The organism is Lentzea flaviverrucosa (assembly GCF_003350445.1).
In the GTDB taxonomy this organism is placed as follows: Bacteria; Actinomycetota; Actinomycetes; order Mycobacteriales; family Pseudonocardiaceae; genus Lentzea; species Lentzea californiensis.
Window position 1 is genome coordinate 1 of sequence record NZ_QQAU01000009.1, and the last position, 115,343, is coordinate 115,343.

At 70.1% G+C, this 115,343-nt stretch carries 101 protein-coding genes and 1 pseudogene (1 of these 102 running past the window's edge); 64 read left to right on the forward strand and 38 right to left on the reverse strand.

The genetic code is table 11. The features are described 5' to 3' along the window. Positions 1 to 185: pseudogene (locus tag DFR72_RS26135) on the reverse strand (lysozyme); the annotation flags it as partial. A 349-nt stretch (positions 186 to 534) separates the two neighbouring features. Here DFR72_RS26135 and DFR72_RS26140 point away from each other — a divergent pair. After that, positions 535 to 1,941 (forward strand): M1 family metallopeptidase, encoded by a 1,407-nt coding sequence (locus DFR72_RS26140; RefSeq protein ID WP_170176401.1) that lies wholly within the window; start codon positions 535 to 537, stop codon positions 1,939 to 1,941. A 45-nt stretch (positions 1,942 to 1,986) separates the two neighbouring features. On the opposite strand, the gene DFR72_RS26145 is transcribed toward DFR72_RS26140, so the two are convergent. Genes DFR72_RS26145 through DFR72_RS26155 form a run of 3 tightly spaced genes read right to left on the reverse strand, consistent with a single transcriptional unit; the run spans position 1,987 to position 4,946 of the window. Then, entirely contained in the window at positions 1,987 to 2,922 is a 936-nt protein-coding gene (locus DFR72_RS26145) for a LysR family transcriptional regulator (RefSeq protein ID WP_090063057.1), read from the reverse strand. 15 nt (positions 2,923 to 2,937) lie between these two features. Continuing rightward, entirely contained in the window at positions 2,938 to 4,239 is a 1,302-nt protein-coding gene (locus DFR72_RS26150; RefSeq protein ID WP_090063059.1) for a purine-cytosine permease family protein, read from the reverse strand. A 2-nt stretch (positions 4,240 to 4,241) separates the two neighbouring features. Then, on the reverse strand, positions 4,242 to 4,946 hold the full coding sequence (locus DFR72_RS26155) for a tRNA-dependent cyclodipeptide synthase (RefSeq protein ID WP_342768676.1): 705 nt from the start codon (positions 4,944 to 4,946) through the stop codon (positions 4,242 to 4,244). A 162-nt stretch (positions 4,947 to 5,108) separates the two neighbouring features. On the opposite strand from DFR72_RS26155, the gene DFR72_RS26160 reads away from it, so the two are divergent. The 4 genes from DFR72_RS26160 to DFR72_RS26175 all read left to right on the forward strand — a co-directional run bounded on the left by DFR72_RS26160 (position 5,109) and on the right by DFR72_RS26175 (position 8,206). Further along, entirely contained in the window at positions 5,109 to 6,041 is a 933-nt protein-coding gene (locus DFR72_RS26160) for a LysR family transcriptional regulator (protein WP_090063062.1), read from the forward strand. Between the two features lie 91 nt (positions 6,042 to 6,132). Then, a complete protein-coding gene (locus DFR72_RS26165; RefSeq protein WP_090063064.1) occupies positions 6,133 to 6,480 on the forward strand; it encodes a rhodanese-like domain-containing protein in 348 nt (115 codons plus the stop codon). A gap of 45 nt (positions 6,481 to 6,525) precedes the next feature. Further along, positions 6,526 to 6,987, forward strand: coding sequence for a thioredoxin family protein (locus tag DFR72_RS26170; RefSeq protein ID WP_090063065.1), 462 nt, complete (start codon positions 6,526 to 6,528; stop codon positions 6,985 to 6,987). Between the two features lie 70 nt (positions 6,988 to 7,057). Next, positions 7,058 to 8,206: an MFS transporter gene (locus tag DFR72_RS26175; protein WP_245983524.1), complete on the forward strand. Its 1,149-nt coding sequence runs from the start codon at positions 7,058 to 7,060 to the stop codon at positions 8,204 to 8,206. An 85-nt stretch (positions 8,207 to 8,291) separates the two neighbouring features. Here DFR72_RS26175 and DFR72_RS45700 read toward each other — a convergent pair whose 3' ends face one another. Further along, positions 8,292 to 8,456 carry a hypothetical protein gene (locus tag DFR72_RS45700; RefSeq protein ID WP_170176402.1) on the reverse strand — a complete coding sequence of 55 codons (165 nt, stop codon included), beginning with the start codon at positions 8,454 to 8,456 and terminating at the stop codon, positions 8,292 to 8,294. A gap of 1 nt (position 8,457) precedes the next feature. Further along, positions 8,458 to 10,017, reverse strand: a complete 1,560-nt coding sequence (locus DFR72_RS26180; RefSeq protein WP_090063067.1) for a serine hydrolase domain-containing protein — start codon at positions 10,015 to 10,017, stop codon at positions 8,458 to 8,460. 165 nt (positions 10,018 to 10,182) lie between these two features. On the opposite strand from DFR72_RS26180, the gene DFR72_RS26185 reads away from it, so the two are divergent. Both DFR72_RS26185 and DFR72_RS26190 read left to right on the forward strand, forming a co-directional pair. After that, complete coding sequence (locus DFR72_RS26185) at positions 10,183 to 10,680, forward strand: hypothetical protein (protein ID WP_090063068.1); 498 nt, start codon at positions 10,183 to 10,185, stop codon at positions 10,678 to 10,680. A gap of 38 nt (positions 10,681 to 10,718) precedes the next feature. Beyond that, positions 10,719 to 10,982 (forward strand): GlsB/YeaQ/YmgE family stress response membrane protein, encoded by a 264-nt coding sequence (locus tag DFR72_RS26190; RefSeq protein ID WP_090063070.1) that lies wholly within the window; start codon positions 10,719 to 10,721, stop codon positions 10,980 to 10,982. A gap of 110 nt (positions 10,983 to 11,092) precedes the next feature. On the opposite strand, the gene DFR72_RS26195 is transcribed toward DFR72_RS26190, so the two are convergent. Beyond that, the gene (locus tag DFR72_RS26195) at positions 11,093 to 12,412 is read right to left on the reverse strand and encodes an alpha-lytic protease prodomain-containing protein (RefSeq protein ID WP_090063071.1); all 1,320 of its coding nucleotides are present in this window, start codon (positions 12,410 to 12,412) and stop codon (positions 11,093 to 11,095) included. Positions 12,413 to 12,722: 310 nt separating this feature from the next. Between DFR72_RS26195 and DFR72_RS26200 the strand changes: the two genes are divergently transcribed. The 3 genes from DFR72_RS26200 (at position 12,723) to DFR72_RS26210 (ending at position 16,442) form a co-directional block, all read left to right on the forward strand. Further along, on the forward strand, positions 12,723 to 15,065 hold the full coding sequence (locus tag DFR72_RS26200) for a molybdopterin-dependent oxidoreductase (protein WP_090063597.1): 2,343 nt from the start codon (positions 12,723 to 12,725) through the stop codon (positions 15,063 to 15,065). A gap of 66 nt (positions 15,066 to 15,131) precedes the next feature. Then, entirely contained in the window at positions 15,132 to 15,683 is a 552-nt protein-coding gene (locus tag DFR72_RS26205; protein ID WP_090063073.1) for an EF-hand domain-containing protein, read from the forward strand. A 252-nt stretch (positions 15,684 to 15,935) separates the two neighbouring features. Then, positions 15,936 to 16,442: a VanZ family protein gene (locus tag DFR72_RS26210; protein ID WP_211335537.1), complete on the forward strand. Its 507-nt coding sequence runs from the start codon at positions 15,936 to 15,938 to the stop codon at positions 16,440 to 16,442. Positions 16,443 to 16,449: 7 nt separating this feature from the next. Here DFR72_RS26210 and DFR72_RS26215 read toward each other — a convergent pair whose 3' ends face one another. Beyond that, positions 16,450 to 16,638: a hypothetical protein gene (locus tag DFR72_RS26215; RefSeq protein WP_090063076.1), complete on the reverse strand. Its 189-nt coding sequence runs from the start codon at positions 16,636 to 16,638 to the stop codon at positions 16,450 to 16,452. Between the two features lie 119 nt (positions 16,639 to 16,757). Here DFR72_RS26215 and DFR72_RS26220 point away from each other — a divergent pair, with 119 nt between their 5' ends. Both DFR72_RS26220 and DFR72_RS26225 read left to right on the forward strand, forming a co-directional pair. Continuing rightward, on the forward strand, positions 16,758 to 17,942 hold the full coding sequence (locus DFR72_RS26220; protein ID WP_090063077.1) for a fumarylacetoacetate hydrolase family protein: 1,185 nt from the start codon (positions 16,758 to 16,760) through the stop codon (positions 17,940 to 17,942). Positions 17,943 to 18,017: 75 nt separating this feature from the next. Continuing rightward, a complete protein-coding gene (locus DFR72_RS26225; protein ID WP_090063078.1) occupies positions 18,018 to 18,869 on the forward strand; it encodes an aldo/keto reductase in 852 nt (283 codons plus the stop codon). 35 nt (positions 18,870 to 18,904) lie between these two features. Here the strand turns inward: DFR72_RS26225 and DFR72_RS26230 are convergent, their stop codons facing one another. Both DFR72_RS26230 and DFR72_RS26235 read right to left on the reverse strand, forming a co-directional pair. Further along, positions 18,905 to 19,183 carry an early set domain-containing protein gene (locus DFR72_RS26230; protein WP_090063079.1) on the reverse strand — a complete coding sequence of 93 codons (279 nt, stop codon included), beginning with the start codon at positions 19,181 to 19,183 and terminating at the stop codon, positions 18,905 to 18,907. 127 nt (positions 19,184 to 19,310) lie between these two features. After that, positions 19,311 to 21,110 (reverse strand): ABC transporter ATP-binding protein, encoded by a 1,800-nt coding sequence (locus tag DFR72_RS26235; RefSeq protein WP_245983525.1) that lies wholly within the window; start codon positions 21,108 to 21,110, stop codon positions 19,311 to 19,313. A 210-nt stretch (positions 21,111 to 21,320) separates the two neighbouring features. On the opposite strand from DFR72_RS26235, the gene DFR72_RS45050 reads away from it, so the two are divergent. Beyond that, complete coding sequence (locus DFR72_RS45050) at positions 21,321 to 21,692, forward strand: hypothetical protein (RefSeq protein ID WP_143086584.1); 372 nt, start codon at positions 21,321 to 21,323, stop codon at positions 21,690 to 21,692. 33 nt (positions 21,693 to 21,725) lie between these two features. Then, the gene (locus DFR72_RS26240) at positions 21,726 to 21,905 is read left to right on the forward strand and encodes a hypothetical protein (protein WP_090063083.1); all 180 of its coding nucleotides are present in this window, start codon (positions 21,726 to 21,728) and stop codon (positions 21,903 to 21,905) included. Between the two features lie 58 nt (positions 21,906 to 21,963). Here the strand turns inward: DFR72_RS26240 and DFR72_RS26245 are convergent, their stop codons facing one another. Next, a complete protein-coding gene (locus DFR72_RS26245) occupies positions 21,964 to 22,533 on the reverse strand; it encodes a TetR/AcrR family transcriptional regulator C-terminal domain-containing protein (protein ID WP_245983526.1) in 570 nt (189 codons plus the stop codon). Between the two features lie 53 nt (positions 22,534 to 22,586). Between DFR72_RS26245 and DFR72_RS26250 the strand changes: the two genes are divergently transcribed. Next, entirely contained in the window at positions 22,587 to 23,933 is a 1,347-nt protein-coding gene (locus tag DFR72_RS26250) for an FAD-dependent monooxygenase (protein ID WP_090063085.1), read from the forward strand. Here the strand turns inward: DFR72_RS26250 and DFR72_RS26255 are convergent. Next, positions 23,876 to 26,947 carry a glycoside hydrolase family 2 TIM barrel-domain containing protein gene (locus tag DFR72_RS26255; RefSeq protein ID WP_090063086.1) on the reverse strand — a complete coding sequence of 1,024 codons (3,072 nt, stop codon included), beginning with the start codon at positions 26,945 to 26,947 and terminating at the stop codon, positions 23,876 to 23,878. The genes DFR72_RS26250 and DFR72_RS26255 overlap by 58 nt on opposite strands. Positions 26,948 to 27,181: 234 nt before the next feature. Between DFR72_RS26255 and DFR72_RS26260 the strand changes: the two genes are divergently transcribed. Continuing rightward, positions 27,182 to 27,631 (forward strand): hypothetical protein, encoded by a 450-nt coding sequence (locus DFR72_RS26260; protein ID WP_090063088.1) that lies wholly within the window; start codon positions 27,182 to 27,184, stop codon positions 27,629 to 27,631. 121 nt (positions 27,632 to 27,752) lie between these two features. On the opposite strand, the gene DFR72_RS26265 is transcribed toward DFR72_RS26260, so the two are convergent. Next, on the reverse strand, positions 27,753 to 29,459 hold the full coding sequence (locus DFR72_RS26265; protein ID WP_170176403.1) for an AfsR/SARP family transcriptional regulator: 1,707 nt from the start codon (positions 29,457 to 29,459) through the stop codon (positions 27,753 to 27,755). Positions 29,460 to 29,602: 143 nt separating this feature from the next. Between DFR72_RS26265 and DFR72_RS26270 the strand changes: the two genes are divergently transcribed. Beyond that, complete coding sequence (locus tag DFR72_RS26270) at positions 29,603 to 30,268, forward strand: Type 1 glutamine amidotransferase-like domain-containing protein (protein ID WP_090063091.1); 666 nt, start codon at positions 29,603 to 29,605, stop codon at positions 30,266 to 30,268. Between the two features lie 104 nt (positions 30,269 to 30,372). Continuing rightward, positions 30,373 to 31,059: a ferritin-like domain-containing protein gene (locus DFR72_RS26275; protein ID WP_090063092.1), complete on the forward strand. Its 687-nt coding sequence runs from the start codon at positions 30,373 to 30,375 to the stop codon at positions 31,057 to 31,059. 20 nt (positions 31,060 to 31,079) lie between these two features. Here DFR72_RS26275 and DFR72_RS26280 read toward each other — a convergent pair whose 3' ends face one another. Next, positions 31,080 to 31,556, reverse strand: coding sequence for a winged helix-turn-helix transcriptional regulator (locus DFR72_RS26280; RefSeq protein WP_090063094.1), 477 nt, complete (start codon positions 31,554 to 31,556; stop codon positions 31,080 to 31,082). 73 nt (positions 31,557 to 31,629) lie between these two features. Here DFR72_RS26280 and DFR72_RS26285 point away from each other — a divergent pair, with 73 nt between their 5' ends. Both DFR72_RS26285 and DFR72_RS26290 read left to right on the forward strand, forming a co-directional pair. After that, a complete protein-coding gene (locus DFR72_RS26285; RefSeq protein WP_245983528.1) occupies positions 31,630 to 32,340 on the forward strand; it encodes a nitroreductase in 711 nt (236 codons plus the stop codon). 61 nt (positions 32,341 to 32,401) lie between these two features. Then, on the forward strand, positions 32,402 to 33,220 hold the full coding sequence (locus DFR72_RS26290) for an SDR family oxidoreductase (RefSeq protein ID WP_090063095.1): 819 nt from the start codon (positions 32,402 to 32,404) through the stop codon (positions 33,218 to 33,220). A 19-nt stretch (positions 33,221 to 33,239) separates the two neighbouring features. Here the strand turns inward: DFR72_RS26290 and DFR72_RS26295 are convergent, their stop codons facing one another. Both DFR72_RS26295 and DFR72_RS26300 read right to left on the reverse strand, forming a co-directional pair. Further along, entirely contained in the window at positions 33,240 to 33,983 is a 744-nt protein-coding gene (locus tag DFR72_RS26295) for a TY-Chap domain-containing protein (protein WP_143086585.1), read from the reverse strand. Between the two features lie 77 nt (positions 33,984 to 34,060). Beyond that, entirely contained in the window at positions 34,061 to 34,546 is a 486-nt protein-coding gene (locus DFR72_RS26300) for a DUF6301 family protein (protein WP_143086586.1), read from the reverse strand. 240 nt (positions 34,547 to 34,786) lie between these two features. On the opposite strand from DFR72_RS26300, the gene DFR72_RS26305 reads away from it, so the two are divergent. The 7 genes from DFR72_RS26305 to DFR72_RS26335 all read left to right on the forward strand — a co-directional run bounded on the left by DFR72_RS26305 (position 34,787) and on the right by DFR72_RS26335 (position 40,393). After that, positions 34,787 to 35,485, forward strand: coding sequence for a hypothetical protein (locus DFR72_RS26305; RefSeq protein ID WP_090063100.1), 699 nt, complete (start codon positions 34,787 to 34,789; stop codon positions 35,483 to 35,485). After that, complete coding sequence (locus tag DFR72_RS26310; protein ID WP_090063101.1) at positions 35,472 to 35,885, forward strand: phage holin family protein; 414 nt, start codon at positions 35,472 to 35,474, stop codon at positions 35,883 to 35,885. Before DFR72_RS26305 ends, DFR72_RS26310 begins: the two co-directional genes overlap by 14 nt. Then, positions 35,861 to 36,478: a DUF3618 domain-containing protein gene (locus tag DFR72_RS26315; RefSeq protein ID WP_090063103.1), complete on the forward strand. Its 618-nt coding sequence runs from the start codon at positions 35,861 to 35,863 to the stop codon at positions 36,476 to 36,478. The genes DFR72_RS26310 and DFR72_RS26315 overlap by 25 nt, the downstream gene beginning before the upstream one ends. Positions 36,479 to 36,675: 197 nt before the next feature. After that, entirely contained in the window at positions 36,676 to 37,101 is a 426-nt protein-coding gene (locus tag DFR72_RS26320; RefSeq protein WP_245983530.1) for a DUF4383 domain-containing protein, read from the forward strand. A gap of 317 nt (positions 37,102 to 37,418) precedes the next feature. Beyond that, positions 37,419 to 38,120, forward strand: coding sequence for a GAF and ANTAR domain-containing protein (locus tag DFR72_RS26325; RefSeq protein ID WP_090063104.1), 702 nt, complete (start codon positions 37,419 to 37,421; stop codon positions 38,118 to 38,120). A 73-nt stretch (positions 38,121 to 38,193) separates the two neighbouring features. Further along, positions 38,194 to 38,961: a GAF and ANTAR domain-containing protein gene (locus DFR72_RS26330; RefSeq protein WP_090063105.1), complete on the forward strand. Its 768-nt coding sequence runs from the start codon at positions 38,194 to 38,196 to the stop codon at positions 38,959 to 38,961. 181 nt (positions 38,962 to 39,142) lie between these two features. Continuing rightward, positions 39,143 to 40,393 carry a glycosyltransferase gene (locus tag DFR72_RS26335; protein ID WP_090063602.1) on the forward strand — a complete coding sequence of 417 codons (1,251 nt, stop codon included), beginning with the start codon at positions 39,143 to 39,145 and terminating at the stop codon, positions 40,391 to 40,393. 4 nt (positions 40,394 to 40,397) lie between these two features. Here DFR72_RS26335 and DFR72_RS26340 read toward each other — a convergent pair whose 3' ends face one another. The 4 genes from DFR72_RS26340 to DFR72_RS26355 are packed head-to-tail and all read right to left on the reverse strand — an operon-like array spanning position 40,398 to position 44,263. Beyond that, positions 40,398 to 41,558, reverse strand: a complete 1,161-nt coding sequence (locus tag DFR72_RS26340; RefSeq protein ID WP_090063107.1) for a geranylgeranyl reductase family protein — start codon at positions 41,556 to 41,558, stop codon at positions 40,398 to 40,400. After that, positions 41,558 to 42,592, reverse strand: coding sequence for an NAD(P)/FAD-dependent oxidoreductase (locus tag DFR72_RS26345; protein WP_218158086.1), 1,035 nt, complete (start codon positions 42,590 to 42,592; stop codon positions 41,558 to 41,560). The genes DFR72_RS26340 and DFR72_RS26345 overlap by 1 nt, the downstream gene beginning before the upstream one ends. Then, entirely contained in the window at positions 42,585 to 43,103 is a 519-nt protein-coding gene (locus DFR72_RS26350; protein ID WP_090063604.1) for an isoprenylcysteine carboxyl methyltransferase family protein, read from the reverse strand. Before DFR72_RS26350 ends, DFR72_RS26345 begins: the two co-directional genes overlap by 8 nt. After that, on the reverse strand, positions 43,100 to 44,263 hold the full coding sequence (locus DFR72_RS26355) for a type III polyketide synthase (RefSeq protein WP_245983531.1): 1,164 nt from the start codon (positions 44,261 to 44,263) through the stop codon (positions 43,100 to 43,102). Before DFR72_RS26355 ends, DFR72_RS26350 begins: the two co-directional genes overlap by 4 nt. On the opposite strand from DFR72_RS26355, the gene DFR72_RS26360 reads away from it, so the two are divergent. Then, positions 44,195 to 45,046, forward strand: a complete 852-nt coding sequence (locus DFR72_RS26360; RefSeq protein ID WP_090063110.1) for a UbiA family prenyltransferase — start codon at positions 44,195 to 44,197, stop codon at positions 45,044 to 45,046. The two genes, DFR72_RS26355 and DFR72_RS26360, sit on opposite strands and share 69 nt — an antisense overlap. Here DFR72_RS26360 and DFR72_RS26365 read toward each other — a convergent pair. Genes DFR72_RS26365 through tkt form a run of 4 tightly spaced genes read right to left on the reverse strand, consistent with a single transcriptional unit; the run spans position 45,036 to position 50,430 of the window. Further along, positions 45,036 to 45,923 carry an SDR family NAD(P)-dependent oxidoreductase gene (locus tag DFR72_RS26365; RefSeq protein WP_090063112.1) on the reverse strand — a complete coding sequence of 296 codons (888 nt, stop codon included), beginning with the start codon at positions 45,921 to 45,923 and terminating at the stop codon, positions 45,036 to 45,038. The genes DFR72_RS26360 and DFR72_RS26365 overlap by 11 nt on opposite strands. Next, positions 45,920 to 47,116 carry a zinc-dependent alcohol dehydrogenase gene (locus DFR72_RS26370; protein WP_090063605.1) on the reverse strand — a complete coding sequence of 399 codons (1,197 nt, stop codon included), beginning with the start codon at positions 47,114 to 47,116 and terminating at the stop codon, positions 45,920 to 45,922. The genes DFR72_RS26365 and DFR72_RS26370 overlap by 4 nt, the downstream gene beginning before the upstream one ends. Beyond that, a complete protein-coding gene (gene tal / locus DFR72_RS26375) occupies positions 47,104 to 48,246 on the reverse strand; it encodes a transaldolase (protein WP_090063606.1) in 1,143 nt (380 codons plus the stop codon). Before tal ends, DFR72_RS26370 begins: the two co-directional genes overlap by 13 nt. A gap of 30 nt (positions 48,247 to 48,276) precedes the next feature. Then, positions 48,277 to 50,430 (reverse strand): transketolase, encoded by a 2,154-nt coding sequence (tkt, locus tag DFR72_RS26380; RefSeq protein ID WP_245983556.1) that lies wholly within the window; start codon positions 50,428 to 50,430, stop codon positions 48,277 to 48,279. 386 nt (positions 50,431 to 50,816) lie between these two features. On the opposite strand from tkt, the gene DFR72_RS26385 reads away from it, so the two are divergent. Beyond that, positions 50,817 to 51,734 (forward strand): acyl-CoA desaturase, encoded by a 918-nt coding sequence (locus tag DFR72_RS26385; RefSeq protein WP_090063115.1) that lies wholly within the window; start codon positions 50,817 to 50,819, stop codon positions 51,732 to 51,734. A gap of 53 nt (positions 51,735 to 51,787) precedes the next feature. Here DFR72_RS26385 and DFR72_RS26390 read toward each other — a convergent pair whose 3' ends face one another. Then, on the reverse strand, positions 51,788 to 52,261 hold the full coding sequence (locus tag DFR72_RS26390; protein WP_090063116.1) for an STAS domain-containing protein: 474 nt from the start codon (positions 52,259 to 52,261) through the stop codon (positions 51,788 to 51,790). 317 nt (positions 52,262 to 52,578) lie between these two features. On the opposite strand from DFR72_RS26390, the gene DFR72_RS26395 reads away from it, so the two are divergent. Beyond that, on the forward strand, positions 52,579 to 55,761 hold the full coding sequence (locus DFR72_RS26395; RefSeq protein ID WP_170176404.1) for a S8 family serine peptidase: 3,183 nt from the start codon (positions 52,579 to 52,581) through the stop codon (positions 55,759 to 55,761). 54 nt (positions 55,762 to 55,815) lie between these two features. Here DFR72_RS26395 and xynC read toward each other — a convergent pair whose 3' ends face one another. The 3 genes from xynC to DFR72_RS26410 form a co-directional block, all read right to left on the reverse strand. After that, positions 55,816 to 57,084: a glucuronoarabinoxylan endo-1,4-beta-xylanase XynC gene (gene xynC / locus DFR72_RS26400; RefSeq protein ID WP_090063119.1), complete on the reverse strand. Its 1,269-nt coding sequence runs from the start codon at positions 57,082 to 57,084 to the stop codon at positions 55,816 to 55,818. Between the two features lie 221 nt (positions 57,085 to 57,305). Continuing rightward, positions 57,306 to 59,327, reverse strand: a complete 2,022-nt coding sequence (locus DFR72_RS26405) for an MGH1-like glycoside hydrolase domain-containing protein (protein ID WP_090063121.1) — start codon at positions 59,325 to 59,327, stop codon at positions 57,306 to 57,308. 219 nt (positions 59,328 to 59,546) lie between these two features. Beyond that, on the reverse strand, positions 59,547 to 60,470 hold the full coding sequence (locus DFR72_RS26410; protein ID WP_090063122.1) for a LysR family transcriptional regulator: 924 nt from the start codon (positions 60,468 to 60,470) through the stop codon (positions 59,547 to 59,549). A gap of 81 nt (positions 60,471 to 60,551) precedes the next feature. On the opposite strand from DFR72_RS26410, the gene DFR72_RS26415 reads away from it, so the two are divergent. Beyond that, positions 60,552 to 61,556 (forward strand): DMT family transporter, encoded by a 1,005-nt coding sequence (locus DFR72_RS26415; protein WP_090063607.1) that lies wholly within the window; start codon positions 60,552 to 60,554, stop codon positions 61,554 to 61,556. A 4-nt stretch (positions 61,557 to 61,560) separates the two neighbouring features. Here the strand turns inward: DFR72_RS26415 and DFR72_RS26420 are convergent, their stop codons facing one another. From DFR72_RS26420 to DFR72_RS26430, 3 genes are all read right to left on the reverse strand, one after another. After that, on the reverse strand, positions 61,561 to 62,250 hold the full coding sequence (locus DFR72_RS26420; protein ID WP_090063124.1) for a type 1 glutamine amidotransferase domain-containing protein: 690 nt from the start codon (positions 62,248 to 62,250) through the stop codon (positions 61,561 to 61,563). Positions 62,251 to 62,337: 87 nt separating this feature from the next. Further along, positions 62,338 to 62,925 carry a TetR/AcrR family transcriptional regulator gene (locus tag DFR72_RS26425; RefSeq protein WP_090063126.1) on the reverse strand — a complete coding sequence of 196 codons (588 nt, stop codon included), beginning with the start codon at positions 62,923 to 62,925 and terminating at the stop codon, positions 62,338 to 62,340. A 50-nt stretch (positions 62,926 to 62,975) separates the two neighbouring features. Then, entirely contained in the window at positions 62,976 to 64,043 is a 1,068-nt protein-coding gene (locus DFR72_RS26430) for a spore photoproduct lyase family protein (RefSeq protein ID WP_211335541.1), read from the reverse strand. Between the two features lie 124 nt (positions 64,044 to 64,167). Here DFR72_RS26430 and DFR72_RS26435 point away from each other — a divergent pair, with 124 nt between their 5' ends. From DFR72_RS26435 to DFR72_RS26445, 3 genes are read left to right on the forward strand one after another with little or no spacing between them, the layout of a single operon-like run. Beyond that, positions 64,168 to 64,527 (forward strand): hypothetical protein, encoded by a 360-nt coding sequence (locus DFR72_RS26435; protein WP_090063127.1) that lies wholly within the window; start codon positions 64,168 to 64,170, stop codon positions 64,525 to 64,527. A gap of 57 nt (positions 64,528 to 64,584) precedes the next feature. Continuing rightward, positions 64,585 to 65,049, forward strand: a complete 465-nt coding sequence (locus DFR72_RS26440) for an SRPBCC family protein (RefSeq protein ID WP_090063129.1) — start codon at positions 64,585 to 64,587, stop codon at positions 65,047 to 65,049. A 10-nt stretch (positions 65,050 to 65,059) separates the two neighbouring features. Beyond that, the gene (locus DFR72_RS26445) at positions 65,060 to 65,884 is read left to right on the forward strand and encodes a MerR family transcriptional regulator (protein ID WP_090063130.1); all 825 of its coding nucleotides are present in this window, start codon (positions 65,060 to 65,062) and stop codon (positions 65,882 to 65,884) included. Between the two features lie 20 nt (positions 65,885 to 65,904). On the opposite strand, the gene DFR72_RS26450 is transcribed toward DFR72_RS26445, so the two are convergent. Then, positions 65,905 to 66,258, reverse strand: coding sequence for a DoxX family protein (locus tag DFR72_RS26450; RefSeq protein ID WP_090063133.1), 354 nt, complete (start codon positions 66,256 to 66,258; stop codon positions 65,905 to 65,907). Positions 66,259 to 66,321: 63 nt separating this feature from the next. On the opposite strand from DFR72_RS26450, the gene DFR72_RS26455 reads away from it, so the two are divergent. Next, positions 66,322 to 66,756 (forward strand): MarR family winged helix-turn-helix transcriptional regulator, encoded by a 435-nt coding sequence (locus DFR72_RS26455; protein WP_211335542.1) that lies wholly within the window; start codon positions 66,322 to 66,324, stop codon positions 66,754 to 66,756. A gap of 151 nt (positions 66,757 to 66,907) precedes the next feature. Further along, positions 66,908 to 68,458 carry a hypothetical protein gene (locus tag DFR72_RS26460; protein WP_143086587.1) on the forward strand — a complete coding sequence of 517 codons (1,551 nt, stop codon included), beginning with the start codon at positions 66,908 to 66,910 and terminating at the stop codon, positions 68,456 to 68,458. 163 nt (positions 68,459 to 68,621) lie between these two features. On the opposite strand, the gene DFR72_RS26465 is transcribed toward DFR72_RS26460, so the two are convergent. After that, the gene (locus tag DFR72_RS26465) at positions 68,622 to 69,284 is read right to left on the reverse strand and encodes a hypothetical protein (protein ID WP_090063138.1); all 663 of its coding nucleotides are present in this window, start codon (positions 69,282 to 69,284) and stop codon (positions 68,622 to 68,624) included. Between the two features lie 283 nt (positions 69,285 to 69,567). Here DFR72_RS26465 and DFR72_RS26470 point away from each other — a divergent pair, with 283 nt between their 5' ends. The 6 genes from DFR72_RS26470 to DFR72_RS26490 all read left to right on the forward strand — a co-directional run bounded on the left by DFR72_RS26470 (position 69,568) and on the right by DFR72_RS26490 (position 74,694). Continuing rightward, on the forward strand, positions 69,568 to 70,143 hold the full coding sequence (locus DFR72_RS26470; protein WP_143086588.1) for a hypothetical protein: 576 nt from the start codon (positions 69,568 to 69,570) through the stop codon (positions 70,141 to 70,143). Positions 70,144 to 70,267: 124 nt separating this feature from the next. Then, positions 70,268 to 70,726 (forward strand): hypothetical protein, encoded by a 459-nt coding sequence (locus DFR72_RS26475; RefSeq protein ID WP_211335543.1) that lies wholly within the window; start codon positions 70,268 to 70,270, stop codon positions 70,724 to 70,726. Continuing rightward, positions 70,723 to 72,456, forward strand: a complete 1,734-nt coding sequence (locus DFR72_RS26480; protein ID WP_090063142.1) for a hypothetical protein — start codon at positions 70,723 to 70,725, stop codon at positions 72,454 to 72,456. The genes DFR72_RS26475 and DFR72_RS26480 overlap by 4 nt, the downstream gene beginning before the upstream one ends. A gap of 2 nt (positions 72,457 to 72,458) precedes the next feature. Next, complete coding sequence (locus DFR72_RS45705) at positions 72,459 to 72,611, forward strand: hypothetical protein (protein WP_170176405.1); 153 nt, start codon at positions 72,459 to 72,461, stop codon at positions 72,609 to 72,611. Between the two features lie 4 nt (positions 72,612 to 72,615). Beyond that, positions 72,616 to 73,134, forward strand: a complete 519-nt coding sequence (locus DFR72_RS26485) for a hypothetical protein (RefSeq protein ID WP_090063144.1) — start codon at positions 72,616 to 72,618, stop codon at positions 73,132 to 73,134. Between the two features lie 15 nt (positions 73,135 to 73,149). Beyond that, positions 73,150 to 74,694 (forward strand): AAA family ATPase, encoded by a 1,545-nt coding sequence (locus DFR72_RS26490; protein ID WP_090063145.1) that lies wholly within the window; start codon positions 73,150 to 73,152, stop codon positions 74,692 to 74,694. A gap of 22 nt (positions 74,695 to 74,716) precedes the next feature. Here the strand turns inward: DFR72_RS26490 and DFR72_RS26495 are convergent, their stop codons facing one another. Then, positions 74,717 to 79,246: a hypothetical protein gene (locus DFR72_RS26495; RefSeq protein ID WP_090063146.1), complete on the reverse strand. Its 4,530-nt coding sequence runs from the start codon at positions 79,244 to 79,246 to the stop codon at positions 74,717 to 74,719. Next, a complete protein-coding gene (locus DFR72_RS26500; RefSeq protein WP_114773767.1) occupies positions 79,243 to 81,450 on the reverse strand; it encodes a CHAT domain-containing protein in 2,208 nt (735 codons plus the stop codon). Before DFR72_RS26500 ends, DFR72_RS26495 begins: the two co-directional genes overlap by 4 nt. A gap of 312 nt (positions 81,451 to 81,762) precedes the next feature. Between DFR72_RS26500 and DFR72_RS26505 the strand changes: the two genes are divergently transcribed. Both DFR72_RS26505 and DFR72_RS26510 read left to right on the forward strand, forming a co-directional pair. Continuing rightward, positions 81,763 to 82,959 carry a hypothetical protein gene (locus DFR72_RS26505; RefSeq protein WP_143086589.1) on the forward strand — a complete coding sequence of 399 codons (1,197 nt, stop codon included), beginning with the start codon at positions 81,763 to 81,765 and terminating at the stop codon, positions 82,957 to 82,959. A gap of 16 nt (positions 82,960 to 82,975) precedes the next feature. Continuing rightward, positions 82,976 to 84,004 carry a hypothetical protein gene (locus tag DFR72_RS26510; RefSeq protein ID WP_090063151.1) on the forward strand — a complete coding sequence of 343 codons (1,029 nt, stop codon included), beginning with the start codon at positions 82,976 to 82,978 and terminating at the stop codon, positions 84,002 to 84,004. 532 nt (positions 84,005 to 84,536) lie between these two features. On the opposite strand, the gene DFR72_RS26515 is transcribed toward DFR72_RS26510, so the two are convergent. Continuing rightward, positions 84,537 to 86,573 carry a hypothetical protein gene (locus tag DFR72_RS26515; RefSeq protein ID WP_090063152.1) on the reverse strand — a complete coding sequence of 679 codons (2,037 nt, stop codon included), beginning with the start codon at positions 86,571 to 86,573 and terminating at the stop codon, positions 84,537 to 84,539. 191 nt (positions 86,574 to 86,764) lie between these two features. Here DFR72_RS26515 and DFR72_RS26520 point away from each other — a divergent pair, with 191 nt between their 5' ends. The 19 genes from DFR72_RS26520 (at position 86,765) to DFR72_RS26610 (ending at position 114,192) form a co-directional block, all read left to right on the forward strand. Further along, positions 86,765 to 87,652 (forward strand): hypothetical protein, encoded by an 888-nt coding sequence (locus tag DFR72_RS26520; protein WP_090063154.1) that lies wholly within the window; start codon positions 86,765 to 86,767, stop codon positions 87,650 to 87,652. After that, a complete protein-coding gene (locus DFR72_RS26525; protein ID WP_090063155.1) occupies positions 87,645 to 90,935 on the forward strand; it encodes a CHAT domain-containing protein in 3,291 nt (1,096 codons plus the stop codon). The genes DFR72_RS26520 and DFR72_RS26525 overlap by 8 nt, the downstream gene beginning before the upstream one ends. Before the next feature lie 74 nt (positions 90,936 to 91,009). Further along, positions 91,010 to 91,804, forward strand: coding sequence for a hypothetical protein (locus DFR72_RS26530; protein WP_090063157.1), 795 nt, complete (start codon positions 91,010 to 91,012; stop codon positions 91,802 to 91,804). Then, a complete protein-coding gene (locus tag DFR72_RS26535) occupies positions 91,801 to 92,607 on the forward strand; it encodes a hypothetical protein (RefSeq protein ID WP_090063158.1) in 807 nt (268 codons plus the stop codon). The genes DFR72_RS26530 and DFR72_RS26535 overlap by 4 nt, the downstream gene beginning before the upstream one ends. Next, a complete protein-coding gene (locus DFR72_RS26540; RefSeq protein WP_090063160.1) occupies positions 92,604 to 93,041 on the forward strand; it encodes a hypothetical protein in 438 nt (145 codons plus the stop codon). The genes DFR72_RS26535 and DFR72_RS26540 overlap by 4 nt, the downstream gene beginning before the upstream one ends. Further along, positions 93,038 to 93,904, forward strand: a complete 867-nt coding sequence (locus DFR72_RS45710; protein ID WP_170176406.1) for a hypothetical protein — start codon at positions 93,038 to 93,040, stop codon at positions 93,902 to 93,904. Before DFR72_RS26540 ends, DFR72_RS45710 begins: the two co-directional genes overlap by 4 nt. Continuing rightward, entirely contained in the window at positions 93,901 to 95,106 is a 1,206-nt protein-coding gene (locus tag DFR72_RS26550; RefSeq protein WP_170176407.1) for an OmpA family protein, read from the forward strand. The genes DFR72_RS45710 and DFR72_RS26550 overlap by 4 nt, the downstream gene beginning before the upstream one ends. Continuing rightward, entirely contained in the window at positions 95,103 to 97,364 is a 2,262-nt protein-coding gene (locus DFR72_RS26555) for a protein kinase domain-containing protein (protein ID WP_090063165.1), read from the forward strand. Before DFR72_RS26550 ends, DFR72_RS26555 begins: the two co-directional genes overlap by 4 nt. 34 nt (positions 97,365 to 97,398) lie before the next feature. Further along, positions 97,399 to 98,736 carry a hypothetical protein gene (locus DFR72_RS26560; RefSeq protein ID WP_143086590.1) on the forward strand — a complete coding sequence of 446 codons (1,338 nt, stop codon included), beginning with the start codon at positions 97,399 to 97,401 and terminating at the stop codon, positions 98,734 to 98,736. Next, the gene (locus DFR72_RS26565) at positions 98,733 to 100,685 is read left to right on the forward strand and encodes an AAA family ATPase (RefSeq protein ID WP_090063168.1); all 1,953 of its coding nucleotides are present in this window, start codon (positions 98,733 to 98,735) and stop codon (positions 100,683 to 100,685) included. The genes DFR72_RS26560 and DFR72_RS26565 overlap by 4 nt, the downstream gene beginning before the upstream one ends. Further along, entirely contained in the window at positions 100,682 to 101,245 is a 564-nt protein-coding gene (locus tag DFR72_RS26570; RefSeq protein ID WP_090063170.1) for an FHA domain-containing protein, read from the forward strand. The genes DFR72_RS26565 and DFR72_RS26570 overlap by 4 nt, the downstream gene beginning before the upstream one ends. 20 nt (positions 101,246 to 101,265) lie before the next feature. Further along, positions 101,266 to 102,492, forward strand: coding sequence for a hypothetical protein (locus tag DFR72_RS26575; protein WP_090063171.1), 1,227 nt, complete (start codon positions 101,266 to 101,268; stop codon positions 102,490 to 102,492). Then, complete coding sequence (locus DFR72_RS26580; RefSeq protein WP_090063173.1) at positions 102,489 to 103,163, forward strand: 4Fe-4S single cluster domain-containing protein; 675 nt, start codon at positions 102,489 to 102,491, stop codon at positions 103,161 to 103,163. The genes DFR72_RS26575 and DFR72_RS26580 overlap by 4 nt, the downstream gene beginning before the upstream one ends. Before the next feature lie 260 nt (positions 103,164 to 103,423). Next, the gene (locus tag DFR72_RS26585; RefSeq protein WP_143086591.1) at positions 103,424 to 104,386 is read left to right on the forward strand and encodes a hypothetical protein; all 963 of its coding nucleotides are present in this window, start codon (positions 103,424 to 103,426) and stop codon (positions 104,384 to 104,386) included. Positions 104,387 to 104,445: 59 nt separating this feature from the next. Further along, positions 104,446 to 107,139, forward strand: coding sequence for a CHAT domain-containing protein (locus DFR72_RS26590; RefSeq protein WP_114773771.1), 2,694 nt, complete (start codon positions 104,446 to 104,448; stop codon positions 107,137 to 107,139). A gap of 29 nt (positions 107,140 to 107,168) precedes the next feature. Further along, on the forward strand, positions 107,169 to 108,644 hold the full coding sequence (locus tag DFR72_RS26595; RefSeq protein WP_090063176.1) for a hypothetical protein: 1,476 nt from the start codon (positions 107,169 to 107,171) through the stop codon (positions 108,642 to 108,644). After that, entirely contained in the window at positions 108,641 to 111,490 is a 2,850-nt protein-coding gene (locus DFR72_RS26600; RefSeq protein WP_090063178.1) for an ATP-binding protein, read from the forward strand. Before DFR72_RS26595 ends, DFR72_RS26600 begins: the two co-directional genes overlap by 4 nt. A 26-nt stretch (positions 111,491 to 111,516) precedes the next feature. Further along, complete coding sequence (locus tag DFR72_RS26605) at positions 111,517 to 113,877, forward strand: caspase family protein (protein WP_090063179.1); 2,361 nt, start codon at positions 111,517 to 111,519, stop codon at positions 113,875 to 113,877. A gap of 33 nt (positions 113,878 to 113,910) precedes the next feature. Further along, positions 113,911 to 114,192, forward strand: a complete 282-nt coding sequence (locus tag DFR72_RS26610; protein ID WP_090063181.1) for a hypothetical protein — start codon at positions 113,911 to 113,913, stop codon at positions 114,190 to 114,192. A gap of 59 nt (positions 114,193 to 114,251) precedes the next feature. Here DFR72_RS26610 and DFR72_RS47770 read toward each other — a convergent pair whose 3' ends face one another. After that, positions 114,252 to 114,662: a VldE C-terminal domain-containing protein gene (locus DFR72_RS47770; RefSeq protein ID WP_143086592.1), complete on the reverse strand. Its 411-nt coding sequence runs from the start codon at positions 114,660 to 114,662 to the stop codon at positions 114,252 to 114,254. Between DFR72_RS47770 and DFR72_RS47775 the strand changes: the two genes are divergently transcribed. Next, complete coding sequence (locus tag DFR72_RS47775) at positions 114,646 to 114,999, forward strand: hypothetical protein (protein ID WP_143086593.1); 354 nt, start codon at positions 114,646 to 114,648, stop codon at positions 114,997 to 114,999. The genes DFR72_RS47770 and DFR72_RS47775 overlap by 17 nt on opposite strands. A gap of 29 nt (positions 115,000 to 115,028) precedes the next feature. Here DFR72_RS47775 and DFR72_RS26625 read toward each other — a convergent pair whose 3' ends face one another. Beyond that, positions 115,029 to 115,343: the final stretch of a helix-turn-helix transcriptional regulator gene (locus tag DFR72_RS26625; protein ID WP_090063184.1), read on the reverse strand. 618 nt of this gene lie beyond the right edge of the window; only the last 315 of its 933 coding nucleotides appear in the window; its start codon lies off the right edge, out of view — the gene reads right to left on this strand; its stop codon occupies positions 115,029 to 115,031.

A 115,343-nucleotide genomic window follows, 5' to 3' on the forward strand; every position in this document is an offset into this window, starting at 1 on the left:
GAACGCCACCAGTGTCCCCAGTCGACGTTGCCCTGGTGGCTGCTGACGTCGATGCCGTCCACCCTGCCCACGTTGCCGGCGCCGAGGTCCGGTGGCGTCGTCAGCATCTCGCCGGTGCCCTCGTGCTTGGCGATCTGCGACCCCGCGGCGTGGTCGTCCGAATCTTCCTCCGCGTGAGCGCTCACCGGAACCAGAACGCTCGCGACCACCGCGATCGCGGCAACGCCTGCGACGCGCCGACAAGCACGTGTTGGGGACGACATCGGTTACCTCCAGGTGGATCGATGGCCCTGGAAACCAGCTACCCCTGCCGGCAAAGGAAAAACCGGAGAGCGTTTTGTTAACACGAGCGAGTGAGCGAGGTCGGGGGCGAGGCACTCCCGGTGACGGAGTTCCCGCGATCTGTTCATCCGTGCAGGTGGACACCGTGCCGGATAACGCACGGGCATGAAGAACTGACATTGGTACGACCGAACCGCGCGCACACAGACTGAACGGACCCCTGCCACTGTCCTGAGAGGTCTACCAATGGCTGTGCGGAATCGACGAACGTACTCCCTGTCGCTCTGCGGTCTGTCGCTGTGCTGTTCACTCCTGACGCCGGCGGTGGCGCACGCCGGCGACACGATCGGCTCCGACGGTTACGTGCACGTCGCGCCCAACGGTGTCGTGCTCGGCGTCGACCCCTACTACCCCACCGACGGCAACGGTGGTTACGACGTCGGCGACTACACCGTCGACCTGTCCTACGACCCGGCCTCGCGTTTCCTCAACGCCAAGGCCTTGGTCACGGCCACCACCACGCAGCGCCTCAGCCGGTTCAACCTGGACCTGCGCGGTCTCACCGTCACCGCGGTGAAGGTCGACGGTGTGCCCGCGTCGTTCGTCCGGGCGAAGGTCCACGAACTGGTGATCACGCCCGCCACCGAACTGGCGGCGGACACGTCCTTCACCGTGGAGGTCGTCTACTGCGGTCGCCCCCAGCCCGAGTACGTCCCCGGCCGGGGCGCCACCGGCTGGCGCACGACGCGGTCGGGCGGTGCGGTCGCGGCCGGTGCGCCCCATTCCGCGGCCACGTGGTTCCCGGTCAACGACACCTCGGCGGACAGGGCGACCTTCCACCTCAACGCCACTGTTCCCACCGGATGGGGCGTGGTCTCGACCGGAGTGCGCAAGGCCGTCCACAAAGGAACTCACAGCTGGGCGGAGGAGGTGCCGGTCACGCCTTCCGGCACGATGATCGCCATCGACCGGTTCACCGTCCGCGAGTCCACGCTTCCCAGCGGCACCTCCGTGCTGGACGCGTTCGCGCCCGGCTCCGACACGACGCTCGCCCAGGAGCTGCCCGCGGTGATGGAGTTCCTGACCGGCAAGCTGGGTCCTCATCCCCTGCCGGCCACGGGCGGTGTGTACCTGCCGGACTGGCTGGGCCACTCGCACCCTTCGCAGGGACGACCGGTGCACGGCGCCGCTGCCGGCCAAGCGGCGTTGGTGCAGGGCCTGGCATCGCAGTGGTGGGGCAACCAGCTCGCCATCAAGATGTGGAAGGACCAGCCGATGGTCGAGTCGTTCGCCCGGTACGTGGTGTGGTTGTGGAACGAGGCGAACGGCGGGCCCGCCGCCGAGCAGCGTTACCAGGACGCCCTGCGCCGGGCGGGCGCCGACACCCGGTTCTGGGGGCGCGAGCTGGCCGATCCCGGCGTGGGACGGGAGTTCTCCGTCACCGACAAGGGCGTGTTGATGGTGCACGCGCTGCGCAAGCACATCGGTGACGAGAAGTTCTTCACGGTGCTGCGGGACTACCCGGAGATCGCGACGCAGCTGAACCAGGGCTGGTACGACTGGGAGCTCTACACGGCGGCGGTGGCGGACAAGGACCTCACAGCGTTCCACGAGGCCTGGGTCCACGGGACGACGCTGCCACCGGCCGAGCTCCGCTGACGGTGGCGGTGTGCCCCTCCTGTTGCGGTGGGGCACACCGCTTCGTCAAGCCAGGTAACGGGAGTAGACCGGCGAGGCCTCGCACTCGAGCCGGTAGGCCAGCGCGGCGTCCGCGAGGACGTCGCGGGCCACCCGCGCGAACTCGCTCTCCCGGTGCCACACGAGCAGGAACCTGCGCGACAGCGCGTCGTCCGCGAGCAGCCGGGCGGCGACCTGCAGGTGCCCTTCGCACGCGGCCTGCGACAACCCGACGGCGCCGTTGCGCACCGCGGCCACGGTCATCCCGAACGACTCCGAGACGTACTGCACCCGAGGGGTGAAACCCTTGCGGCGACAGGACCTGTGGAAGTACTCGTGGAAACGCGTCGAGTCGGGCGGGGGCAGCACCCACGGCTCGCCGGCCAGCTGTTCCAGGCCGATCACCTTGTGCCGCGCCAGCGGATGGTCCTCGCGCAGCAGCACCAGCGTCCTGTCGTGCGCCACCACCGCGAAGTCCACCGAGGCGGGCGCGACCGCCTCGAACCCGGGGTAGTCCTTGACCACGCCCACTTCCAGCCGCCGCCGCACCACCATGTCCACGACGAGGTCCCGGCATTCGCTGTCGAACAACGACGCGGACGGCCCGTGCGGCCGGTGGCTGTCGACGATCGAGGGCAGGTGGCACAGGACCGGCGAGCACACCCCGCCCACCCGCACGAGCTCGGAGGGGCTGGTGCGGACCTCGATGTCCCGCGCCAGCCCCTCCATCATCGGCAGCACCGCGCTGATCCGGTCGAGCAGCAGTTCACCGGTGGGTGTCGGCACGACCGGCGCGGTGCTGGAGCCGCGGTCGAACAGCCGTTGCCCCAACGCGTTCTCGAGGCGCTTGAGGTTGCCGCTGACGGCGGGCTGGCTGATCCCGAGCCGCACCGCCGCTTCGGACAGGCTGCCGGTCTCGCCGATCGCCCGCACGAGCTTCAGGTGGTGGACGTCGAGTTCCATGCCGTCACTTCCCCGTCAGCGGTGAGTGTCGACCCGGGATCGCGGCGCCGGCCGCATGATCCCGGCCGTCCTGCCGATCGCAGCGTACAACGCGAACGCGACCACGACGGAGTTGATCGTCGGAATGCCGAACGGCACCAGGAACCCGACCGCGGTTCCGGCCGCCCAGCACACCAGCGAGGCCGGGACCCAGTCCGGCGGAACGGCCGGCAGCTCGCCTCTCGCACGCGAGGAGTCCAGCTCAGCGCGCCACGTGCGCACCACGAAGTACTCGGCGATCATGATGCCCGCGACCGGTGGTGTGATCACCCCGATCCAGGTGAGGAACACCGTGAAGTGGTCGAGGATGCCCAGCGCGGACAGCGCGGTGCCCAGGCCGCCCAGGCACAGCGTCGCGGTCGAGCGGCTGATCCTGCGGCCCAGCAGCACGTCGACGGTGTTCACCAGGCCGAGGGACGCCGAGTAGAGGTTCCAGTCGTTGATCTTCAGGATCGCCGTGATCATGATCAGCGTGCCGACCACGCCCGAGCTGGACATGATCATGCCGACCACGTCGGCGCCGGCGGCGGCGTGCGCGAGCAGCACCCCGGTCAGGCCGATCAGGTACTCGCCGAGGGTGACGCTGATCAGCGTCTGCTTCACGACGTCGGAGGGACGCCGGTTGAACCTCGTCATGTCGGGAGTCATGACGGCGCCCATGATGAACGCGCCCGCGACCAGCGTGGTGCCCTCGGCGAGGCTCAGCGCCGGGCCGGGCGGGGTCATGCCGACCAGGTCCGAGAGGTCGTGCCTGTGCAGCTCGGCGACGATCGTCCAGCCGGTCAGCAGCAGGAACGCGGGCACGGTGAGGTAGGCCGTCCACGCCATGGTGTGGAAACCCGCCACGACGATCACGGTCACCACCAGGCCGCCGAGCACCGCCCACGCCCAGACCGGCGGGCCGCCCATCAGCCGGTGCAGGCCGTGCGCGAACACGTCGTTCTGCACGCCGAACCAGCCGGCGAGGCTGAGCGTCACGAGCAGCCCGACCAGCGCGGAACCGCGTGCCCCGAACCCGGCCCAGCGGGCCAGCACCGACGTCGACACGTTCTCCCGCACGCCCGCTATCCCCATCAGGATCGTGACGACCTCGAGCATCACCGACCCGAGCGTGATCGCGAGGACCGCGTCCCAGAACGTCATCCCGAGTCCGAGCGTGGCGCCGAGGAGGAACTGGTGGAACGCCGAGACCTGCCCGAACCGTTGCACGGCAACGGAGACCCACGACCTCCTGGCCTCGACGGGAAGCCTGCTCAGCGAGTAGTCGTCGTGTGCCACCGTCAGGCCGCCTCTTCGCGAGGCGTCAGCACGACGAAACCCTGTGCGGGGTTCGGCAGCCAGGCCAGTTCCCTGGCGTACAGGCGTTCCAGGAACGCCACCCGCTGGTGGTAGGCGAACACCGAGCTGTCGACGCCCGCGATCGCCGGGGTGTCGATGAACATGGGCAGCTCCGCGAGGAAGTACCGGACGGCGCACCGCAGCTGGTCCTCGGTGGGCGCCTGACCGTCCGGCAGACGGCGGTCGAGCACCCAGCGCGTGGCGTCCAGGCACTCCGCGGCGAAGGCGTCGTCGGTCATGAACCACGCGCCCGCGTCGCGCAGCAGCTCCCGGTACCTGTCGTTGCGGGCCAGGGTCGCGCCGTCGAGCAGGTGCTCCTCCGGCTCCAGCACGCCGACGTCGCGCAGGGCGCGGCAGATCTTGTTCACCACGTACTGGCCCTGCCGTCCGGCCTTGCGCTGCGCACGGCCGGGTTCGTAACCGAGTGCCTCCAGCGTGTACACGGCCGCGTGGTCGGGCACGAAGAAATGGAAGCGCTCGAATTCCCGCATCGCCCAGCGGGCGAGAGCGGTGATGCGTTCCACCGAGAAATAACTGTTGAACGGGCTCACACCGATGCACACGTGCCTGCCGCTTCGCAAAGGGGCGGCACAGTGCTCGGTCAGCGGAGTTGTCAGCAACACCGTCGACTCCGAAAGGTTATTCACAGGGGCAGGGAAATCCGGATTCGACCACTATCGGCAGAAGCAGAACCGGTGGGTACTGCCGGAAGGTCATGCCGTCGCCTTATGCGTCCAACGCCCGAACGTCCTGCTCCGTTCGGCGCCGAACTGCTGACAGCGTGCGTTCGGGCGTGTCTGATGAGTGACATGGAGCTCCAGGTCCGCCATCTGCGGGTGCTCGTCGCCATCGCACGAGCGGGCAGTCTCAACCGGGCGGCCGGCGAGCTGCGGCTGGCCCAGCCCGCCCTCAGCCACCAGCTGCGCCGCATCGAGCAGCTGGTGGGTGAACGGCTCTTCGACCGCGGCCCGCGCGGCGTGCGCCCGACCCGGATCGGCGAGCTGGTGCTCGCCCGCGCCGCGGCGATCATCCCGGCGTTCGACGAGCTGGACCGGGACTTCCGCCTGCAGCAGCCGTCCCCCGGCGGACTGCGGATCGGCTGGAACGACAGCAGCCTCGTGCCCGGACTGTTCGGGTGCGTCGAGCGGCTGCTGCCGGGCCACGAGCTCACCAGCCGCGCGGACCTGTCGCACAGCAGGCTGGTCACACAGGTCGCCGGCGGGTGCGTCGACCTCGCGGTGGCGATGATCTGCGGTCCGCGGACGCTGGCGGTGCCGGACGGGGTGCGCGCCGAGCGGGTGGTCGTCGAGCCCTCGTTCGTGGCGCTGCCGTCGCGCCACCCGCTGGCCGCCTCGCCCGTCGTCGAGCTGGACGATCTGGCGCAGGAGCAGTGGATCGTGTCCAGCTGCGGCGACGGCTGCCGGGTCGTGTTCCGCGAGATGTGCCTGGCGCACGGGTTCACCCCGCGCATCGCGCACGACGTCGACGCACTGAGGCACCGCCTGGTGTCCGGCGAGCACGGGGTGTGCCTGGTGCAGCCGACCACACCGGAACCTCCCGGCATGGTGATCCGGCCGCTGGCCGGTGACCCCATGAAGGTGCAGCACGTCCTGCTCTGGCGCGCGGACCACCCGCTCGGCGACCGGTTCGCTGCCGTGCACCTCGCCGCGGTGACCGTTTACGAACGGCTCGTCGCGCAGAACGACCGCTATCGCGGATGGCTCGATAACGGCGTGGCATAGCGCGCCGGCAGTGGGCGAGAACCTCTGACCCGGCCACACTCGGAATCGGCGCGAAACACCGCGCCAACCGTGCCGGAAAGGGACCGCTCCGATGTTGCCGTTGATCTCCCGAGAGGAACTCCGAAAAGGAATCGACGCGGGCACGCTGGTGGTGGTCGACACCATGCCCGCGGGCTACTACGAGAAGGAACACCTGCCCGGCGCGGTGAACATCCCCGGATTCCCCTACGAGCAGGCGGCCGAGCTCACCGACCGGCACGCACCCGACGTCCTGCCGGACAAGGCCGCCGAGATCGTCGTCTACTGCGCCAACGTGCCCTGTCGCAACAGCGAGCTCGTGGGGTCCCGGCTGCTTCGACTGGGTTACTCGAACGTGCGCAAATACCGCGAGGGCATCGAGGACTGGGTCGGTGCCGGCCTCGCCACGACCTCCGGCTGAGCGCCGACGGGTGCCTGTACTTCCCCTGCCTACCAAGGAGTTCTGATGTCCCTGCTCAAGAACTGGCTGCGCGCGGGCGTCGCCGTCGTGGCGCTCCTGGCCTCGACGGTGCTGCCCGCGGCGGCCCAGGCCGCTCCGGCGGCCGGCTCGACCATCCAGATCAGCGCGGAGAACGTCGTCAAGGTGACGTCCGCGAACTACCAGCAGGTGATGGAGGAGTCCAAGACCAAGCTGGTCGTCCTCGACTTCGGCGCCACCTGGTGCCCGCCCTGCCGTCAGCTCAAGCCGGTGATCGAGAAGCTCGCCGCGCAGTACGGCGGCCGGTTCCTGCTCGGCGAGGTCGACGTGGACGTCAGCCGTGACCTCTCCTCCCGCTACCGCATCCAGTACCTGCCCACGCTGGTGCCGGTGCGCGACACGGCGGAGCTCCCGGGCTCCCGCATGATCGGGTTCAAGGGCGAGACCGCGCTGCGGACGTGGATCGACGCCCAGCTGGCCAAGGGCTGACCCCGGTCCACCGCCCCGGCACGGATGTCCTGCTCCCGTGCCGGGGCGGTTCCCACGCGAGAGGAATCCCTTGTCCCAGAACAGGCTGCCGTGGCGGGCGCTGCTCGCCCTGACCCTGACGGTGCTGCTCGGCTGCCTTTCCGAGGTGCTGCCCGCGGGGTTGCTCCTGGGCATCTCCGAAGAGCTGCGGGTGTCACCGTCCGCCGCCGGACAGCTCGTCACCGTCTACGCGGTCACCACCGCGGTCACCGCGATCCCGTTGACAGCACTGACGTCCCGCCTTCCTCGCAAGCGCGTGCTCGTGGCGCTGGTGCTCGGGTTCGTCGTCACGAACCTCGCGATCGCGACATCCCCCGGTTACGGTGTCGTCCTGGGCGCACGCGTGATCTCCGGCGCCATCACCGGCGTGATGTGGTCGCTGGTGGCGGTGTACGCGATGCGGATCGCGCCGCCGGGGCAGGCCGGACGCGCGCTGGCGATCGCGATGGCGGGCACGCCCATCGGGTTCGCGGCGGGAGTCCCCGCCGGTACGGCTCTCGGCGAACTGGTCGGCTGGCGCTGGTCGTTCGCGGTCATGGCGGCGATCGCGGTGCCGTTGCTGTGCTGGATCCTGCTCGTGGTGCCGGCGGTCACGACCGAGCCCGCCCGACCGGCGCGGCACGCGTTGCCGATGCTGCGCCAGATCCTGGTCATGGTGTTCGTGTACTCGTTGGCGCACAACATGCTCTACACCTACATAGGTCCTGTCCTCACCCGGCTGGACCAGGAGTACCTCCTGACCACGGCGCTTCTCGTCTTCGGTGTCGCCGCCGTGGGCGGAATTCTCGCCGTCGGATCCACAGTGGACCGCAATCCCCGTGGAGTCCTGGGCTGGTGCCCGTTGCTGACCGCAGCCGGCATGGTCTTGCTGGCGGTGTCCGACGACTGGGCCACAACCCTGATGGCTTGTGCGGTATGGGGCCTGGCGTTCGGCGGCGCACCCACGGCGTTCCAGTCGGTCACGGCTCTGATCGCGGGACGAGACGCGGATCGAGCCCAGTCGCTGACCATCGCGGCCTGGAACGGCGCGGTGGCAGGGGGTGCCGCGGTGGGCGGAGTGGTGCTGGACACCGCGGCACCCGCGTTGGCCTGGACGGCCGCGGCACTGGTGGTCGTACCGTTCTGGATCGCGACCCGCCTTCCCACCGCGGTGGGACGCGGCGCGCCCACAGCCTCCTGATGGTGCACGTCGAGCGTCGTTTCCGCGGTGACCAGCACGACGGGTACCGACCAGCGATGGCCGATCGGTACCCCTGCAGCGCTGCTCAGCGGAGACGCAGCGACTGCTTCACCACGTACACGCCCGCCAGACACGCGCCGAGGAAAAGGATGACCGGCACGATCAGGGGCCGTTCGAGCAGCAAAGTCGCCACTCCGGCGGCACTTGTCAGAAACATGGCCACCATGCCGTTGCGAACCTTCGGATCCATCTCACTCCTCCCTGTCAGCTTCCGGGAACCGGAGCCGGACGTTCGCCGCCGGGGTGAGGTGGACGTCACCGAAACGGCGCTGTAGCGAGATGTCCGTCGGACTGGCTGACCGCGAACGGCCGGCGGGGACGGCTTTCACGACGAACTCCTGGATGCGCGCCGGCTCCACGGGAGTCAGGTGGATCATGCACAGCAACTCCCCGCGCTCACCCGGGATCGACCAGGTGATGTCGGCCGCGGTGGAGGCGGAGACGGCGGAGGACGGGCGGGAGTCGAGCAGAGGGCCGACCTCGGCCACGAGCCGGGCGAGTTCCGCGCGGCGTTGCGGCAGCGGCCGGTCGAAGTCGATGTTCTCGGCGAATATCCGTGCGGCGAGGGAGTCGTCCCAGTGCCGGATGAGCGAGTCGGCCTGCGCGCGGAGCGCGATCGTTTCCGGCCACAGCGTGGCGGTGGTCGCGTGGGCCTGGTTGCGGTTCAGCACCCGTCCGAGCGCCTCGACGCAGAGCCCACCCGGATTGCCCCGGTTGCCGTTGGTCAGGACGACCGCACCGTGGCCCGACTCGGGGTGCCAGGCCATGTAGAGCCAGAAGCCGGGGAGTCCGCCGCCGTGGGAGATCACCGTCCCGCGATGCAGGTCGGTCGTGACCGCGAGGCCGAGCGCGTATCCGCTGGAGTTCAACCGGACCTGTCCGAAGCCGGCCAGGGTCAGCGATGGTGGCATGAACACGCGAACGCGCTGCAGGTCCCGCCGGGACAAGCGGCTCAGCACCGGGGTGTCGTCCTCGGCTCGCTCGGGCCGGAACGCGGAGCCGAGCCAGGTGATCCACCGCGCGAGGTCGCGCACCGTGCTCACGAGTCCACCGGCGCCGAGGAACGCGTCCGAGGTCTGCGGTGGGTAGGCGACCCAGTTCCCCTCCGTGTCCAGCGAGTAGCCGACGGCGCGTGGGAGATGATCGGGCACGGCCGTGTCGCAGAACGTCGAAGTCAGACCCAGCGGCCGCAGCAGTTCCTCGGTGACGAACTCCGCCAGTGGCCGGCCCACCGCCCGGCTGAGGGCCAGGGCGGCGATCGTGAAACCGAGGTTGGAGTACTCGAAGACCGCGCCCGGCAGGTGGCTGAGCCGAACTCCCTCGGACACCTGGGCGAGGAGGTCCTCGGTGGGGGTGTTGATGAACGGGTCCACCCAGGAGTTGTCCTCGGTGAGGCCGCCGCACATGCCCAGGAGCATCTCGATCGTGGGGACGTCCTGCCGGTCGTCAGCGAGGACGAACTCGGGGACGTACCTGGTGATCGGATCGTGCAGGGACAGCTGGCCCTGGTCGCGGGCGATCAGCACGGCACAGGCGATGAAGCTCTTGGTCATCGACGCGATCGGGAAGACCACGTCCGCGTCGGGAACGCCGCCGTGCTCGTCGACCGTTCCGAAACCAGCCGCGTGCGACAGCCCGTCCTGGTCGGTGACGCCGTAGACCAACGCCCGCGAGTGCCCGGCCGCCGTGTGCTGGCCGAACAGCGCGTCGAGCTCCTTGTGGAACGGCACCTGGAGCACTTCGTCCGACATCTGCCAACCAACTCCCCCACCCGCACGGCCTGCGGTTCGATCGGGCCAGATCGCTTCGCCGCCACCGACGCTACCGAAAGGGGCCGGTCACGGGCGCACAGTTGATCACGGACCGCAAGGCCGCCGGCACCGTGGCGCGCCGGGCCGGGCTGGTTGGATGACGCCGTGCACTACGACGAGGTGGAGCAGGCCGTCCGCGAACTGGCCACGGCCGCCGACGACGAGAAGCGCCACCGGTTCGGCGCGGAGACCGTGGTCCGGCTGACCGCGGGCGACGACCTCGCGGACGCGGCGGGGGCCGAGTTCGACGACGACGCCGGCAGGCGTTCGAGCAGGCGCGCACGGACCCGGCCGGCAGCACTCCCGACCGTCTTCGGGCGTGGATGGACACGATCGACAGGGGCACGCTGTCCGACGGACATGGACCCGCAGGTGCTGTGGGCGCTGGAGGCCCTGGAGCACTGGGCGAGCTTCCTCGCCGACCGCGACCCCGAGGCCGTGGTGCAGTTGGCGATCCGGTCGCTGGAGGCGGTGGACTACGAGGTTCCGGCGCGCTTGGACGACTTCCTCGCGTCCCCGGCGATGGCGGCCGAGTTCGACCGCATCGGCGCGCGACTTGGATCACGGTCGGCGGCGCGGTTGAGCGATGGACCGGTGGGGTAGCTAGAACGAGGAAGGCAATCGACCACCAGGAGGATGACGTGATCGGGTTCATCGTCGCCGGCCTGATCATCGGCGCACTCGCCCGACTGATCAAGCCCGGCAAGCAGAACCTCGGCATCGTGGCGACGCTGCTGCTGGGGCTGGTCGGCTCCGTCATCGGCGGCACCATCGCCAACCTGCTCGGCACCGGAGACGTCTTTGAGCTCAACGTGCTGGGCTTCATCGTCGCCGTGATCGCCTCGGTGCTGCTCATCGGCGTCGCGGAGGCCGTCGTCGGCCGCAACCGCACCAGCGTGCGATAACGCCGGACCGAACCCCCGACGGCCCCGGTCACCGCGCAGGTGACCGGGGCCGTTCCCTGCCCGCCCCCGGCGGGGGCAGCCGTCGGGGACCGGTGTGAGGGGTCTTGCCGTCAGAGCCGCTGCCACAGGGCAGGGGTGTTCGGCGGCTCCCATCCTGGAACGGACGTGTGCGGCTGGATGACGCGGTAGGTCGCACCGCCGTAGGTGACCTGGGCGCCGTTGGCGTAGTTGGTGTACGGGGCCCACGAGCCGCCACCGCCGGGGGGCGTGGTGGTCGTCGTGGTCGTGCTGGTCGGCTGGGTGGTCGTGGTCGGGCCGGCGGTGGTCACCAGGCGCAGGTTGTAGGCCTGCAGGATCTCGGTCACCGGCTGGAAGTAGATGGTGCCGCCGGACTGGCAGTTGCCGGACCCGCCGGACGTGACGCCCTGGGCCTGGTCGCCGGTCAGCCACGAGCCGCCGGAGTCACCGGGCTCGGCGCAGGCGTTGGTGCGGGTCAGGCCGGTGATGGTGCCCTCGGGGTAGGTGACCGAGGCGTTCTTCTGCTGGATGGTGCCGCAGCGCCAGCCGGTGGTGGAGCCGGACCGGCAGACCGAGGAGCCGACCGGAGCCTCCTGGGAGCCCGCGACCGGGACGGTGCCCGGGTAGCGGTTGACCAGGGCACGCGGGGTGTTGCCCGCGTCGGTGCGAACCCAGGCGTAGTCGTTGCCGGGGAAGCTGCTGCCCTGGATGGTGCCGCCGGGGTTGGTCGTGCGGCCGCCCGCGGCTCCGCAGTGGCCCGCGGTGACGAAGCCGCCCTCGACGGCGAAGCCGATGGAGCAGCGGCCGCCGCCGGGGAGGCCGTAGGCGTTGCCGCCGACGATGTCGATCAGCGGCTTGGGGTCCTCGGCGCTGGCCTCGAAGGAGACGATGTCGCCGAGCAGACCTGCCTCGGCCGTCCACGCCTTGGCCTGCGCCTCGCCGCCGGCACGGGAGAGCACGACGATCTTGTTGGTGCGCACGTCGACGTACCAGCCGGGAACGGCGTCGGGGGCGGTGGTGGCCTTGGCGTCCAGCTTGATCTTCGCGCTGTCCAGAGCGGACGCGCTGTGCTTCGCCGTGGTGGCGACGGCACCTCGCGAGCGCACCGCGCTCGCCAATGCCGGGTCGGTGACCGCGACCGTGAGGGTGTGGCCGGTGCCGTCCAGCCAGGACCCGGCGTACGCCGAGCCGAGGCGCGACTTCAGCGCGGCGTCGGTCTGACCCGCGACCTTCTCGGCATCCAGGCGCTCCCGCGCCTGCTCCGACGAGATGCCGAGGTCACGGGCCATCGCGGCCAGCAGGGCAGGGTCAGCCGTGTTGGCCGCGGTGGCGCTGGTCGTCAGCGCCACCGCGATGGTCAGCCCGGCCGCCGTGGCCGCCGCCGTGGCGGCGGCGATGAGCTTGCGGTTCATGTCCGCTCCTTGCATGCAGGGTGATTGCGCGCAGACCGTACGACGCGGATCACGACAAGTGGTACATACCAATTGGCCATAAGGTCGAGCGACACGACCCGTGCTCACGGGAGCCTCTGATGGCCGCAGGCGCTACGCCAGCTTGATGAAGCTGGCGTCGAGGGTGGGAGAACCATGACCGCTCCGTGCCACCATGTTCGAGAAAATCGGCCTCGACCCGAAGGCGAAAGGCAGGCCCCGCAACGACACGTCACCCCGGCGGTGTGAGCGACCGTTGTCCGAGATCGAGGACTTTCAGAGGTGGAGTGTGGTGGAACGACGCGTGTCGGTGGCGACGCACTGGGGAAGTTTCGTCGCCGTGGTGGATTCCGGCCGGTTGGTGCGGATCGAACCGCGACACGACGACCCCGTGCCATCGCCCATCGGTCCCGGAATGGTGACGGCCGCCGACGACAGCGCTCGCATCCTGCGTCCCGCGGTGCGCGAAGGCTGGCTGAACGGCGAGTCCCGCAGAGCCAGAGGCTCGGACACCTTCGTCGAGGTGAGCTGGGACCACGCGATCACGCTGGTGAGCGACGAACTCCGTCGAGTTCGGTCACAGCACGGGGACAGCGCGGTGTTCGGCGGGTCCTACGGCTGGGCGAGTGCGGGCAGGTTCCACCACGCGCAGGGACAACTCCACCGGTTCCTGGCGCTGGGCGGCGGATACACCGACTCCCGCAACACCTACAGCACCGCGGCTCTGGAGGTCATCCTCCCGCACGTGATCGGCGGTCATCCGTGGAGCTACCAGAGCCGGATGCCCATGTGGGACAAGATCGCCGAGAACTGCGAGCTCGTGGTGGCGTTCGGAGGGCTGGCCCTCAAGAACAGCCAGATCAACCCCGGCGGCCTGGCCAAGCACCAGACCGAGGACCTGCAACGCCGGTGCCGCGAGGCCGGGGTGCGGTTCGTGAACATCAGCCCCATCCGCAGCGACGCCGCCGACTTCCTCGACGCCGAGTGGCTGCCCGTCGTGCCCAACACCGACACGGCCGCGATGCTCGGCATCGCACACACGATGCTGGTCAACGGGTGGCACGACGAGGACTTCCTCCGGCGGTGCTGCGTCGGGTTCGACCGCTTCGCCTCCTACCTGACCGGCGAGCTCGACGGCGTTGCGAAGGACGCCGCCTGGGCGGCGAAGATCTCGGGCATCAGCCGCGACACGATCATCGACCTCGCTCGCCGCCTCACCGCGCAACGATCTCTCATCATGGTCAACTACGCGGTGCAGCGGGCGGACCACGGCGAACAACCGATCTGGATGTCCGTGGTGCTGGCCGCCATGGCGGGCTCGCTGGGCCGGCCCGGATGCGGCTGGGGTGCGGGGTACGCGACGATGGACGCGACGGGCGTCGCCCCGGACCGCGCCTTCGTCGCGACGATACCGGCGGTTCCCAACCCCGTTGCGGACTTCATCCCCGTCGCGAGGATCGCCGACACCCTGCTGCGTCCGGGTGAGGTCATCGACTACGACGGCAAGCGCCTCACCTTGCCGGAGCTGCGCCTGATCTACTGGTGCGGGGGCAACCCGTTCCACCACCACCAGGACCTGCACCGGTTGACCCGCGCCTGGCAGGCCCCGGACACGGTGGTGGTGCACGAAGCCTGGTGGAACACGACGGCCAAGTTCGCGGACATCGTCCTCCCCGTCGCCACCAGCCTCGAGCGCGACGACTTCGCCGCCGGGTTCTCCGACCCCCACATCGTCGCGATGCCGAAGGTCCGCGAACCGGCGGGCGAATCCCGTACCGACCACGACATCTTCGCCGCCTTGGCCTCCCGGCTCGGGTACGGGCAGGAGTTCACGGAGTCGCGCTCCGAGATCGAGTGGGTCCGGCACCTCTACGAGCAGACGAGGGCCGCGCTCGGCGACGACGCCGCCCTGCCGAGCTTCGACGACTTCTGGCAGAGCTCCACCGCTGAGCTGCCGGCGTCGGCCGGACCGTTCCCCGGCAGCTTCGAGGACCTCCGCGCAGACCCGCAGCGCTTTCCCGTGCCGACACCGTCGGGCCGGATCGAGATCTTCTCCGAGGAGATCGACTCGTTCGGCTACGACGACTGCGCCGGGCACCCGAAGTGGTTCGAACCGGCGGAGTGGCTGCACGCCGATCTCGCGGACCGGTTCCCGCTGCACCTGATCTCCAACCAGCCCGCCTCACGTCTGCACAGCCAGTACGACAACGGCGGCCACAGCCTCAGTTCGAAGATCGGCGGACGCGAGCCGGTGACGCTCAACCCGTCGGACGCCGCGGCGCGCGGCATCGAGAGCGGCATGGTCGTGCGGGTCTACAACGACCGCGGCAGCTGTCTCGCCGGTGCGATCCTGTCGGACGCCGTCATGCCGGGCGTCGTGCAGCTGTCCACGGGAGCGTGGTGGGATCCGGTCCAGCCGGGCACGAGCGGGACGATGGACCGCCACGGCAACCCGAACGTCCTCACCGCGGACCGCCCGTGCTCGCGCCTGTCCCAAGGACCGAGTGCCCACAGCGCGCTGGTCGACGTCGAGTGCTACGACGGTTCCCTTCCCGATGTGCTCGCCTTCGCACCACCGAACCTCGTTACGCCAACAGAGGTACGGCACGGTGATCGGCACCACCTGAACGAATGACCTGGTCTCCCCCTTCGGGTCACGCCGCTGGACCCCAACCTCCTGGCCTCAATACGTTGCGCGGTCATGACTTCAGTTCAGGATCTCAAGTACCGCCAGTGGTTCAAGGGCGCGGACGTCGACGGCGACGGGGTGATCACCAGCCGGGACGTCCGGCTGATGGGCGAGCGCTACATCGCGGCCCGTGGTGCCGCGCCGGAGTCCACGACCGCCCGCCGGCTGACCGAGGGGCTGGACGCGTTCTGGGCCAACGTGATCGCGCCGATGGACCGGGACGGTGACGGGCAGGTCGACCTGCGCGAGATGACCGAGGGGTTCCGGCAGGCGCTGGCTGATCCCGCCCTGTACCCGCAGCAGGTCGGACCGGTGGCCGACTGCTACTTCGACCTGATCGACCTCGACGGTGACGACAGGGTCGACCAGGAGGAGTTCGAGGAGATCTTCAGCCTGGCCGGCAACGTGTCGTCCGAGGACTGCGCCGCGGTCTTCAGCGCGTTGGACCGGAACGGCTCGGGCGGACTGGACCGCGCCGAGTTCCACCAGGCGCTCACGGAGTTCTTCTACGGCGACGACCCGGACGCCCCCGCCACGCACCTGTTCGGCAGGATCGCCGCCTGACCGCTCCCACCGCCCGCCGCCCGCTGGTGCGGTGGACACTAACCTTCACCTGGTATTTCGCCGGTCAGACGGGTGCATCGCGGTGCCGTCCCCGCGTCCCGGGTACTGGACGTACGGGGGCGCGGGGACGGTGCCGCGAGGCGCCCTGCTGAGCGCCGGAAGACCCGGTGAAGGTTCGTGGTCACCGCACTAGGCTTCGCCCCACATCGGATTCCGTTGTGGGGCGAGGGGTTCTGAGCTGTGCTGGATCAGGTGCGGTGGGCACTGGACGCCGTTGTCTTCGTGTTCTCGGATCCGCTGACCGCGGGCGGCGTGGTGGTCGGAGCGGCGGTGCTGGGCGCGGGTGCGTGGTTCGCGGCGCGGAGGTTCGGGGGGCGGGCGGTTCCCTCCGTGTTCGCGGGGATCTTCCTCGGCGTCGTGCTCGCGGTGACGTTCTCGCGGTCGCAACCGAGCTGGGCGTTGGTCGGCACGCAGTTCTGCCTCCTCAACGGCTTCTCGCTGCACGGGGTGTCGGAGCTGTTCAACGCGCTGATGTTCGTACCGCTGGTGTGGTGCGCGGTGCTCGCGACGCGACGGCCGCTCGCGGTGCTGGTGTCGGCGGTGGCGTTGAGCGCGGCGATCGAGGTCCTGCAGCCTCTCGTCGGGCGTGGCCTGTGCGAGACGCAGGACCTGTTCAACAACAGCGCCGGAGCCGTGGTGGCGGCTGCTCTTGCGGCCGGTTACGTCGCGTTGCGCGACCGCACGGCGGTACACCGCTGAACGGGGATCACCGGCTGGCCGCGGACCGTGAGCGGGCCAGGGCCTCCAGGAGCGGGGCGGTGCGGCGCCAGCCGAGGCAGACGCCGGTCAGGCTCAGGTCGTGCCGGTCCGGGGTCTTCTGGTTGCCGTCGGCCAGGTAGGACTCGATCATCCCGGCCACGTCCACTTCACCCTCCACCCAGACCAGGTAAGCCACCTGACAAGAGAGAGGAAGTCAACTCGGTGGCTTCCCATGTGAACGTCGCCATACTGGTGATCGATTTGGGTGCTTTCGCTTGAAATCGAGCCGATTCAGTGCGAGCAGGAAGGCTTTCCATGGGGATCTCACTCAACGCCGCCGACGTTCTCCCCCACGACGCAGCGGACGCCGCACTTGTCGCGAGGGTCTTCGACCCGTCCGCCGGCGGCCCTTCGGTGGTGACGATCCGCGGCGAGGAGGTCGTCGACCTGTCGCCGCTGGCGTCGACCGTGTCGTCGTTGCTGGAGCGGCCGGACGCGCTGGAGGTCGTCAGGAACCACCCTGGCGGCACGTCGTGGCCGCTCGCGGACGTCCTGGCCGCGACGACGAACCCGGCCGGTGCCGTTCCCCGGTTTCTGGCGCCGGTCGACCTGCAGGTGCTCAAGGCCGCCGGCGTGACCTTCGTCCGCAGCATGCTCGAGCGGGTCATCGAAGAGCGCGCCGACGGGGATCCCAAGCGGGCCGAGGAGGTTCGCGAGAAGGTGGGCGCGATCGTCCAGGGCCACATCTCGCACCTGAAGCCGGGGTCCGCGCAGGCCGCGGAGGTGAAGAGGGTTCTTCAGGCCGAGGGCCTGTGGTCGCAGTACCTCGAGGTCGGTATCGGGCCGGACCCGGAGATCTTCACCAAGGCCCCGGTGCTCTCGGCGGTGGGGCTGGGAGCCGACATCGGCGTTCTCGCCCGATCGGCCTGGAACAACCCCGAGCCCGAGCTCGTCCTGGTGGTCGACTCACGCGGGAACCCGGTCGGCGCGACGCTCGGCAACGACGTCAACCTGCGCGACTTCGAGGGCCGCAGCGCCCTCCTGCTCACCGAGGCGAAGGACAACAACGCTTCTTGCGCGATCGGACCGTTCCTGCGGCTGTTCGACGACGGGTTCACCCTGGCCGACGCCAAAGCCACCGAGATCGCCCTGGACGTCACCGGCCCCGACGGTTTCGAGCTGCACGGCGTGAACCCGGTCTCCGAGATCAGCCGGGAGCTCGAAGACCTCGTGTCCCACGCCTTCGGCGCCCACCACCGCTATCCCGACGGCTTCGTCCTGTTCACCGGCACGATGTTCGCTCCGACCGAGGACCGCGACCAGCCCGGCGAAGGGTTCACCCACGAGGTCGGGGACGTCGTCCGCATCTCCTCACCCCGGCTGGGCGCGCTGACCAACGTCGTGAACACGGCCGAGGACGCGGAGGACTGGACGTTCGGCATCACCGCGCTGATGGAGAACCTCGCCGCCCGCGGTCTGCTGGGCTCGCCGCGCTCGTGACCTTCGGGGTATGACACTGGCACGGCGCCGCCCCGACCGCTTCCCGCCCCACCTCGCACGACGAGAGGAACCCCCATGCACAACGTCACCCTCAACAACGGCGTCGAGATGCCGATCCTCGGCTTCGGCGTCTACCAGATCCCGCCGGAACAGACCGAGAAAGCCGTCGCCGACGCCCTCTCCGCCGGGTACCGCTCGCTCGACACCGCAGCCGCCTACGGCAACGAGGAAGCCGTCGGGCGCGCGATCAGGAGCAGCGGCATCCCGCGCGAGGAACTGTTCGTCACCACCAAGCTGTGGGTCCAGGACAACCCCGCCGAGGCCAACACCAAGCGCGCCTTCGACACCTCACTGCGCAAGCTCGGCCTGGACCACGTCGACCTGTACCTGATGCACCAGCCCTACCGCGACGTCCACGGCCAGTGGCGCGCCATGCAGGACGTCCACCGCGAAGGGCGCGCCAAGGCCATCGGTGTGTCGAACTTCCACCCCGACCGGCTCGTCGACCTCGTCGAGCACAACGAGATCACGCCCGCGGTCAACCAGATCGAGACCCACCCGTTCTACCAGCGCACCGCCGACCAGGACCTCCTGCGCGAACGCGGCGTCCAGATCGAGTCCTGGGGGCCGTTCGCCGAGGGCCGCAACGACCTGTTCACCCACCCCGTGCTCAGCGAGATCGGCGCGGCGCACGGCAAGTCGGTGGCGCAGGTGGTGCTGCGCTGGCTGGTCCAGCGCGACGTGGTCGTGATCCCCAAGTCAGTCCGCGCCGAGCGGATGGCCGAGAACCTCGACGTCTTCGACTTCGCACTCACCGACGACGAGATGGCCCGCATCGCCGGCCTGGACACCGGCGCCTCGCTGTTCTTCGACCACCGCGACCCCGCCATGACCGCCCGGCTCGGCAACCACCGCCTGACGGACTGAACCGCCGCTCAGTGCCGCGAAGCAGCAGCGCCCCGTCAGACGGTGATCACGCAGCCGTGGTCGTCCTGTGCCGCCGCGTCCGAGTCGTCGAACCAGTGACCGTCCGAACCGAGGTAGCGGAACCGCAGCGTCGTGCCGCGCGGGACGACGACCGCGGCGGTGCGGCGGCCGTTGGAGCGGGCTCGGAGCTCGGTCGCTCCCGGTGTCCAGCCGTTGAAGTCGCCGACCACGCTCACCGGTCCCGGCGGCTCGTGCCGGGGCAGCGCCCAGGTCACCCGCACGTGCTTGTCCTTGGCCGGCACGATTCGAATCATTCGCTCGTCGTTCCTTCCCCGTGTTCCAGTCGCGACGCCGTGACACCCTGCCGGTCGTGTCCACATCGGACGAGTCGGCGCGCCTGGGAAAGGCGCTAAACCGCCGGATCGAGTGATCCCGCGGAGGTCAACGGGTACCGACCGCCTCGTCGAGGAAGCCGCCGGACTGGTGGCGCCACAGCTTCGCGTACGTCCCGTCGAAGTCGAGCAGTTCCGCGTGGGTGCCCTGTTCGACCACCCGGCCCCGGTCGAGCACGACCAGCCGGTCCATCCGCACGACCGTGCTCAGCCGGTGTGCCACGACGATCGCGGTGCGACCCTCCATGAGCCGCCACAGCGCCTCCTGGACCAGCACCTCGCTCTCCGAGTCCAACGCGCTGGTCGCCTCGTCCAGCAGCAGGATCGGCGCGTCACGCAGGATGGCGCGGGCCAGCGCGACCCGTTGCCGCTGTCCGCCGGACAGCTTGATGCCGCGTTCGCCGACCATCGTGTCGAACCCGTCGGGCAGCGCGTCCACGAACTCCGTCACGTGCGCGGCGTGCGCGGCGCGGTGGATCTCTGCGTCGGTCGCGCCCGGCCGTGCGAACGCGATGTTCTCGCGCAGCGTCCGGTGGAACATGGCCGGGTCCTGGGGTACGTACCCGATCAGGCCGCGCAGGTCGGCCTGGCTCAGGCGTGCGATGTCCTGGCCGCCGACGAGGACGCGGCCCCGGTCGACGTCCATCAGCCGCAGGAGCAGCCGGGTGAGCGTGGTCTTGCCGCCGCCGGAGCGGCCGACGAGCCCTATCCGCGTGCCCGCCGGGATGTCCAGGTCGAGCCCGTCGAACAGCGGCTCGGCACCGCCGTGCGTGAACACGACGTTCTCGAACCGGACCTGGGAGTCCTTCACGCGCAACGGTTCCGGGTGCTGCAGGTCGAGCACGGTCGGCGGGTCGAGCAGCAGTTCGGTGAACTGAGCCGCCTCGGTGAGCGCGCTCTCCACCTGCCGGTAGATCTGGTTGAACTCGAACATGATCCGCGTCGCGTTCCCGAAGTAGGCGAACGTCACCACGATCGCCTCCACACCGAGTCCGTCGCTGACCCCGATCGCCACCACCAGGCCGAGCACGTTGGTGAGCACGGACAGCGGCGCGATCACGGTGTCGATGCGCAGGTTGTTGTAGTCCCACGACCGCAGCGTCAGCGTTCGCTGCTTGGCGGCACGGGTCCGGTGCTCAGCGCCCTCGCGCCGCTCGGCGGCGAACGCCCGCACCGTCTCCATGTTCGTGAGCGTGTCCGAGACGTGGCCGGACACCTCGGCGATGGCGGCCTCGCGCTGGGCGACCAACCGCTGGCGGTGGCGGATGAGCGGCGCGACCACACATCCCGTGACCAGGATCAGGCCGAGCAGCACCGCGACGAGCACCGGGTTGTAGCTCCACAGCACAACGCAGGCGAAACCCAGCGGGATGAGGTTGGCGAAGATCTTGAACGCGAGCGTGTCCACGAAGTTCTCGAAGCGGAACGCGAAGCTCAGCACCCGTTTGGTGAGCGACCCGGCGAAGTTGTCGTGGAAGAACGCAGCGTCCTTCCCCAGCAGCTCGTCCATCGCGAACGCGGACAGGTTCTCGATCCCGCGGCCGTCCACGCGGTTGAGGCAGTGCAACCCGATGCGCCACAACAGTTCCGACAGCAGCATGAAACCACCGAAGGCCAGCACGTACGGCAGCACCGTGCGGAGGCTCGTGTCGCCACCACCCGCGAGCTTTCCCACGAGCCCGCCCACCGCCAGCGGCGCCAGGTAGAGCTGGCACGTGACGCCCAGCGCGGGCAACACGAGTGCGCCGATCGTCATGAACCCGTGGCGCCGCAGTTCCTTCCCGTACAGGCGCACGGCGAGCGTGACCGCGTTCTTGCGGACAGGCTTTTCCGTTCCTGGCGCTACCACCCGACCCCCTTCGGACACCTCGGCTTCCTCATGCTGCCGCAGAACGCCGGGTCGTAGCGATCGAATATCGCGGCGTGGCGCGTTGTCCAGCCGAGGCAGAATCCCGCATGCGTTGGGTGATCAGGAATGCCGTGCCACCGACCGGACCATCGACGCGACGAGCCGGCTGACCGAGGCGGAGATCGACGGGTCGGCGATGCGGAGACGGCCTTGCTGCTCCAGCACGACGTCGACGAGTTCGCTCCAGGTGATTCAGGCGCAGACCTCGGTGATGCGGGCGGCCAACTCGTCCAAGGGCACAGGGTGGCCACTGGCGAGCCCGTGCACCGCAGGAAGATTCCGTGCGATGGCGTCATGGATCAGCATTCGCCCTTCGCCGGCGACCAGCACCGGCGGTGCCGCGCCGAGCACCACCAACAGCAGCGGCGCACGCGCACCTGTTTCCCTCGTCACCGCAAGGTACTCGCGAGCCAACTGCTGCGTCGGGCTGCACGATCAACCGATTGCGTGGACGTGGACGGCGTCCCGCGCAAGAACGTCGAGGGCAAGATCGTTCACAGCGACCCAGCCGAGAACACCTGACTCGTTCCCCCTGCAGACGGTCAGGAGATCGGTGTGCAGGCCGGCTTCTTCTTCAACGGCCACCAGGTCGGGAAGATCAAGACCGCCGTCACGAACCTGACCCCGCTCCCGCTGCAGGTCCCGCACGCCTCGGTCTGCCTGCCCGGCGGCGCGGGCCGCACGCCGCCGGTGACCGACCCCGGCGAGTGCTACTGCTTCGCCGGCAACGCGTGACGAGCCGGACATGAGAACGCCGGACCCGCCCAAAAACGGGTCCGGCACCGCGCTGATCTCACCGAGCGAGCAGCTTGGCGATCCCGAACTCGAACCGCGCGTCGAACGACTCCTCGGCGAGGAACGGAAGAACGCGCTCCAGCGACGGCCGTTCCCCGACCACGAGATCGCCCGAGCCACGGGGCAGCGCCTGTTCCTCCTGAGTCAGGCCGAGGACGAAGTAGATGACGCTCCAGCACGTCCATGCGGCGTCGCGAGTGGACAGTCCGCCGGCCAGCAACGAGGCGACGAGCGCTTCCGCCATGTCCAAAGTGGCCGGTTCGGCGGCGTAGGTGCCCGCCACGACAGCGGCGCCGTCGCGGTGTGCCAGCAGCGCCTGCCGGTAGCGGCGCGCGATCTCGGCGGCCCGGTCGCCCCAGTTCTCCGGCAGGCCGTCGAGGGAGGCGCCGGCGACGATCGCGTCGGCCATCAGCTCTTCCAGCCGCGCCTTGGTCTTGACGTGCCAGAGGACGGTGTTCATCCGCACTTCGAGCTTCTGCGCGATGGCGCGCATCGACACCGCCTCGGCGCCGCGCTCGTCGAGGATCTCCAGCGCGGTCTGCACCACGTCCGCTTGACTCTTGGTCACTGACCTAGTGTACTCGACCTCGAAGCATTGGTCAGTGACCAAGGGAGAGAGTCATGCACGACGCCGTCATCGTGGGCGCGGGGCCGACCGGCCTCTGGCTGGCAGGAGAACTCCGACTCGGAGGGGCCTCGGTCGTGGTGCTGGAAACGCGGCCGCGGCGCGACGAGAACTCCAAGGCGCTCACGATCCACCCCCGCACGATCGAGATCCTCGACTGCCGCGGAGTGGCGGAGCCGTTCCTCGCGGAGGGCATCCGCATCCCGAACGGGCACTTCGGCGGACTGCCCGACCGCATGGACTTCTCCGTGCTGGACACGCCCTACCCGTTCACGCTGGCATTGCCCCAGGCCCGCACCGAGGAACTGCTCGAACAGCGCGCCGCCGGCATGGGCGCGGCGGTGAGACGGAGTTGCCGGGTGGTGGGCCTGTCCCCTCGAGGAGTCGAACTGGCTGACGGCGAGATCGTCGCCGGACGCTTCGTGGTCGGCTGCGACGGAACGCGGAGCGTCGTGCGGGAAGCCGCGGGCATCGACTTCCCCGGCACCGACGCCACGACGTGGGGGTGGTTGGGCGACGTCGTCCTCGATGCCCCGCCCGAGCGCGGGTTCGCGAGCGTCACGGGCCCCGACGGGGGCCTGATGGTCGTGCCGCTGCCGGGGGGTGTGCACCGCATCGTCGGCGGCGACCCGGCCACCGACCGTCCCGAATGGCCTGGTGAGCTGACGTTGGACGAGCTGCGCGCCACCGTCGAGGCGATCGCGGGTACCGACTTCGGCATGCGCGACCCGAAGTGGTTGTCCCGCTTCGGCAACGCCACCCGGCAGGCCGCCGCCTACCGGTCCGGCCACGTCCTGCTGGCAGGAGACGCCGCGCACATGCACTTCCCGACCGGCGGGGTCGGCATGAACGTCGGCATCCAGGACGCGCACAACCTCGGCTGGAAACTCGCCGCCGTCGTCACCGGCCGCGCGGATGACGCGCTGCTCGACACCTACCACTCCGAACGACACCCGGTGGGCGCGGACCTGCTCCGGCACACCAGGGCCCAGACCGCTTTGATCACGGCGTACTCGGCCGAAGGACAGGCGTTGCGCGCGGTCGTCAGCGAACTGATCGCGTCCGCGCCGGACATGTCCGGGGTTCTCGCCGAGCGACTGTCCGGCCTCGACGTCGCCTACGCCACCGGCAGGCGTGTGCGTGAACAGGACCTACCGGATGGCGACACGCTCTTCGCACGGTTGCGCACCGGGGAACACGTCCGAACCGAGGCGGGACTTGTACGGCCCGACGGGCATCTCGCCCAACTGCCGCCAAGGGGTTCGCCACTGACGGCGAACACCGCTCAGTCGTCGAACTCCAGTCGGCTCAGCCGGAGGAAACCACGGGTTGTGCGCGGGTAGGCGCTGGTCAGGTCGAGCCGGAGCCGGGACGCGCTCACCGGCGCAAAAGTGATCAACGTGGGCTCGTCGGACCTGTCGGCCCAGGTGATCCGGATGTCCTCGACCGGGACGAAAGCGCTGCCGTTCCACCGGCTCACGGTGATCGCCGAGGGGCGGGAATGCGCGCTGTCGGCGGTGAAGAAAGCTCGAACGGCGGAGCAGCGCCGCTCGTCGTGCCAGTCGACCGACACCCAGGCCGTCTCGTGGGCCGAGCTGGTCTCGGGCAGCAGCGCGGTGGCCTCCTGCCGGAAGTAGGTCGACCAGCCGGTGGCGGGATCGCCGTCCAGCATCGTCGAGGGCACGGCGGTGGCCGTTCCCGAGAAGCTCGCGTCCGCGTGGGGACCGGCCTGCACTGCCGCGAGCACCGGCGAGGTCGGTTCGGGGAAATTGGCTGCGTCGTGGCAAGTGCGGCCTGTGGCGACCACGGTCGCCGTGCCGGTGCGCAGGCCGTCCGAGATGGCGCGGACGCGAATCCGTCCGGGGCGGCCGTTGGCACGCACGATGGCGAGCGCGAGCCCGTTGAACGCGGTGCGCGCGGTGGACTGGTAGTTCTCGCTGCTCTCCTGCCTGCCGTTGTCCAGTCCGGCGAGCCGGCCACCGTCGACTTCGAACCGGATGAGGTGACCGGCGTCGGGCACGGTCACGCCGCGCGCGTCGACCACGCGGGCGCTGACGAAGCACAGCGACCTGCCGTCCGCGTCGATCCGGCTTCGGTCGGCGTCGAGCAGGACGGCGGCCGGCGCACCGGCGGTGCGCACCGAGTCGCGAGCGACCTCGGTGGCACCGCGGCGGGCGATCGCCACCAGCTCGCCGGGCTGGAACGGCACCGTCCAGCTCAGGTACAGGTGGCCCGCGCTGCCGTTGGGACTGGTGTAGCTGCCGGGGAACGGCCCGCCGACCACGGTCCGGTCGTCGCCGGTCGGTTCGGTCGTCTCCAGGTAGGACTCGCCGTGGACGGTGGTCTTGCGGTCGAACCGGCGTGTGCCGAGAGACCTGCCGTCGAGCACCAGCTCGACGGTGTCGACGTTGCTGTGGACCCGGACGGCGACCGGGGCGCCCGGCCGGTGCGTCGTCCAGTCGACAGGCAGCAGGTGCACCATGGGCTCGGTGGTCCACTGGGAGCGGAACAGGTGGTAGAGGTCCTTGGGGAAGCCCGCCGTGTCGAGGGCCCCGAAGAACGACGACTTCACCGGGAAGTCGTCCCAGAACGGCGTCGGCTCGCCGAGGTAGTCGATGCCGGTCCACAGGAACTGACCGGCGAAGAAGGGCCGGTCGCGATCCTTCTTCAGCGCGTACTCGCCGCTCATCGTCCACGACGCCAGGTTGTTGTCGTAGGAGGACATCCCGCGCCGGCCCGGCGTGTGGTCCTGTCCCGTGTTCAGCAGGTCCGGGCGGTCGTAGACACCGCGGGTCATCGTCGACGAGGCCGACTCCGACTCGTAGAAGAACTTGTCCGGGTACTTCGCGTGCAGCGCGTCGACCGCGCCGGCGGTGTTGTAGTTGAGCCCCATGCCGTCGAGGAGCCGCAGGATGCGGTCGTTGGCCGAGCCGTCCGCCGGCACCGCCCGGTACCGGTCGGAGCCCATCGTGACCGGCCGGGTGGTGTCCACCGACCGCACGTGCGCGATGAGCTGCTCGGTGATCCGCACACCTGCCTCGGTGCCCATGTCCCACACCTCGTTGCCGATCGACCACAGCACGACCGACGGCGAGTTCTTGGCCGCGTGCACCATTTCCTTGATGTCGGACTCGCTGTGCTGGTCGAAGAAGCGGCCGTAGTCGTACTTGTTCTTCGGTGTGCGCCAGCAGTCGAACGCCTCGACGATCATGACGATGCCGAGCTCGTCGCAGAGCTCGACCACTTCGGGCGCGGGCGGGTTGTGGGAGGTGCGCAGCGCGTTGACGCCCATGGACAGCATCAGCCGCAACTGCCGTTCGGCGGCGTCGCGGTGGAACGCCGCGCCCAGGGCGCCCAGGTCGTGGTGCAGGTTGACGCCGCGCAGCTTGACGCGCTCGCCGTTGAGCGAGAAGCCGTCGGCCGGGTGGAAGGAGAACCAGCGCAGGCCGGACCGGGTGGTGGTCGTGTCGACGGTCCGGCCACCCACCTCCAGGCGGGTTTCCACGGAGTACAGGTACGGGTCGCGCATCGACCACAACCGCGGGTTGCGCACGCGCAGCTCCAGTGTCGTGGTGAGTGGCGTGCCGTCCAGAGCGGCCGGGGCACTGCGGGTGGCGACCCGCCGCCCCTGCGCATCCCTGATCGTCACGACGACAGTGGCCCGCTCGGCTCGCGCTTCGCTGACGGCGGTGACCGCCACGCGCACGGTGGCCGTTTCACGGTCCAATTGAGGCGTGGTCACGAAAACCCCGTGCCGGGCCACATGAACCGAGTCGGTGACCACCAGACGCACCGACCGGTGGATGCCGCTGCCCGAGTACCAACGGCTGCTCGGCACCTGGTTGCGGGCCCTCACGGAGATCACGTTCGGTGTCTTGCCGTCGGTGTGCGCCAGTCCCGTGATGTCCACGGCGAAACCCGTGTAGCCGTAAGGGTGGTAGGCGACCTCACGACCGCCGAAGTAGACCCGCGCGTCCATGTAGACGCCGTCGAACTCGACCGACACCCGCTTGCCCGCCACCGAACTCGGCAACGTGAAGGTCTTGCGGTACCAGCCCGTACCGCCGGGCAGGAACCCGCTGCCGGCCGTCGTGTGCGGCCCGGCGACGGGATCCAGGCCGATGCTCCAGTCGTGCGGCACCGTGACATCACGCCACGTCCGGTCGTTCACCGCGGGTTCCCCCGCCTCCGCACCGTCGGTGTTGACGAGTGCGAAACGCCACCCACCGGTGAAGTCCTCACTGCGCACTGTCTTTTCCCGGTCCGGCAGAGAGAACGCGACTCCCGGAGACGCCACACCGCCCCCGACGACGACAACACCGGCCGCGCTGATGACCGCTCGCCGTGAGACCGGCATGGATTCCTCCTGATGCGCCGTCCAGAAGACTTCACCGAAGCCAATCGGTTGACCGGCTCGCAGGGCAACCCCGCGTCACTTTCACGAATCGAACAGGTCGAATGTTCGTCGAATCGGGGCGGAACGAAGTCGCCTGGCCGTCGACCGCTCAAGGTTTTGCGCAAGGTTTTGGGCAAGGTCGATCGCGGAGACTGCGGCAGCGCAAGCAAACTTCGACCCTGAGGGGGGACGAACGTGAAGATTTCCTCAGCTGTTGCGGCCGTGCTGTTCGCGGCCTCGACATCACTCGCGTTGGCAGGAACGGCGAGTGCCGCGGACGAAAAGCCGCTGCCCGTCACCACGGGCGCCGCGGACACCGACCAGTCCAGCGTCGGCATCATGGCGTGCACCGGCCACTCGCACACCAACCGGGACTCGCGGACCGGCCGGCTCTTCGACGGCAGCAACGTCAACATCCGCCGCGGCCCGCACACCTCGTGCACGTCCGACGGCCAGGGCCAGCTCACCCACAACGTCGACTACCACTGCTACGCCGTGGGTGACTCGGTCACCAGGAACGGCATCACGTACACCACGTGGACGTACCTGCGGGACACCACGACCGGCGTGCAGGGCTGGGTCAGCGACTCCTTGCTGGACCTCAACCCCAGCGGCGCGACGCGGGGCAGCCTGCAAGCGTGCTGACCCGGCCGCGGCGCTTCAGGTGATCAGCGCGAGTGAGATCGCCGCAGTGGCGTCGTGACCAAGGCGGTGGCCGGTGTCGAGATCCTCGCGACCGGCCACCGCGACCACCAGCGCCCGCGACTCACGCGCTGAGTTGCCGGGCGTACATCCGCAACAGGTCGTGCATCACGAACCGGTCCGGCGCGGTCTGCTCGATCAGGTGCGCGGCTCTGAGCACGTCGAGCAACCGCCGCGCGCCGGGCAGGTCCACTCCGGCCAGCGCGGCGGCGGCCGCGGCGCAGTGATCGGGTCCCGGATGCCAGCCCAGCAGGCGGAACAGCCGCGCGGCCGGCAGCGGCAACGCGCGGTAGGACCACGAGAACACGCTCCGCACCGAGGAGGCCGGGTCACCGGGCACGTCCAGCGCGTCGAGGTCACCCAGGCCGTTCAGCTCCGCCACGAGGTCCGCGAGCCCGGCCGGCCGTTCCGCGGCGACGCGCAACGCGAGCGGCAGTCCCGCGCACCGCCGGGCCAGCTCGACCGCCGCCGGGAACTCCGCGTCGACCCGGTCCGCGCCGAGCATCTGCCGCAGCAGTTCCAGCGCTTCCGATTCGGTCAAGCGCCCCAACGTGATCCGGTGTGCGCCGTCGCGAACCACCAGCCCCGCCAGGTCGTCCTGGCTCGTCACCAGCACGACGCAGCCGTCCCGGCCCGGCAGCAGCGGCCGCACCTGGTCGGCCGACCGCGCGTTGTCCAGCACCACCACCATCCGCGACCCGGCCAGTGCCGAGCGGTACAGCGCGGACCGCTCGGCCACACCCGGCGGGATCCGCTCCACCCCCAGCGCGCGCAGGAACCCTTCCAGCGCGGCGGAAGCGGTCATCGGCTCGGCGGCGTCGTAGCCGCGCAGGTTCACGTACAGCTGACCGTCGGGGAAGTCGCCGCTGTGCAGGTGCGCCCAATGCGCGGCGAGCGCGGACTTACCCACGCCGCCGGTGCCCACGATCACCGACACCGGACGGCCGAGCTCCCGCAACGCCTCAGCGCGGCCGACGAAGTGCGGAACGCCACCGGGCACCTGCGCCGGTGGCTGGACCTCGACCGGTGTCGCCACCTCGCGCGCCTGCCGCAGCAACGCGGTGTGCAGTCGTTGCACCTCGGGCAACGGGTCGACACCGAGCGCGTCGGCCAGCCGGTCCCGCAGCCCCTGGTAGACCGCGAGCGCTTCCGCCTGCCGCCCCGACCGGTACAGCGCCAGCATGAACTGACTGGTCAGCCGCTCGTCCAAGGGGTGCTCCCGCACCGCCGCGGCCAGCTCGGTCACCAGCTCGCCGTGCAGGCCCAGCGCCAGCCGCAGGTCGACCCGGTCCAGCTCGACGCCGAACCGTTCCTTCTCGAGGTTTTCGCGCACGTTGTCGAGCCACGGCGTGCTCATCCCCGCGAACGCCTCACCCCGCCACAGCGCCACCGCTCGGTCGAACAGCTCCAGGCGTGCCGCGAGGCCGCCCTCCGCCCGCCCCTGCGCCAGCAGCCGGTGGAACCGGTGCAGGTCCACGGCCTGCGGGTCCACCGCCAGCACGTACCCGCCGGACCTGCGCGTGATCTCCACGTCCAGGCCGCGGAACACACGCCGCAGCCGGGAAAGGTACGTGTACAACGTGTCGCGCCCCTGCCGCGGCACGCCGTCGCCCCACGCCCGTTCCAGCAGTTGCTCCGCCGACACCACCTGGTTCGCGTCGACCAGCAACGCGGCCAGCACACACCGTCTTCGGCCGTGCCCGAGCTGGACGGCCTGGTCCCCACGCCAGGCCCCCACAGTTCCGAGCAGCCGGAACTCGACTTCCCCCACCCGACTGGGATAGCACGCCGGCGAGGAGCGACGGGCCGGGTTGCCGTGCCGTTCGCCCGAGGAGACCAATACCGCGATTCGCGATGAGCAGCGGCCGGGTCGGCGGTCTGCACCTGCATCCACCTTCCGTCTTGGAGGCGACTTTGAAGCTCTTGCTCACGTCAGGCGGCGTCACGAACCCGAGCATCCACTCGGCACTCGTGCGGCTCCTCGGCAAGCCGATCTCCGAGTGCCACGCCCTCTGCGTCCCGACGGCCCAGTGGGGGAACCCGATGAGCGGTCCGGCATCGGTGCGGGGGTTCGTGGCCGCCACCGACCCCATTTCGCGGCACTCGTCCGGCCTGGGCTGGGCGTCGCTCGGCGTCCTCGAGCTCACCGCCCTGCCCAGCATCGGCGCGCAGCGATGGGTTCCCTGGGTCCGCGAGGCGGACGTGCTCCTGGTCAACGGCGGCGACGCGACCTACCTGTGCCATTGGCTGCGGGAGTCCGGGCTGGCCGAGCTGCTGCCTTCCCTGCCCGACAAGGTCTGGGTGGGCGTGAGCGCCGGAAGCATGGTGATGACACCCCGCATCGGCACGGAGTTCGTCGAGTGGCCCGCGGCTCCGGACGACCGCACCCTGGGGGTCGTCGGCTTCTCGATCTTCCCGCACCTGGAGGTCTTCCCCACGAACACCATGGCCGACGCGGAGCGGTGGGCCTCCGGCATCGGCGTCCCCTCCTACGCGATCGACGACCAGACGGCCATCAAGGTCGTCGACGGCTCCGTCGAGGTGGTCTCCGAGGGGCAATGGACGAAGTTCGAGGCATAGCCACCCGGCACTCACGACGTGGCACCACAACACGCACACCGAACCTTCACAGAACCTCCCCACAACCCGGCCAACGCGTGCGGTGACCCGGCCGTCCTCCCTTCATGTTCACCACATGGGTCGAGGACTTCGAGGCCGAAGCCGAGCGCCGGAAGCGAACGGGCGACCCCGACTGGACCGTCGGCGCCCGGCTGCACCCCGACGTCGTCAAGAGCGTGCAACGGTTCCAGGTCGGCGAGTCCGGCGACGGCGCCAACCTGATCGCCAAGGCGGGCGGCGGGACGTACGGCGCGGCGGTGCGGTTGTTCGTCGCCGAGGAGCAGAACCACTCGCGGCTGCTGGAGAACCTGCTGCGGGCGGCCGGCCGGCCGACGATCAGTTCGCACTGGACGGACGCGGTGTTCGTGCGGCTCCGTCGTGCGCTGGGCCTGCGACTGGAGCTGATGGTGCTGCTCATCGCGGAAACCGTGGCGCTGCGGTACTACCGGGCGTTGCGGGACGGCAGTCGTGACCCGCTCACCGCTGAGGTCGCGGACCGGATCCTGCAGGACGAGCAGCGGCACGTCCCGTTCCACCAGGCCCGGCTCGGCCGGGTTCGGTGGCCTGCAAGGGCGTTCTGGTGGCTGCTGTTCGCCGGGGCCGTGGTGACGGTCGCACACGACCACGCGCCAGGGCTGCGACAGCTCGGCGTCGGGCCGTGGCAGTTCGTCCTGCAGACGCTCGAAATCGTTCGACGGCACGGAATTGGGGACGGCGACGCGCGGCATCCCGCACGCACGGCCGCGCCTTGATCTCGTGTCCCTTCAGGCCGTCACCAGCCCTGGGCACCCGCGTCGACGTGCTCCAGAAGGCCGGGACCGGCCTCAGGCCTGACGTCGTGCGCCGTCATTCGTTCCCCGCAACAGTCGCACGCCAGGGTGACCCGTGCCTCGCCGGCGCAGTCGCGGTGCCGGTAGTGCACCGGCGGTCCGTCAGGCGCCATGTGGGCGTCGCCCCAGTCCCTGATCGCCATCAGGACCGGATAGAGGTCGTGACCCTTGCGGCTGAGCCGGTACTCGACGTGATCCCCGCCGGCAGCCTGCCGCCGCACCAGGATCCCGTGATCCACCAGCCGCCCGAGCCGGTCCTGCAGGCGGCTGCGCGAGATTCCCAGGCCGCTCTGGAACGCGTTGAACCGCCGCACACCCGCGAACGCCTCTTTCAAGATCAGCAACGTCCACCTGTCCCCCAGCACCACCAGCGGGCGGGTGATCGAGCAGGGCAGGTCGGCGAGCTGTTCGTACCGCATGCACCGATCCTACCGAAGGCGGTCTCTTTTCGAGACCGCCCCGTGCTACCGTCGGTCCCGAAAAGAGACCGCCTTGGAGGTTCCCGTGAGCGCGGCCGCCGTCATGCCCCCAGACCCGCACGAGACGCTGCAGCAGTTGCTCGCCGAGAGGTGGACCTGCCGCCAGTTCCTGCCAGAGCCCGTCCCGAGGAAGACCATCGAGCAGGTGCTCGCCCTCGCCCAGCGCACGCCCTCGTGGTGCAACACCCAGCCGTGGCACGTGATCGTCACCGAAGGTGCCGCAACGGACAGGATGCGCACGCGGCTGCTCGAACACCTGCAGAACAACCCGGGCGAGCCGGATTTCCCCTTCCCCACCCAGTACACGGGCGTCTACCAGGAACGTCGCCGGGAGTGCGGCAAGCAGCTCTACACCAGTCTCGGCATCGAACGCGGCGACCACCAGGGCACGCTCCGGCAGATGCTGCGCAACTTCGAGCTGTTCGACGCACCGCACGTCGCGATCATCACCACCGAAGCCGACCTCGGCGTCTACGGCGCGATCGACTGCGGCCTCTACCTCAACTCGTTCCTGCTCGCCGCGCAGAGCCTCGGCCTCGCCGCGGCGCCACAGGCCGCGCTCGCGGGGTACTCCGGCTTCCTCCGCGACCACTTCGAACTCCCGGACTCCCGGCGCGTCGTCGTCGGAGTGTCGTTCGGATACCCCGACAAAGCGCATCCGGCCAACGGCTTCCGCACGACTCGCGCGAACCCCGACGCCGCCGTGACGTGGCACTCCGCGTGACGGCGGTGCCGGTGTTCGCGCGGGGGTCGATCGACGGCGCGAACGGCGCGATACTCCCGTCATGACAGCGAACGCGGGCGCGGTCGTGACCGGAGCCGGGCGCGGTGTGGGCAAGCTGGTCGCGCGGATGCTGGTCGAACGCGGCTACACGGTGCTGGTCACCGATGTCGACGAAACCACCGCGACCGCGACGGCCACCGAGATCGGCGCGATCGCACGGGTGCTGGACGTGCGGGACGAGGTGGCCGTGGAAGCGGCGCGCGACGACATCGTCGCCCGTGCGGGCCGGCTCGACGTCTGGGTCAACAACGCGGGCGTTCTGGTGACCGGGCCCGCGTGGGAGCAGGACGCCGCCACCCGCAGGCTGATGGTCGAGGTCAACGCGCTCGGGACCATCAACGGCACGGTCGCCGCGATCCGGGCCATGCGCGGCAACGGCGGCGGTCACGTGGTGAACGTCGTGTCCCTCGCAGGCATCACGGCCGTCGTGGGCGAAGCGGTGTACGCCGCCTCCAAGCACGCGGCCCTCGGCTTCAGCCTCAGCACCCTCGCAGATCTCCGCCAGGCGGGCGTCCAGGACATCGACATCTCGTGCGTCTGCCCGGACGGCATCTGGACGCCGATGCTGCACGACAAGCTCGACGATCCGGCCGCCGCGCTGTCGTTCTCCGGCACGCTGCTGCACCCCGCCGACATCGCCGCCGCCGTCGCCGCCGTTCTCGACAGACCGAAACCGGTCACCACCATCCCGAGGTGGCGCGGAGCACTGGCCCGGCTGGCCGACACGTTCCCGCGCTTCGGGCTGCGCGCGATTCCGTTCATGGTGGCGCAAGGCCGCCGGACCCAGCGCAAGCTCGCGGCGCGCACGGACGCTCCCTGAGAACTCGATCGGAGGCGGATCAGCCGAGCCCGAGTGCGGGCAACTCCACCGCTATCGCCGCGGCGCCTGCCGGTTCACGCCACGCGCGATACTGGAGTTCGTCCGGGCTGACGATCCCGTACGCCTCGTGAAGTGCCGCAACGCAACGCCGCGCCAGCTGCGCGAACTCGGCCGTGAGCGCGGGGCGTCGAAGCGACGACGTCCAGTTGGGTTGCGCGACGTCCGGCGCGACCCACTCGAACCTGCGCAGCTGGAACTCATCGGCGTCCGCCACGACGTCCGTCGCCGGTGCTTCGGCATCGAGCCGGTCGGGCGCGCCGGCGAACTGCACGTATCGCCTCGGGTCCGCCGCCGCGTGGACGATGAGGAAAACACGATCGGTCACGTCGCGGAACGTGTCCGTGAGGCGCTCGGTGAACAGCTTCCAGTCGTACGCGATCTTCCACGGCATCGGGACCGGCGTGATCGTGGTGGTGAACCGCAGCTCCGGGTCGTCGGACGCGATCAATTTCGTCAACGGACTCCGGTGATCGGTCCGCTCGAAGCCCTCGGCGACCGACCTGGAGTCGCGCGTGGTCACCCAGAAGCCGCCCGGTGCGTCGCTGACGACCTCGACGGGCATGCCGCGGTAGGTGCCCGGGCGGGAAAGGTCGTAGCAGTCCAGCACGTCGTCGTGCGCGAGTTCCCTGACGAAGTAGCGGCGCCCGGTCTTGGTGAACGACTCGTCGACCGCCTGGTTCGACGCGATCAACCACTTGCCCACCGACTGCTGCAGCCGGTAGTCGACACCGTGATACCGAACGAATCGTCCGGGTGCGGGAAGGCGGTCGCTGTTCGGGTTCACCGGTGTCCGGTCTTCCGGTCGAGCTCAACGCCCTGAGGCGTCTCGAACATCGCGCTGAGGCTCCTCGGGGCGAGGCGGAACGAGATCCGTCCGCCGGACGCGGTGTCCCAGGTCGCGGACGTCGTCTGCTCGGAGTCGCGCATCACAGGGGTGCCCCAACGGATCTCCGCTTCCCGCACCACCAGGGCGAAAGCGTCCCCGAGGAACCGCCTCGATTCGCGGGTGACCTCGCGGATCGTGTCCGCGAGGTCGAGGCTGAGGTAGGACAGGTCGCCCCTGGAACCGATGGTCGAGACGTCCGGGACGGTGAATCCGGACACCGTGTTCATGAGGTAGGAGACGCCGTCCTCGACCTCGGTCGTCCATCCGAGGCCGTCGACGGCCAGTTGCTGTGCTTGGTCACGCGTGAGCGGCCAAGGCGCGGCGTCCCAGAAGTCCACGAGGTCACATGCCTCGGCGGGCGTCATCGCTTTCCAGCTCACCTCTTGATCGTCTCATGCCGGTCTCGCAGGCACCGATGAGCAGGTGACGGTCGGCGGCAGAGCACCGTCGGGCGACAGCGCCGCCTCCAAGGCCTCTCGCATCAGAGTGAACGTCCTACCCGCGTCTCGTCGAACGAAACTCCTTGTGCCGCAATAACTTCCCTTGCCCCAAGCTGTTTGCCGGGGGTGCTGCGGGGTAGCTCGCACTGCGAGCACACGTCGAGAAGTTGAGGAGTAGTCGTGACCGAGGACCAGATGGGCGGCGTTCGCGAGACCGCCCAGCACGAAGGTACCGCGGTGGTGCACCACGCCAGGGACGCCGCCGGAGAGGTGCGTGCGACGGCTCAGGAACAGTTCGGGCAGGTGACCCAGGAAGCGAAGGCCCAGGCGGGCAACGTCCTGCGCAGCGCCAAGGACAGAGTGGCGGACGAGGCCGAGCAGCAGGCCAGGAAGGTGTCGACCCAGCTGGACAAGATCGCCGACGAGCTCAGCTCGATGGCCGAGACCGCTTCGCCGGACGCCATGTCCGCGGGAGCCGTCCGCCAGGTCGCCGACACCAGCAGGCAGGCCGCGCGTTACCTGGACGAGCAGGGGGCCCGCGGTCTGCTCGGCGCCGCACAGGACTTCGCCCGGCGCAAGCCCGGCGCGTTCCTGCTCGGTGCCGCGGTGGCCGGGTTCCTGGTCGGTCGCGTCGCGAAGAGCGCCACCGGTTCGCAGAGCACCGGCCGCACGGCCACGCAGCCCGCACCGGCACCTGCCGGCCCGGCGCCGGAGTTCGGCGGCACGTCCGCGCCGCTCTCGCCCGCACCGGCCACTGACCCCATCCCGTCGTACGAGGACGAAGGCATGACCGGCACCGGCCGGGAGCCCCAGCGGTACGACGACCCGTACGCGCCGAACCCGGTGCCCACCGGAGGTGCGCGGTATGTCCAGCCCTGACACGGGTCTGCCTCCCGCTCCCGAGCGCGAGTCGCTCGGTGAGCTCGTCGGAGAGCTCGCGCAGGACCTCTCCCGGCTGATGCGCCAAGAGCTCGAGCTCGCCAAGGCCGAGATCCGCGAGGAGGCCAAGAAGGCGGGCAAGGCAGGCGGAATGCTCGCCGGCGCGGGCTTCGCCGGGTACATGACCGCGGTGCTGCTCAGTCTCGCCCTGGTCTTCGCGCTCGGCGCCGTGCTGCCCCTGGGATGGTCGGCGCTGATCGTCGCCGCCCTCTGGGGCATCACCGGCTTCGCGCTCTACAGCAGCGGCCGCACCAAGCTCCGGCAGGTCGCACCGAAACCCGAACGCACGGTCGAATCTCTCAAGGAGGACGCGGAATGGGCCCGACACCCGACCAAATAAGGCGCGACATCGACAACACCAGGGCCGAGCTCGTGGACGACGCCAACCGCCTGGTCGACCGGACGAGCCCGCGCCGCATCGCACAACGCCGCACTCAGCGGATCCGCAACCGCTTCGCTTCGATGAGGGACAGCGTCATGGGCACAGCCTCCGGCACCACCTCGACGATGCAAAGCCAGGCGCACCAGGCGAAGGAAGTCGTCTCCGACAACGCGGGACGAGCCGCGGAGGCGGTGCAGGACGCTCCGCGCCAGGCGATGCGCCAGACGCAGGGCAACCCGATCGCAGCAGGTCTCATCGCGTTCGGCGGCGGCCTGCTGGTCGCCTCGCTGCTACCGCGCTCGCAGGCCGAGCAGCAGCTCGTGGAAGAGATCAGCGACCGCGCGAGCGACGTGATCGAACCTGCCAAGCAGGCACTCGCCGAGTCGGCCGGGCACCTCAAGGAGGAGATGACCTCCGAAGTCCGTGACGCGGCCGGCGAGGTCAAGCAGACCGCCTCCGACGCTGCCAGGACCACGGCCGAGCAGGGCAGGTCCTCTGCCCAGGACGTGACGGAGCACGGCCGCGACGCCGTTCGCGAAGTCAGGTCCTGAACCCGTGTCGCGAGGGCCCCGGTCTCCCTGGAGACCGGGGCCCTCGCGGCGTTGGGACACAACGGGATTCTGGCGCCGCGTGGAATAGGCGAAGGCACGGAACAACCTCGGGCCCACCTTGCCCAACGCACCTGTTTGCCCTGAACCGCCACGGGTAGCCGCCCGATGACATTGCCCACCAGAACGAGGTGATCTCCGTGGTCGACGTACGAACCAGGACACCCCTCCAGCAAGCCGCACTCGGCGTGGCGGCGGTGTTCGCGCTTGTCGGCGTGCTCGGTTTCATCCCCGGCATCACGACGAACTACGACACCATGACGTTCGCAGGGCACCACTCCGAAGCGATGCTGCTCGGCATCTTCAACGTCTCGATCCTGCACAACCTGGTGCACCTGCTGTTCGGCGTCGCGGGCTTCCTGGCCGCGCGCACGGCAAGTGGCGCAAGGGCGTACCTCATCGGCGGCGGCGCGGTGTACCTCGTGCTGTGGCTGTACGGACTCGTGATCGACAAGACCAGTGCGGCGAACTTCGTGCCGCTCAACGGCGCCGACGACTGGCTGCACCTGGTGCTCGGTCTCGGCATGATCGGTCTGGGGGTCGGGCTCGCCCGACGCGTGCGCTGACGCTGTTGGCGCGGAGAGAAGTTCTTGTTCGTCCACCTCGAGTCCCCGCGCACGGTCGTGCGCGGGGACTCGAGGTCACCGCCGTGAAGCGGCCTGAGGCCGTGGAGGCACGCTGAACGGCGCCCAGCGGGCGCACGCCGTAGGCTGGACATGTTGATCCTGATACGGCACATGAGCCGTGGGCCTAGACCTCGCTACGTCCAGGAGCGACTGGGAGCAGTCGACGTGGTGGAGGAATTGGATGCCAACCGCATGTGAACGGTCGTTGGTCGGCGGTGTGATCCCAGGTGCACGTACCGGATGAGCACCATCGGTCGTTGAGCAACGCACGAGCGACGGTGCTGGCCGCGCTTCGTGACAACGAAAGCAGGCTCGACACGTTGGCGCGCGTGATCCGCGCGTGTGTGGACGTGCTGCCGGTGGACGGCGCGTCGATCTCGGTGATGAGCGGCCCGCGCGAGCGGGAGACGTTGTACGCCAGCGACGACGTCGCGTCCAAGATCGAGGACGTCCAGTTCAGCCTGGGCGAGGGGCCGTGCTTCGAGGCCTTCGCGACTCGCAGGCCCGTGCTGGTCCCCGACCTGGCCCACGCATCGGTCGTGGAGTGGCCGATGTTCGCGGCGGCGATCGCAGCGCTGCCCATCGGCGCGATCTTCGCTTTCCCGCTGCAGGCGGGCGCGATCGGCATCGGCGCGGTCGACCTCTACCGCCGGCGGCCCGGCTGGTTGTCGGGTGAGGAGCTCGCCGTCGCGCTGGAAGTGGTCGACGTCGTGGCCGCGGTGCTGCTCGGAGTGCTGCTGGGTGACCTCGACGGCACCGACGGCCTGCGCGGTGTGCTGTCGCCCGGCAGGGAACAGGTGCACCAGGCCACCGGGATGGTCCTCGCGGCCCTGGGCATCTCCGCGGAGGACGCCCTGTCACGTCTGCGGGGGTACGCCTTCGTGACGGGACGATCGCTGGACGACGTCGCCAAGGACATCGCGAGCCGCAGGCTGTCACCGCTGGAGCTGGACAAATGAACCACGCACGATCCCTCGATGGCACCCCGGTCCTGGCAGCACTACCGTCGGACGAAGAAGACAGGAGCTGGTGATGAGCGGTAGCGCACCGTCCAGGACAGAGCGAGAATCACGACTGCTCAGGACGTTCGTCCAGTTGGCGGACACGCTCGTCGACGACTACGACGTGGTGGACGTGCTCCACCTGCTGGTCGAGCACTGCGTTCAGCTCCTGGACGCGACGGCAGCCGGGTTGATGCTGTCCGATCAGCACGGTGGACTGCGTGTGGTGGCCTATTCGTCGGCCCAGACGCGAATGCTGGAGCTGTTCCAGCTCCAGGCGAGCGAAGGCCCCTGCCTGGACTGCGTGCACAGCGGTGAGCCGGTGATGGTCGCGGACCTGTCGACGGAGGTCGAGCGCTGGCCGCGGTTCGTGCCGCTCGCCATCGAGGAGGGCTTCTCCTCCGTGCACGCGGTGCCGATGAGGTTGCGCCGCGAGACCATCGGCACGTTGAACCTGTTCCGCCGCGAGACCGGTTTGCTCGACGAGGAGGACGTGCTCGTCGTGCGCGCTCTGGCGGACACGGCGACGATCGGAATCCTGCAGGAACGCGCCATCCGGCGCGGTGAGGTCGTCACCGAGCAACTGCAGACGGCGCTGAACAGCCGGGTCGTCATCGAGCAGGCCAAGGGTGTGCTGGCGTTCGCCGGAGCTCTGGAGATGGAGCAGGCGTTCCACGCGCTGCGCGGCTATGCGCGCAAGAACGGTCGCCGCCTGGCCGATGTGGCCCGGGAAGTCGTCGTGGGCGAGCTGCGCCCCGAGGATCTCCTCGTCCGGCAGCCTCGAAGTACTGACATGTGAGCCGACCGATCGGCATGAACTCGTATCGGCGCCGGCACTCACCGTCGTGTGTCGGACGAGCCCTTCGTGGGTAGCCTGATCCCGCTGGAAGACGCAGCAACCGCCCGGACCCGCGGTCTCATCACCTCTGCCAGAGGAGAACACCGTGGGCGGCAGTACCGGGCCAATCGCGTTCACGCGCATGAGGATCGCACTCGTCTCCGAGCACGCCGACCCGCTGACCGAACCGGGTACGACCGACACCGGAAGGCAGAGTCTCCACGTGGCGGGGCTCGCGTCAGCGCTGTCCGCTCTCGGCCACCAGGTGGTCGTCTACACGCGGCGCGATCACCCCCACGTCCCGCAACGCGTGCAGACCGCTGACGGCTACGAAGTCGTGCACGTGCCGGCCGGGCCCGCGGTGAGACTGGGCTCGGAGGAAGTACTCGCCCACGCGGGAGACTTCGTCGAGTTCCTCAAGCTCGTCTGGAAAGCACGCCGCCCTGATGTCGTGCACGGCCACGGCTGGCTGTCGGGCATCGCGGCTGTCCTGAGCGCCCGGAACAGCCAGGTGCCCGTCGTGCAGACGTACCACTGGGAGGGCGCGGTTCCGCAGCAGGACCAACGCGCGCAGCTTCCGGACTCCACCAAACGCCTGGCCGTCGAGCGGCTCGTCGGTCACGAGGCCGCCCGCGTCGTCGCGACCTGTTCGGCGGAAGCGCGTGCGGTGCTCGGAATGGGCGTCGACCGGTCCAAACTCACCGTGGTGCCGAGAGGCGTCGATCTCGACCTGTTCGTGCCGGGACGCACACCCGTCGACCGGCACCGCCCGCGCAAGATCGTCTCGGTGGGCAGGCTGCTGCCGCGCAACGGGTTCGACGACCTGATCCGCGCTCTGTCCACAACAGACGGAGCTGAGCTGGTGATCGCCGGCGGTGGAGCGCAGGGGGACATGCGCGGCGATCCGGAGACGAAACGGCTGCTCGCGCTGGCCCGCTCGGTGGGTGTCGGTGACCGTGTCGTCTTCGCAGGTCACGTGCCGTACGCCGAACTGCCCTCGCTGTTGCGGTCCGCGGACGTGGTGGCGTGCACCCCGAGGCACCAGTCGTCCGGTGGCGTGGCATTGGAAGCGATGGCCTGCGGCATCCCCGTTCTCGCCACCGCGGTCGGCGGTCTCGTCGACGTCGTGCTGGACGGGCTGAGCGGCGTGCTGGTCCCGCCGGGCAAACCGGAGATGACCGCGAAAGCGCTGAGGGCACTGCTCACGGACGGCACGCACCGGGAGGTGCTCAGCGCGGCAGGACACGACCGGGCACACGCGCGGTACTCGTGGGACCGTGTCGCCTCCGACGTCGTGCGCGTCTATTCGGCGGCGGCAGGCACCCGCTCAGCGGCTCCTGCCGTCGTAGCGTCACGGCCCGCACGCGCGCGAACAGGTTCAGCGCCGAGGTGACAGCTCACTCCCGCAGCGATCGGGAGTGCTCCAGAGCGCTCCCGATCGACGTCCTGAGCATCGCCGTCACGAGGGCCGGGCTGATCGTGCCCGGTCCGAGGCCGACCTCGACGAGGTCGTCGAACGCGCGCTGGCCGTCGCGCGCCGCGCTCGTGGCCAGATCCACGAGCGCCGGCATGCGGGTGAGCATGGCCAGTGCGTCGGTGTGGCGCAGGTGCTTGCCGAGCAGACGGTGCAACGACCGCCGGTACTCACCGGCGGGATCAGGTGTCATGGCGGCCGCGCCGGCGAGGGACCCGGACAGGACGGCGTAGTAGATCCCCTCACCCGTCAGCGGGTTGATCAGCGAGGCCGCGTCCCCCACCAGCAGCACGCGACCGCGACCGACGTCCGGCCTCCCCGGCGACAACGGCAGCCGGTGGCCGCGCAGCGTCAGCGGCGGGCAGTCGGGCAGCAGCGCGTGCAGGCGCTCCGTCAGATGCGTCCGCGTCGGCGGCTTCTGACGGATGAGCTCGCCGTAGCCGACGTTCGCGGTGCCGTCGCCGACGGGGAAGACCCAGGCGTACGCCGGCCAGTGCGTCGTGGACATGACGAGCCGCTGTTCCGCCGCGGGCCACGGGCCGGCACTCGTGTACCCGCGCAGTGCGATGGCGGTGGTGCCCGCCTTCGCGCTCCTGGCGCCGCATTGCCGTCGCACCACCGACTCCGCGCCGTCCGCACCGATCACCGTGCGGGCGTGAAACGCGCCGTCGACGTCCACGCCTTCCTCCGTCGGGGTGAGCGAGCGGATCCGGTGCCGTCGCAGCTCGGCACCCGCTGTGCGGGCGGCCGCGACGAGTCGCGCGTCGAGCAGCGCGCGGGGCACGACGGCGGCAGGGCGAGCGAACCGGCGGACGGCCGTCACGCCGCGCGGCGAGGTCAGCCGCAGGTCGCGGATCGGGGCTGTTCCGGCCGTGAGCGCGCCGACGTCCACCCCGAGGCCGGTCAGGACGTCCAGCGCGTGCGGCGCGACGCCGTCACCGCAGACCTTGTCGCGGGGGAACTCCGCGGCGTCCAGCACCAGCACGCGAGCGGCCGGGTTCACCCGCAACGCCGCGAGGGCCGCCGTCGAGCCGGCGGGTCCGGCCCCGACGACGACCAGGTCCCACCGTTCGTACCCGGTCATCAGCGAGCCAGCTGGTGGACCGCGGCGGCGAACAGCCACGGCACGCGGACCGCGGCCGGAACGACCAGACGCCCGAGTGCGGGCCGGTTCCTGGCCCACAGCAGGGATTCCGTCAACCAGCGCGACCGGCGCGACGTGCGCACCCAGGCACGGTCGTAGTCCGCCGGCCGTCCGGCGCGCAGGCAGCGGACGAGCTCGGCCGCGGTGGTCAGCGACAGCGCGAGTCCTTCGCCGGTGAGCGCGTCGACGTAGCCCGCCGCGTCTCCCGCCAGCAGCACGCGCCCGGCCACCCTGCCGGTCGTCCGCTGCCGCAACGGTCCGGCTCCGCGCACGCTCGAGACCGGTCGTGCGCCCGCCAGTCGCGCCGCGAGTTCGGGAAACGCGGTGAGCTGGTCGGTGAAGCCGCCCCGGACCGACGACAGGATCGCGACGCCGACCACGTCCGGTGCCACCGGTGTCACGTAGGCCTCTGACCGCGGCGCCCACGTCACCTCCACCCCTCCACTCCAGGGCGTGAGCGCGAAGTGGCGCCGCAGCCCCCACCGCGGCGCGGAGGTCCTGCCGCGCGACCCGAGGCCGACGAGATCGCGGATCGGCGAGTGCAGACCGTCCGCGGCGACGAGGTAGCGCGCCCGCAGCACCCCTGCCCGCACGTGGTCGTCGTACTGGAGGACATCGGTGACCGAGGTGCTCGACACCGGCACCCCGGCGCGGCGGACCGCCTCGCTCAGCGCGTCGTGGAGCTGAGTGCGGCGGACGCCGCGTCCGCTGCCACACCGGAACGGCGCGTGCGCGGCCAGAGCGCCCTGCCGGTAGGTGATGCCGTCGATCGGATGTCCTGGCGGGTCCACGCCGAGTGCGGCCAACGCCCGCACGGCACCCGGCATCAGCCCTTCACCGCAGGCCTTGTCGAGCACACCGGGCCGCTTCTCGCAGACCACCACGTCCATGCCCGCCTGTGCACAGCCCAGCGCGACGGCGAGCCCCGCCGGGCCTCCCCCGGCCACCACGACGTCGTGCATCCGGTCAGGCATGCGCAGTTCGCAGCGCGTCGTTCTCCGCGCGGACGCGGACCGTCAGCAGGCCCGCGTTCAGCACGGTGAAGACCAGGGCGGTCAGCCAGGCGTCGTGCACCAGCGGCAGCGCGAAACCCTCGACCACGACCGCCACGTAGTTCGGGTGCGGGATCAGGCGGTACGGGCCGCCGGTCACGCGGGGGAGCCCCGGCACGACGACGATCCGGGTGTTCCACTGCCGTCCGAGCACCCGGATGCACCACCACCGCAGGGCTTGCGACAGCACGACGAGCGCGAGCATCGGCCAGCCGACGACAGGAACGAAGTCCCGGTCCGCGAGCCAGACCTCGGCCAGGCACCCGGCCAGCAGGCCGGTGTGCAGCACGACCATGAACGGGTAGTGCCCGAACCCCGTCTCGCGCCCGCCGCGCGCGAGGCTCCACGCCAGGTTGCGCTTCGCCACGACCAGCTCGGCCAGCCGCTCCAGCGCGACGAGGCCGACCAGCACCGAATACCACGCCTGGCTCACCACCGCAGCAACACCAACTCGGCGCAGAAGCCCGGTCCCATGGCCATCACCACGCCCCAGTCTCCGGGGGAAGCGGGTCTGGCCGCGAGCGTGTCGGCGAAGACGTGCAGCACGGAAGCGGACGACAGGTTGCCGATCTCGTGCAGCGACCGCCACGTCATCGCGAGGTCGTCCTCGTCGAGGCCGAGCACCGACTGGATGGCCTCGATGACCTTCGGCCCGCCGGGGTGGCAGATCCAGCGAGCGATGTCACCGATCTCGAGTCCGTGTGGTGCCAGGAGGTTCTTGACGTCGTCGGCCAGGTGCTCGCGCACCAGCTCGGGCACTTCAGCGCCCAGTACGATCTTCAGGCCGGTGCTGCCGATGTCCCAGCCCATCGCGCGTTCGGAGTCCGCGTACAGGTGGCTCAGCGAGTCCACGACCTGGGGACCGGCCGCCGCGCCGGGGTGTTCGGAGCCGACCGCGACGACAGCGGCGGCGCCGTCACCGAAGAGGCCCGAGGCGATCATGTTGGCAGCGCTGGCGTCCTGCCGCTGCACGGTCAGCGAGCACAGCTCGACCGACACGAGCATCGCCACCGAGTTCGGCCAGCCGCGCAGGAAGTCGTGCAGCCGCGCGACGCCCGCGGCGCCGGCCAGGCAACCGAGGCCGATGATCGGGATCCGCTTCACGTCCGGCCGCATGCCGATGCGGGCCGCGATCCGCGCGTCGAGGGAGGGAACGGCGATCCCGGTGACCGTCGTGGACACGATCAGATCCACATCGGATGGTCCCAGGCCCGCGTCCGCCAAGGCCGCCAGTGCGGCCTCGCAGCCGAGATCGACTGCGACGGAGAGAAAAGCGTCGTTCGCCGCGGTGAAACCGTCGAGCTCGTCGTACCGCTCGATGGCCAGCGCGAGGTGCCGCGACCCGACACGGGCGCTGCTGTGGAACCGGGTGACCACCGCACGGGAGGCGGAATCCGGCAAACACAACCGCGCGAACAAGTTTGTCAGCCGAGCCTGGGGGTAGCGATGCGGCGGAAGAACACCGTGTACCGCCGAAATTGTCGTCACCCCTTTCACGGTACGGCTTCCGCCTACACTCGGCAGATGAGCGGCACAGCGGTCCACCGCGGGAAGTCGTTGCGATTGCTGCAAGGTCTCGCACAGGCGTGTCATCCACTGCCCAGCCTCGCCGTCACGACAGTGGCCGTCCTGCTGGGACTGGGCGGCGGGCTCGACGGCCCGCGCACCGTGCTGCTCGGTGGCGCGGTGCTCACCGGACAGCTCTCGATCGGCTGGTCCAACGACTGGATCGACGCGGCACGCGACCGCGCGACCGGACGCGCGGACAAACCCCTTGCCACCGGAGGTGTTCCGGTGCGGGCGGTCGCGGCGGCGGCCGTCGTGGCGGCTCTGACGACGGTCGTTCTGTCGTTGCTGCTGGGCTGGTTTCCCGGCGTGGTCCTGCTTCTGGGCGTCGCGGGCGGCTGGGCGTACAACCTCGGCCTCAAGGCGACGGTCTTCTCCGGCGCCGCCTACCTGTTCGCGTTCGCCGCACTGACGATCGGTGTGCACGCGGCCGGGCGGGGTGAGCCGTGGCCGCCGTGGTGGGTGCCCGTGGTCGGCGCGCTGCTCGGGTTCGGCGCGCACTTCGCCAACGTGCTGCCGGACCTGCGCGCGGACGCCGAGACCGGTGTGCGCGGACTCCCCCACCGGCTCGGCCCGCGCGCGGGGGTGATCGTCATGGCGACGGCACTCGCGGGGGCTTCGGTGGTGCTGGGCCTCGCTCCCGCTGGGGCGTCGGCGGTCTACTCGGCGGTGGTGGTGACGGCCGGGATCGCGTTGGCCGCCGCCACCACCACTGCCGCGATCCGCGCACCGCACAGCGCGATCGCGTTCCGGCTCACCGTCGCGATCGCACTGCTGGACGTGGTGCTGCTCATCACCGTCACCGCTTGACGGGCCACCGTCCGTAGGTCCGCTCCCCTGCCGCGACAGGTTCGAACACGTTGCCAGGGCTGGGCGGAACCGTCCGCTTCGTCAGTGCCGCGAGGCGGAACAGCGGCCCGACCAGCCGGTCGTACAGGCTCGGCAGGCAGCGGAAAGCCGCGACGATCAACGGGTTCGCCGGGCCGACCGGCACGGAGACGTGCCGCCGCGGGCGATCGGCCAGGCGGGTGATCGCGGCGGCGACGCGGTCAGGACTCAGGACCGGGACCGGCGGCCGCGTCGCGCGGCCGGAGTAGTTGGCGGCCTGGTCGTACACCGGCGTGTTGACGCTGCCGGGACTCACGATGCACACGTGCACCCCTGGTTCGTCGCGAGTTTCCTGTTGGAGGGTGCGCAAGAGCGCGCGCTGTCCCCATTTCGCGGTGGAGTAGGCGCCCATCTGCGGAACGGTGATCGAGCCGAGCAGGGAGTTCACCCCGACGAAGACCCCGGTGCGCTGACGGCGCAGGACCGGCAGGACCGCCTGGGCGAGGTGCAGCGTCCCGTGGACTGCGGTGTCGACGACCGAGTTGAACACGGTCGCGGGCATCGCCTCGACGGTGCCGTACCCCATCACCGTCGCGCTGTGCACGACGACGTCGATGCGGCCGTGCAGCTCCAGGGTCCTCGCGACGATCCGGCCGGCGGCACCGGGATCGGCGATGTCGTCGACCACCACGTCCACCGCGCCGGCTCCCACCGCGCGGCAGGCCTTCTCCGCGGCGTCGAGTGCCTCGCCGCTGCGGGAGACCAGCACGACGTCCTCCCCGCGCGAGGCGAACGCCGTCGCCGAGGCGAGCCCGATGCCGCTGCTGGCTCCCACCACGAGCACGACGCGCCCGGTCATGGGTTCAGCACGACCTTGATGCAGCCGTCGCTCTTGGCGCGGAACATCTCGTAGCCGCGTGCGGCGTCGGCGAGCGGGATGCGGTGCGTGGTCAGGTCCAGGACGCCGAGCGGGTCGGCCGGGTCCAGCACGAGCGGCAGGATGTCGTCGGTCCACCGGCGCACGTGGGCCTGGCCCATCCGCAGCTGGATGCCGCGGTCGAACATCTCCATCATCGGCATCGCGTCCAGCTCACCGCCGTACACGCCGGACACCGACACCGTGCCACCGCGCCGCACACCCTTCACAGCGGCGTGCAGGGCGTCGAGGCGGTCGACGGCGAGCTTGTCCACCACCTTCTGGGCCAGCGCGTCGGGCAACATCCCGGCGGCCTTCTGCGCCACGGCGACGAGTCCTCCCCCGTGCGCCTCCATGCCGACGGCGTCGATGGTGGCGTCCGGACCGCGGCCGTCCACCATCCCGATCAACGCCGCGGCCAGCTCGTCGGAGCCGCCGAACTCGTCGAAGTCGACAGGTTCGGCGCCATGCCGTTCGGCCAGCGCGAGACGTTCGGGGACCCGGTCCACCCCGATGACACGACCGGCACCGAGCTGCTTGGCGATCCGGACGGCGAACTGCCCGACCGGGCCGAGACCGAGCACGGCGACGGTGCCGCCGGGTGGCACGTCGGCGTACCGCACGGCCTGCCACGCCGTCGGCAGGATGTCGGACAGGAACAGGAACTGGTCGTCGGGTGTGCCGTCCGGGACGACGATCGGCCCGAACTGCGCCTGCGGCACGCGGAGGTACTCGGCCTGCCCGCCCGGCACCGATCCGTAGAGCGAGGTGTAGCCGAACAGGCTCGCGCCCTTGCCCTCGCCGCGGACCTGCGTCGTCTCGCACTGCGCGTACAGGTCGCGCTCGCACATCCAGCAGTGGCCGCAGGAGATGTTGAACGGCACCACGACCCGGTCGCCCACCTTGAGGTGAGCGCTCGCGCCGGCCCCCACCTCCTCGACGACACCCATCGCCTCGTGGCCGAGCACGTCGCCCGGTTTCAGGTAGGGCCCGAGCACCCCGTACAGGTGGAGGTCCGATCCGCAGATGGCGGTCGAGGTGACCCTGACGATCGCGTCGGTCGGTTCCTCGATCCGCGGATCCGGCACGTCGACGACCTGGACGTTCTCATTTCCCTGCCATGTCAGCGCTTTGATGACGTCTCCTCGGTCAGGCCGCGGTCGAGCTGACCGCGGACGGTGTCCGCGAGCTCGTCCCAGCTGTCGACGAACTTGCGGACCCCCTGGCGTTCCAGCTCGTCGGTGACCTCGCGGTAGTCGATTCCGAGCTGGGCGATCTCGTTGAGCACGTCCTGGGCGGGACCGTAGACCTCTTCGAGCACGAGGGCGGTCACGGTGCCGTGGTCGGCGAAGGCTTCGAGCGTGGGCCCCGGCATCGTGTTGACCGTGCCGGGGATGACCAGTTCGGACACGTACATCGTGTCCGGGTAGTCGGGGTTCTTCACCCCGGTGGAGGCCCACAGGGGTCGTTGCGGCCGCGCTCCCGACGCGGCCAGCCGGCGCCACCGCTGCGTGGCCAGGCCCAGCACGTGGATCTCGTGAGCCAGCCGTGCGTTGGCGATCGCCGCCTTGCCCTTGGCCGCGAGTGCGCGATCGGTGCCGATGCCGTCGAGACGCGCGTCGATCTCGGTGTCCACACGGGACACGAAGAACGAGGCGACCGAGTGGATGCCGGACAGGTCGTGCCCGTTGAGTTCGGCCGTCTCGAGACCGGTGACGTACGCGTCGACCACCTCCCGGTAGCGGTCGAGGGAGAAGATGAGCGTGACGTTGACGCTGATGCCCTCGCTGATGACGGCGGTGATCGCGTCGAGTCCCGCGGTGGTCGCCGGGATCTTGATGAGCAGGTTCGGCTCGTCGACCGCCGCCCACAGCAGCCGGGCGCGGTCGATGGTCGCCTGCGTGTCGTGGGCGAGGCCGGGATCGACCTCCAGCGACACCCTGCCGTCGACACCGTCCGTGCGGTCGTACACCGGGCGCAGGACGCGACAGGCGTCCCGCACGTCGTCGGTCGTGATGGCGAAGACAGTGTCCTCGACGCTCGCCCCCACCTCCGCGAGTCGTGTGAGCTGACGCGTGTAGCGCTCTCCGCGCTCCAGGGCTGAGGCGAAGATCGTCGGGTTGGTGGTGATGCCGACGACGCCGCGGCCGGTGACGAGCGCCTCCAGCCGGCCGCCGGACAGGAGCTCGCGGGACAGGTCGTCGAGCCAGATCGACACGCCCGCGGCGGCGAGTTCGGTGAGCGGATGGTCGTGGCCGGTGGCCATGGTGCCTCCGTGGTCGGAAATCATGGTGGTTCAGGCAGGGCGGTCGCCGGTGCCACCGGTGGTGGGCGCGGCGCTCTGCCGCACACCTCCGGGACGGACCGGCGTGACGGCGTCGCGCAGGCAGTCGTGCGCGGCCTCGGCGACCGCTGTCGCGGTGACACCGAACTCCTCGTAGAGGCGGCGGTGGTCGGCGGAAGCACCGAAGTGCTCCAGCGACACCATCCGGCCCGCGTCGCCGACGATGTCGCGCCATCCCTGGGCGACCGCGGCCTCGACGCTCACGCGGGCCCGCACGCCCGGCGGGAGCACTTCGTCCTGGTAGGACAGATCCTGTGCGGCGAACCACTCGAGGCACGGCATCGAGACCACCCTCGCGGCGACGCCGTCGTCGGTGAGAAGACGGCGGGCGTCGAGGGCGATCTGGACTTCCGAGCCGGTCGCGATCAGGATCACGTCCGGCACCTCGGAGCCGGCGAGGACGTAGCCGCCCCGCGCGGCGCCTTCCGCCGAGGCCAGTCCGCCGGGACCGCGGTCGAGCACCGGCACGTCCTGCCGCGTCAGGGCCAGCCCGGCGGGACGGGTCCCGTGCTCCAGGATCTGCCGCCAGCACACCACGGTTTCGTTCGCGTCCGCCGGGCGCACGACGTCGAGGCCCGGGATCGCGCGCAACGCGGCGAGGTGCTCGACCGGCTGGTGGGTCGGGCCGTCCTCCCCCAGGCCGATCGAGTCGTGCGTCCACACGTAGACGACCGGTAGCTGCATGAGGGCGGCCAGCCGGATCGCCGGACGCTGGTAGTCGCTGAAGACCAGGAACGTTCCGGCGTAGGGGCGGGTCAAGCTCTGCAGCGCGATGCCGTTGAGGGCCGCGGCCATGGCGTGTTCGCGAATGCCGAAGTGCAGCGTGCGTCCGTAGGGACCGCCTTGCCACTTCGCGGTCTGCTTGCCCGCCGGGACGAACGACGGTTCACCGTCCATCGTGGTGTTGTTGCTCCCGGCCAGGTCAGCCGATCCGCCCCACAGCTCCGGCAGCACGGGCGCCAGTGCCGACAGAACCTTCCCCGACGCCGTGCGGGTGGCCATTCCCTTGGAGTCGGCCGGAAAGACGGGCAACGCGTCGGTCCAGCCCGCGGGCAGCCGCTGAGCCTGCAACCGGTCCAGCAGCTCCGCTCGGTCCGGGTTGTCCGTGCGCCAGCGCGCGTACCCGGTTTCCCAGCGTTCGTGGGCTGCCGCACCGCGGTCCGCGACCTTGCGAGCGTGCGCGAGCACCTCGTCCTGCACCGCGAAGCTCTCGCGCGGGTCGAAGCCGAGCAGGGTCTTGACGGCGGCGACCTCCTCGCCACCGAGCGCGGAGCCGTGTGCGGCACCGGTGTTCTGCAGGGTGGGTGCGGGCCAGCCGATGACGGTGCGCAGCACGATCAGCGACGGACGCCCGGTGTCGGCCTTGGCCGCCTCGATCGCGGCGAGCACGGCGTCCACGTCCTCGACGTACCGGCCGGTGCTCGTCCAGTCGACGGACTGCACGTGCCAGCCGCAGGCGGCGTACCGGGCGGCCACGTCCTCGCTGAAGGAGATGTCGGTGTCGTCCTCGATGGAGATGTGGTTCGCGTCGTAGAACGCCACGAGGTTCCCGAGTTCCTGGTGCCCGGCGAGCGAGGCGGCCTCGGCGGTGACGCCCTCCATCAGGTCACCGTCCGAGGCGACGACGTACACGTGGTGGTCGAACGGGCTCTGTCCCTCACCCGCGCCCGGATCGAGCAGCCCGCGTTCGCGCCGCGCGGCGAGCGCCATGCCCACCGCGCTGGCGAACCCCTGCCCGAGCGGACCGGTGGTGATCTCCACGCCGCGGGTGTGCCGGTGCTCCGGATGGCCGGGCGTGGCGGAGTTCCAGGTGCGCAACGAGGCCAGGTCGGTCAGTTCCAGCCCGTAGCCGCTCAGGTAGAGCTGCGCGTAGAGCGTCATGCTCGTGTGGCCGCAGGACAGGACGAACCGGTCGCGGCCGAGCCACTGGTCGTCGGCGGGATCATGCCGCATCACCTGCTGGAAGAGCAGATACGCCAGCGGCGCCAGGCTCATCGCGGTGCCGGGATGTCCGCTTCCCGCTCGTTGGACGGCATCGGCGGCGAGCACCCGGATCGTGTCCACGGCACGGACGTCCGCGGCGGTCCAGCCCGCGGCCTGCGCCATTGGCGGGGACAACGACGGGTCGCGGCGGGGTGGTGCGGTGGCCGTGCGTGTCATGTGTCGAGGCCTTCCCGGAACTGGGCGCGTTCCACGTGGCTGGATCAACGAGGTCGCGGGTCCGGGCGGTCGCCGATTGCTTCCCCCCGCGAATAGCCGGATCCAGGCCGCCCAAACGCGCCGGGCACGGCCCGGTCTCGCGGCGACGTCGGCCAGCGGCCTGATCGCGTGCCGTCGCCGTGCTCGCGTTTCGCGACGGCGGCAGAACGGGTAATCACCCTCGACTCACCCTGAGCGCTCGCCCGAGACCCCGGCAGCACGACAAGATCGCCGTCTCGGAGGTTCGCGACGTGACCACGACAGCGCCCGGCACGCAGGCCGCACCACAGCCGATGCTCGCGGGCGAGAACTCCCCGTTCGAGAAGTTCCTCGTCAAGCTCTTCGCGGTGGTACCCGCGCTGGCGCTCGCCGCCGCGGTACCGCTCGCGTGGGGCTGGGGCCTCGGCTGGACCGACATCGGTCTCGCCGTCTTCTTCTACACCCTCACCTGCCTCGGCGTGACCATCGGTTTCCACCGCTACTTCACCCACGGTGCGTTCAAGGCGAACCGAGCGCTGCGGATCGGGCTCGCGGTGACCGGCAGCATGGCCATGCAAGGGCCGATCATCGGCTGGGTAGCCGACCACCGCCGGCACCACGCCTTCGCCGACCGCGAGGGCGATCCGCACTCCCCCTGGCTCTTCGGCACGTCAGCCGTCGCGCTGGCCAGGGGCTTCTGGCACGCCCACATGGGCTGGATGTTCCGCCGCGAGCTGACCAACGCCGCCCGCTTCGCACCCGACCTGCTCGCCGACCCCGACGTCCAGCGGGTCAACCGCCTGTTCCCGGCGCTGACCGCGGTCACGCTCCTCGCACCCGCCGTGGCGGGCGGGCTCATCAGCTGGAGCTGGTGGGGAGCACTCACCGCGTTCTTCTGGGCGGGCCTCGTGCGGGTGGCGGTCCTCCACCACGTCACGTGGTCGGTCAACTCCATCTGCCACATGATCGGTGACCGGCCGTTCGAGGCCCGCGACAGGTCCGCGAACTTCTGGCCGCTCGCGATCCTGTCCATGGGCGAGTCCTGGCACAACTCCCACCACGCCGACCCCACCTGCGCGCGGCACGGAGTCCGCCGGGGTCAGGTGGACATCTCCGCGCGGCTGATCCGGGTGTTCGAGCTCCTCGGCTGGGCCACCGCCGTCCGCTGGCCGAAGCCGGAACGCCTGGCTCGCAAGCTGAAGGCGTCCGGCGCCGCCCGACCGGCGGTATGACGGTGGACGAGGTGATCGGTTCGCCGCACCCGTTCCGGACGTCGCCAGTCAGGTCAGGGGAGGTCGTCGGACTGACGAGGGTGAACCAGCCGCAACTGCGCCGGTGACAGCGGCGGGCTGACGTACTGGCACGTCAGCGCCTCGCCGACGTCGAGGTGGAGGTCCAGGACGTCCGACAACCCGGTGATCGTCAGCGGACATCGCACCTGGCGGGAACACGCGACCACGCACAGGCCGGTGCCCGTCCGCTGCGCCATCTCCCTCACTTCGACCAGAACGGTGAGACCGGCCGCGCCCAGGAAACTCACCTCGGAGAGGTCGACCACGAGGTGATGGGTGAGCCGCAGCTGTTCGACGAACCGGTCGCGCAGCGCCACGCAGGTGATCATGTCCACCTCACCGCTGACGGAGACCACGATCGCTCCGGACGAGGCGGCCCACAGGGTGGTGGTGAGGAGTTCGGCAGACCGACGGCCCATTCGACCAGGTCGCGGGCTGATGATCGAGCTGACATCGATCTGTGCCATGAAACCTTCCCTCGTCGGCTGACGCCACGCCGGGTCCGGGGCACTTGCCGGCAACGCTACACCCCCGGGCGGCTGACGCGGAAGCTCCGCGGCCGGCACCGGTCCAGGCACCGAAATGTCCACAGCGGATGCTCAACGACCCGGCACACGACTGCGAGACCGCCGGCGCCGTGCTCGGCATCGCCACGGCCGAATCGGAGCGACATCCCTCGATTCGGACAGATGCCCAAAACCAACGCAACAAGGCCACTCTCTGCGGTATCTCTGTCACTGAGGGCAACATCGCTCTCGGTGACGCAGAACATGGGGAGTTCGCGTTGAAGAAATCGATTCTCGCCGCAGGGCTGGCGGCCGCCGTGGGTGTCACCACGGCGGCCGTGCCCGCGGCCATGGGGGAAACCACTGCGGCGCACCGCATCGACGCCGGTGGTGGTCTGACCACAACGGTCACGCTGATCACGGGTGACCTCGTGCACGTGTCCAACGGAAAGGTGCAGGCGCAGGCGGCGAAGGGCCGTGAAGGCGTCCGCTTCCACCACTACACCGACGACCGGGGCGACCTGCACGTCATCCCGCTCGACGCCCAGCCGCAGATCACGGCGGGCACGCTCGACCGGCGGCTGTTCGACGTCTCGCTGCTCGCGCGGTCCGGGTACGACGACGCCGGGCGCGACACGATCCCGTTGATCGTCCAGGGCGGGGCTGCGCTGCGGTCGGCGGACGCGAAGTCCTTGCCGAGCATCGGCGCCTACGCCGTGAAGGCCGACAAGAAGGGCGGCTTCTGGTCGGCGGCACGCACCACCGGCGCGGCCAAGGTGTGGCTCGACGGGAAGATCACCGCCTCGCTCGACCGCAGTGCCGCGCAGATCGGCGCGCCGCAGGCGTGGCAGCAGGGCTTCACCGGGTCCGGTGCCACGGTCGCCGTGCTCGACACCGGCATCGACTCCACGCACCCCGACCTGCAGGGCGCCGTGGTCGAGGAGAAGAACTTCACCCCGGCTGCCACCACCGACGACAAGTTCGGCCACGGGACGCACGTCGCGTCGACGATCACGGGTGACGGCAAGTACAAGGGCATCGCGCCGGACGCCAAGTTGTTCAACGGCAAGGTGCTCGACGACAACGGCGGCGGCAGCGAGTCCGGTGTCATCGAGGGCATGGAATGGGCCGCCGCCAAGGCCGACGTCGTCAACATGAGCCTCGGCACCAACGCACCGAGCGACGGCACCGACCTCGTGTCGCAAGCCGTCAACCGGCTCACCGCGGAGCACGGCGCGTTGTTCGTGGTCTCGGCGGGCAACTCGGGCGGCCCGGTCGCCTCCCCCGCGGCCGCCGACGCCGCGTTGACCGTCGGTGCGGTCGACCGCACCGACAAGCTCGCCGACTTCTCCAGCCGCGGCCCTCGCGTCGGCGATGGCGCCATCAAGCCGGACATCACCGCGCCCGGCGTGGACATCGTGGCGGCGAAAGCGAAGAACGGTGTCATCGGCACCCCCGTCGGCGAGGGGCACGTGTCCCTGTCCGGCACGTCGATGGCGGCACCGCACGTCGCGGGGGCGGCGGCGATCCTCGCGGCCAAGAACCCCACGTGGTCCGCACAGGACATCAAGACCGCGCTGATGAACTCCGCCAAGCCCTATGCGGACTCCGGCGTGTTCGACCAGGGTGCCGGCCGCGTCGACGTGGCCCGCGCGGTCACCACGAGCCCGGTCGCCACCCCGGCCAGCGTCGGCTTCGGCACGGCGCTGTGGCCGCACGACGACGACCAGCCGATCACCAAGGAGATCACCTACCGCAACACCGGCACCGAGCCGCTCACGCTCGACCTGACCGTCGCCGAGCAGAAGCCGGCGGCGGACGGCCTGTTCAGCGTGTCCCCGGCGAAGCTGACCGTTCCGGCGGGCGGCACCGCGGAGGCCGCGGTCACCGCCGACACCCGCGTGGCGGTCCCGGACGGCGTGTACGGCGCCGCGATCGTCGCGTCCAACGGCGTCCGCGTGCCGATCGGCGTGCACAAGGAGCCCGAGAGCTACGAACTGACGCTCAGCTACATCGGGCACGACGGCAAGCCCGCCGACGCGTGGCGGTACCTGCTGCTGGGCTACGACCGCCGCACGTTCGTCGAAGGCGCGGCCCCGACCGGCACGGCGAAGATCCGGGTGCCCAAGGGGAAGTACCTCGTGAGCACGTTCTTCGACACGCCTTCCGGTGACCCGGCCGCGCGCAACAAGCTCACCGTGGCGTACGAACCGTCCGTCGAGATCACCGGCACCAAGACCCTGATCTTCGACGCCCGCACGGCCAGCGAACCGTCGATCACCGTCGACCGCCAGGACGTCACGCAGGCGAGCGGGTCGCTGAGCGTGCAGCTCGACACCGGGGACTTCGGTTTCAGCAGCGGCTGGGGCACCGCGAGCTGGACCGACTTCTACGTCCACCCTTCCGCCACGTCGGCCGAGGGCTTCACGTGGTCCGCGAGCAGCGTGCTCGCCAAGCAGAACGCCGAAGGCACCTTCTACGGCAGCCCGTACCAGTTCCACTCCCAGGCCGCGGGCAGGGAAGAGCTTCCCTCCGCGATCAGGCACAGCGACCGCGAACGGGACATGGCCCAGGTCGACGCCACGCTGAAGGCCCGCCTCCCCGGCTCGAGCGGCAACCGCAACAACGGCGTCTACGGCCCGCTTCCCTTCAAGCTCAAGGAGTTCTACACGCCCGGCGTGGCGTGGAACCGGTCGCTGTCGGAGGAGTTCGGCCCGGCCGCGCCGCCGACCTTCGTCGCCGAGGTGAACCCGAAGACGTTCCAGCGCGGCGCGAAGAGCACCGAGCAGTGGAACACCGCGGTGTTCGGGCCGGCCTTCCCGGCGGTTCCGGCCGAGGCGACCGGAGGCTGGGCGGGACGGCTGGGTGACCAGCTGTTCGTGAACACGCAGCTGTTCGCCGACGGCACCGGCGAACGCCAGACGATCGACTTCGGCAACGCCGAGGGCGGCACCAGGCTGACCGCGAACGGCGAGGTGGTGGCCGAGTCCGCGGAACCGGGTTACCTGTACGCCCCGGTGCCGGCGGCGAAGACCACCTACCAGCTGCACACCGAGGGCAACCGCACCGGGCCGTCGTCGAAGGTGACGGCGGACTGGACGTTCAGCTCGGACACCGTGCCGGGCGAACGCGCCAAGGCGTTGCCGCTGCTCGCGGTCCGGTTCGAACCGAAGCTGGACGACCACAACCAGGGCCGCGCGGGCAGCGTGCTCACGGTTCCGGTGACGGTACAGCGCAACGGCGCCAAGGCCGATGTCACCCACGTCCGCACGCCGCAGGTCGAGGTCTCGTACGACGAGGGCAAGACCTGGCAGCGGACGATCGTGTTCAAGGCCGGCGACAAGTGGCTGCTCACGCTGGTGCACCCGAAGAACGCGAAGTCGGTGTCGTTCAAGGCGAAGACCGGTGACGCGCAGGGCTCCGTCGACCAGACGGTGATCCAGGCGTACACGCTGAAGTGACGCGGGTGGGGAGAGGCTGCCCGCCTCTCCCCATCTCCGGTCGAGCGCGCGGCCTCAGTTCAGGACGAACGTCCTGATGCTGCGGGCGGGCAGTTGGGCGTTGAAGGACCCGTTCGACATGGTGAAGTCGTTGTAGTGCGCGAGGGTCGCACTTTGACTGGTCAGCCAGGTCGAGATCGCCGCGGAACCGGTGTCCCGGACGGTGAACACGTGGTCGACCGGCGAGGTGTTCTTGTTGATGGCCACGATCACGATCCTGGCCCCGCTCTTGAACGCCGAGATGTAGACGTTCGACTGCGGGTTCGCGGTGGCGGTGATGCGCGAGCAACCGGGACGAACCCACTTCGAGAAGTGCGCCATGTTGGCGCCGCGCTTGCTGATCTGCCCGTCCTCGCGCATCGGACCGTACGAGCGGCGGATGTACCACCACACATAGGTCTGGAACCGGCCGTCCACCAACGCACGGTGGACGTGCTCACCCACGTCGAGCGCCTGTGGCCACGCATCGGCGGAATCGCTGCTGTTGGGGTGGTAGACCTCGGTCATCCACAGCTCTTTGCCGTTGCCCTTCTGCCGGAAGAGCGGGTACGGGAAGTCCGCGGGCTGGGTGCCGTAGAGGTGTGCGCCGATGATGTCCACGTTCGCCAGCGCGGCGGCGTCGTTGAGGATGGGGTCGGAGAGGTTCTTGCGGTACTGGAACGACTCCGGGGCGATGACCCTGGTGTTGATCGCGCCCGCGTTCTCGCGCAGGAACCTGACGATCTCGGCGGAGGTCCACGCCGTCCATTCCTGCGCGTAGTCCGGCTCGTTCTGGACCGAGATCCCGTACAGGTTCACGCCGTTGTTCGCCATGAACGAGGAGAAGTCGTTCAGGTGCTGCGCATAGGCGCCGTAAGCGGAATAACGCAGCCGCTTTCCCCCGGAAAAGCTCTCGGTCATCGAGGCGGGCGGGTTCCACGGCGAGGCGATGACCTTGGCTCCGAGTTCGACCGCGCGCCTGGCCGTGGCGACCTCGCGACTCCAGTTGGCCCTGTCCTCGTGCACGGGGATGCGCAGCACGGTGAACCCCAGCTGCCCGGCACCGTTGCCGAACGCCGTTTCGCGCTGGGCGGCGGTCAGATCGCTGATCCACACGGTGTGGTTCATACCGCCGAAGCCCAGGATCGTCTGCTGCACGTTCGACGGCTCGACGACCACCGAGGTGGCCGCCGCCGCGGGTGTCCCCGCCGCCAGCACCGGTAGCGCGGCGCCCGCCGCCAGCAACGTCCGCCGCCGCAAGGGCTGCGAATCCGCGTTCTCGGAATGGTCTCGACGTGCTGCCATCGCATTCCCCCAAAGTCGATCTCGCTCAGGGTGAGACAACTCGGATGTCCGAACGGGACGAACACTCCGGGAGCGCTCCCAGCAACCAGTCCTAACAGTGCTCGCGCCTCACCGTCAAGCAAGCCGGCAATCGAACGAATCGAATGACAGGAGGTGCCGCGGCCTTTCTCCAGTTCGACCTCGTCGAATGGTTGTCGATGGCGACGAACAGTTCTGAACGGTCATGATTCCCCGTAGCCGAGCCAGTCGAGGTTGATCGAACCGGTGTCGCCCGCGCCGTAGGACAGCGTCACCACCGGGTCGCGGCCGCTCACCGGAACGTTGTCGACCGTGACGGTGCCCCAGGCGTCCCAGTTGTCGGAGACCCTCGGGAAGCTCACCTGGCGCACGGCGCGTCCGTCCACCGCCAGCGTCATCGTGCGCGCGTCGCCGTGGGCGTTCGCGTACCGGAGGGTGATCGCGCCCGAGCCCTGCCCCGCCGAGGCGCGGTGCAGCGTGAACGACGACGCGGCCCCCTGCGCCCAGAGGCCGTCGATGAACGCCCTGCCCGAGTAGCCCGTGTGGTTGACGTTCGTCTTGACGCCGCCGGTGTTGCGCGCGTCCTCGGCTTCCAGGCGAGCGGGAGCCGGGCAGCCGGAGACGGTGCCCGCGGTGTCGGCGCAGCGGTCCCCCGCGTCGGGCACGCCGTCGCTGTCCCGGTCACCGCCGGCCGCTCCGGTCAGCGTGATCTCCACGGTGTGCGCACCCTTGAGCGTGGCAGGGATTTCGGCACGGGACGGCCGGCCGTCGACCGCGACCGAGCGGATCGTCGTGCCCGCACCGCGCAGCGTGACCGTCAGGTCGGCGTCGCGGTAGCGCAGGTTGCGAAGGGTGACATCTCCCCAGCCCGCGGGCAGGTTCGGCGCGAACGACAGCCCTCGATCGCCGTACCGCAGCCCGAACAGTCCAGTGTGGACCATGTCGATGAACGCCGTGGCGGACCAGGTCTGGTCGGGCTCGGAGCCCCAGTGGAACTTCACCGTGTCGCCCAGCCGCTGGTAGCCGCCGTCGACCACGCCGGTCGTGCCGTTGTAGATCTCCCAGAACCCGCTGTTGTTGTTCGCGAGCTTCGCCAGCCTCGCGGTCTCCGCGGCGAAACCGCTCTGGTTGCCCTGCAGCGCCTGAGCTTTGGCCCACAGGCCCTGGACGAGCGGCCAGACGATCGCGTTGTGCCGGCCGGGCTGCGCCTCGGAGTAGCGGTCCCAGTGCGGGTAGGTGTCGGGCATGCCCCACGTCATCACGCGGGCTTTCGCGAGGATCGACCGCGCCTGGGCCGGGTTCGCGATGCCGAAGAGGATCGCGAACGCGAGCCCGGTGCCCTCCTGGTGGGCGCCGGGCGTCCCGTCGGCGAGCAGCTGGTAGTTGTACAGGCCCGTCACCGGGTTCCAGAAGTACCGGTTGATCGCGGCCTTGAGCGCGACGGCCTTCGCGCGGTGACCGGCGGCCTCCTGCGGCTGCCCCAGCCGTTCCGCCATGTTCGCCGCGTTCACGTAGGCGGCGTAGTAGACCTCGTTGGTGCTCAGGTACATCCCGCTCGCGATGCCGGGCCACGGCATGCTGCCGGTGCTGATCGACTCGGTGGCGTCGGCGGGCGGCGCGGGATAGCCGGCGATGCCGTCGTTGAAGAACGACGCACCGGTGAACAGCCCGTAGGCGGGGTTGAAGCCGGCCGTACCGGCGCGTTCCCGGATGGCCAGGGTGTTCTTGGCCGTGCGGTAGGCGTCGCCGAGGAACTCCTGGTCCCCGGTGACGAGGTAGTGGTGCCACGCGGCGGTGAGCCAGATGACCTGGTCCCACTGCTGGTCGTCCTGCTGCACCCTCAGGGCGCCGGCGGGATCCTTGTCGACGACGGCCCAGAGCGTGTTCCTCGCCAGGGCCGGGGACAGCAGGCTGGTCGCGTTCCAGCTGTTGATCGACGCGTCGCGCGTCCACGGCTGGGCGTACCCGCCACCCGCGCGGACCATGCCGGTGGCCGGGTCCATCAGACCGCTCTTGTCGTAGTGCGCGTCGTAGCCCACGGTGTTGACGCGCAGCAGGTTGTCCAGCGCGGCAACGTAAGCGGAGCCGTACAGCGCTTGGCTGTGCGGGTTCGCGAAGGTCAGGGACGGTGGGGTGGCCGCGGTCGCCGGTGAGGCACCGGTGACCACGCCGCACACCGTCGTCAAGGCCACGAGGACACGAGCGATCCGCCGCCGGAAACTCATTCCGTGCACCCTTCCCGGCACCCGGACCCGACCGGAGCCGGACTGCAGTGCACCATGGAAACGCTCCCACGGAGAACGTCCGCCGCAGATCCTGTCCGCTTTTGCACGAGCTCGACACGATCGCGCCAGCGCCGCTCCCGGCTGATCGGCCCCACGCCCCGCAGCGTTCGGAGCATTCACCACCAGGTTGAGCCGTCGGTGATGGAGCAGCGCGGCTCCTCACGTTCGGCCGGACCGCGCCGATCCTTGGTCCTGGATCACCGCAGCGGCACGGCGCAGTTCGCCGAGGACCGTTTGAACGGCCTTGCGCGCCAGGCGTTCGGGCCGGTGCAGCACGTCGATGTCACGGCTGGCCCGCACACCGCTCAGCGGTCTGAGCACCACGCCGGGGTGTGGGCGGCCGGTCCACCGCGGCATCAGTCCGAGTCCACCGCCGGCGGCCACCACCTCGGCGCTCACCGTGAAGTCGTTGATGCGGTGGACGATGTCGAGGCGGCGGTGGGCGACACCGGCGATCGCCTCGACGATCGCCATGAGGGGAAAGCCGTCGCGAACGGTGATCCACGGCTCGCCGGCGACGTCCTCCGGCGAGAGTTGCGGCTTGCGGGCCAGCGGGTGTCCCGTGGGCAGGGCGACGTCGAGAGGCTCGTGCAACAGGGTCGTGGCGACCACGGTCCGCGGCCACGGCGGAGCATGATCGAGACGATGCGCGAGCACGAGGTCGTAGTCACGGGTCAGAGCCGGAAAGCGTTGCTGGGTCACGTCTTCGTCGGCGAGAGCCACGCGCGGCAGGTCCGGGCCGGCGAGACCGCGCAGCAGGAGCGGCCAGAACACCGAGGCCGCGCTGTGGAAGGCGGCCACCGCTACTTCGCCATCGGGTTGTTCCACGAAGTCGGTGACGGCGCGGCGCGCCCACGCCAAAGCGCTCTCCACCTCGATGGCTGCCGTTGCCAGGGCCTGACCGGCGTCCGTCAGGGACACTCGCCGGCCGGTGCGTTCGGTCAGCGGAACGGGGATCGAGCGCTGGAGCAGGCGCAGCTGCTGGGAGATCGCGGACGGCGTCACGTGGAGCGCCGCTGCGACCGCGGTGACGCTCCCGAGTTCCCCGAGCTCACGCAGAATCCGCAGCTGCCTCTCGTCCACGCCGACAGTGTAGGGCTGCTACATCTTCTTTGAAGAGTTTGGTCATTTCCTTCAACGAGCTGGTGATGCAGCGTGAACACCATGTTCGCCACCCGCCGCGCCGATCTGGTCCTGATCCTGGTCGCGCTCATCTGGGGCTCCAGCTACCTGTCAGCCAAGACGGCCACCGCCGCGCTGCCCGTCCTCGCGGTGCTGTTCGCCCGGTACGCCATCTCCGCCCTCGCGTGCGGCGCGTTGATCGGTCTTCGACGACGACCGCGGCGCTGGACTCGGGACGAGGTCCGCAGCGGATCTGTCCTCGGAATCACCCAGGCAGTCGTCCTGGCCGTCGAGACCTACGGAGTCGCGCACACCAGCGCCGCCAACGCCGGCCTGATCATCAGCCTGACGATCGTGCTCACTCCCCTGCTCGACCGTCGCGAGGGCCGCCGCCTGCCCCCGGCGTTCTTCGTCGCGGCGGGCCTGTGCGTCCTCGCCGTCGGACTGCTCACCTCGAGCACCGGACTGCACGCACCCCGTCTCGGAGATGCGCTGATGCTCGCGGCCGCCGTCATACGAGCCGGCCACGTCGCACTGGTCGGCCGGCTCACCGTGGGGCGCCCCGTGAACCCGTTGCACCTCACGACCGTTCAGACCGTCGTCGGCACCGCGCTGTTCCTGCCGCTCGCGACCCCCCACCTGCCCGAGCTCGCCCACAGCAGCGCCACGACCTGGTACCAGCTGGTCTACCTCGCCCTGTTCTGCAGCGTGTTCGCCTTCCTGGCCCAGACGTGGGCCGTGCAGGGCACCTCCGCCAGCCGGGCCAGCCTGCTGCTGGGCACCGAGCCGATCTGGGCGGTCGCGATCGGAATCAGCCTCGGTGGCGAGCGGCTCACCGTGTGGACCACTCTCGGCGCCGCCTTGATGATCGCCGGAACCTACTGGGGGCAGGCCGTCGAACGCGCCCACCGCACAAGCACACCGATGGAAGAGTCCCTGCGCAGCTGTCGGACGGCGCGGGCTGACGGAGCGGCTCGCCGGCCCGGAGCCGTGGTGGCCTCCAGCCCGGCGAGGTCGTCGAGCCGCTCCCGCGGCGACACGACCTAGACGCTCACGCGCCGGCCTTGGTGACGAGCTCGATGAGCGCGTCGGCGGCCGGACCGGAGGAGGCGGGGTTCTGCCCCGTGATCAGCAGGCCGTCCCGCAGGACGTACGGCGCCCAGTCGTCACCCTTGGAGTAGTCGCCGCCCAGCTTGACGAGCTCGTCCTCGACCAGGAACGGGACCACCTCGGTGAGCTGGACGCCCTCTTCCTCGCTGTTGGTGAACCCGGTGACCTTCTTGCCCCGGACCAGCGGCGTGCCGTCCGCGTTCACCGCGTGCCGCAGGACACCGGGTGCGTGGCAGACCAGGGCGAGCGGCTTGCCGGCGCGCAGGGTGGTCTCGATCAGCCGGATGGACGTGGCGTCCTCGGCCAGGTCCCACAGGGGGCCGTGACCGCCGGGGTAGAAGACGGTGTCGAAGTCGTCGACGGAGACGGAGTCGAGGCGGACGGTGCGGCCGAGAGCGTCCATGGCCTCGGAGTCGGCTTCGAAGCGGCGCGTCTCGTCGGTCTGGCTGGCCGGCTCGTTGCTCTTGGGGTCCAGCGGGGGCCGGCCGCCCTTGGGCGAGGCGAGAACGACGTCGAAGCCGGCGTCCCGGAAGCGGTAGTAGGGGGCGGCCAGCTCCTCCAGCCAGAAGCCGGTCTTCCTGCCGGTGTCGCCGAGCTCGTCGTGCGAGGTGAGGACGAGGAGAACCTTCATGATCGCTGCTCCTTGAAATAGTTCTAGTAGACCAGTCGTCTCTAGCGTGGCAGACCGCGCGGAACCTTGCCGGTCGGCCCGGTGGTGCTACAGGTGCAGAAGTCGGCGGGTGACCGTCATGGTCGTGTCCAGAGGGCCGATGTCACGGTGGATCTTGGCCATGACACTGCCGCCGAGCCACATGTCGTACAGGGCCTGCGCGGTGGTGCGGGCGTCGTCGTCGACCGCGATCGAGCCGTCTTCGAGACCGGCGGTGATCACCTTTTCCAGGCGGTCGACGATGCCGGTGGTGCCTTCCTTCAGCGCGAGCCGCATCGACTCCGACAGGTCGGCGACCTCCGCGCCGAGCTTGACGGCCAGGCACTTGCCCTGGCACTCGTCGACGCTCTGCGTCTCGCGCCAGCTCTGCCAGTAGTTCATCAGCCGCTCCGCCGAGGTCAGCCCAGGCCCGGTGAGGATGCGGTCCATGTCGGCGAGGTAGTCGACGAAGTACGACCGCATCATCGCCTCACCGAAGGCGTCCTTCGAGTTGAAGTAGTGGTAGAAGGACCCCTTGGGCACTCCGGCCTCGGAGAGGACCTCGTTGATCCCCACCGCGGCGAATCCCTTGTGCGACATGATCCGCTGAGCCGCGTCGAGAATGCTGCGACGGGTGTCGCCCTGCGTGCCTGGCATGGTTGTCACCCTATCCCCTATTAGACCAGTCGTCTAGAGCCTCGTCCCTCTCAGAACGCGTAACGAACGCGCAGGTACGGAGCGTGCGCCTCGACGAGTGCGAGGAAGGAGTCGAGCAGGTCCCGCTTGAGCCCCCGCCGGTAGCGGACGTTGATCCCGCCGCCCTCGCTGCGTTTGACCTCCTGCAGGTCCGGTCGCCACAGGAGGGCCTCGGCCCGCGGGTGCCAGCGCAGGTTGACCTCGTGCAGTGGCTGGTTGTGGGTGAGCATGATGACCTCGGCGGCCAACTGGTCGCGAGTGGCGGATGAAGTCGCCTCGCCCAGCGAGTCGAGCAGGTGCCGCCAGTCCTCGAGCCAGCCGTCGTACACGACGATCGGGCTGAGGTTCACGTGCACCTCGTACCCGGCGTCGCGGAAGTCGTCGAGAGCGGCGAGGCGTTCCGCGACGGGGGTGGTGCGGATGTCGAGCAGCTTCGCGGTGCGTTCGGGCATCAGCGAGAACCGGATGCGAGTACGGCCCTGCGGATCCCACTCCAGCAGGTCGCGGTTGACGTACTTGGTCGCGAAGGACGCCTTCGCGGTGGGCAGGCCGCGGAACAGCCGCACCAGGTCCTTCACGTTGTCGCTGACCATCGCGTCCACCGAGCAGTCGGAGTTCTCGCCGATGTCGTAGACCCACGCGTGGTCGTCGATCTGGCCGGGCTCGGTCATGGGGCCCTGCCGGGCGACGTGGCGGGTCAGGTAGCCGGTGATCTGCTCGATGTTCGCGAACACCGTGATCGGGTTCGAGTAGCCCTTGCGCCGCGGTACGTAGCAATAGGCGCAGGCCATCGCGCATCCGTTCGCCGTGGACGGGGCGATGAAGTGCGCCGAGCGCCCGTTGGGCCGTGCGCTGAGGGACTTCTTCACCCCGAGCACCAGCGCTTCGCTCTTGATCCGCACCCATCGCCGTGCGTTGGCCTCGTCGCCGTGCAGTTCGGGAATGCGCCAATGGCTGTCGACCTCGACCCGGTCCGCGTCGGGGAACCTGTCGAGCACCTCACGGCCCCGCGGCAGCAGCGCGGCGGCGGGCTCCACGTAGATCCGGGTCGGGCTCAGCAGCGGTGTCGAGGTGCTCACCCCTTCAGTGTCCACATGACACCGACAAGAACCGCCACTGACGGATCCGGGCGGGGTGCATCGGTTTGTCGTCGATTCGATGGGTATCCGGCTGGCAGCCGAACTCACCCGTAGGGAGTTGCCGATGCCTGCTCTGACCCGCGTGCTCGGGACGGTGACCGCCGCTTACAGCGCCGCGATCATCGTCTGGCCGAAACTCCTGGCCAGGCCGTGCGGGTTGACCACCGCGACCGGTGAGGTCCGGCCGCAGACCCGTGCGTTGATCGGCGCGATCGGAGCCCGGGACACGGCCATCGGCGTTGCCATGGTGTGCGCGCCGCAAGGCCCGGCGCTCAAGACAGCGCTGGCCGCGCGGGTCGCCGCGGACGCCGCCGACGCGGTTCTGTTCGGCACCCGGCTGCCCCAGCGGAGCGCGCGGACCAAGGTCGCCGCTTTCGCCGCCGGTTGGGCCGTTCTGTGCGCACTGTCCGCGTTCGCTCCTTGACCGCCGTGCCGTACAGGCCGGACTGGTTTGTTTTCAGAGAAGGGGACTGCACCGCTCATGAGCACCATCACCGAATCCGTCGACGTCGAGGTCGACGTCAGCACCGCCTACAACCAGTGGACCCAGTTCGAGTCCTTCCCGCAGTTCATGGAAGGCGTCGACCAGATCCGGCAGCTCGACGACACCCACACCCACTGGAAGATCACCGTCGCCGGGGCCACCCGCGAGTTCGAGGCGACGATCACCGAACAGCACCCGGACGAACGGGTGGCCTGGCGGTCCGACACCGGCCCCGAGCACGCCGGAGTGGTCACGTTCCACCGCCTCGACGACACCCGCACGCGCGTCACCGCGCAGATGGACATCGACCCCGAGGGATTCGTGGAGAACGTCGCCGACAAGCTCGGCATCCTGAACCTCCGGGTCAAAGGCGACATGAAGCGGTTCAAGGAGTTCATCGAGAACCGCGGCGGGCAGGAGACCGGCGCCTGGCGCGGCGACGTCGACCGCCCCGGCGCGTGACGATGACCTGATGAGCAGTACGGCTCGCCCGGCCGCTCCCGCGAGCCAGGACACCACCTGGACCGCGGGAGCGGTCGCGCGCATGCTGGACCTACCTGCTTCGACCCTGCGCGGCTGGCACCGCCGCTACCGCGTACCGGCCGGCCACGGCGGGTCTGGACGGCACCGCCGCTACCCCACCGGCGACATCCAGGCGTTGCGGCGCATGAAAGAACTCATCGACCACGGCATGTCCGCCCAGTCCGCGGCACACCAGGCCTTCCACACCGTCCGACCCACTACCGGTGAGCTGCTCGCCGCCGTGTCGCGAATGGACACCGACACCGCGGTCGCGCTGCTCGAAGCGCACATCAGGACGCACGGCGTCGTGCACACCTGGCAGACGCTGTGCCGCCCCGCGCTCAACCACCTCGGCGGCCCCCGAGCCACGGATGCCGACCGCTGCGTCGACCTGGTTCACGTCCTGTCCTGGTCCATCACCACGGCCCTGCACCGCGTACCCGTGCCCGCCCCCACCGGACCGGTCGTGCTGCTCGCCTGTGTCGAGGACGAACGCCACACCCTGGCGCTCGAAGCCCTGCGCACCGCCCTGGCCCTCGACGGCGTCCCCGCCCGCCTGCTCGGCGCGTCACTACCGCTGCCGGCCCTGCGGGAGGCACTGCGCCGCACCGACCCCGCGCCCAGAGCCCTCGTGCCCTGGGCTCATCGGCCCACCCATCTCGACATGGTCACCGACCTGGCCACACCCGGCACCCGGCTGCTGCTCACCGGACCCGGCTGGCCCACCACCCACGCACGATCACCGACCGACGCACTCAGCTTGCTGACGCCGTGACCGATCATGGGCACCGAGCCTCAGGCGTTCGCGATGTGCAGCACCAGCGCGGCCGCCGCGAGCAGCGTGAGCACGACCGCGGGCACGGTCTCGGCGACCTTGTCCTTGGCGCGCACGTGGACGATCACCGCGCCCGCCATCAGCGCCGTCAGGCCGAGGGCCGCCGCGATGCCCAGCGGCGCCCACCACAGGCCGATGAGCAGGCCCGCGGCGCCCGCGATCTCCAGCAGGCCGATGTTGCGGTAGCTGTCCGCGGTGAACCCGTGCGCCTCGGCGGCGGTGACCATCGCGGGCACCTTCATGACCTTCGAGACCCCGGCCCCGATGAAGGCGACGGCGAGTAGTGCACTGAGAACAAGCGTTGCGATGAACATACGATGGAACATAGCAGATCGTTGAACGAGTTTAATGGTTTGGCCGACCGCTATAGTTGTGGGGTGGACGGGGAACGGGTCGGAATGCTCCTGATGCACCTGGGCAGAGACGTCGACGCCAGGCTGCGCAGGCAGTTGAGCGCCTACGGACTCACGCCCAGGCACGGCTACACGCTGTCGCACCTGTGCGAGAACGGTCCGACGAGCCAGCAGAGCCTGCTGGACGTGCTGGACGTAGACCCCAGCGTCCTCGTCGCGATCCTCAACGACCTGGAGAACGCCGGCCTCGCCGAGCGCAAGCGCGATCCCGAGGACCGCCGCAGGCACATCGTCGAGATGTCCGAACAGGGCCGCTCCGCGCTCACGGCCATGGAGGGCACCATCGACACGATCGAACGCGAACTGCTGGCCGACCTGTCCCCCGCTGACGCCGACCAGCTGCGCTCGCTCCTGGCCAAGGTCCGCTCCCCCGCCGGCAACTCCTGCGTCGGCGACTAGTGGTGTAGCTCGGAAGCTCGGCTGGGCAATTCACGCTCAGCAGGCGCCGAGCACTCCACTTTCGGGTGGTCGATGCGTGGTCGACGGGATTCCGGCTTCCGGCCGGTTACCCCTCGCGCAACGGATGTTCCGACCACACGGGGCGGTCGAAGTGGCGAAACGCGATCAGATGGCGGCTCGGAAGCGCTGGTGCCTCGCTGTGGTGGTCTCCGCGATGGTCACGAGCTGCTCTCCCGGCCCGTTCGGACTCACGCTGGGCGGAGCGACCGACGCGGTGACGGCCGAAGTGGTCGTGCCGTCCGAGAAGACCGTCGTGCTGGACGTTCAGCCTGGTGCGGCCTCGGCGGTCGCGGTGAGTTCGGCCCTCTTCCGCAGCGCTCCCGTCGTGGTGGTGGCCGCGGACCGTGCGGCCTCGGACGGCGCGAGCGCCATCGCGGAACGCCTGGGCGTGCCGATGCTCCAGCTCCCCGCCCCGGATGGATCGGCCGCCCAGGGCGTCACGTCCGTGCGCGACGAAGTGGGAAGGCTGTCACCACAGGCCGTGCTCGCCGTTGGCGGCGACGCGCGCCGTGAGGTCGAGGCGTGGAAGAGCGCGTTCAAGGTGATCGGCATCGACACGCCGGAGACCGGTGCCGAGGAACTGCCCGCCGGGCTGCCGGCCGTCGAGCCCGCCCGCCCCGTGGACGTCACGGTGCTGGCGGACACCAACCGCGACGACGTGGCCGCGATCGCCACGGCGCGGGCAGCGGGAGCACGGATCGTCGCGATGCGCGGCGCCGACCCGAGGAGCGAACCGGCGGCGACCGACGCACTGCGCACGGCGCCGTCCGCCACGCTGCTGGCTCTGGGCAAGGACTTCGGTCCGCCCGACAGACTGCGCAGGCAAGTAGACACAGCGGTCCGCGGTGCGTCACTTCCTGGCGGCGGGCAGGTTCTCTTCCCGGGCAGGCTGCTCGTCTGCCTCTACGGCCACCCGGACGGTCCCGCACTCGGCGCGCTCGGCGAACAGGACCTCGAAGGCACCATCGCGCGCGCCAAGAAACTGGCCGACGACTACAAGCCGCTGAGCGACGTTCCCGTCGTGCCCACCCTGGAGATCATCGTCACCATCGCCCACGGCTCCCCCGGCCCGGACGGCGACTACTCGGGCGAGACCGACGTCGAGGCGTTGCGCCCGTGGGTGGAGCGGGCCGGGCAGGAAGGCCTCTACGTGATCCTGGACCTGCAGCCGGGCAGGGCCGGCCTGGTGGACCAGGCCAAGAGGTACGCGCCGCTGCTCGAGATGCCCCACGTCGGCCTGGCCGTCGATCCCGAGTGGAAGCTGACACCGGACCAGGTGCCGCTCCAGCAGATCGGCGGCGTCGACGCCTCGGAGATCAACGAGGTCTCGGCGTGGCTCGCCGACCTGACCGCCGCGAAGCTCCTGCCGCAGAAGCTGCTCGTGGTGCACCAGTTCCAGCTGTCGATGATCCGGAACGAACAGTCGCTCGACACCACCCGCGACGAGGTGCAGCTGCTGATCCACATGGACGGGCAGGGCACCACGGGCCAGAAGGTGTCCACATGGGACTCCGTCGTGGCGGCACGGCCGAAGGACCTGCCGATGGGCTGGAAGAACTTCTACGACGAGGACAAGCCGATGCTCACCCCGGAGCAGACCATGACCTACGAGCCGAAACCGTCGATGGTCTCCTACCAGTGACGCTGCCGAGCCTTCTGCTGCTCGACCCCGACCGCGTCCTCCCGGAGGCCATGCCTGAGCAGCTCAGGACGATGACCCCGGCGGCGGTGTTCAGCGAGTAACAGGTCGAGTGCTGAGCCGGGTCCGCCTCCCTGAATCGGTGATCATCGTCCTCATCGGACGGTCAGGCGACCGGTCCCGCCGAGGCCACCACGGTGCGAACGACCTGCTGGGTCTGCGGCCAGTCGGTCGCGTTCGAGGCGCCGTAGACGATGTAGTCGAGGCCTGCACGCCGCCAGTAACGCGCGAATGCGTGCCGTTGCACGCCTTCCACCGCGTACAGGAACTCCCATTCCACGACCTCGGCGCTCGACGACACGGTGGCCAGCTTGATCCGCTGGTATCCCGTCCTCACTCCGGACTCGTTGGCGGCGACGGCGTCGTAGAGCGGGCGGGCCTCGGAGGCACTGGCGCCGTAGCGGACCACAGCGCCCGGCGTGGCGGGGTCGTCAGCCTGGTGGTTGGTCACCTGGCTGCCCGAGGCGACCGTCCAGTTCTGCGGGATTGAGACGAAGATCCCGTTCGGGCCTGTCACACCGCGGTAGCCCACCGGAGTGGACGCGGAACTGGATGCCGAAGTGGACGGACGAGTGGTCGTGGGCCTCGCCGGTGGCGTCGTGGTCGCCGTGACGGGGGCGAATTCAGTCGTGGTCACGGGGAATGGCGTTCCGGCGGCGTTGGTTTCGGTGGAGGGCTGACCGTCGCCGCGCACATAGCTCACGACGACCACGGCCGCGACGACCACGAACGACACGACGACGGCCGCGACGACCGCTTTGCCCTCCATGGGTTTTCGGACATTCACAGGCGCGGCGGGTGCGCTCGTGAACTCGGTGGGCGCATCAGCCGAGGGCTGGTACTCGAACGCCGACGCTGGCGGGCCGGGTTGTTCCGGTGGGCCGGAGCCCGGCGCCGGACCCCACAGCGGAACTCTCGACGAGCCTGCGTTCTCCCTTGCCACACCGGTGTTCTCGATGTCTTCCATGCCGTCCGTCCTTCCCTGAGCCACACCCACCAGAAACAATCGCCACCACCTCGCGCGATGTTTCTCGCATGACGAGGAGAGCGCGATGACCGACGACCGTCCCCCAGCGGGAGATCTGACGGACCAGCACGTACCGGGCCGGGTGGCGGTCGGCACCATCACCCGGATCGGGGCCGTCCGTCAGGAACCTCCTGTGAGACGAAGCACGGCTCCCGCCTTGTGGGGGAGCATGGCTCTCGCCGTCGCCGAGGCGGCGTTGAGCCCGGTGGTGGGAGGGGTGTCGATGCTGGCCAAAGCGGCTCTGGTCATCGGAGTGGTCACGGCGGCGACGTTCGCCCTGCACCGCTGGGCGCCGAGGCCCGGCGCGACCGAAGTGCACCCGTTCTGGGTGAAGGACGTGACCGGTGCCGAACACCCCTGCCAGGTCAGGGGTTTCACACGGCGCGGCCTGCCCGCGGAGGGCACCGGCGTCCAGGTGTACGGCCGGACGGACAGGTCCGGAACGGTGCTGGTGCGAGAGCTGATCACGGACGACGGCCAGGTGTGCCGTCCGCGCTTGCCGCTGCGACAAAAGATCGTGCGCGGCGTCGAACTTCTGAACGTCGCACTGTGGGCAGCGGCTGCGCTGACCGTGGCGTGGCTGCTGGTGTTCTCCCGGTGAACGTTGCTCCGGTCGAGTGACTGTTCGATGGAAGTTTCGCCTGGCGTAATGGTTTCTCAGCTGCGATCGATGTGACCGGCATCGAACGCGTGACGTCCTCGATGGACATGAGGGAGCTGGTGGCGTGCCGAGGCCACTGATGAACAACAGATCCGACTCCGCCGGGCGGATCGGACGGACGACCGGCTCGATCGCCGGAGTGGGGACGAAGGTGCTCGCCGGCGGTCGTTCAGCGCGTTACCTGCGTTCGCTGAAGGCGCTTGACGGCGCCGGCAAGCTGGCCACGGCTGACATCAGCGAGCTCGTCGACGCCGTGCACCGGGAGTTCGCCGACAAGTTCTGTTCCACACCAGTGGGAATCGTCGCACACTGCTACCTCGGCGCACCGTACGAAGTGCACACACTCGCGATGGACGGCTCCATTATCTCGCACTACCGCACCGGAGAAGCGTTGCCGCACGGCATGGACCGCGCGCGATCTCTTGCGGAGTCCGACCACTACCTCGCCATCGAGGTCTACCCGGACCGCCTGGTGTGCGTCCGCCCCGACGGCTCGACCGTTCTGCTGGAGAGTGACCGGTGAACTCGATCAACATCCCTCAGCTCGACGGTGTGGTCCGCGCACTGAACCAGGTGACGCGGAACCAGGAGGCGCTTGGCGAACAGCAGGTTGCGTTGCACGGTGCCGTGTCGACCGTGCAACGCAACCAGGACAACACCCAACAGGAACTCCTGGGCCTCAAGGCGCAGTTCGTCGAGTACGTCCGCCGCGACGAGTTGCGGCAGAACCTCCAGCTGGCGCAGGTCCAGATCCTGGAGGTGCGCGGGGAACTCGGCGACAAGTTCGGGAAGTTCGCCGAGGTGCGCGAGCTCGCCACCGGCACGTTGCAGGCACTCGACGCGGGCATCGTCTCGCAGGGAGCGATCCGCGACCTGTCCGAGGAGCTGATGCTGCGCACCCCCGGCTACTGGCTCGCTCCCGCGCTCATCGCCGTCGCCGCCTGGATCAGGGATGAACCGGAGCTCGCGACCAAAGCCATCGGTGAGGCGCTGCGCAGGGACAACGACAAGGCCTCGTTGTTCTTCGCCCTTGTCCTGCGCCGGCACCAGCGAGATCGGGCGACCGCCGCCTGGGTGCGGCAGTACGCCGCACGGCAGGATCCTGCGAAGCTGTCGCCGGAGTTCGTGGTCGTGCTGGACGCGGTGTCCACCGGAACGTTCGGGCGCGAGGCGAAACCCATGCTGCTGGAACAGATGTCCGAGTGGTATGGCCGGATGAGTCGGGACCAGGACACCGTGGACAGACAGGTCGGGCGCTGGGCCAAGATGATCGACACGATGCGCCGCCCGGTGGACGCGCGCTACCAGTTGCTGCCCGTGCTCAGCCCGACCTGGCCGCAGCTCAAGGACATGTTCGAAGGCGCGACCGTGCACGGCGCGACGGAGGAGATGCTGCGCGCCACGTTCGACACGCCCGTACCGCAGAGCCACGACCTTCACGTGCGGGTCGACAACATCCTCGACGGACTGGTGCGCGACTTCGACGCCGAGGAAGCCCCGTACCGCAAGAGGGAAGCGTGGCTGCAGGCCGTCGTGAACGCGGACGGCGACCACGACGTGGCGAAGAAGGTGATGGCCGCCGAGGACCCGCTGCACGAGCAGACGGTCGACTTCCTCACGTTGCTCAGCAACGCCGCGTTGCACGGCGACCGGGCGGGCGCCTCGCCCGGCACTCAGCGGTTCACGTTGGCACTGGCGCGCGACTGGCTGGTGCAGGGCGCGGGCAGGCTCGAAGCGGGCAACCTCGCCTCCATGCCGTCCAGGGTCGAGTTGCGCGCCGAGGGCTGGACCGGCTGGGTGGACGGCGACACCGACGAGCAGCGCCTGGTCGGTTCCCTCTCCGAGCACGTCGACCGGGAGACCGAGAAGGCCGTCAGCGCGGTGCGGATGAGCGGCGCGGCTCAGGTCGCCTCGGTCTTCGGCGGTTTCGCGCTGCTGGTCGCGTTGCTCTCGGCGGTCGGCGGTGCCAGCGGGTTCGCGTTGTTCATGCTGTTCGTGGCGGCGGCACTGGGCATGTGGGCCGTGTTCGACATCAGGGCGCTGCCAGCCCGCCGGGCGGAGATCCGCCGCAAGGGCGATCAGCGCCGCATCGCCGCCGTCGTGAAGCTGCGAGGGGCGATCGCCGAGCTCGTGGACCTTCGCGGCGAGTGGCAACGGGAGATCGCGAAGGCGCAGTCGTTGCGCACCTTCGCGGAAGGGCTCACCGCGACCGCCTTCGTCGCCACCGCACCCGATCAGCTGCGAGGAGCCTGACCATGCCCGGTCCAGCCCACAGCCAGGACCAGACCCCGCCCCAGCCGGTGACGGCTCCTCGCCACGGTGTCGCTGAACGGGACATCGCGCTGGAGCTGCCCGAGTGGGACCTCATGCCACCCGCGGAGTTCCTCGACCGCCGTGGGAAGCGGTGATCCGATGCGACACGCTCCCGGCCCGTACGCGGACTGGCGTGCGTGGCTCGACGCGTTCGCGGAGGGCACCGATCTGCCCTCCGCGCACCTCGCTCCGATCGACGAGCAAATGGGTCCGCATGTGCAGGAACGTCTGCTGCGGCACGTCTCCGAGGCGTTCTCGCGACGCCAGCGCCGCTGGGCGGACGCGTTCCAGCGCGACCTCGGCACCCTGGCCGGCGACCCCGGGCGGGCGGTGCACTCGCTGGCCGCCGCGATGGTGAGCGCCCGCACGCGACTCGTGCCGCTGCACCGGTTCTGCGCACTCCCCGCGATGCCGCAGGCGCTGCGGGACGAGCTCAAGTCCGCGCTCGACGAGACCTTGCGGTCCTCGCAGCGCAGCATCGAGGACTCCGTCCGGCACGCGCCGATGGAGCTGCAGGCGGCGGTGCGCGGGAACCGTCTGACGGCGCCGGCGGCGGCGCCGCCGTCCCCTCCCCCACCGCCGGGCAGGCAGAGCCCTGGCCGGCGAGTGATCATCTGACCATCGGAGAACCCCATGCCCAACGGAGCGGAGACCAAGGCCCGCGTCGAGTCGTACCTGCTCGCCCGGATCCCGTTCGTCTCCATCCGCACCGTCGAACGCGCCCGCGTGCTCGACGTGCTCGGCGAACTGACCCGGGAGAAGCAGCTCGACGTCCTGGTGCACACGCTGAGCCAGGGGTTGCGCGACCTGCGCACCAGAACCGTGATCAGCGAGGACAAGTCGTTGCTGAGCGCGCTCGACCTCGCAGGCGAGTGGTTCCAGACGAGGTCGAACCTCACGATCGTCTTCACCGACGTGCAGCACCTCTCCGACGACAACGACATCTCGCGGCGGTTCGCCGACCTGGCGGCGCTCGCCGAGGACCACGGCGGCTGCATCGTGATCATCACCTCCGACCCGGTGTGGAGCACGCTGCAGCGCATGGGCATGTCGGTGCGGCTCGACCTCCCCGACTTCGACGAGATGCACCAGGCGATCAGGGAGTTCCTCCGCCCGTACACCACGGACATCCGCATCGAGTGGAGTCCGGCGGACTACGAGCAGGCGGCGTCGATCCTCGCCGGCGTCACGAAGACCGAGGCGCTGAACATCCTCGCCACCTTCGTGGTGAAGAAGGAGATCACCACGGCCGACCTCGTCGAGCTCAGCCGCGCCAAGGACTCGATCTTCAGCGAACTCTCCGGGATCGAACGCGTGCAGCTGCGCCCCGGCGACTACGAGGTAGGCGGCCTCGCCGGGCTGAAGCACTGGCTCGACCGCAAGCGCGACCTGCTCACCATGGACCTGCGCGACCGGGGCATCCGCGCGCCACGCGGTGTGCTGCTGGTCGGCGTGCCGGGGTGCGGGAAGTCCCTGTCCGCCAAGACGATCGCGTCGGACTGGCAGCTTCCCCTGTACCGGCTGGACATGGGATCGGTGCTCGGCGCGTACGTCGGCCAGTCGGAGAAACGCATGCGTGAGGCGCTTGCCACCGCTGACACCGTGGCACCGTGCGTGCTCTGGATCGACGAGATCGAGAAGGGTCTCGCCGGCTCCGGCACCGACTCGACCGGCGTCACCACGCGCCTGGTGGGCCAGTTCCTCTACTGGCTGCAGGAGTCACGCGCGAGGGTGTTCGTCGTCGCCACCGCCAACGACGTCCGCTCGTTGCCGCAGGAACTGCTGCGCAGTGGCCGGTTCGACGACATGTTCTTCGTCGACCTGCCCGAGCCCGACGAGCGCCGCGAGATCATCTCGATCTACCTGCGCAAGTACCTGCGCACCGCCGTGGAGCCCGCTCTGGTCGACGAACTGGTGCGGATCAGCGAAGGGTTCGCCGGCTCCGACATCCAGTCGGCGGTGACGGAGATCTGCCACGAGGCGATCAGGATCGGCGACGACAACGTCGGCGAGGACTACTACCTGAAGTGCTTCCGCAACGTCGTCCCGCTGGCGCGGTCGGCACCGGAGAAGGTCGAGGAGATCAGGCAGCTGCGGGACAGGGCCATCCCGGCGTCCGGCCGCACCCGTGTCGCGGCCGACCAGCCGGCCGCGTCCCGGCGGGTCGTGCTCGGCTGACTCGCCCCGCCGACGCCGGTGCTCAGCGCGCACCGCGCATGAACAGCATGACGTCGAGATTCGCCCACTGTCCCAGGGGAAGCGGCAGTTCCTCGTTCACGACGAGCCGCTTGATCCGTCCGAAGAGGACCAGGATGCGCCGGGCAGTCGGTGGCGCCGACCCCCGGATCGACTTGGACACCTCGGAACTCACCCGCCTGACGACCGCGTCCGGCAGTGGCGGCACCACGATGACGTACAGCGCACCGTTGCTGACCGCGGCGGTGGCGAGCCTGATGAACTCATCGCGCACATCGCCCAGAGGTGTCGCCGTGTCGGCGGGATCGGCCTGCAGCACGACGAGCGAGGTCGGTGTCATCATCATCGCGTCGAGGTCGACCAGTGTCTCGGAGGACGCTCTCCGCTTCGCGTCGAAGTCGCGCACTCTGAGCGCAACACCCGACGACGTGACCACGGTGGAGCCGATCAGGTGCACCAGCTTGTGCACGGGCGGTTCTCTCAGCGGCGGTTCCAGCGCCGGCGGTTCCAACGCACCGGGCACCGACCGTGCGAACAGCCGCTCCGGTCCGCCGTGCACCACGTCACCGCGTGCCCAGTCCGTCTCGCTGATCACCGGCCGCCTGCCCGGCTGCAGGCGCAGCCACAGCAGGTTCGTCAGTTGTGTCGACTGCGGGCGATAACCGAGCCACTGCTCCCAGCTCAGCGGCTCGAGGGAGGGATGGACGTGCAGGGCGACCGCGGTCAGCTTGCCGTCGACGGCGGATCTGGTGCTGATGCTCGCCATCGCGAGGGACACCGTCTCATAGGGGTCGGCCGGGTGGATCTCCGTCGCCCAGGAGTCCTGGTCGTCGCCCGCCGGGCGTCCCGGCGCGAGGTCGAGCTCCGCCGTGTCCCCGGAAGCCAGCGACAACCGCACCTTTCCGTCCGCGACGGGCTCGATGACGATCCTGCTCGCGCTGGCACCACCCAGCGCGCGATCGCGCGCCCTCAAGGCCAGCGCCGTGAGAACCACGACGGGACCGAGCACCGCGAGGATGACGGCGATGAAGAAGATGACGGCGACGAAGTAGAAGAGGGCCGCGGGCAGAAGACTCAGGACCAGCAGGAAGAACAGCCTGACGGGCGTGGTGTCGTGGATCGCCTGGGACAGGCTCATGGGCGGCCGCTCCACGTGCGTCGGCGTCCGTTCCTCCACCGGGGGTTCCGCCACGGCGAGACGCCTCTCCAGCACGGCGGCCCGTCCCGAGGCCTCGTCGAACCCGGACGCCTCCAGCAACTCACGCGCGTGCCGCAGCAGTGGGGCGGCGTTGTCCAGGCTGACCAGCAGCAACGATTCCCCTGCCATCAGGGCGATTCGGCCGCGAAGGGCGGTGGCACCAACAGGCCCGAGCCCCAGCAGCCGTTCGGCCGCAGTAGATGCCGAGGTGCCGAGCAGGCAGGCCGACTCCCATTCGTCGACCAGGTCGGCGTCGGGGCGGTCGAGGGCCAACGGGTCGATCTCCCGTTCGCCGAGCAGGGCGAGCACGAGTGAGGCCTCCGCGCGGATCCGCGGCGTCCCGTCCTGCACGAGCCGGTTGACCGGCGCCCACTGGGTCGTGCGGTGCCAGCGGCACAGCCTCAGCGCGGCCAGGTCGCAGGCCTCGACGATGTCCGGGTCGTCACCGCGCAGCAGGGCGGCGTCGCGCTGGCCGCGCAGCACGTCCGAGGCCTTGCCTGGCTTCTCGGCCAGCGACCACGCGTCGGCGAGCGCACCCGCCAGCGGGCGGGCCATCCGGTGGTGCAGCCAGCGCAGGGACGACTGGCCCGGTTCCAGCAACGCCTCGTGCTCGGGAATCTCGTCCAGGAGCCCGAAGCACAGGTCGTAGTCGACGATCGCGGCGGCGAGCCGGTCGGCGTCGATGTCAGCGCTGCGGCGCAGTGCCCCGGCCTTCCACCCGTCGAGAACGTCCTTCGGCACCGCCTCGCCACCGTGCAGGGCGATCAGCACGCGCATCAGCCGAGCGCGATCGACGAGACCGCGGGGTGGAAGCCAGTCCCGCCATTGCCCCTGTGACGTGTCGGCCCTTTCGGCACGCGCGACCGCGAGATCAGCGACGATCGCAGCGCCACCTAGGTCGTTGGTGCGCAACAGGTGAGCAGCGTGCAGGATCGCCGCCGTCACGCCCACCGCGTTCCGTTCGGAGCCGGTCAGCGCGACCAGTGCCGGCTCCAGGCTCGGGGCTGCCGCCGTCTCGTCGAACTGGCTCTCCAATGCACCGATCAGACCGTCGGGACTGCTGAACCAGCTGCGCTCCCACCGGGTGAACACGCGACCGGGGCCTTCCGCGAGGACGTCCTGCCCGTCGACGAGGCCGGCCTTGTTCCTCGTGGCGAGCACGCCCAGGACCGCCCGGTCTTCCAGCACCGTCCGCAGTGCGGGGTCGGGGTGTCTGCGCGCGAACTCGATCACGCTCTCCCACAACCGGGAGACGGTGGCGCGCTGGCCGGTGTGGATTCGTGCCGACGCCTGCGTCGCCAGCACGGCCGCCAGGATCGTCGGCCCCTCCCCGGTGTCGCGCTGGGCCTCCACCGCCGCGACCCGTGGCGTGATCTGCATGGCCCACGCCCACTCGGACTCGGCACAGATGCGCGCGTCGATGGCCGCCCACACCTCGGCGGCGGTGTCCGCCGGAAGCAGCCTCACCGCGGCCTCGACGGTCTCCGAGGGGATTTCCCGCAACGGTTTCGAGTCCATCGCGTGGACGGCGTCGCGGCCGAGCTGGCCTCTGTCGATCGGGTAACGCAGGGGTGATTTCGCGACGACGGCTCTCATCCGGTCCCGGACGTGGTCATCGACCTCGATCACCGCGGGCCTGCCGTCCGGGCGCGACGAGAGGATGTTGACCCACTCGTGCGCCGCAAGCCCATGGAACGCCGCCAAGGGATCGACGCCGATGCGTTTCAGGGAGGGCGTGATGAGGTCGAGGTCGAACCGCCCCAGTTCCACGGCGACCGGCAGCGCCTCTCGCACGTCGCGGTCGTTGATGCGGGCGATGATCCGCCGTTCGACGTACGGATCTCCGACGGAGTCCGCCAGGTCGGCCGCGGAGAACGTCTCGGACTCCAGCACCCAGTCGCAGTAGACCGCCAGCTCGAACGGGTTCTGGTGAATGCCGTCGGCGCCGATGGCACGGCGCAGCAGGAGACTCCAGAGGTCTTCGGGTATCAGGCGCTTGGCCGCGTTCGACCGGTGCGCGAGGTAGCCGGCCGCCTCGTCCGCGGTGAAACCGAGCATGTGCAGCACGCGGACGTGCGGGCGGTCGCGCAGGTTCGGGCCGCCGTGCGAACGCTGGTCTTCTGGCGGCAACGTCAGCCAGCGCCTGCCCGCGAGAACGACGCGGATGTGCGGCGATCGCCGGTGCACCATTTCCAGCAGTTCGAAGGTGTGGTCGATGGCCGGAGCGTCCACGCCGGGCGCGTAGAGCTTCGCCAGTTCCTCGCAGGTGTCCAGCACGAGCACGACCGGCTGGGGCAGTTCGTCGACCAGGCTGCCGAACCGTTCGACCACCTTGTGCCGCAACGACCTCACCTGGGCCGCGGCGGACTCCGGCTTGGCGATCTCGGTGTGCAGCTCGTTCGCGGCGTCGTGCAGCCTGCGGTACGACGATTCCACGGCGCGGGTGCCCGCGTATCCCAGCAGTTCATCGGAGAGCCGGAGCACCAGTTCGGCGGGTCGTTGCTCGGGGAACAACGGGTCGAGGTGGTCGAAGTCCACCCGTGCCACCGACATCGGTTCCATGCGCTGGTCCGTCGCGAACTTCCCGGACGCCAGGTACCGGATCGTCATCGTCTTGCCCACGCCCGCGTCACCGAGCAGGTGCAGCATCCAGCGCTTCGCCGCCGGCTCGCACAACTCGCGGATCGCGTCCTCGGCCTGGCGGCGCCGGAAGTAGTTGGCGAGATGGGCGACGTCGTCGCGCACCCGGTACTCCCTGCCGAGCCGCCACTCCGCGCGCTGGACCGCCTGCTCGAGCGGACCGCCCACGACATCGCTGACGTGCTGCGCCACGGCGATCACCGCGGCGGCCGCCGGGATGTCGAGCTTGCGCAACCGGCCTTCGACCGTCGCCATCAGTTCGGCGCCGCTCGGGTCCTGCCAGAAGTCCTCGACGTCGAGCCATCGCCGCAGGACCGCGTTGCTGGGCCGGGCGTCTCGCACTAGCGCGAACACCTGGCGCACCTGGTCGTCCAGGTCGCCGGAGAACTCGCGTTGCAGGTGCTCCCCGACGTCCTGGCGCTGGCGGGCCCGGACCCAGTAGACGATCTCGCTCGTCCTGCCCATGGACCGCCTGCACTCGATCAGGTCGGCGTCGTCGAGTTGCTCGACGAGTTCGCGGAAGTCCGACGGCGAGTCCACGAGGCCGAGCTCGATCGTCAACCGCTCCGTCCACTCTGGAATCAAAGTGGCCCAGCACAGGTCCTTGGGCGCGACGTCTTCCAGGTCGACGGATTTGAGGGCCTCGGCGAGCTCGGCGAGCTGTTCCCGGAGGTCGGCGGGAAGGCGGTCGCTCACGGGTGCAGCCGCAGGTAGTTGTCCCAGGCTTGCTCGTCGTCGTTCGCGACGAACGTCTCGTTCACGCGCAGAGCGTTCGCGAGATCGTACAGCTCTCGCTTCACCGCGACGGGCCTCCCGCCGAGCAGGTGGAACATGGCATCGAGCACCTCGGAACTCACATCCGCCTTGGCCGCGTACACCTGGCGGTACTCCGGCTTGTTCTTCTTCCAAGGATGCAGCAACACCCACTGGAATCCGACCACGGCTTCCTTGATGGTCAGCACGTCGAGCTCGGGGAAGGCGTAACCGGGCTTGCCGTCGTACGACTCGGAGAACGCCTTGACCCGCGCACCGTCGTGCTCGCGGGAGGAGGCGGTGAAGATCACCGGAGCCGGCCGCTTCGCGGTGCCGAGCCCGTCGCGGCCGGTGCGTCCGAGAATCTGGAGGAGCGGTTCCAGCGCACCCCACCTGTGCACCTCGTCAGCGAGGACGACGACACGGGTGTCCTTGGAGAACGGATCACCCGCGGTGCTCATGACCTCGGCGAACGCGTCCAGGTCCGCAGCGAGCCTGGACTTGGTCCTCACCGGGTCCAGAGACCCCGCAGACTCCCTGAACGCAGCCAGGTTGTCCAGCACGCGATCACCGCGGTCCTCCGGTGTCAGCGCTGCCAACGCTTCCTCGGACACCTCCCCGCACGGCTCGAACCGAGGATCCGCACTGAGGGTCCTGAGCGAGGTCAGGGACACGTCGAACTGGCGGGCCAGGTCTTCCAGGGCGAGGAGAATCTCCACGACGACGTCACGCAGGCCGGCCGGCGGCTCTGTGTCGAACGGCCCCAGCAGCACCGGCAGATGCCCGCGCAGCAGGAGCTGGAATCCAATCTCCCGCAACAGCCTCGTGCCGCCCAGTCCTTTGATGGAGGCGTCCCGCACGGCGGCGATGGTACCCAGCCTGGACGACGACGACTCGTACTCGAAGAGGTCGTCGAGCAGCCCCATGATGGCATTGCGGCCGATGAAGACCGGGGGCTCGCTCAGCCGAAGGCGTTTGGCGATGTCCACCAGCCGGCCGGCGGCCGCGGCGTCGACCGGGCGGAACGACGAGCTCAGCTCCTCCCCGACGAACAACGCCGGCATGGCCCAGTCGAGCTGCGTCGAAGAACTGCCCGACTGCTGCAGTGCCGCGCGCCGTCCCTTCGCGGCCGCCTCGACGACCGGCACGCCGCGGTACACCGCCTCGACCAACTGCTTCGTGTAGAGGCGGCAGGCAGGTTCGCTGACCGCGCCCGCGACGGCGGACACGATCGGAATGCCGCGAGCGACGAGTTCGGCGGCGAGCGGGCTCGCGTCGACGAGCTTTCCGCCGGTCAGGCCCGGTCCTCCGGACTGGCACGCGCTGAGCACTACGGCCAAGGGCGCTCCACCAGCGGTGAGCGCGGGCATCAACGAGTCCACGCCGACGGGGTCACGATCCGCGAGTTGGAGCAGCCCTTCGCCGTCGACGACTTCGCCGTGGGCGACGATGTGCACGATGTCGGGCTGGAACTGCTTGCAGTGCCACGCGAGGCTGTCGATCGTCACGCCCTGCACGGCTTTCGACGAACAGTAGCCGTCCATCTCGAACGCCTTCAGCAGTCCCATGAACATGGCGCCGGGACGGATCGTGTCCTCGTCCAGCGAGCCGCCCACGGCGAACAGCACCTTGGGCGGACGGGTGATCGACGGTGGCTCGTCCGGGCCGGCCGGCACCACCCTGCTGATGGCGACCAGCAGGTCGGGGTGCCCGGCCAGCGCGTTGCGGCCGTCGTGCATCGCTTCCCAGGACAGCTGGTGCAGCTCGGCCTCGTCGGGTGGCCAGCGCAGTGCGAGTTCGACGCCTTTGACCGCGACCACGTCCAGCGCCTGACGAACGCTCGCCCAGGTCTCGAGGCCGAGCAGGCAGTCGAAGAGCCATCTCCCGTAGTGCTGGACCTCGCCGTCCAGGCAGCTCTTGGTGGCGAGGCGGCTGAGCAGGTCTCCGAGGTCGTCGGCCGGCATCCCGCCGCGACGCGCCGGCACGCCGCGGACCACGCCGTCGCAGCTGACCTCGCGCCGGTCGAGTTCGTACTGCGCCGCGATGCCCGGCCCCGACACGGTGACCGTCCAACCTGCCTTGCGGTCCTGCTCGTCCATCTTCTCGTACCGGGGCACGAGATCTATGAACACACGTGGCAGGACCACGTGCACCTCCCTGCCTCGCAAAAGCGAGCCCTACACCGCGGGTGAACCAGAGCACCTGGTAGATCGCAATCGCCGAGCAGTCGTTAGCGAAATCGGTGATTTGCTTCGAAATGGTCCGAACGGGTGGTCCGGCGCCGGGCGGCTAACGCACCGCCACCGGGTTCACGATGGTCCGTCGTGGACCGCTGGGCGGCCCCTGACACAAGTGGCGGGCGAATGTCTTCAGATGCGAATGGCCCGAACCGGCTCCACCTGCGAGTCGAGCGAAGCAAGCGCGCTCTCGACGCGTTGTCCGAGGAGATCTCGACCTGGATGCGCGTCAGGAGAACGGAGAAGGAATTCAAGCGTCTGGTGCGCCAGCTCGGTGTGCTCGAGGTGATGCTCATCAGCATGGCCGAGCGACTGCGGATCGAGTTCGCCGCCGTCGAGTCGTTCACCGAAGACGGGGCGGGCTACGAACGATGCAGAGAGCTCGACCGGAGCGTGGCGAATCTCCGCCGGGTGTTCCACTGGTACCTGAACAAATACGAACAACGCCGTGATCCGCGATTCGCCGCCGTTCTTCGCGGTGCCGACGAGGTCGTGCGCAGCTGCTGGACGCCGTCTGACAACGCTGAGCTGGTCCGGACCGCACCGTTGTGCTTCATCGACAACTCGCCAGAGGCGTTCACCGTGCGCCGCTGCGTCGTACCGGCGGAGCTGAAGGTCAAGTCGGATCTGCTGCTGGCGGACCTGATCGCCGAACTGCCGATCCCGGTGATCCTGCTGCCGGAGACGGCCGTGCGGGAAGCGTGGTGGCTGGTGCTCGCAGCGCACGAGGCGGGTCACCAGGTGCAGGACGACTTCGACCTCGGCACGGTCGTCTCGGGGGCGCTCGCCGATGCCGCTGGACCGCACGCCGTGGCCTGGCAGCGCTGGAGTCGCGAAGCCTTTGCCGACGCCTACTCCGTTGTCATGGTCGGACACGCGGCGGCGTGGGCCATCGACGAACTGCAGCACGCCTCGCCCGAACGGATGCTCGTGGCGGACGGCGGATACCCGCCGCCGCTGCTGAGGACGGAGCTGTTGCGGGAACTGGCGCGGCAACTGGGCATCGACGTGCCCGAGCACGACGGCGGCGAGCTCGCGGAGGAGCGGAAGGCCCTGCCCTCGATCGCGGCCGCGTTGCTCGCGACGCCGGTGGGCGACAGGCCCCTGGCGGACCTCCGCTCTCCCGACGCGCTCGGCCTGACCGGCCGGCGCCGGAGCTGGTCCGGTCAGCTGACATCGAACGCGCCGATGATCACGCCTGTCAACACGCGCTTCGCTCCGCGCACGCTGATCGGGGCCGGCGTGGACAGCTATCTCGCACTGCTCTCCCGAGGTCGCCACGAGCAGGCGAGCCTGGTGCACCACAACCTGATCACGGCGCTCGCCGGCAGCGGTGGCGAAGGCGTGCTCGCGCCTGCGCCGCGGCCCGTGCTGCAGGCGCTGGCCGATCGGCTCGCGGACCGGCTGCTCGCCGGATGAACGAAAGGCCTCTGCCATGCCGCAGGACTTCTCCAACAAGGTCTTCCAGCGAATCAGGAGGTGGTTCGACGACGACACCCGCCAGGTCACGCTCGAGTTCCTCCCCGACCCGGCAGCGAGCCCGCTCGCCCCGGGAGAGGGCTACCTGCGGGTCTGGCTCGTCGAGGGCTTCCTGGCCAAGGCGAGGACCTGGGGCACCGACCACTACCCCGCCCTGTACGCGGGCGTGCAGCTCAACTTCCTCGGCGCGGGCAACAAGCCCACACCGTTCAGCCTGCTGCAGAACCGCCCGACCTGGAAGGCTCCCGGCGCGTACCTGAACTTCCCCGTCACCACCCTGCTGCCCTACAGCGGCGGCACGGTCGAGATCGACGCCGCCCTCTACCGTTCGTCGGACACCGGACCGATCGGTGTCGCGGCGAAGGTCGTGAGCGGGCTGACGTCGTTGATCGGCCTGCCACTCGGCGTCGTGAGCACCATCGCCGACAAGGTCTCCGACGGACTCGACGTCATCCTCGACGCTCAGAAAGAGGACCCGGAGCTCGGGCTGCACTGGACGATGGTGCCCGACGGTGGCGGCGGACAGTCCGTGCGACCCGGCTATCTCATCGTCGCCAACACACCGCAGGGCACGCTGCCGGAAGACCTCACCATCAAGAACGACCGGCTGCACGGCAACGGCGTTCCGCTCGAGGGCGTCGACTTCCTGGTGCTGCGCGTCGAATGCCGCGCCGCCCGGGACGAGTACTGGCTGCCAGAACTCGAGGAACTCCGCGTTCGTGCCGTGGACGCGTACCTGAACCAGCAGTTGGAGACGTTCGAGAATCTGCGCCGGACCGCGATCTACATCGCGATGACCTGCCCTGACTTCAGCCGTCACGACAGGCTCAGGGTGGCGAAGGTCGTCACGGACCGGATCGACGAGGTGAAGCTGGTCGGAGCGGTGCCGTCGGCGGAGTCCGGGTTGGACCAGCTCACAGCTGCGGACCTGCCTCACATCGACGAGGTGCGCGATCTGACGCTCGAGGACCTCCTCGCGAACTAGCGGCGTGGCCCGGAATGTTGCCGGGTGAATTCGCGGCCCCCACGTCCTCGTACTGGTTGTACAGGGGACATGGGGGGCCGCGCCGTGCGCGTAGAGGTCCGACCCGGAATACGCGAGGACCGCGCCGCGCCGAATAGAGACATTCCCCAACGCGAATCGCATCGGCGTTGGGAGCGGATCCGCGTGAACGCCAGTCATTGAGCCGTCATTTTCTGGCGCACTCACAGCGCCGAACAGCCATCACGAGATTCTATCGCCGCTCATCTGACGCGGTTTCGGTACACGACCGAATATTCCACGCGTAACGGGATCGGGGGTTCATTCATATGTTTCGAGCATGACTACACCGCTGCAGAGGAAGAGTGGGTGCGGGCAGACGATATCGTCTCCCGCACTCCGCTCAACCAGCGCGTGTCATCGTCGTGCGGACTTGTCACTTCTTGCTGTCATCTCCGTTGCCGCCACCAGACATCTTCAATCACCTCCACCCGGAGATGGCGGCCCGGATGGCGGCCCAGCGGTTCATCAGCCGTCAGGAACACGCCTTCGCGGCCGTGACGCGGTTGCGCAGCATCGCGGTTTTCGCGTAGTAGCGGGACTTTTCAACCTGCCCGTCCGTGTTCTCCTTGAGCCACAACTCGACGAGCTGAACGAGTTCGTCGGTGCGCTGCAGCACCCGTGCCCGGTCGGCGGCGAGATCGTGCTCCAGCGCGAGCAGCAGCACCGGCGCCGCCCTCAGCGCGAACAGGCAGTCGTCCAGCCTCGGACCCAGCTTCTCCGGCGCGTACCTCCGGTCGGCCAGGACGCTGCTCACCCAACCGAACGCCCGCTCGATCCAGCCCCGCGCCTCCGCCCGGGAGCCGTTCGCCAGCAGCAGCTCGGCCAGCGCGGCCGCGGTGTCCGCAGCCAGGTACCAGCTGCGGGCAAGCGGCCGGATGTCCCTGTGCAGGTTGAACAACCGAGTGCGGCCGGGGATCACCGAGTGCGTGAACAGGTGCAGCGCGGCGCGCAGGTCCGCCTCGCTGTCGCGGTTTCCGCCGAGGAAGGCCGCGTAGTTGTGCAGTTGGAAGCTCAGGCTGCTGTGGTCTGCGTCCTGACTGAAGAGGTCGACCTCGACCGCGTCGGCGAACGCGCGCCAGTAGCGGTGCAGTGCGCCGGTCAACGCGGGCCCGTCCTCGGCGGTGTCGCGCAACTGGAAGAGCTCGATGCAGGTCACCACCAGCACGTCCGCCACCGCACCGCGGTCGAGCGCGCCGGAGGCCAGGCACTCGTCGGCGGCACGGAGCAGCGCGGCCACGGTCTCGTCGCCGGCGTGGCCGTCGTGCCGCTGGACGCTCGCCCTCTGCACAGCGAGTCGCAGCCTCGTCTCCAGCACGACCGGGTCGTCGGCGGAGACCGTGCCGAGCAGGCCCTCGACGTCGTCGAGCAGCGCGGCGAACTCCGGGCCGCACACCCATCGCGACGGTGCCAGCAATCCCATCTGCCGCACGACACCCATCGCCGCGAGCACCACCGCGCGGCGGGCGAGCACCGGCAGTGCCGCGATCTCCCGCGGGGCGGGCAACCGCACCGGCTGCGCCATCTCCTCGCCCAGCGCGTCGGTGAACTCGTCCGGGTGCTCCAACTCGCCGGGACCGTGGGCCCACGCCTCGACGAGCTCGCGGACCAGTCCGGACGACGGCACCATCGCCTCGGCTACCAGCTGACCGGGTTCGCGTGCGCTCACCCAGACGTAGCCGACGCTGTCCGGCGAACCCATGTTCGCGAGCAGCCGCACCAGAAGGGCGGCCATCCGGTCACCGACGCTCGGTCCCCCGGCGGACGGTGCCGTGTCGGAGTCCGCAGGCGGCAACCCGCCCGCGGCGTTGAGCCGGCCGACCGCGATGCCGTCGATGAAGTCGAGAGCGCTCGGCCTCGTCAACGGGTCGGGCGCCAACGGCTCCACAGCACCGATCTCGCAGCGCGCCTTCGGATCTCCCGCGATCCGATCCGCCCAGGGGAACCGGGGCGGGGTGAGCGACTCGCGCTGGATCGTGCGCGCCTTGATCGCCGCGAGCACCAGCGCCGGTTGCGACCGGTAGACCTCGACGGCGGTGGCCGCCCAGGCCGCGATCCATTGCACGGTGGGAAGTTCGCCGCCTTCGGCACTGCGCAGCAACGGCAGCGCGGCGGCGATCGACTCAGTCGCCGGTGTGAGCAACACGTTCGTCGCCGTCAGCACGATCGCGGCCTTGGTGTCGGGCCCGAAGCGGTTGACCGTGGCGGCCACGATCTCGTTCGGCAGCGTCTTGCCACCGGCGGGGAGAACGGCGCGGTCCTGTTCGAACCACTCACCCTCGTGAGACTGCTCGCGCAACCGCGCGGCAGCGCCTCTGACCGGCAGCGGAGCGCCGCGGGCGATCTCGGACACCGTGATGGCGGTGAAGTCGCAGACCCAGGTCATGGGGCGGAACGGGTTGGCGTCGGACGGCACACCGAAGAGTGCGGCGACCTTCCGCGCGAACCGGGCGGGCACCAGCTCGGCCCTCTTCTCGATCAGCCCGGGCACGACAGCGGGTAGCAACGCCATCACTCACTCCTATTCCACGGCAGGGAAACACTCGCACACCCGCGAGCAGGGGTCGCGGAGGCAGCTCGTTCATCACGGTTCAGCAACCCTCGTTCACATAGAATCTTACGTTAGTGTAGGAAACACTCATGATTTTGTCGCCGCAGACATCCCATCTTTCGGCCGAAGTTGTCAGAGTCACACTCGCGGAGTTGCACAAGTCCCGGAACGACCTGCACCGCAGCCATCTCGTGAGCTGGTGCGACATGAAGCTCGCGATGCCGGGTCTGAGCACTGGACGCGCGGTGCGGTCCGCCCTCTTCGAGCTGACCGGTGAGTGCGTGTGTCGTGACTTGGTGGTGGACGTGTTGCAGGTCGTTTGCGAGTTTCTGACGGAACACGGTGAAGACCGCACCAATCTCATCGGTGCGGTCCGGTCGCACGTGCGCAAGCGGGTCGTCGACGTGTTCCGCAGCTACCGCGCCCGCCAGGGCGCACAGGTGAAGCCGAGGACGGTCCGCCAGAACAGGTTCGGCCGTGCCCTGCCCGACGAGGAGCACCGCGCCGTGCTGGGGCACCTGGTCGACGAGGCCGGCTACTCGTCGCCCTTACCAGGCCACGGTTACCTGTTACGCAGGCTGGCCGAACGTTGCGCCAAGGAGTTCGACCGGCCTGTCCCGTACTACCTGGAACGCCTGCCCGCCATCCTGCACACCGTCAAGTCGGTCTGCAGCGCCGGGCACCGGGTCAACATCGGCACCCGCACCGCCCCCGAGTACGTCTCCTGGTACGACGCGTACATCGATCGGCCCCTGGGCCGGCGCCCGGACGCGAACACCCAGCCGCTCAACGACGACAACGCCTGGGCCAGCCCGGCTCCCGAACACGCCGGCGACTCCGACGCCGTGGTCGTCGACCTGATCGTCACCGCAGTCGCCTCCGCCCCGTCCGACACGCAACCCCAGGCCCTGCGCACGGCGGTGCTCGACCTCGCCGACCGCGGCCTGGTCCCCCGCCGCCGGGCGGCGTCACTGCTCGCCGACCAGACGCGGTTCGATGGCGTGCTGGCGGAGGCTCGTGAGGTCATCACCCGTGTCTGACGACCTGTGCCACGAAGTCGCGCAGCTCACCGAGCTGCTGCACCTGCACGAGGACGACCTCGACCCGGCCGTCGCCGGAGCGACCGGCCTCGCACTGCTCGAACTGCGGCCCGGTGAAGGAGCCGTCGGGCCGGAGGACGTGGAGCGGGCCGTCGGCCTGATCTCCTTCGCCCTGCGCCACCTGCCCCACCACCCCTGCGCCCACCTGTGGCGGTACCGATCCGCCGGCGCGCTCACCCACCTCGCCGAGCACCACGAGTCGCAGGAACTGCTCGCCTCGGCGCTCTCCACCCTCGCCCTGGTCGCCGCGGACGCGACCGCACCCGCCGACGTGGCCGAGTGGGCCGCCGTCGACGCCGCCGAGCTGACCAAACTGCGGCTGGCCACGGCGGACTTCACCGCCGAGGACGCGCGCCTCCACCTGGACGCCCTCGCCGCGCACTCCTCGGTGGTGCACAACCCCTACGAGGTGCTGGAGTTCCGGCGCGAGGTGGCGCTCGCGCACCGCTGGGCCTACCCGCACACGTTCAACCTCGACGACCTGGAGCACTCCGCCGCCGACCTCACCGCCGTGCTCGCCGAACTGTCCGAAGAGGATCCGACCAGGCCGGAAGCCTTGGAAGCACTCGCACTCGTCCAGGAGGAACGTCATCGGCGCGGGGACGACCCCGAACTGCTCGACGTCGCCGTCACCGCGGCGGCCGAGCTGCGCGCCCTCGTGACCGAGCCGCCGGCCGCCGCGTACACCCGCTCGCTGGTGGCAGGTCTGCTGGCCACCCGCTACCTGGAGCGTGGCACGACGGCCGATGCCGACGAGGCTCTCGCCGAGTTCGTGGCCGTGCGGGATCAGATCGAACTCGGCACCGAGCACGCGACCCAGTACGGCGTCCTCAAGTGCATGCGCGGCGCCGATCTCGGTGATGTCGCAGCGATGTCGGACGGCGTACGCGCGCTGACCGAACTCTCCGCCACCGAGGAAGGAGGCTCGGCTTGGACGTCGAGCGTCCTGGCCGAGACGCACTTGGTGCTCGCCCGCCAGGCCGGGGCCGAGCACCTGTGGCCGGCGCTCGACTGGGCAGACGCCACCCTCGCCGAGGCCGGCGAGGAGCACGACGGCACGATCCGGCTGAGGGTGACCCGGCTGGAAGCGGCCGAGAGCGCCGGACGCGAGTTCGGCGTGCACACCGTCCTCGCACGCCATGACGTGCACGGCTGGTTGACCGACGCGGAACGGGCGGTGCTGGAAGCGCCTGCCGGCACGAACGCACGACTGCGCACCCACCTCATGATCAGGCTGGCGCTCCTGCGCACCCAGTGGATGCCGGAGTTGGCCAGACCGGACGACGACCTCGGGGCGCTGCTGAGCCGGCTGTGCGACCTGGCGGAGGTGGTCCGGCACGACCTGCCGGCGAACGAGGAGGAGGCCCTGGCCGGGCTGGCCGCGTACCTGACCTGGATGAGTCGCGCCTACCTGACCGGAGACACCCCTGAGCCGTTGAACCTCGAAGCGCTGGGGCCGTTCTTCGACTGGATCGGCGCCGGCAAACCCGCGTCCGAAGTGGACGAGGTCGAGGGTGAGGCCATCGAACTGGCACGCGCGCTCGCGCGGTGCGTCCGCTCCGGACAGGACTTCCGGGCTTTCACCGGCGACATCGTCGCGCTGGTGTGGCGCACCGACGCCCTTCCGCCGAGTGTGGAACGGGACCGCCTGCGGCAGTACGTGCAACTGCTGGCCAGGGCGCTCGGTCCACCGAGCAGCACCGAGCCGCTGATTCCCGCAGAGCTCTTGAACTCCGTCGACGGGCTCGGCGCGGTCATTCACAAGGCGGACGCTCTGCGCACCGCGATCGCCGGGGGCGACGTGGACGGGGCGCTGTCGGTCCACCAGGCGATCGACCAGGCCGCCTCCGACGCTCTGCCGGGCTCCTCGCAGGAGATGCTGGCCCGGATCGCCTCCGGTGTCTCGCGGGCCGCGATGGCGAAGATGCTGCCCGCACGGCCGGAAGCGCTCGAAGAGGCGATCTCCGCGGCGGACGGGGAGTGGGCTCGCACGGGCCGGCCGGAGAGCGCGCTCGCGCTCGGCCGCCTGCTGCGCTCGCGCAACCGGCCCGCCGATCGCGCGTGGAGCCGCGAGCTCGGCCTGACAGCCTCAGTGGACGGCGAGCAGGTCACGGCGTGGTGTCTCGCCGACGACGCACGCGGCGATCTCGTACGAGTGCTCGAAACCAGACGAGCCGCAACGTTGGACATCGCTCCGCTCGCGTTCGGGACGGACGAGGTACGTGGCGCGCTGCAGGCCACGAACGCGGACGCCCTCATCTACCTGTTGCCGCACAACAAAGCCCACGGCGGCATGGCGGTGGTGGTCGCCGCGGACGGATCGGTCGGCGTGACGCCACTGCCGAAGCTGCGCACCGAGCGGATCTCCCGGTTCCGCACCGCGTGCGAAACGCTGCGGGCGAACATCCGCACCGCGCCGCGCCGGCAGCTCTGGCAGGCCGAACTGACCGAGCTCTGCGGGTGGGCCTGGGATGCCGCCGGTGTGGCGTTCGAACCCTGGCAGGGGAAGCGCCTCGCTCTGGTGCCGGTGGGCGAACTCGGGCTCGTGCCGTGGGAGGCGGCACACCGCGAGGTGGCCGGTGTCCGCAGATTTCTCCTGCAGGACAGCGAGATCACCCTGGTCCCAGCCGCCCGCACGCTGGCCGGCGGCACAGCGGTGATCCACACCGGTGCGGTGATCGTCGGCAATCCCTGCAAGGACGACCCCGCGGCTGCGGTGCTGGCCGAGAAGCTGCGTGACGACTTCCGCCCGGACGGCGTCTTCCTCGGCGGTCACGGCGGTTCCCCGCGACCGTGGCGACCGTCGCCGGACGGCGCGGGCACCCCGGACGAGGTCCGCACCGCGATGGTGGACGGTCTCGACGTCCTGCACCTCGGCTGCCGGGCCACCTCCGACCTCGGCGATCCCGGGAAGTCCTCGATCTCACTGCACGGCGGTGAACTCCTGCCGCCACCGGCCGACGTGGAGCTGGTCACGCTCACCGACCACGTGCTGCACGGGACCGGCCACGACGACGCCCGCGCGTTGCCCGCGCGCTTTCTCGCGAACGGCGCGCGGCACGTGCTGGCGGCCCGGTGGGCGCCGTCCCACGACCTGCTGCACCGCGTCCACACCCTGATGGACGGACGCACTCCAGGCGCCGCCCTGCGAGCCGCGCAACTGGAACTGGTCGAGCGGTCCGCCATTGACGAGTGGACGGCGATCGCACATCACGGGGCCTGACGCGAGCAGGTCCTGAGTGGACGGGATCGATCCCATAAGACCGGCCGAGGCCGGTAGTCCGTCATGGAGACAACGTGGACTGGAACAACGTGTTGTGGGCGCTGCTGGCAGCGCTCGTCATAGCACTGGTGGCCACCGCGCTGGCCTGGGTTCAGGGCGTCCGCCGCAAGCGCGTGCACGCCGCGTTGGTGCGGGACGCGGTGGCGCGCATGTGCGCGCAGCGACCGGATCGTCCCGGCCGGCTGACCCGGCTGACGCGAGACGTCGTAGACGTCCTGCTGCGCCAGGAGGCGGGCGCTGATCTGCTGGACAGCGGCGAGCGGCCCGCCGAAGCCGAACGGCTGCTGTCCAACGCCGCCGACACGGCGCTGCTGGTGTCGGCCGACGGGGCGACGACGCCCCGCTCGCCGGGACGCAGGCGGGTGGAGCCGGACGACAGCGTGTGGCACCGGCCGGGCCGGGTGCCGAGGATCGCCGGACACCCCGAGCTGGCCCAGCTCTGCACGCGGCTGCGCCGGACGACCGAACGCCGGATCGCCCGCGCGCGACTGGTGGTCGGCCAGGCCGAACAGCTCGGCGAACCGGAGGACGCGGACTGCCGCGCCCGGCTGCGGGCGGGCTTCGACAAGGGCACCGCCGGACTGCTCGAAGCGGACGAGCTCGCCGCGGCCGGGCACGTCCTGGCAGCGTTGCAGGCCATCGCACAGCTCGAACTGCCGGTCGCCGAGGAAGGCGTGCCGGGCCAGGCCGACGTGCCCGAGCTCCGGGCGCAGACCAACGCGCTGGCCAAGCTCGCGCTGCGGCACCGCGCCGCGCTCGACGCGCATCGCCAGGTCGTCATGGTGTTACCACCGGAGGTGGGACGATGAGCAGGCTTCGGTACCGGCCGCAGCAGAAGCTGAAGGACCGCGCCAGGGGACGGCGCGACGGGCGCGACTGCGTGCCGTCGCTGCGCACGGTGCAGGCGCTCGCCGAGGACGGCGAGGTCTTCTCCGCGCCCTACCCGGACGTCCTCCTGAGCAGGGCGTTGCAGGCCGTCGCCGGCGAGCACGAGAGGTTCGAGAAGCAGGTCGACAACGACCGGGCCACTCTCGCCAAGCTGCGCAGGGACTGGCAGCTCACCGGAGAGACGCTCGGCAGGACCGCTCAGCTCGTCGTCGACGCGCACGCTCCGCTGACGGCGGAGGAACTACGCCCGCGCAGCTACGACGAACTGGGTTCTGGCAACCAGCAGAAGCTGCTCAACCGCTGCGACACGCGACGCACCAACCGCATCGCCGAGGCCCGCGCCAGGCAGGAAGCACAGCAGAACGCCCGCGACGAGATCAGCAGCCGGATCGCCGTCGTGGAGGAGCGGATCAGGAACGAGTTCGTGGTGGCGCAGACGAACGCACGCGCCATGAGCGAGCACTACGCGACGCGGGTGCAGGCCTACTGGGAGCACAACGTGCACATCCACCCGGAAGGCGTGTACATCGCCGCGCTCCTGCGCTTCACCGCACAAGTCCTGCCCTCCTGGGTGCTGGAGGAACCGGACGGTGACCCGGCCGAACTCGGCCGCGGGCAGTTCGAGCTCCACCACCTCGCGAGACAGGTGGCACCGCCGGTGCGCCGCACCGGCCGCAAGAAGCCGTACCAGTACCCGGTCGAGGAAATCGAGGAGCCCGCGTGAAGTCACTTCCCTTCCTCCGCGCCTCCTTGGCGCTCAAGCAGGTTCGCAAGCACCTGCCGAAACTGCGCGGGCAGTCGTCGCCGGAGATCGACATGGCCGACGTCCGCACGCGCGCACTCGAGCTGGCCGACGACGTCAACGACCGCAACGCCGTAGCGGCTCAGCCCGTGCTGTTCGGGTACGTGGACGCCCACATCGCCGACTGGCTGGCGAACATGAAGACGCACCACGACACCGTCCAGGCCGAACTGGACCTGCTCTCCGTCCGGGTCACCGAGGTGAAGGCGTTCTACCAGATCCACCACGACGACCAGCAGAACGTGCTGGACGACCTGGAAGCCGCGGTGTCGCACGCGCTGGAACGGCTGAGCGACCCCGACGCCCCCTTCTACAACCCCGAACCACGCAACAAGCGCCGAGGCAGGGACTCATGACCACACCCGCGAACTTCCCGAGGTCCGGGCCGTTGCGCCGCCGCATCCCGATCCACGGCGACCCGTCGCTCATCGCCGGGCACTCCCCTTGGAGCACCGGCATCTACTACTTCGTGCTGCTCGCCGCGATGGGCGTCGACCTGGTGACGTTCCACCAGGTGCTGCTGCCGGCGCTGGACGAGTCCGAGGAGATGCTCTGGGTCGTCGTCACCGGATTCACGGTGATCTGCATCGCCATGTCGCACACCTTCGGCCAGCAGGCCAAGAAGGCCGTCAGCACCCGGCACGCGGCGGGTTCGCGCACGACGGCGTGGGTGAACCTGCTCGCCTGGGTGGCACTGGGTGCGGCCGCGTTCGCGTTCCGCTGGGAGTACTCAAGCCTCGACATCGGCACGGCGTTCGTCGTCGACGGCGTCGAGCAGACCGGCATGTCCGATGCGGCCCTCCACGAGCAGCACCTCGCCGCATGGCTGTTCCTGGCGCTCTACGTCAGCACCGGCGTGGTGTCGGGCGGCGCCGGATTCCTCCGTCACCAGCCGGAGGTCAGCAGGTACAACCGCGCCCTGTCGCTGCGGACCAAGGCCGCCGCGAAGCACAGCCGCCTCGAGTCGAACCTCCACGGCAGCACGAAGCTCGCCGCCACGGTCGACAAGGCCCGCCTCGAACACGCCCAGGCGTGGGAGAGCCTCCAGGTCCGCTGCATCGCGGCCGCCGACCGCGTGAAGCGGGAGATCCAGCTCAAGTTGCTCGACAAGAACACCGGCCAGGAAACGGAACTGCCTCCCGCGCCGCGGCGGCCAGACCTGCCGCCGCGATCCCCCGGGAACCCCGAGTCGCCCGACGAGGAAGACGAGTTGAGATGACGAACCACCACACGAATCGCGTGCTCGCCGGCTTGCTCGCGTTCACCACGGCCGCAGTGCTCACCGCCTGTTCCCAGAACAACGGGAGCACACCGGTAGGCGGTGAGACGACCGGCACTGCCGGGAGTTGCCCCGCGAGCTCCGGGAAGGCGCTGACCCTCGTCGTCGGTGCCCGCATGGGCAGTCAGCGTCCCAGCCTGCCCAACGAGGTGAAGTCGCTCGTCCAGACGACAGCGGAGCAGGGCGGGCGGGTTCAGGTCGTCCGGGTCGACGGGCAGCCGACGGTCGCCCTGAGCGCCGATGTGAAGGTCGACGCCCAGAACGACGCCCGCAAGCAGAAGAAGGTCGCTGAAGCCGTCGAGAAGGTGGCCTCCGTCGTCACCCAGTTGGAGCCGAAGAAGGCCGAGGCCGACGTGCTCGGCGCACTCGCCGAGGCGAGCAGGGTCACGCCGTCCGGCGGCACGATCGTGCTGATCGACTCCGGGCTGTCCACCGCGGGGGCGCTGTCCTACCAGGACAACAGGATGTTCAGCGTCGTGCCCGCCGACATGGCCGCGTACCTCAAGAACGGCAACCTGCTCCCCGACCTGACCGGCAAGTCGGTGGTGCTGGTCGGACTCGGCGGTACCGCCGAACCGCAGGCGCCGCTCGACGAGAACCTGCGCGGCAAGGTGGCCGAGTTGTGGCGCACGGTCGTGACGGCGGCAGGCGCCGGCTGCACAGCCGATGTGCAGGTCGCCTCGCGCCGCGACGCGTTCGAGACCACCGTACCCGTGACGCCGGTGAAGCTGCCGGAACCGCCGCCGCCGTTCAAGGAGTGCGGCACCACCGTGCTGAGCGACAGCGGGGCCGTCGGATTCGTGCCGGACCAGGCGGAGTTCCGCGACCCCGCCGCGGCCGAGCGGACGGTGCGGGACCTGGCGACTCCGGTGGCCGGCGGCAACGAGAAGTTCACCCTGATCGGCAACACCGCGACCGTCGGGCCCGAGGCTGGGTTGAAGGAACTGTCCAAGCGCCGGGCGGAGAAGGTGAAGGAGTTGCTGGTGCGGCTCGGCATCACCGCCGACCGCGTCACGACCCGTGGTGACGGCGCCTCCGGTCCGCATCACGTGCAGGACCTCGGCCCCGGCGGGGTGCTGCTGCCCGGCCCGGCCGCGCAGAACCGCTCGGTCGTCGTCGAACTGAGCTGCTCAGCACGATGACCACGCCCGAGCAGGAAGCGCCGACAGTGCGCGACCCCGGCCGCGACGGACCCGTCGGCGCGGTCGGGCTGCTCGCGGAGGCGGTGACCGTGCTCGACGCCGGCCGCCCCCGGCCGGGGAACGAACCGCCCACGGTGATCGACCCCGGCCGGGCACCGATGCCCGCCGGCCACATGCTGCCCGCCGAGTTGCTGGAGCGCTTCGAGGTCGTGCGCGAGCTGACCGGGAACGGCTCGCAGGGCGAGGTCTTCCTCACGCGAGAACGCTCGTCGGGAGCGGACCGGGTGCTCAAGGTGCACCACGGTCCGCCCGGGCTCGACGGGCACGTGGCCGCGTACCTGACGAGGAACCGGTCACTCCACGTCGTGGAGGTGCACGAGGCGGGCGTCGCGTCCGGCCAGCCGTACGAGGTGATGCAGCACGTGCCCGGTGGCACCGTGCGCGCGTGGCGCGACAGCAGTCCGTCCGGTGTGGACCCGGCGGTGCTGACCGAGCTGGTCGGTCAGGTGAGCGCCGGCCTGAAGTCTCTGCACGACAACCAGATCGTGCACCGCGACCTCAAACCCGCCAACGTGCTGGTGCGGTCGGCGGAGCCGCTGGAGGTCGCGATCGCCGACTTCGGCATCAGCGTGCACGTGCCGCATGACGCGATCTACCGGCCGGAGGAGCGCGACACCGTCGGGACCATTCCCTACACGCCACCGGAGTACCTCGCGGGCGGCGCGATCGAGGCGGGGTTCGACTGGTGGTCGCTCGGGATCACCCTCAGAGAGCTCGCGACCGGAGAGCTGCTGTGGGCAGGCGTCCACCCCGACATCGTCCGGTCCCAGCTCGTCGGCCGCCAGATCGACGTGGACGGTGTCCGGGACGAGCGCATCGCGTTGCTGTGCCGCGGACTGCTCACCACCGACCTCCGGTTTCGCTGGGGTGCCGAACAGGTGGACGCCTGGCTGCGCGGGGAGTCGCCGGCGGTCGCGGCGATCCCCGCTCCGACTTCGAGCAGCCAGACCGCAGCGACGCCCTACGTGTTCCTCGGTGCCGAGTACCACGCGCGCGACCTGCTGGCGTTGTCGATGTCCAGGCACTGGAACGTCGCCCGCGAGCTGCTGTTCGGCGACGACGCCCGTCCCCGCAGGCGGGCGCTGACCACCTGGCTGAAGCAGTTCCCCGACCACGGCGGCCTCGTGCGAGAACCGCGTGGACTCCGCTCTGCCGACACCAGGTTGCTGTACCTGTTGCGCCGCATGGATCCTGGGCAGCCAGCCGTGTACCGGGAACGCGACATCACCCGTGCGGAGCTGGCCGTCCTCGCCCAGGAGGCGTTCGACGAGGTCGAGGGCCAGGCGACGGGCATCATCACCGATCTGTGGCAGGCCGACCTGCTGCCGTTGTTCGCCACCGCCCGTGGCGGCGACGGGCTGGCGGAGATCAGAACTCAGTGGCACGCCGAGGAAGGCAGGCTGCGCGACCTGGCGCGCGGGCTGCGGCCCGATGACGTGCGCGCCGAATTCCAGCGGTTGTCGCGGCAACGGGAGTCGTTCGGTCTCGTGCTCTCCCTGCTCGCCGCCTGCGCCACCGACGCCACGCGATCCGAGTTGCAGCTCAGACTCGGTCGTGAGGACAGGGCGCTGCAGCTGCCGTGGTTCGAGGATCTGGTGCGCCGCAGGGACTACTGGTGGATCGCGCTCGCGTTGGCGCCGTACGCGAACCGCGAGGCGGACAGGCTCGAAGCCGAGGAACGGCAGCGGCGCGCGCACGACGCGTGGTTGCGGCGCACCGCCTGGCAGCGCGAGACGCTGCGGCGCCTGAACCGGCCGATGGCCCTCGGGTACGCCGCGGTCGCCGTGGTGGTGCTGGCCGTGGCGTTGTACGCGCTCGTGACGTTCAGCGAGGTCGTCGGGTTCGCGTCCGAGGCGCAGATCCTCGACGCGTACCTGGCTTCCGTAGTTGCGCTCACTGTGGTGCTGGTGACGGAGTCGTTGCTGGCGTGGGACGCGGGAGAGCGCTACCACCCGGCGTATTCGTTCTTCGGCGGCGGCCGGGTCGTGCTGGGACGGATCGCGCGGCGCCTGCTGACCAGACGGATCGCGGTGCCCGCGGTGCTGGTGGCGTTGGCCGGACTCGCTGCCCTCACGGCGTTCCAGCCGGTGTTCGTGCCGTTCCTGGTGGTGGCGCTGATGGTGGTGTGGACGGTCCAGCGGTATCTCGCGTGGCGCGAGCGGGACCGCGAAGAGCTCGCGATCATCGCGGCCGGTTGAGGTCGTCCGTCAGGTATCCGGCGAGGAGGTCAGGATGAGTGCAGGTGGAATGGTTCTCGCGCCCGTCGTGCTGCCCGCGGTGGCGGCGGGCGCGGTCGTGCTCGTCGGCGCGGTGGTGATCGCGGCTGGCGCGGTGCTGGTGGTCAGGGCGGCCAACGCCGCCATCGAGGGTGGGGTTCGCGCGGTCGCCGAAGCTGGGGAACGGACCGTGGAGGAGGTCGCGGCGATCGAGGCGCGGTCCGAGGACACGCTTCGGTGGGCGGCAGCCGCCGCTGACGTGGTCGCGGTCAACGCCCGCATCCGGTTGCTGCACGAGCGGGTCGTCGCGGCCGGCATCTCGATGGTCGTGCCGCACCCGTTGCGGCTGACGTCGAGCAAGAGCCCGGCCGAACTGGGCAGGATGGCCGCGGAGGCGCAGGCAGCGGTGGCACTGGCGCAGGCCGAGCTGGACCGCCGGCTCCCCCGCCCGAGGCTGGAGCTGTTCGCGTCGCAGGCGCGGAGCGCGTCGGCGGACAAGACGCTTGACTCCTACGAGGACGTGCTGCGGGCCCGCTACGCCGCCGTCGCCACTCCCGCACCCACGGTCTCGCCCGATGAGGTGCACCGGGTGCTCGCCCTGCTCGACCCGGACGCCGGTGACGACGAGCGCATCGAGGTGCTCGCGACAGCGGCCAGGGTCGCGCGGGCGCAGGGCGACGGGGACGTCTACTTCAGGCAACTGCGCAGGCAGGTCACCGACGAGATCAACCCGCGGGTGGCCAGGCGCAGGCTCGCGGCCACGTGGCTGCAGGCGCTGGAAGAAGGACCGCTGCCGGACGCTCTCGCAGAGGCCTCGATCACGCCGCCGCCGTCGGTCGGCGACGCCGTGGAGGCGTTGCGCAGGGTCGTCTCCGGGGACGAAGACCTCACGCAGCAGCGTCGCGCCGAGGCGGTGCAGGCGATGGCGTGGATGGAGGAGAAGGCCGACCAGGTCCTCACGCTCCGGGTCACCCAACACTGCCTGCAGGAACAGGGTTACGAGGTGATCGGCACGTTCGACACGCGCAACGCCGTCGGGTTGAAGGTCGCGAAGCCGGAGTGGGGCGGCCAGCACAACGGAACCGTCTGGGTGGACCACAAGCGGACCGTCCACAGCAGACTCCAGCGGCCCGCGGGTGCCATCGGCGACGCCGCCAGGGCGCGCGACGGCGAGCGCTGCGAGGAGTTCGCCGACGACCTCGAACAGGTCGGGAAGCAGGTCTCGGACAACGGCCAGAACATCACCGTGCGGATGAACCGCGACATGCCGGTCGGCCAGGAGACCAGGTACGTCGAGGAACCGGCCCAGGAGAACGGCACGCTCATCGAGAGGCAGGTGAAGAGGAACTCATGACCGACACCACCGCGGTGCTCCCCCACCAGACCGGGAGCCTGCTGCCGGGACATCCCACCTTCGTCAACGAGATCGTCGGCACCCTGTCGGTGCACTCGCAGTACGTGCTGCACGGCAACCTGCGCGACGAGTTCCTGGTCACCGGCGAGATCATGCCGCTGCACAGGGCGTTGTGGAGCGCGTTGCGACCCAGCGGGTTCGAAGCGCTGATCACGTACGACCAGATCGACGGCATCGGCGTGTACCCGCCGAACGACCCGGCGGCGCTGCAGGCGGTCGAGCGGGTGCTCGGATCGAACGTCGTCGGCCGCCGTCCCTCGCCGGAGAGGTTGCGGATGCACCTCGCCAAAGCGGTCGGCGTGCCCGAGCAGCCGCCGATCGAGGCCGGCGGGTCCCGCTCCGCGGCGCCCGTCGCGCCGGTGCTGCGGCCGGCCGCGCGGGTGGCCGTGGTCGTGGACCACGCCGCCCGGCTGGTGCGGGCACCCGGTCAACTCAGCGAGGAGGAGCGAGACTTCTTCCTGCTGTGCCAGAAGCTCGCCTCGGCGGCGAAGGCGCACACGTTCCCCAGCACCCGCCAGGCACCGCTGTACAACCCGGTGCTGTGGCTCGTCGACGGCGAACGCGACCTGCCCGCCTGGTTCACCGCGGGGGTGGAGTCGATCAGGGCCGTCGCCGTCGGCCTGCCGACGCTGGAACACCGGCTGGAGCGGGCCCGGTCGCTGATGCCGAAGTTCCCGCCGTCCACTCAGGATGATCCGGTGGCCAAGACGGACCCTGTCGAGGTGTTCGCGAACCGTACCGAGGGCATGACCCTGCAGGCGATGCGGCGGATCACGCTGCTGGCGCGGGACCGCGACCTGGGTGCCGACCGGGTGGCGGACGCGGTGCGCATCTACAAGCTCGGCGTGGACGACAACCCGTGGCGCCGGAGCAGCGTCCGCGACCAGATCATCAAGGGTGAGCAGGTCATCACCGAGCGGGTCAAGGGCCAAGGCCAGGCCGTCGCGAAGACGCTCGACATCCTCAAACGAGCAGCGCTCGGCCTGTCCGGCGCACAGGCCAACACGTCGGACTCGCGCCCGCGCGGCGTGCTGTTCTTCGCCGGACCGACCGGCGTCGGCAAGACCGAGCTGGCCAAGCAGGTCGCCGAACTGCTCTTCGGCGACGCGCAGGCCTACCTGCGGTTCGACATGAGCGAGTTCTCCGCCGAGCACGCCGCCGACCGACTTACGGGCGCTCCGCCCGGCTACGTCGGGTTCGAGGCGGGCGGCGAGCTCACCGGCGCGGTGCGCCGGCAGCCGTTCCAGGTCGTGCTCTTCGACGAGATCGAGAAGGCGCATCCGTTGCTGCTGGACAAGTTCCTGCAGATCCTCGAGGACGGCCGGCTCACCGACGGGCAGGGCGTGACGACGTACTTCACCGAGTGCGTGCTCATCTTCACGTCCAACCTCGGGATCATCCGCACAGATCCGAAGACCAGGGAGCGGGAACTGCTCGTCAAGCCCGGCATGCCATACGTGGAACTGGAGAAGAAGGTCAAGGGAGCGATCCGCGACCACTTCACCACCGAGCTCGGCCGGCCGGAACTGCTCAACCGCTTCGGCGACAACATCGTGATCTTCGACTTCATCGACCCGCGCACTGCCGGCGGGATCTTCGGCGGCCAGCTCGGCAACGTGATCCGCAAGGTCCACGCCGAGCTCGGCGTCGAGGTCGAACTGTCCCCGGCGGGCCTGCAGCAGTTGCAGGGCATGTGCACCGCCGACCCGGACAACGGCGGTCGCGGCATCGGCAACCAGCTGGAGAGCGTGCTGATCAACCCCCTGGCGCGGCTGCTGTTCCACGAGGACGCACAGCCGGGTGACCGCGTGGTGATCACCGGCGTGCAGGCGGGCGACGGTACGGCGGGCGCGACGCTGTGGGCGACGGTCCACCGAGGTGTGCGATGAGCATGCGCTGCCCGGACGACCCGACCGAGGTCTTCTCCGACGCGGAGTCGTTCTGCGCCGCACACATGTGCTCTCTGGAGCCCGTGGTCGTGGAGAACGCTCCTGAAGCCGACCCCTCGACCACGAGCACGGCCGGCGGCGCACGTCCGGAACGGCAGCCGTGGTCCACGAAGGTCTGCTGGCACTGCGACACCGAGTCCCCGGTGGAGACCAACGTCGAATGCCTCGAAGACGGGTGCGGTCGTTCGCTCACACCTCCCGCGCTCTACCTGAAGTTCCGCGACGGCGAGGTGGAGCTCGACCGCGGCCGACAGACCGCCCTCGGCAGGCGGGGCGAGCACGGTCACGTGTTCCGCGGGTTCCCCAACGTCTCGCGCGGGCACGCCGTCATCGGTGTCGACGCGGACGGCAGGGCGTGGATCTCGCCCTCCTCCACGCCCAACGGCACCTTCGTGAACGGCACCGAGCTCCCGCCGTCCATCCACACCACCCTCCGCTGCGGCGACGTCATCCGATTCGCCGCGGACGCCGAGGGCTCGGTCACGCTCTATGACCTCTGACCAGCGATAGGACCACCGCAGTGACCACTCCCCTTGGCAGCAGGGCACGGACCCGGCGGCTGCGCACGGCGATCGGCGACGTGCCGCTGCCCGAATCGAAGGTCGACCCGCGCATCCCCGCTTCCGTGCTGATCGCCGACGCGCAGGCGCAGGGAGCCGCCGACGCGCGCAGGCACGTGCTGGACAGCTGGTCGTTCGGTGAGCCCACGGCACCGCACTCGGCCGAGTACGACCCGAGCTACGTCCTGAGCCTGCGGCACCTGCGCGACTGCGCCGTGCACTCGGCGCTGGAGCGCCACGTCGAGGCGAACGCCCGGACCGCGCACCTGCGTGAGCAGAGCGAGGAGGCGGGCAGCTTCATGGACTCGGCGCGCACCGCCATGAACAACCTGGCGGTGCTCAGGGCCCGCACCCGCGAGCCGATGGCGGACACCGTCGAAGCTCAGGCCGATCTGGACGCGGCGCGGGACGTTCCCGACGGCGACGACCCGGTGTGGGAGGGCGAGACCGTTCCGGTACGGCTGGTGTGGCGGTTGCTGGTGCTGCTCCTGCTGGTCGTGGCGCAGACCCCGGTCCACCACCTGGTGTTCGGGCACTTCCTCGAGGACAGGACGGCTCCGGCGTCGATCTGGGCGCTGTGCGCGTCGATGGCCGTGTTCCTGGTGGCCACACCGCACGTGGCGGCGTTCATGGCGCGATCGCGTCAGGCGACCGGCAGCGAGCGGCGGCTCACCGCCGGCGTGCTGCTCACGATGACGTTCTGGGTAGCGGTGGTGACCGTCCTGGGGTGGATGTGCGGCGCGGTGCTGGGCCTACAGCACGAGAAGCTCACACCCCTTCACGTCACGCCCGTCACGGTCGTGCTGATGTTCGTCGGAGGACTGCTGGTCACGGGAGCGACCTCGTACCTGCTGGGGTTGTCGCGCCGCCACCCGTTCCAGGAGTCCTACGCGCTGCACCGGCAACGGCGGGAGCAGGTCGAGGCCGAACGCCGGCTGCTGATCGCGCGACTGTGCCCGGAGCACGCCGCCGGCGGCGACGAGGACGACGTCGGGCCGGAGCCGCTCGTGCGGGCGATCAGATCCGCCTACGCGGCGGCCGAGGAGGCGTACTTCGCGTCGCTCACCCAGGCCGTTGGTGATCCGAGCTTCACCGAGGCCGTGCAGCACCGCCGGGGACTGAGGCCGCAGCCGGCACCGCTACCAGTGCAGGACGCGGTGCCACCGGTGGCAGAGGTGGCGCCGTGAGCACGTTGCGGATCAGCCGCACCCACTTCCCGGTCACCGCGCTGGGTCCAGGTCTGCGACTCGGCATCTGGGTGCAGGGCTGCACGCTCGCGTGCAAGGGGTGCATGTCCCAGGACACGTGGAATCCGGTCGGTGGCACCGAAGTCGAGGTGGACGACCTCGTCGTGTTGTGGCGGAAGGCGGTCGGCGCGGGTGCCGACGGCCTCACGATCAGCGGGGGCGAACCCCTGCAGCAACCGGCCGCGCTGCGCGACCTCCTGCGCGCCGTGCGCCGGGAAACGGGGCTGGACAAGGACGTGCTGCTCTTCACCGGCTACGACGAGACCGAACTGGACGAGGTGCGCCGCGGCGCGGCCGACCTCGTCGACGTGCTGGTGACCGGCCGGTACGACGTGGCCGCGCCGACCTCGCGCATCTGGCGTGGCTCCGCCAACCAGCGCATGGTGCTGCGCACCGAACTGGCCCGGCGCCGGTACGCGGAGTACGTGGACCACGAACCCGAGTCACCGCGACTCCAGGTAGGACCTGCCGGCGACGGCGGCGTGTGGATCATCGGCGTGCCGCGGCGCGGTGCGCTGCCCGGTCTGACGCAGGACCTGCGGGCGATGGGTCTGCCCCCTCAGAACGTCACCTGGCGACCGTCCCGCGATTCCACGCCCACCGGCGAGTGAGCACGTCGTTCTCAACCGGTTGAGGCGAGTTTTTCAACCGGTTGAGAACAAGCTTCAGGCGGTTGAGAAATAGCACCTCAGAAGACTGCGGACTACCGCATTGTAACCATCTTTGTACTGGTAGATGGCCTGCACCAGGACGACTCCCCTAGCGTCGCCAACATCGGATGAAGCGCATGAAGCCGAATCCGTTCACGGCGTCGGAGCGCATTTTCAGAACGACGCCGAATTCATCCAAGCGTTGTTCGGGAGATGCAGCCATGACCGAGGAAATGAACGCTGTGCGCCGGCTCGCGGCCGAGGGCCTGCTGGCGAAGACCGCCGCCGAGGCGTCCGTCCAGGAGCACCGCCGGCTGCGGGCCGCGGTGTACGCGATCGCGCACACCGTCGTCTTCACCCAGCTGACCAGGAAGCTGGAGCTCAAGCGCGGGCACCGCGGTTGCGCCCGTTCGGTGCTGCGACTGGAGGCCGCGTGCCTCGACCGGTTCCACGACGACATGGACGCCGTGTTGGACGACGTCTTCCTGCACGCCACCATGCCCGTGCACAACCTGGAGGGGTGGGTGCACGGGCGGCTGCGGTTCGCCACGATCAACGCCTACCGGCGCAGGCGTGGCGAACGCGGCGCCCTGCAGAAGCCGCGGGTGCCGCGCTGGCTCGCCACGGCGCTGGGCGAGGAGCCCCGGCTCATCACGCTGGCCGTCGACCTGCTGGAGTTCGTCGGCAACGACTCGGTGGCGGGCGCCGCGGTCTGGCCCGTGGAGTGGTGGGCGGAGCACCGCGCCATCCTCTGCGGCGACGACTACGAGTCGGCCTACCGCGAGGTCGTTCGCGACGTCGAGACGGTACTGGCGGCGATGCGCTCCAAGCCGCGCTGGTACGCGGACTACGTCGAACGCCCGCTGGGGCACAAGGAGCACTCGGCGGTGCCGCTGCCCAGGACGTCGTCGGACGGTCCCGACCTCGCACACCCGGACGGCGACCCGTTCCGGGAACTGGCGAGTGTGGCCCTGCGGAACATCGGGGCCCGCGTCGCGCTGGGCGAGAACCCGGCCGGCGCGGCCACCGACGTGGTCACCGAGGTGTTCGTCCGCAGCCTCGGAAGCGACGAGTTGGACCGCACGCCGGGCGCCGCCGCGTGGCCGCCGGAGTTCCTGGCCCGCGGACTGGCCGAGCGGACGGTGCTCGAACTGCTCGAAGCCGCGGCCCGCGCGGAGGAGTGAGGTCTCCGTCCGTCAGTTCTTTTCGAACAGACCCGCCGCAGCAACGAGGAGAGGGCCGGATGGCCGAGGAGAACGGTTTTGCCGAGATCGTCGCGCGGTGCGACGCGGTGACGCGGCGTGCGACACCGGACTCGGTGAGCGCGGACGACCTGACCGCGTTCACCGCCGACCTGGCGCGCCTGCCGCAGGAGCACCCGGACCGCAGCAGGCTCGCCGTCACCCTACTCACCACGGTGACCAAGGGCGGCGGTCCAGCCCGGTCGGTGCTGGTGCCGCACCTGGACGACCTGCTGCGACTCGTCGGCCGGGTTCCGGAGTCGATGGTCGGCTGGCCGCTCGTCGCCGCTGCCGTTCGCGCGCAACACCTCGCATACCGCGCGGCGGCCGGTGAACAGCTCGATCACGTGGCCGCCCAACGCGAGCTCGCCGGGTACGCGCAGGCGGCCCGGGACGTTCCCGTGACCAGGATGCTCCTCGACGCCGCCGGTGCCGCTGTCGAAGCGGCCGGGGACGGGATCGAGATCAACGGCTCCAAGATGAAGCGAACCCTCGACGAGGTGTTGAACCAGATCGGTGACCACCCGGTCGCGCCTGCCATGCACAGCTACGCCGCATCCCTGCACAGGTTGCTCGACGCGGCGAAGAAGAGCGACCTGCACGAAGCGGCGGCCGCCATGCAAGAGCTGAAGGCGTTGGTCGAGACCCTGCCGCCGGAGTTCCGCGATCGCATGGACCTGAGCGAAGCCGATCGCGGCATGGACGAGCTGTTCAGCGTCTTGGACCCCGCTGGCTCCGGTGCGAACGCCGGCGACCGCATCCGGAACGCGGGCCCGTCGCCGAGCGCCCAGCGACGTGCCAGGGTGCTCGCCGCGGCAACGCTCTTCCAGAACGGCGAGCAGGCCGATCTCGCCCGCATCGACGAGGCGCTCGACCACCTCCGCGACGCCATCGCCATGGACCAGGGCGACGACCTCGACCTGCTCGCGTTGAACGGCCTCGCGACCGGTCTCCTGCGCCGGACGGAAGTAACCGGCTCGGCCGAAGGCCTGGCCGAGGCCGAGAAGGCACTGCAGGGCGCGCTGGCCAGGATGCGGCAGCCGAGCCATCCACAGTGGACACTCACGCACGAGTTGCTCGCCATGGTGAGGCACCGGCTGGGCGACCTGCCCGGCGCCAGTCCGTTCACCATGGCCTCACAACGCGCCTACGTGTGGAGGGTGCTGCTGGAGACCGACCCGGCCCAAGCCAAGTGGGCGATCAGGGACGCGGTCGGTGGCGCGCTGGGCGCCGCACGCCGCTGTCTGGCGGCGTCCAACGCCACCGGTGCCCTGCGCGCGCTGGACACGGGCCGCGGCCTGCTGCTGTTCGCCGAGGCCGAACTCCGCGCGCTGCCCGCGCGGCTCACCGCCGCCGGTCACGCCGACCTCGCCGACCGCTGGCTGGACGAGGGCCGCCACTCGGAGGGGTTGCGCAAGCAGGTCATGACCGCGTTGCTCGCCAACGACGACATCGCGGCGACCCTGCTCGACCCGCCGTCGCTCGGGGAGATCAGGGCGGCACTGGCCACGTCCCGTGCCGACGCCCTGGTCTACCTGGTGGCCGGAGAGCAGCTCGCTCCGGGGTTCATGGTGATCGCCCCCAGAGTGGGCCCACCGGCGTACCTGATGTTGCCGAACCTCCAGGTGGACAAGGGAAGCGAGGTCGAGCTGTACCTGACGGCGCTGACCGACAGGGCACGCGGAACCACTCGCGAAACCGCTCCGGTCGGCGCCCGCGCAGGTTTCGCGGACCGGGTCGACGCGCTGTGCGACTGGGCCTGGCAGTCGGCGATCGGCCCGCTGCTCGAGTCGTATTTCGCCGGAGCCGCACCGGGTTCGGTGCCCTCGATCGTGTTGCTGCCCATGGGAGACCTGGCCCGCATCCCCTGGCAGGCCGCACGCAGGGCCGACGGCACGCGCGCGATCGAACTGGCCTCGTTCTCCCAGGCCGTCTCGGCGAGGTTGTTCTGCGAGAACGCCAAGCGCGACCCGATCCGGCCCACGAGGACCGGTCTCGTCGTCGGCGACCCGGACACCTGCGGCGACGCCCCGCCGCTCACCGCCGCACGGGCGGAGGCGCAGGCGGTGCGCACGGTCTTCTACCCCGGCGCGCGGTACCTCGGCCGGCGGGGGGACGACTCGCAGAGTCCGTCCGGCCGGGGCACCGTCACCGAGGTCAGCGAGTGGCTCGCGGACACGGCGCCGTACGCGGGCACCACGCTGCACCTGGCCTGCCACGGCCGGTTCGTGCCCGCCGACGACGGTGGAACCGCTGACCTGCAACTGGCTCCCGACGACCCGCGCGAGAAGGCCGCGGGCAAGCTCGACGCCGACGAGATCATCCGGATCCTCGAGGCGGTGCCCGAGCGACGGATCGGGCTCGTGGTCATGGGCGCCTGCCACACCGGCCGGTCGATCCACGGCTACGACGAGGCGTACAGCCTCGGCACCGCGTTCCTGGCCGCCGGTGCGCGCACCGTGCTGTCGACGCACTGGGCGATCCCCGACGCGGAGACGTCCGCACTGATGTTCCTGTTCCACCACTACCTGCTCACGGAAGGCCTGCCGGCGCGCGAGGCGTTGCGCGCGGCGCAGTTGTGGATGCTCAGCCCCGACCCGGTGCCGCCCGCCCGGATGCCCGCGGACCTGGTCTCACTGGCAAGTGACCGCAGGCGGGTCGTGGCGTGGGCCGGATTCACCCACGCAGGCCACTGATTCCCACCACCCCGTCCCAGGGAGAACGCATGTCCTCGATAGACCCCGTCATCGACGAACTGCGCGCCGAGCTCGCCGGGTTGACCGGCGCCGCGCGCATGGCCCCGCTGTGCCGTCTCGGTCAGGCGTTGTTGCAGCGCTTCAGCTTCAACGGCGTGCATGCACCGACGTCGATGGGTGACCTCAACGACTCCATCTCCGCACTCGGGGAGTCGCTCGACCTCCTGGAGGAGACCGACCCGTTGCGGGCGAGCACCGCCTTCCTGCTGGGCACCGGGCTGAGCTTCCGCAGTCAGCTCCTCACGGACGACGACAAGGACGACACAGCGGCGATCGACTGCTTCCGCGAGGCACTCGACAGGGGCACTCTGCCGCCGGTCCAGGTGCCGATCGCGCGGTTGTTCCTCGGCTCCCAGCACATGCGCAGGATCGCGAAGCCCGGACCCATGCAAAAGATCATGCACGACCGGATGCTCCGGGTCGCCGCACCGAACCCGCAGCCTGTCGCGGTCTCCGACATCGACGTCGCCACCGAGTGCTTCAAGACCGTGCTCGCCGACCGGTCGCTCAGTGCGGACATCCGGGAGATGGCCGAGCTGATGCTGGAGCTGACCGACGTCCTCGCGGTCCTGTACGGCGCGACCACCGCCGAGTTCAACCTCGCCAACCTCGGCACCTTCATCGCGAAGTTCCAGGGCCTCCAGGAGCGGTTCACCACCCGGGCCAGGCCCGGATACGGCGCCTTCCGGATCCCGGACGTCTTCACGGTCAGCCTCGACAGCTCCAGCAAGCTGCTCTCGACACCCGCGGGCGGACGACCGGTGGTGGTCGTGACCGAACCGGTGCCGGCCGACGACGAGGACGCGCCGCAGCCGGTCGAGGTCGAGCCCGAACCGGCCCCGGAAGTCCAGGCGGACGTGCGGAAGCTCCTGCGGGGAAGGCTTTCGCTGGCAACGGACGTGCCGGTCTGGGAAGCCGCCGCCGCGTTGTTGCTGCCAGGTGCGCCCGCCCTCGCCGTGCCCGTCGTCGACGACGCGGTGGCCATGGCGAGCACGATCGTGGACGAGCACCCGGAGGACATCGCGCCGGAAGACGCCGCCGTCGACCAGTTCCTGCTGGCCGTCGTGTTGCTGCTGCGCCACCGGCTCGATCCCGCCGGCGACGCGGACGTGCGGGCGTCGGCCGACACCCTGCTGCTGGCGGCTCGCACGGTGCCCGCCGACCACCCCTCAGCGCCGGTCATCGTGCGGTCGGTCGGGGCGTTCCTGGACGCCGGCGACCCGTTCGGCGGTGTGCTCGAGCGGATCGGGGCGGGCTTCGCAGGACGGCTGGACGTCGTACTCACCACGGTGACCGATCCCCGCGAGCAGGCGAACCTGCACGCGCTGCGGTGCGTGTGCCGCGCGGCCTGGGCGATCGCGGACGCCGCCAAGGCCGTCACGCGGCTCTCCCCGGACTACCCCTGGGCGGAGGCGCTGAGGGCCGCCGCGGGGCCTGCCAGATGACCAGGCTGATCGGCCGCGACCAGGAGGTCGCGCGGCTCACCCGGCTGCTCGAGGACGCCGTCACGGGCAAGCCGGTGGTCGTGATGGTCAACGGGGAGGCGGGCGTCGGCAAGTCCCGCCTGCTCGCCGAGTTCGCGGACTCCGCCCGTGCGACCGGCGCCGTCGTGCTGGCGGGCGGCTGCCTGGAGCTGCAGAGCGGCGCGGTCCCGTACGGCCCGCTGGTGCAGGCGCTGCGGGTGCTGGTGCGTCAGCACGGCGAGCAGGAGGCCCGTCGGCTGGCCGGACCGGTGTGGGACGAACTGGCCGCACTGATCGCCGGTGTCGCCGGTTCCTCGCCCGCGTCGGGGACCGGTCTGGGCGCGCAGCACCACGTCTTCCTAGCGGTGTCGCGCATGTTCGACCACATCGGCTCACTGGCGCCGCTCGTCGTGGTGTTCGAGGACGTGCACTGGGCCGACACGGCGACACTCGACCTCATCGCCTACCTCGCGCTCACCGTGTCCGACCAGAGGTTGATGCTGGTCTGCGGTTATCGCTCCGGTCTGCGGCTCGGTCACCCACTGCGCACCCGGCTCGCGCAACCCGACTTCACCCGGCACACGCACCGGATGCCGCTGGTGCCGTTCACCAGGGGCGAGCTGCGCGCGTTCGTCGCCGAGCTGACCGGCGGTGACGTCAGCCCGGAACGGGCCGATCGGTACTTCGAGCTGTCCGAGGGCAACCCGTACTTCACCGAGCAGCTGGTGGCGGCGGACGACCCGGCCAGGCCGGATCCGCACGTCCCGGAGTCGCTCACCGACCTGATGCACGCCCAGCTGGCCCAGCTGGGTCCGGACGCCGCGACCGTGGTGCGCGTGGCCGCGGTCGCCGGCCGTCAGGTCAGCGATGACCTGCTGGCGCAGGTCGCCGGCGTCACCGACTCCGCACTCGACTCGGCGCTCACCGAGTGCCTCGACCGGCAGGTGCTGGTCGACGTGCTCGGCGACTCCTACCGGTTCCGGCACGCCCTGCTACGTGAGACCGCGTACGGCACGGTGCGCCTCCGGGAACGCAAGAGGCTGCACGCCGCGCTCGCCGAGGTGCTGGCCGACGAGGTCGTCCGCGACCCGCACGTGCTGCCCGAACTCGCCTACCACTGGTCCGCGGCCGACCGGGTGCCCGAGGCGCTGCGAGCGGCGATCGGCGCCGGTGACCTCGCCGTCCGCGTGCGGGCGTTCCAGGACGCGGAAGTCCAGTACCGGCGCGCGCTCGACCTGTGGGCACGGCACCCGGAAGCGGCACCCGCCGCGGTGAACCGCGTGCAGGTGCTCAAGGTCGCCGCCGACGCCGCACGCTGGGCAGGCCACCTCACGCAGGCGGTCGAGTGGGCGGAGGAGGCGGTCGCCGCGGCCTCGTCCGAGAGCCCGCAACTGCTCGGCGAGTTGCACGAACGCCTGGGCAGCTACCGGTGGGAAGCGGGGTTCGACGCGGAGAGCCTGTGGTCCTACCGCCTCGCGCACGAACTGCTGCGGGACGAACCGCCCAGCGCGCTGGGGTCGCGGGTGCGTTCGGCACTCGCGACGGTGGAGGCCAAGAGCGGCAGGTACACCGAGGCGCTCGCCATGGCCCGCGAGGCGGAGCGGGAGGCGGAACAGGCGAACGCCCGCGCCGAGGTCGGCAGAGCCCGCAACAGCGCGGGGCTCGCGCTCACCCTGCTCGGCGACCACACGACGGGAATCGCCACCCTGCGCGACGCACACCGCATCGCCGAGGAGACCGACCACCTCGAGGACCTGTTGCGCGCCGCGGGGAACCTGGGCGTCTGTCTGGAAAGGGCGGGGCAGGACGCCGAGGCGGTCGAGGTGTTCCGGCAGGCGCTGGAACGCAGCAGGCAGCTCGGACTGATGGGCTCGCGTCAGGCGGGTCTGCTCGCCAACAACGCCTGCGCGATGTTGTTCCTGACCGGCGGCTGGGAGGAGGCGAGCCGGCTGATCGCCGAGGTGCTGCGGTACTTCCCCAAGCGCGAGACGACCTTCCAGCGCTTGACCAAGGCAGAGATGGACCTCGCCACCGGCAGGTTCGCCGAGGCGGAACGGCTGCTGGAGAGCGTGCGGAACCATCCGAGCGCACAACCGAAGTTCCTCAGCCCTCTCTACCGATGCCTCGCGGAGCTCGCCGTGAGCCGGGAAGAGCCGGACGCCGCGCTGGCGACCGTGCGGCACGGCATCGAGGCCATCGCCGGTACCGAGGAACACCTGCTGAGGCTTCAACTCTGCGCGTTCGGTCTCAAGGTCGCCGCAGACCACTCGCTCGACGCCGGCGACCTGCTCGGGCACGCGAGTCCGCCGGACGGTGACACGGAGTCGGCGGTGCTGGCCGCCGTGTGCGCGGCCGAGGCCGACCGGGCCGGCAATGCCGACACCGCAACGGCTTGGCACTCGATCACCGAAGCGTGGCGACAACTGGACCGGCCGTACCCGATGGCGTACTCGCTGGCGAGGCTGGCCGGCGCGGCGGCACGAGAGGGTGACCGCGAACTCGCCGCACGGGCGGCCGCCGAGGCTGCCGAGGTCGCTGGGCGACTCGGTGCGAAGCCGCTCGCCGGCACGATCACGTCGATCCAGCGCGCTCACCACCTGCTGCCCAGGGAGACCCGGTCTACCCGCAACCCGTTCGGGCTCACCGCCCGCGAGCTCGAGATCGTACGCGAGCTCGACGCCGGCCTGACCAACCGGCAGCTCGGCACCCAACTGCACGTCACCAAGGCGACCGTCGGCCGCCATCTGTCCAATGTGTACCAAAAGCTGGGCGTCACCAACAAGACGGCGGCGCTGCGCAAAGCCCGCGACGCCGGGCTTCTCGACTGACCCGCTCTTCTTCCGGGAGGAAACCCATGGCCCGCAAAGCACTGCTCATCGGTTCACAGGTGGGCCTGAACGGCGTCGATAACGACCTCAAGGCCATGACGGCCGCGTTGGAACGGTGGGACTTCACCTCCACCCGGTGCGAGGGTGAGAACGCGAGCAGAGCCGGAATCCTCGACGAGTACGAGAGGTTCATCGGCAACGCCCGCGAGGACGACGCCCTCGTCGTCTACTACAGCGGGCACGGCGGCTACGCGCACGACCCCGACCTCGGCCACGGCACCCCCGGCCCCGGCACCCTCCAGTTCATCGTCCCCACCGACTTCGAGGAGACGACCGAGGACGACTTCCGCGGCATCACCGCACCGGAGCTGTCGGTGCTGCTCGCCAGGCTGACCGAACGCACGGAGAACGTCACGGTGGTCCTGGACTGCTGCCACTCCGGCCACATGTCCCGCGCGCCGGGCCTGGTCCGCACCTACCCTCGTCCCGTGCCGGCCAGCGTGATCAGCTCGCACGTCGAGACCCTGCGCCGGGAAGGGCTGGCGCTCGACCTCTGGAACCCGCCGGGCAACCCCCACGCCGTGCGCATCGTCGCGTGCGCACCGGAGGAACGAGCCTGTGAGGGCGAGAACGCCGACGGCGTGCCGATGGGGTATCTGACGGACGCGTTGACCCGCACGCTCGGCGAACTGCACGACAGCGGCCTGACCGCCTCGTGGGCCACGCTCGTCGACCGGCTGCGCCACCGCGTCAACCAGGTCTGGGCGGGGCAACGCCCGGAGATCGAGGGGCCCGCCCGCCGGATCATGTTCGACACCCGTGAGATCGACCCGCTGGGGGCGCTCCCGGTCACGGAGATCCGCGGCGGAGTCCGCATCGCCGGAGCGGCTTTGCTCGGCGCCCGCCCCGGCGACAGGTTCGTGATCATGCCGGACGACTCGCCGGAGCCGGACGAGGAGCGCAAGGTCGGCGACGTGCTGGCCGACCGGGTGGACGCCCAGGCGGCCTACGGTGTGCTCGGCGTCCCCGTCCCGCTCGGCGCGCGCGCCCACTTGGTCCACACCGCGTTGCCACCGCTGCTCGTGCACACCGACGACCCCGACCTCGTCACGTCGATCGACTCCGTCGCGGTGCTCGGCACGGCCGGCGGCGACCTCGCCCACGTCCGGCTGGAGGCGGGCGAGGAGGGGTACACGATCCACGACGCGGCCGGTCCGCTGCACGAGCCGCGGCCCAGCATCGCCGCCGTGGTGGCGGACCTGAGGCGCTTCGCCCGTGCCCGTGCGCTGAAAACACTCGTCGAACCGGTCAACCTGGCCCTCGCGGAACCGGTCACGGTCCGCTTCGGGCGGGTGAGCGATGGCACCACCACACCGCTCCCCCGTTCGGGCGCGACCATCCACTCCGGACAGTCGATCAGCGTGGAGGTGCGCAACGACAGCGAGACCACGGCGGTGTACGTGTCATTGCTCGACGTCGGCGTGTCCGGACAGATCGCGTCGCTCTACCCGTCCAACCCGAGCGGCCTGCGCCTCGATCCCGGCGTCGGCTACGTGTTCGGCAGCGACGACTACACGCGAGCGCTGCCCGGCATGGAGGTCTCGTGGCCCGAGTCGGTGCCGGCCACCGCGCCTCGCGAGGAGACGATCGTGGTGCTCGTCAGCAGCGAGCCCACCGACACGAGAGTGCTCGAGCAACGCGGCATCGACAAGAGCAGGGAATGGAACATCTCCCGGCTGGAGCGCCACCTCTGCATGATCGGCGCCTCGGACGGCAGGGAGACCACGTCGGTGCGCGGCAGGCCGGTGACGTTCTCGGTGCACACCATCAACTTCGACCTCGACCCGAGACCCGCTCCGATCGGTGAGAACACGGTGTTCGAGGTGGACGACCGGCCGTCCGCCCCGACCTACTCGGACCACGAGGAGGTCACGTTGCGACTGTCGAACCTCGTAGTGCACCACAACCGCGCATCACGGGGACCGCGCATCCGGCTGGACGCGCTCGTGCTCACCGAGGACACCGCGGGGCAGCCGAGGCACTCCGTCCACACCGAACGCTTCAACGACATCGCCGATGGCGAACAGCTCTCGCTGCGCGACTCCGACGTGTTCCGCGGCGACGCGCACAGCCGCCTCGACGTGGCCATCTGGATCTCGCAGGAGACCAGCGACCGCCCCGACCTGGACGCCCTTCTGCCCCAAGGCGAACAGGTGTCCGTCGACATCGTCCAAGGCGTGCTCGACCAAGCACTGGACGGCGCCACCGCTGTCTACCGCAACTCCCTGACCGCATCAGCGGCAGCGCACCGGGCGCAGTCCTTCGACGTCCGCGCCAAGGACTTCTCCTTCCGCTGCACCGTCAGCGGTCCGTCAGAGAACAGGTAACAGCACCGTTCGTTCCTACCCGAGGAGACAGAAATGACCGACGATTCGAAGCGGCGCGTCACCATCGACGGCATGTCGTGGCAGTTCCCGCCCGCTGACGCCGCCAAGGTGATCGCCGAGATCGAGGGCGCCATGACGAACGGCACCGTCGCCAGGCTCTCCCTGTTCGACGACGACGGCGCCGCCACCGTGTTCTTCAACGGCAGGCTGGTCTCGAGCGTCGTCGTCGACAACGGCAACGGCCCGCGTCCCACCGAGATCTCCGGCCGCGCGGGCGGCGGCCAGCCCCGTGAGACCACCGATCTGCCGCACTGAGGTCGTGGGCCGCGCCGTACGCGACGCGGCCCACAAGTCGCCTGCGCCGACTCGAAAGATCAGCAGGTGACCTTGACCGTCGCGGTCGCCTGGAACGACACGTGCACGTGGTCCATGTGGTTGGCCGTGGGGCTGCCACGGTCCTCCATCGGCGTGTAGCCGCTGCCGTCGTTGTAGCGCTGGCGCCAGATCACGTAGGTCACGCCGAACGCCTTGCGGTTGGCCAGCACGTAGTCGGCCAGGGCGTTGCCGGTGGCGGTGTCGACCATGAAGTCGAGCGCGAGACCGGTGGGGTGGTCGCCGGAGCCGCCGCGGCCGGCTGCGCCGCCGATGTCCTCGACGCCGAACTTGCCGGCGATGTGGTGGCCCACCTGCGCCACATGCGGCTTGGTGCCGTCCAGGGCGGTCGGGCAGGGCGGTGGCGGTGGGGGCGGAGGCGGCGCGGGAGGCAGCGTGGTGGTCGTGGTCACCGGGGGCGCCGTGGTGGTCGTCACCGGAGGCTCCGAGGACGGCGGCGCGGTGGTCGACGAGGTGAAAGACGGCTGGCTTGCGGAGATCGACGAGGCGGCCAGGTTGGCGGCCGCTCCCGCCGGGTCGATCGGCTGGTCGGAATCACGGACCACCCAGAAGGTCGCGGCCAGGCCCGCGGTGAGGGTGGCGGCAACTGCGATGGGCAGCTTCCGGCTGGCTGTCTGGGGCGTTCTATGTCGGCCCGACATTCGGGACACCTTGCGTTGGGGACAGGGCATGGTCACACAGCGCGCCACATTACGAAACGAGCACGAGAACATCACGGCCGAGTGTTGATGGTCACAACCCCGCCGGTGAGCGCGGTGTCACGGCAAGTGACGGCCCTGTGGATCCGGCGAGGTCACCGGTCCCGGCACCGCGAAGTCCATTGGGAACGGATCTTCGAACGGTCCCGTCGCCACGGCCTGCCCGAGCAACGTGAGCGCGGATTCCGCGGCCGATCCGGGTTGCGCCGTGACGATGGTCAGCGTCTGGTCCGGGGCGTGCGGGATGCGGAGCGTCTGCTGTTTCACCACGATCTCCCCCACGACGGGGTGGTGCATCTGGTGCGCGGTGCTGTCGCACGCGCGCACCCGGTGGTCGGCCCACATCGTCGCGAACTCGGGGCTGCGGGTCGCCAG

Bases quoted from the DNA above. Each gene is read 5' to 3' on its own strand.
- DFR72_RS26555 (WP_090063165.1), top strand. From the start codon at position 95,103: ATGACCACGCCCGAGCAGGAAGCGCCGACAGTGCGCGACCCCGGCCGC.
- DFR72_RS26590 (WP_114773771.1), top strand. From the start codon at position 104,446: ATGGCCGAGGAGAACGGTTTTGCCGAGATCGTCGCGCGGTGCGACGCG.
- DFR72_RS26535 (WP_090063158.1), top strand. From the start codon at position 91,801: ATGAGCAGGCTTCGGTACCGGCCGCAGCAGAAGCTGAAGGACCGCGCC.
- DFR72_RS26170 (WP_090063065.1), top strand. From the start codon at position 6,526: ATGTCCCTGCTCAAGAACTGGCTGCGCGCGGGCGTCGCCGTCGTGGCG.
- DFR72_RS26420 (WP_090063124.1), bottom strand. From the start codon at position 62,250: ATGAAGGTTCTCCTCGTCCTCACCTCGCACGACGAGCTCGGCGACACC.
- DFR72_RS26355 (WP_245983531.1), bottom strand. From the start codon at position 44,263: ATGACACGCCTGTGCGAGACCTTGCAGCAATCGCAACGACTTCCCGCG.
- DFR72_RS26275 (WP_090063092.1), top strand. From the start codon at position 30,373: ATGTTCACCACATGGGTCGAGGACTTCGAGGCCGAAGCCGAGCGCCGG.
- DFR72_RS26435 (WP_090063127.1), top strand. From the start codon at position 64,168: ATGCCTGCTCTGACCCGCGTGCTCGGGACGGTGACCGCCGCTTACAGC.
- DFR72_RS26505 (WP_143086589.1), top strand. From the start codon at position 81,763: ATGCGCGTCAGGAGAACGGAGAAGGAATTCAAGCGTCTGGTGCGCCAG.
- DFR72_RS26160 (WP_090063062.1), top strand. From the start codon at position 5,109: ATGGAGCTCCAGGTCCGCCATCTGCGGGTGCTCGTCGCCATCGCACGA.
- DFR72_RS26385 (WP_090063115.1), top strand. From the start codon at position 50,817: ATGCTCGCGGGCGAGAACTCCCCGTTCGAGAAGTTCCTCGTCAAGCTC.
- DFR72_RS26595 (WP_090063176.1), top strand. From the start codon at position 107,169: ATGTCCTCGATAGACCCCGTCATCGACGAACTGCGCGCCGAGCTCGCC.
- DFR72_RS26345 (WP_218158086.1), bottom strand. From the start codon at position 42,592: ATGCCTGACCGGATGCACGACGTCGTGGTGGCCGGGGGAGGCCCGGCG.
- DFR72_RS26220 (WP_090063077.1), top strand. From the start codon at position 16,758: ATGGGGATCTCACTCAACGCCGCCGACGTTCTCCCCCACGACGCAGCG.
- DFR72_RS26180 (WP_090063067.1), bottom strand. From the start codon at position 10,017: ATGTCGGACGAAGTGCTCCAGGTGCCGTTCCACAAGGAGCTCGACGCG.
- DFR72_RS26195 (WP_090063071.1), bottom strand. From the start codon at position 12,412: ATGAACCGCAAGCTCATCGCCGCCGCCACGGCGGCGGCCACGGCGGCC.
- DFR72_RS45700 (WP_170176402.1), bottom strand. From the start codon at position 8,456: ATGGATCCGAAGGTTCGCAACGGCATGGTGGCCATGTTTCTGACAAGT.
- DFR72_RS26440 (WP_090063129.1), top strand. From the start codon at position 64,585: ATGAGCACCATCACCGAATCCGTCGACGTCGAGGTCGACGTCAGCACC.
- tkt (WP_245983556.1), bottom strand. From the start codon at position 50,430: ATGGCGCAGGCCGCGGGCTGGACCGCCGCGGACGTCCGTGCCGTGGAC.
- DFR72_RS26450 (WP_090063133.1), bottom strand. From the start codon at position 66,258: ATGTTCATCGCAACGCTTGTTCTCAGTGCACTACTCGCCGTCGCCTTC.
- DFR72_RS26570 (WP_090063170.1), top strand. From the start codon at position 100,682: ATGAGCATGCGCTGCCCGGACGACCCGACCGAGGTCTTCTCCGACGCG.
- DFR72_RS26250 (WP_090063085.1), top strand. From the start codon at position 22,587: ATGCACGACGCCGTCATCGTGGGCGCGGGGCCGACCGGCCTCTGGCTG.
- DFR72_RS26225 (WP_090063078.1), top strand. From the start codon at position 18,018: ATGCACAACGTCACCCTCAACAACGGCGTCGAGATGCCGATCCTCGGC.
- DFR72_RS26360 (WP_090063110.1), top strand. From the start codon at position 44,195: ATGAGCGGCACAGCGGTCCACCGCGGGAAGTCGTTGCGATTGCTGCAA.
- DFR72_RS26465 (WP_090063138.1), bottom strand. From the start codon at position 69,284: ATGGAGGGCAAAGCGGTCGTCGCGGCCGTCGTCGTGTCGTTCGTGGTC.
- DFR72_RS26605 (WP_090063179.1), top strand. From the start codon at position 111,517: ATGGCCCGCAAAGCACTGCTCATCGGTTCACAGGTGGGCCTGAACGGC.
- DFR72_RS26365 (WP_090063112.1), bottom strand. From the start codon at position 45,923: ATGACCGGGCGCGTCGTGCTCGTGGTGGGAGCCAGCAGCGGCATCGGG.
- DFR72_RS26550 (WP_170176407.1), top strand. From the start codon at position 93,901: ATGACGAACCACCACACGAATCGCGTGCTCGCCGGCTTGCTCGCGTTC.
- DFR72_RS26560 (WP_143086590.1), top strand. From the start codon at position 97,399: ATGAGTGCAGGTGGAATGGTTCTCGCGCCCGTCGTGCTGCCCGCGGTG.
- DFR72_RS26610 (WP_090063181.1), top strand. From the start codon at position 113,911: ATGACCGACGATTCGAAGCGGCGCGTCACCATCGACGGCATGTCGTGG.
- DFR72_RS26470 (WP_143086588.1), top strand. From the start codon at position 69,568: ATGACCGACGACCGTCCCCCAGCGGGAGATCTGACGGACCAGCACGTA.
- DFR72_RS26585 (WP_143086591.1), top strand. From the start codon at position 103,424: ATGACCGAGGAAATGAACGCTGTGCGCCGGCTCGCGGCCGAGGGCCTG.
- DFR72_RS45705 (WP_170176405.1), top strand. From the start codon at position 72,459: ATGCCCGGTCCAGCCCACAGCCAGGACCAGACCCCGCCCCAGCCGGTG.
- DFR72_RS26315 (WP_090063103.1), top strand. From the start codon at position 35,861: ATGGGCCCGACACCCGACCAAATAAGGCGCGACATCGACAACACCAGG.
- DFR72_RS26340 (WP_090063107.1), bottom strand. From the start codon at position 41,558: ATGACCGGGTACGAACGGTGGGACCTGGTCGTCGTCGGGGCCGGACCC.
- DFR72_RS26290 (WP_090063095.1), top strand. From the start codon at position 32,402: ATGACAGCGAACGCGGGCGCGGTCGTGACCGGAGCCGGGCGCGGTGTG.
- DFR72_RS26485 (WP_090063144.1), top strand. From the start codon at position 72,616: ATGCGACACGCTCCCGGCCCGTACGCGGACTGGCGTGCGTGGCTCGAC.
- DFR72_RS26425 (WP_090063126.1), bottom strand. From the start codon at position 62,925: ATGCCAGGCACGCAGGGCGACACCCGTCGCAGCATTCTCGACGCGGCT.
- DFR72_RS26330 (WP_090063105.1), top strand. From the start codon at position 38,194: ATGAGCGGTAGCGCACCGTCCAGGACAGAGCGAGAATCACGACTGCTC.
- DFR72_RS26230 (WP_090063079.1), bottom strand. From the start codon at position 19,183: ATGATTCGAATCGTGCCGGCCAAGGACAAGCACGTGCGGGTGACCTGG.
- DFR72_RS26145 (WP_090063057.1), bottom strand. From the start codon at position 2,922: ATGGAACTCGACGTCCACCACCTGAAGCTCGTGCGGGCGATCGGCGAG.
- DFR72_RS26565 (WP_090063168.1), top strand. From the start codon at position 98,733: ATGACCGACACCACCGCGGTGCTCCCCCACCAGACCGGGAGCCTGCTG.
- DFR72_RS26515 (WP_090063152.1), bottom strand. From the start codon at position 86,573: ATGGCGTTGCTACCCGCTGTCGTGCCCGGGCTGATCGAGAAGAGGGCC.
- DFR72_RS26165 (WP_090063064.1), top strand. From the start codon at position 6,133: ATGTTGCCGTTGATCTCCCGAGAGGAACTCCGAAAAGGAATCGACGCG.
- DFR72_RS26280 (WP_090063094.1), bottom strand. From the start codon at position 31,556: ATGCGGTACGAACAGCTCGCCGACCTGCCCTGCTCGATCACCCGCCCG.
- DFR72_RS26310 (WP_090063101.1), top strand. From the start codon at position 35,472: ATGTCCAGCCCTGACACGGGTCTGCCTCCCGCTCCCGAGCGCGAGTCG.
- DFR72_RS26405 (WP_090063121.1), bottom strand. From the start codon at position 59,327: ATGAGTTTCCGGCGGCGGATCGCTCGTGTCCTCGTGGCCTTGACGACG.
- DFR72_RS26205 (WP_090063073.1), top strand. From the start codon at position 15,132: ATGACTTCAGTTCAGGATCTCAAGTACCGCCAGTGGTTCAAGGGCGCG.
- DFR72_RS26255 (WP_090063086.1), bottom strand. From the start codon at position 26,947: ATGCCGGTCTCACGGCGAGCGGTCATCAGCGCGGCCGGTGTTGTCGTC.
- DFR72_RS26490 (WP_090063145.1), top strand. From the start codon at position 73,150: ATGCCCAACGGAGCGGAGACCAAGGCCCGCGTCGAGTCGTACCTGCTC.
- tal (WP_090063606.1), bottom strand. From the start codon at position 48,246: ATGGCCACCGGCCACGACCATCCGCTCACCGAACTCGCCGCCGCGGGC.
- DFR72_RS45710 (WP_170176406.1), top strand. From the start codon at position 93,038: ATGACCACACCCGCGAACTTCCCGAGGTCCGGGCCGTTGCGCCGCCGC.
- DFR72_RS26445 (WP_090063130.1), top strand. From the start codon at position 65,060: ATGAGCAGTACGGCTCGCCCGGCCGCTCCCGCGAGCCAGGACACCACC.
- DFR72_RS26415 (WP_090063607.1), top strand. From the start codon at position 60,552: ATGTTCGCCACCCGCCGCGCCGATCTGGTCCTGATCCTGGTCGCGCTC.
- xynC (WP_090063119.1), bottom strand. From the start codon at position 57,084: ATGGCAGCACGTCGAGACCATTCCGAGAACGCGGATTCGCAGCCCTTG.
- DFR72_RS26600 (WP_090063178.1), top strand. From the start codon at position 108,641: ATGACCAGGCTGATCGGCCGCGACCAGGAGGTCGCGCGGCTCACCCGG.
- DFR72_RS26390 (WP_090063116.1), bottom strand. From the start codon at position 52,261: ATGGCACAGATCGATGTCAGCTCGATCATCAGCCCGCGACCTGGTCGA.
- DFR72_RS26510 (WP_090063151.1), top strand. From the start codon at position 82,976: ATGCCGCAGGACTTCTCCAACAAGGTCTTCCAGCGAATCAGGAGGTGG.
- DFR72_RS26335 (WP_090063602.1), top strand. From the start codon at position 39,143: ATGAGGATCGCACTCGTCTCCGAGCACGCCGACCCGCTGACCGAACCG.